Annotated in this window: 95 protein-coding genes and 1 tRNA gene; 33 read left to right on the forward strand and 63 right to left on the reverse strand. The window is 67.6% G+C overall.

What is annotated here, in order from left to right; genetic code table 11:
* Positions 1-164 precede the first annotated feature (164 nt).
* The 7 genes from AC5P5W_RS15315 to pilG form a co-directional block, all read right to left on the reverse strand.
* A complete protein-coding gene (locus AC5P5W_RS15315; RefSeq protein ID WP_014648089.1) occupies positions 165-629 on the reverse strand; it encodes a chemotaxis protein CheW in 465 nt (154 codons plus the stop codon).
* A complete protein-coding gene (locus tag AC5P5W_RS15320) occupies positions 626-1,963 on the reverse strand; it encodes a chemotaxis protein CheB (protein WP_495221255.1) in 1,338 nt (445 codons plus the stop codon). The genes AC5P5W_RS15315 and AC5P5W_RS15320 overlap by 4 nt, the downstream gene beginning before the upstream one ends.
* On the reverse strand, positions 1,950-8,681 hold the full coding sequence (locus AC5P5W_RS15325) for an Hpt domain-containing protein (RefSeq protein WP_197575311.1): 6,732 nt from the start codon (positions 8,679-8,681) through the stop codon (positions 1,950-1,952). Before AC5P5W_RS15325 ends, AC5P5W_RS15320 begins: the two co-directional genes overlap by 14 nt.
* Positions 8,682-8,781: 100 nt before the next feature.
* Positions 8,782-10,818 carry a methyl-accepting chemotaxis protein gene (locus tag AC5P5W_RS15330; RefSeq protein WP_014038185.1) on the reverse strand — a complete coding sequence of 679 codons (2,037 nt, stop codon included), beginning with the start codon at positions 10,816-10,818 and terminating at the stop codon, positions 8,782-8,784.
* A 41-nt stretch (positions 10,819-10,859) separates the two neighbouring features.
* Positions 10,860-11,390: a chemotaxis protein CheW gene (locus AC5P5W_RS15335; protein ID WP_014648092.1), complete on the reverse strand. Its 531-nt coding sequence runs from the start codon at positions 11,388-11,390 to the stop codon at positions 10,860-10,862.
* Positions 11,390-11,752, reverse strand: a complete 363-nt coding sequence (locus tag AC5P5W_RS15340; protein ID WP_005410717.1) for a response regulator — start codon at positions 11,750-11,752, stop codon at positions 11,390-11,392. The genes AC5P5W_RS15335 and AC5P5W_RS15340 overlap by 1 nt, the downstream gene beginning before the upstream one ends.
* 18 nt (positions 11,753-11,770) lie before the next feature.
* Positions 11,771-12,172, reverse strand: a complete 402-nt coding sequence (gene pilG, locus AC5P5W_RS15345; protein ID WP_005418455.1) for a twitching motility response regulator PilG — start codon at positions 12,170-12,172, stop codon at positions 11,771-11,773.
* Positions 12,173-12,412: 240 nt separating this feature from the next.
* On the opposite strand from pilG, the gene gshB reads away from it, so the two are divergent.
* A complete protein-coding gene (gshB, locus tag AC5P5W_RS15350) occupies positions 12,413-13,360 on the forward strand; it encodes a glutathione synthase (protein ID WP_032959093.1) in 948 nt (315 codons plus the stop codon).
* A complete protein-coding gene (locus tag AC5P5W_RS15355; RefSeq protein WP_014648095.1) occupies positions 13,360-14,244 on the forward strand; it encodes an energy transducer TonB family protein in 885 nt (294 codons plus the stop codon). Before gshB ends, AC5P5W_RS15355 begins: the two co-directional genes overlap by 1 nt.
* Positions 14,245-14,829: 585 nt before the next feature.
* Here the strand turns inward: AC5P5W_RS15355 and tsaB are convergent.
* The 4 genes from tsaB to mrcB form a co-directional block, all read right to left on the reverse strand.
* Complete coding sequence (tsaB, locus tag AC5P5W_RS15360) at positions 14,830-15,543, reverse strand: tRNA (adenosine(37)-N6)-threonylcarbamoyltransferase complex dimerization subunit type 1 TsaB (RefSeq protein WP_049440310.1); 714 nt, start codon at positions 15,541-15,543, stop codon at positions 14,830-14,832.
* A 9-nt stretch (positions 15,544-15,552) separates the two neighbouring features.
* Positions 15,553-17,601 (reverse strand): DNA repair helicase YoaA, encoded by a 2,049-nt coding sequence (yoaA, locus tag AC5P5W_RS15365; protein WP_495221258.1) that lies wholly within the window; start codon positions 17,599-17,601, stop codon positions 15,553-15,555.
* A 605-nt stretch (positions 17,602-18,206) separates the two neighbouring features.
* On the reverse strand, positions 18,207-18,743 hold the full coding sequence (locus tag AC5P5W_RS15370; RefSeq protein ID WP_014648099.1) for a hypothetical protein: 537 nt from the start codon (positions 18,741-18,743) through the stop codon (positions 18,207-18,209).
* Entirely contained in the window at positions 18,740-21,178 is a 2,439-nt protein-coding gene (gene mrcB, locus AC5P5W_RS15375; protein ID WP_197575300.1) for a penicillin-binding protein 1B, read from the reverse strand. The genes AC5P5W_RS15370 and mrcB overlap by 4 nt, the downstream gene beginning before the upstream one ends.
* Before the next feature lie 96 nt (positions 21,179-21,274).
* Here mrcB and AC5P5W_RS15380 point away from each other — a divergent pair, with 96 nt between their 5' ends.
* On the forward strand, positions 21,275-23,374 hold the full coding sequence (locus AC5P5W_RS15380) for a glycosyltransferase (protein WP_014648101.1): 2,100 nt from the start codon (positions 21,275-21,277) through the stop codon (positions 23,372-23,374).
* Here the strand turns inward: AC5P5W_RS15380 and AC5P5W_RS15385 are convergent.
* Both AC5P5W_RS15385 and AC5P5W_RS15390 read right to left on the reverse strand, forming a co-directional pair.
* Positions 23,371-24,936, reverse strand: coding sequence for a hypothetical protein (locus AC5P5W_RS15385; protein ID WP_197575299.1), 1,566 nt, complete (start codon positions 24,934-24,936; stop codon positions 23,371-23,373). The two genes, AC5P5W_RS15380 and AC5P5W_RS15385, sit on opposite strands and share 4 nt — an antisense overlap.
* A gap of 30 nt (positions 24,937-24,966) precedes the next feature.
* The gene (locus AC5P5W_RS15390; protein WP_032958977.1) at positions 24,967-27,123 is read right to left on the reverse strand and encodes a RelA/SpoT family protein; all 2,157 of its coding nucleotides are present in this window, start codon (positions 27,121-27,123) and stop codon (positions 24,967-24,969) included.
* 130 nt (positions 27,124-27,253) lie between these two features.
* Between AC5P5W_RS15390 and AC5P5W_RS15395 the strand changes: the two genes are divergently transcribed.
* Positions 27,254-27,778 (forward strand): hypothetical protein, encoded by a 525-nt coding sequence (locus tag AC5P5W_RS15395; RefSeq protein ID WP_014648104.1) that lies wholly within the window; start codon positions 27,254-27,256, stop codon positions 27,776-27,778.
* 75 nt (positions 27,779-27,853) lie between these two features.
* Here AC5P5W_RS15395 and hrpA read toward each other — a convergent pair whose 3' ends face one another.
* Complete coding sequence (gene hrpA / locus AC5P5W_RS15400) at positions 27,854-31,936, reverse strand: ATP-dependent RNA helicase HrpA (RefSeq protein ID WP_495221260.1); 4,083 nt, start codon at positions 31,934-31,936, stop codon at positions 27,854-27,856.
* Between the two features lie 86 nt (positions 31,937-32,022).
* On the opposite strand from hrpA, the gene AC5P5W_RS15405 reads away from it, so the two are divergent.
* The 6 genes from AC5P5W_RS15405 (at position 32,023) to AC5P5W_RS15430 (ending at position 39,022) form a co-directional block, all read left to right on the forward strand.
* Positions 32,023-32,571 (forward strand): Dps family protein, encoded by a 549-nt coding sequence (locus tag AC5P5W_RS15405; RefSeq protein WP_005410730.1) that lies wholly within the window; start codon positions 32,023-32,025, stop codon positions 32,569-32,571.
* A gap of 572 nt (positions 32,572-33,143) precedes the next feature.
* Positions 33,144-34,949 (forward strand): DNA helicase RecQ, encoded by a 1,806-nt coding sequence (recQ, locus tag AC5P5W_RS15410; protein WP_032958973.1) that lies wholly within the window; start codon positions 33,144-33,146, stop codon positions 34,947-34,949.
* Positions 34,950-35,153: 204 nt separating this feature from the next.
* Complete coding sequence (locus tag AC5P5W_RS15415; RefSeq protein ID WP_014648107.1) at positions 35,154-35,534, forward strand: CopL family metal-binding regulatory protein; 381 nt, start codon at positions 35,154-35,156, stop codon at positions 35,532-35,534.
* Between the two features lie 75 nt (positions 35,535-35,609).
* The gene (locus AC5P5W_RS15420) at positions 35,610-37,421 is read left to right on the forward strand and encodes a copper resistance system multicopper oxidase (protein ID WP_197575158.1); all 1,812 of its coding nucleotides are present in this window, start codon (positions 35,610-35,612) and stop codon (positions 37,419-37,421) included.
* The gene (locus AC5P5W_RS15425; RefSeq protein ID WP_197575160.1) at positions 37,418-38,428 is read left to right on the forward strand and encodes a copper resistance protein B; all 1,011 of its coding nucleotides are present in this window, start codon (positions 37,418-37,420) and stop codon (positions 38,426-38,428) included. Before AC5P5W_RS15420 ends, AC5P5W_RS15425 begins: the two co-directional genes overlap by 4 nt.
* 81 nt (positions 38,429-38,509) lie before the next feature.
* Positions 38,510-39,022: a GNAT family N-acetyltransferase gene (locus AC5P5W_RS15430; protein WP_197575162.1), complete on the forward strand. Its 513-nt coding sequence runs from the start codon at positions 38,510-38,512 to the stop codon at positions 39,020-39,022.
* Between the two features lie 78 nt (positions 39,023-39,100).
* Here the strand turns inward: AC5P5W_RS15430 and AC5P5W_RS15435 are convergent, their stop codons facing one another.
* Positions 39,101-39,406, reverse strand: coding sequence for a zf-TFIIB domain-containing protein (locus AC5P5W_RS15435; protein WP_197575164.1), 306 nt, complete (start codon positions 39,404-39,406; stop codon positions 39,101-39,103).
* A 149-nt stretch (positions 39,407-39,555) separates the two neighbouring features.
* Here AC5P5W_RS15435 and AC5P5W_RS15440 point away from each other — a divergent pair, with 149 nt between their 5' ends.
* Both AC5P5W_RS15440 and AC5P5W_RS15445 read left to right on the forward strand, forming a co-directional pair.
* Positions 39,556-40,323, forward strand: coding sequence for a CPBP family glutamic-type intramembrane protease (locus AC5P5W_RS15440; RefSeq protein WP_053496107.1), 768 nt, complete (start codon positions 39,556-39,558; stop codon positions 40,321-40,323).
* 92 nt (positions 40,324-40,415) lie between these two features.
* Complete coding sequence (locus tag AC5P5W_RS15445; protein ID WP_014648113.1) at positions 40,416-40,838, forward strand: response regulator; 423 nt, start codon at positions 40,416-40,418, stop codon at positions 40,836-40,838.
* Between the two features lie 8 nt (positions 40,839-40,846).
* Here the strand turns inward: AC5P5W_RS15445 and AC5P5W_RS15450 are convergent, their stop codons facing one another.
* The 7 genes from AC5P5W_RS15450 to AC5P5W_RS15480 form a co-directional block, all read right to left on the reverse strand.
* Complete coding sequence (locus AC5P5W_RS15450; RefSeq protein ID WP_049440328.1) at positions 40,847-41,785, reverse strand: alpha/beta hydrolase; 939 nt, start codon at positions 41,783-41,785, stop codon at positions 40,847-40,849.
* Positions 41,786-41,869: 84 nt separating this feature from the next.
* A complete protein-coding gene (locus AC5P5W_RS15455; protein ID WP_100450488.1) occupies positions 41,870-42,733 on the reverse strand; it encodes an alpha/beta hydrolase in 864 nt (287 codons plus the stop codon).
* A 49-nt stretch (positions 42,734-42,782) separates the two neighbouring features.
* Complete coding sequence (locus AC5P5W_RS15460) at positions 42,783-43,247, reverse strand: lysis system spanin subunit (protein ID WP_014648116.1); 465 nt, start codon at positions 43,245-43,247, stop codon at positions 42,783-42,785.
* 3 nt (positions 43,248-43,250) lie between these two features.
* A complete protein-coding gene (locus tag AC5P5W_RS15465) occupies positions 43,251-43,787 on the reverse strand; it encodes a glycoside hydrolase family protein (protein WP_014648117.1) in 537 nt (178 codons plus the stop codon).
* Positions 43,784-43,981, reverse strand: a complete 198-nt coding sequence (locus AC5P5W_RS15470) for a hypothetical protein (protein WP_014038210.1) — start codon at positions 43,979-43,981, stop codon at positions 43,784-43,786. Before AC5P5W_RS15470 ends, AC5P5W_RS15465 begins: the two co-directional genes overlap by 4 nt.
* A 125-nt stretch (positions 43,982-44,106) precedes the next feature.
* Positions 44,107-44,535 carry a hypothetical protein gene (locus tag AC5P5W_RS15475; protein WP_014038211.1) on the reverse strand — a complete coding sequence of 143 codons (429 nt, stop codon included), beginning with the start codon at positions 44,533-44,535 and terminating at the stop codon, positions 44,107-44,109.
* Positions 44,525-44,785 (reverse strand): helix-turn-helix domain-containing protein, encoded by a 261-nt coding sequence (locus AC5P5W_RS15480; RefSeq protein WP_046432091.1) that lies wholly within the window; start codon positions 44,783-44,785, stop codon positions 44,525-44,527. Before AC5P5W_RS15480 ends, AC5P5W_RS15475 begins: the two co-directional genes overlap by 11 nt.
* Before the next feature lie 85 nt (positions 44,786-44,870).
* Between AC5P5W_RS15480 and AC5P5W_RS15485 the strand changes: the two genes are divergently transcribed.
* Positions 44,871-45,377, forward strand: a complete 507-nt coding sequence (locus AC5P5W_RS15485) for a hypothetical protein (protein ID WP_041863715.1) — start codon at positions 44,871-44,873, stop codon at positions 45,375-45,377.
* Positions 45,378-45,465: 88 nt separating this feature from the next.
* Positions 45,466-45,699 carry a hypothetical protein gene (locus AC5P5W_RS15490; RefSeq protein WP_032958956.1) on the forward strand — a complete coding sequence of 78 codons (234 nt, stop codon included), beginning with the start codon at positions 45,466-45,468 and terminating at the stop codon, positions 45,697-45,699.
* 291 nt (positions 45,700-45,990) lie between these two features.
* Here AC5P5W_RS15490 and AC5P5W_RS15495 read toward each other — a convergent pair.
* A tRNA-Lys gene (locus AC5P5W_RS15495) sits at positions 45,991-46,066 on the reverse strand.
* Positions 46,067-46,243: 177 nt separating this feature from the next.
* Here AC5P5W_RS15495 and AC5P5W_RS15500 point away from each other — a divergent pair.
* Entirely contained in the window at positions 46,244-47,200 is a 957-nt protein-coding gene (locus AC5P5W_RS15500; RefSeq protein ID WP_197575169.1) for a hypothetical protein, read from the forward strand.
* Between the two features lie 141 nt (positions 47,201-47,341).
* Here AC5P5W_RS15500 and queC read toward each other — a convergent pair whose 3' ends face one another.
* The 18 genes from queC to aspS all read right to left on the reverse strand — a co-directional run bounded on the left by queC (position 47,342) and on the right by aspS (position 63,351).
* Positions 47,342-48,007 (reverse strand): 7-cyano-7-deazaguanine synthase QueC, encoded by a 666-nt coding sequence (gene queC / locus AC5P5W_RS15505; protein ID WP_032958954.1) that lies wholly within the window; start codon positions 48,005-48,007, stop codon positions 47,342-47,344.
* A gap of 78 nt (positions 48,008-48,085) precedes the next feature.
* Positions 48,086-48,787: a 7-carboxy-7-deazaguanine synthase QueE gene (queE, locus tag AC5P5W_RS15510; RefSeq protein WP_046432157.1), complete on the reverse strand. Its 702-nt coding sequence runs from the start codon at positions 48,785-48,787 to the stop codon at positions 48,086-48,088.
* Positions 48,788-48,985: 198 nt separating this feature from the next.
* Positions 48,986-49,804 carry a tol-pal system protein YbgF gene (gene ybgF, locus AC5P5W_RS15515; protein ID WP_049406165.1) on the reverse strand — a complete coding sequence of 273 codons (819 nt, stop codon included), beginning with the start codon at positions 49,802-49,804 and terminating at the stop codon, positions 48,986-48,988.
* Between the two features lie 3 nt (positions 49,805-49,807).
* Positions 49,808-50,326, reverse strand: a complete 519-nt coding sequence (gene pal, locus AC5P5W_RS15520) for a peptidoglycan-associated lipoprotein Pal (RefSeq protein WP_495221265.1) — start codon at positions 50,324-50,326, stop codon at positions 49,808-49,810.
* Positions 50,327-50,390: 64 nt separating this feature from the next.
* The gene (gene tolB, locus AC5P5W_RS15525) at positions 50,391-51,710 is read right to left on the reverse strand and encodes a Tol-Pal system beta propeller repeat protein TolB (RefSeq protein WP_014038220.1); all 1,320 of its coding nucleotides are present in this window, start codon (positions 51,708-51,710) and stop codon (positions 50,391-50,393) included.
* A gap of 285 nt (positions 51,711-51,995) precedes the next feature.
* A complete protein-coding gene (tolA, locus tag AC5P5W_RS15530; RefSeq protein ID WP_014648159.1) occupies positions 51,996-53,051 on the reverse strand; it encodes a cell envelope integrity protein TolA in 1,056 nt (351 codons plus the stop codon).
* The gene (gene tolR, locus AC5P5W_RS15535) at positions 53,041-53,469 is read right to left on the reverse strand and encodes a protein TolR (RefSeq protein ID WP_006438804.1); all 429 of its coding nucleotides are present in this window, start codon (positions 53,467-53,469) and stop codon (positions 53,041-53,043) included. The genes tolA and tolR overlap by 11 nt, the downstream gene beginning before the upstream one ends.
* Before the next feature lie 24 nt (positions 53,470-53,493).
* Positions 53,494-54,273, reverse strand: a complete 780-nt coding sequence (tolQ, locus tag AC5P5W_RS15540) for a protein TolQ (protein WP_005410752.1) — start codon at positions 54,271-54,273, stop codon at positions 53,494-53,496.
* Between the two features lie 10 nt (positions 54,274-54,283).
* Positions 54,284-54,715: a tol-pal system-associated acyl-CoA thioesterase gene (gene ybgC, locus AC5P5W_RS15545; RefSeq protein WP_014648160.1), complete on the reverse strand. Its 432-nt coding sequence runs from the start codon at positions 54,713-54,715 to the stop codon at positions 54,284-54,286.
* The gene (gene ruvB / locus AC5P5W_RS15550) at positions 54,705-55,745 is read right to left on the reverse strand and encodes a Holliday junction branch migration DNA helicase RuvB (protein WP_049440336.1); all 1,041 of its coding nucleotides are present in this window, start codon (positions 55,743-55,745) and stop codon (positions 54,705-54,707) included. The genes ybgC and ruvB overlap by 11 nt, the downstream gene beginning before the upstream one ends.
* A gap of 136 nt (positions 55,746-55,881) precedes the next feature.
* Complete coding sequence (locus AC5P5W_RS15555) at positions 55,882-57,801, reverse strand: potassium transporter Kup (protein ID WP_014648162.1); 1,920 nt, start codon at positions 57,799-57,801, stop codon at positions 55,882-55,884.
* Positions 57,802-57,850: 49 nt separating this feature from the next.
* Positions 57,851-58,444, reverse strand: a complete 594-nt coding sequence (ruvA, locus tag AC5P5W_RS15560) for a Holliday junction branch migration protein RuvA (RefSeq protein ID WP_014648163.1) — start codon at positions 58,442-58,444, stop codon at positions 57,851-57,853.
* 13 nt (positions 58,445-58,457) lie between these two features.
* A complete protein-coding gene (ruvC, locus tag AC5P5W_RS15565) occupies positions 58,458-58,979 on the reverse strand; it encodes a crossover junction endodeoxyribonuclease RuvC (protein ID WP_014648164.1) in 522 nt (173 codons plus the stop codon).
* A gap of 105 nt (positions 58,980-59,084) precedes the next feature.
* Positions 59,085-59,816 (reverse strand): YebC/PmpR family DNA-binding transcriptional regulator, encoded by a 732-nt coding sequence (locus tag AC5P5W_RS15570; protein ID WP_014648165.1) that lies wholly within the window; start codon positions 59,814-59,816, stop codon positions 59,085-59,087.
* A 176-nt stretch (positions 59,817-59,992) separates the two neighbouring features.
* On the reverse strand, positions 59,993-60,625 hold the full coding sequence (locus AC5P5W_RS15575; RefSeq protein WP_032958946.1) for an esterase/lipase family protein: 633 nt from the start codon (positions 60,623-60,625) through the stop codon (positions 59,993-59,995).
* Positions 60,626-60,700: 75 nt separating this feature from the next.
* Positions 60,701-61,222: a GNAT family N-acetyltransferase gene (locus AC5P5W_RS15580; protein WP_014648167.1), complete on the reverse strand. Its 522-nt coding sequence runs from the start codon at positions 61,220-61,222 to the stop codon at positions 60,701-60,703.
* A 31-nt stretch (positions 61,223-61,253) separates the two neighbouring features.
* A complete protein-coding gene (locus AC5P5W_RS15585) occupies positions 61,254-61,583 on the reverse strand; it encodes a hypothetical protein (RefSeq protein WP_049440340.1) in 330 nt (109 codons plus the stop codon).
* Positions 61,584-61,599: 16 nt separating this feature from the next.
* Positions 61,600-63,351 carry an aspartate--tRNA ligase gene (gene aspS / locus AC5P5W_RS15590; protein ID WP_046432163.1) on the reverse strand — a complete coding sequence of 584 codons (1,752 nt, stop codon included), beginning with the start codon at positions 63,349-63,351 and terminating at the stop codon, positions 61,600-61,602.
* A 158-nt stretch (positions 63,352-63,509) separates the two neighbouring features.
* Between aspS and AC5P5W_RS15595 the strand changes: the two genes are divergently transcribed.
* A complete protein-coding gene (locus AC5P5W_RS15595; RefSeq protein ID WP_032958942.1) occupies positions 63,510-64,244 on the forward strand; it encodes a DUF3011 domain-containing protein in 735 nt (244 codons plus the stop codon).
* Between the two features lie 99 nt (positions 64,245-64,343).
* On the opposite strand, the gene AC5P5W_RS15600 is transcribed toward AC5P5W_RS15595, so the two are convergent.
* The 3 genes from AC5P5W_RS15600 to blaL2 form a co-directional block, all read right to left on the reverse strand.
* On the reverse strand, positions 64,344-64,985 hold the full coding sequence (locus tag AC5P5W_RS15600; protein WP_014648171.1) for a hypothetical protein: 642 nt from the start codon (positions 64,983-64,985) through the stop codon (positions 64,344-64,346).
* A gap of 53 nt (positions 64,986-65,038) precedes the next feature.
* Entirely contained in the window at positions 65,039-66,253 is a 1,215-nt protein-coding gene (locus tag AC5P5W_RS15605; RefSeq protein WP_032958940.1) for a cation:proton antiporter, read from the reverse strand.
* A gap of 85 nt (positions 66,254-66,338) precedes the next feature.
* Complete coding sequence (gene blaL2, locus AC5P5W_RS15610) at positions 66,339-67,253, reverse strand: L2 family extended-spectrum class A beta-lactamase (protein ID WP_197575244.1); 915 nt, start codon at positions 67,251-67,253, stop codon at positions 66,339-66,341.
* A gap of 175 nt (positions 67,254-67,428) precedes the next feature.
* Between blaL2 and ampR the strand changes: the two genes are divergently transcribed.
* Positions 67,429-68,295, forward strand: a complete 867-nt coding sequence (ampR, locus tag AC5P5W_RS15615) for a LysR family transcriptional regulator AmpR (RefSeq protein ID WP_053461166.1) — start codon at positions 67,429-67,431, stop codon at positions 68,293-68,295.
* 76 nt (positions 68,296-68,371) lie between these two features.
* Here ampR and AC5P5W_RS15620 read toward each other — a convergent pair whose 3' ends face one another.
* Entirely contained in the window at positions 68,372-70,237 is a 1,866-nt protein-coding gene (locus AC5P5W_RS15620; protein ID WP_014648175.1) for an ABC-F family ATP-binding cassette domain-containing protein, read from the reverse strand.
* A 334-nt stretch (positions 70,238-70,571) separates the two neighbouring features.
* Between AC5P5W_RS15620 and AC5P5W_RS15625 the strand changes: the two genes are divergently transcribed.
* From AC5P5W_RS15625 to ybaL, 4 genes are all read left to right on the forward strand, one after another.
* A complete protein-coding gene (locus AC5P5W_RS15625; RefSeq protein WP_046432169.1) occupies positions 70,572-72,959 on the forward strand; it encodes a TonB-dependent receptor plug domain-containing protein in 2,388 nt (795 codons plus the stop codon).
* 279 nt (positions 72,960-73,238) lie between these two features.
* Positions 73,239-73,547: a hypothetical protein gene (locus AC5P5W_RS15630; RefSeq protein WP_005418535.1), complete on the forward strand. Its 309-nt coding sequence runs from the start codon at positions 73,239-73,241 to the stop codon at positions 73,545-73,547.
* Positions 73,548-73,556: 9 nt separating this feature from the next.
* A complete protein-coding gene (locus AC5P5W_RS15635) occupies positions 73,557-74,438 on the forward strand; it encodes an XVIPCD domain-containing protein (RefSeq protein ID WP_197575497.1) in 882 nt (293 codons plus the stop codon).
* Positions 74,439-74,632: 194 nt separating this feature from the next.
* Positions 74,633-76,330 carry a YbaL family putative K(+) efflux transporter gene (gene ybaL, locus AC5P5W_RS15640; RefSeq protein WP_041863753.1) on the forward strand — a complete coding sequence of 566 codons (1,698 nt, stop codon included), beginning with the start codon at positions 74,633-74,635 and terminating at the stop codon, positions 76,328-76,330.
* A gap of 423 nt (positions 76,331-76,753) precedes the next feature.
* Here ybaL and AC5P5W_RS15645 read toward each other — a convergent pair whose 3' ends face one another.
* Positions 76,754-78,040, reverse strand: coding sequence for an O-acetylhomoserine aminocarboxypropyltransferase/cysteine synthase family protein (locus tag AC5P5W_RS15645; RefSeq protein WP_197574450.1), 1,287 nt, complete (start codon positions 78,038-78,040; stop codon positions 76,754-76,756).
* 179 nt (positions 78,041-78,219) lie between these two features.
* Between AC5P5W_RS15645 and AC5P5W_RS15650 the strand changes: the two genes are divergently transcribed.
* From AC5P5W_RS15650 to AC5P5W_RS15660, 3 genes are all read left to right on the forward strand, one after another.
* On the forward strand, positions 78,220-78,957 hold the full coding sequence (locus AC5P5W_RS15650) for a winged helix-turn-helix domain-containing protein (protein ID WP_014648178.1): 738 nt from the start codon (positions 78,220-78,222) through the stop codon (positions 78,955-78,957).
* A complete protein-coding gene (locus tag AC5P5W_RS15655) occupies positions 78,954-80,243 on the forward strand; it encodes an ATP-binding protein (RefSeq protein ID WP_197574449.1) in 1,290 nt (429 codons plus the stop codon). The genes AC5P5W_RS15650 and AC5P5W_RS15655 overlap by 4 nt, the downstream gene beginning before the upstream one ends.
* Before the next feature lie 140 nt (positions 80,244-80,383).
* Positions 80,384-81,184, forward strand: a complete 801-nt coding sequence (locus AC5P5W_RS15660) for a MipA/OmpV family protein (protein ID WP_046432175.1) — start codon at positions 80,384-80,386, stop codon at positions 81,182-81,184.
* Positions 81,185-81,223: 39 nt separating this feature from the next.
* On the opposite strand, the gene AC5P5W_RS15665 is transcribed toward AC5P5W_RS15660, so the two are convergent.
* The 3 genes from AC5P5W_RS15665 to AC5P5W_RS15675 all read right to left on the reverse strand — a co-directional run bounded on the left by AC5P5W_RS15665 (position 81,224) and on the right by AC5P5W_RS15675 (position 85,451).
* The gene (locus tag AC5P5W_RS15665) at positions 81,224-81,673 is read right to left on the reverse strand and encodes a hypothetical protein (protein ID WP_495221273.1); all 450 of its coding nucleotides are present in this window, start codon (positions 81,671-81,673) and stop codon (positions 81,224-81,226) included.
* 189 nt (positions 81,674-81,862) lie between these two features.
* Positions 81,863-84,448 carry an ATP-dependent chaperone ClpB gene (gene clpB, locus AC5P5W_RS15670; protein ID WP_012481080.1) on the reverse strand — a complete coding sequence of 862 codons (2,586 nt, stop codon included), beginning with the start codon at positions 84,446-84,448 and terminating at the stop codon, positions 81,863-81,865.
* Positions 84,449-84,629: 181 nt separating this feature from the next.
* Complete coding sequence (locus tag AC5P5W_RS15675; protein ID WP_197574448.1) at positions 84,630-85,451, reverse strand: DUF3014 domain-containing protein; 822 nt, start codon at positions 85,449-85,451, stop codon at positions 84,630-84,632.
* Positions 85,452-85,619: 168 nt separating this feature from the next.
* On the opposite strand from AC5P5W_RS15675, the gene AC5P5W_RS15680 reads away from it, so the two are divergent.
* On the forward strand, positions 85,620-86,330 hold the full coding sequence (locus AC5P5W_RS15680) for a glutathione S-transferase family protein (RefSeq protein ID WP_197574447.1): 711 nt from the start codon (positions 85,620-85,622) through the stop codon (positions 86,328-86,330).
* 165 nt (positions 86,331-86,495) lie between these two features.
* Here AC5P5W_RS15680 and AC5P5W_RS15685 read toward each other — a convergent pair whose 3' ends face one another.
* The 4 genes from AC5P5W_RS15685 to AC5P5W_RS15700 all read right to left on the reverse strand — a co-directional run bounded on the left by AC5P5W_RS15685 (position 86,496) and on the right by AC5P5W_RS15700 (position 91,939).
* Entirely contained in the window at positions 86,496-88,106 is a 1,611-nt protein-coding gene (locus AC5P5W_RS15685) for a hypothetical protein (RefSeq protein WP_197574446.1), read from the reverse strand.
* A gap of 629 nt (positions 88,107-88,735) precedes the next feature.
* Entirely contained in the window at positions 88,736-90,454 is a 1,719-nt protein-coding gene (locus AC5P5W_RS15690; RefSeq protein WP_197574445.1) for a thiamine pyrophosphate-dependent enzyme, read from the reverse strand.
* 108 nt (positions 90,455-90,562) lie between these two features.
* On the reverse strand, positions 90,563-91,420 hold the full coding sequence (locus AC5P5W_RS15695) for an SH3 domain-containing protein (protein WP_197574444.1): 858 nt from the start codon (positions 91,418-91,420) through the stop codon (positions 90,563-90,565).
* Positions 91,421-91,456: 36 nt separating this feature from the next.
* Positions 91,457-91,939: a DUF3574 domain-containing protein gene (locus AC5P5W_RS15700; RefSeq protein WP_032957546.1), complete on the reverse strand. Its 483-nt coding sequence runs from the start codon at positions 91,937-91,939 to the stop codon at positions 91,457-91,459.
* 216 nt (positions 91,940-92,155) lie between these two features.
* Between AC5P5W_RS15700 and AC5P5W_RS15705 the strand changes: the two genes are divergently transcribed.
* The 4 genes from AC5P5W_RS15705 to otsA all read left to right on the forward strand — a co-directional run bounded on the left by AC5P5W_RS15705 (position 92,156) and on the right by otsA (position 98,685).
* Entirely contained in the window at positions 92,156-94,591 is a 2,436-nt protein-coding gene (locus AC5P5W_RS15705) for a TonB-dependent receptor domain-containing protein (protein ID WP_197574443.1), read from the forward strand.
* Positions 94,592-94,742: 151 nt separating this feature from the next.
* Positions 94,743-95,501 carry a trehalose-phosphatase gene (otsB, locus tag AC5P5W_RS15710; RefSeq protein WP_014648189.1) on the forward strand — a complete coding sequence of 253 codons (759 nt, stop codon included), beginning with the start codon at positions 94,743-94,745 and terminating at the stop codon, positions 95,499-95,501.
* A 41-nt stretch (positions 95,502-95,542) separates the two neighbouring features.
* Positions 95,543-97,324: a glycoside hydrolase family 15 protein gene (locus AC5P5W_RS15715; RefSeq protein ID WP_032960733.1), complete on the forward strand. Its 1,782-nt coding sequence runs from the start codon at positions 95,543-95,545 to the stop codon at positions 97,322-97,324.
* Positions 97,321-98,685, forward strand: coding sequence for an alpha,alpha-trehalose-phosphate synthase (UDP-forming) (otsA, locus tag AC5P5W_RS15720; protein WP_014648191.1), 1,365 nt, complete (start codon positions 97,321-97,323; stop codon positions 98,683-98,685). The genes AC5P5W_RS15715 and otsA overlap by 4 nt, the downstream gene beginning before the upstream one ends.
* Before the next feature lie 70 nt (positions 98,686-98,755).
* Here otsA and AC5P5W_RS15725 read toward each other — a convergent pair whose 3' ends face one another.
* From AC5P5W_RS15725 to rluD, 4 genes are read right to left on the reverse strand one after another with little or no spacing between them, the layout of a single operon-like run.
* The gene (locus tag AC5P5W_RS15725) at positions 98,756-99,193 is read right to left on the reverse strand and encodes a thiol-disulfide oxidoreductase DCC family protein (RefSeq protein ID WP_111206591.1); all 438 of its coding nucleotides are present in this window, start codon (positions 99,191-99,193) and stop codon (positions 98,756-98,758) included.
* A complete protein-coding gene (locus tag AC5P5W_RS15730; RefSeq protein ID WP_049440363.1) occupies positions 99,168-99,674 on the reverse strand; it encodes a DUF4166 domain-containing protein in 507 nt (168 codons plus the stop codon). The genes AC5P5W_RS15725 and AC5P5W_RS15730 overlap by 26 nt, the downstream gene beginning before the upstream one ends.
* Before the next feature lie 20 nt (positions 99,675-99,694).
* Positions 99,695-100,465, reverse strand: coding sequence for a peptidoglycan editing factor PgeF (pgeF, locus tag AC5P5W_RS15735; RefSeq protein WP_111206593.1), 771 nt, complete (start codon positions 100,463-100,465; stop codon positions 99,695-99,697).
* A complete protein-coding gene (gene rluD, locus AC5P5W_RS15740; RefSeq protein ID WP_014038257.1) occupies positions 100,465-101,454 on the reverse strand; it encodes a 23S rRNA pseudouridine(1911/1915/1917) synthase RluD in 990 nt (329 codons plus the stop codon). Before rluD ends, pgeF begins: the two co-directional genes overlap by 1 nt.
* Positions 101,455-101,567: 113 nt before the next feature.
* On the opposite strand from rluD, the gene AC5P5W_RS15745 reads away from it, so the two are divergent.
* Both AC5P5W_RS15745 and AC5P5W_RS15750 read left to right on the forward strand, forming a co-directional pair.
* Entirely contained in the window at positions 101,568-102,455 is an 888-nt protein-coding gene (locus tag AC5P5W_RS15745; protein WP_032960726.1) for an outer membrane protein assembly factor BamD, read from the forward strand.
* A 199-nt stretch (positions 102,456-102,654) separates the two neighbouring features.
* Complete coding sequence (locus AC5P5W_RS15750; RefSeq protein WP_197574442.1) at positions 102,655-103,857, forward strand: lipase family protein; 1,203 nt, start codon at positions 102,655-102,657, stop codon at positions 103,855-103,857.
* Positions 103,858-103,999: 142 nt separating this feature from the next.
* Here the strand turns inward: AC5P5W_RS15750 and AC5P5W_RS15755 are convergent, their stop codons facing one another.
* From AC5P5W_RS15755 to sucC, 3 genes are all read right to left on the reverse strand, one after another.
* On the reverse strand, positions 104,000-105,634 hold the full coding sequence (locus AC5P5W_RS15755; protein WP_126411295.1) for an NAD+ synthase: 1,635 nt from the start codon (positions 105,632-105,634) through the stop codon (positions 104,000-104,002).
* 181 nt (positions 105,635-105,815) lie between these two features.
* A complete protein-coding gene (gene sucD / locus AC5P5W_RS15760) occupies positions 105,816-106,691 on the reverse strand; it encodes a succinate--CoA ligase subunit alpha (RefSeq protein ID WP_005410793.1) in 876 nt (291 codons plus the stop codon).
* Positions 106,692-106,711: 20 nt separating this feature from the next.
* A complete protein-coding gene (sucC, locus tag AC5P5W_RS15765; RefSeq protein ID WP_004154430.1) occupies positions 106,712-107,881 on the reverse strand; it encodes an ADP-forming succinate--CoA ligase subunit beta in 1,170 nt (389 codons plus the stop codon).
* Positions 107,882-108,286: 405 nt separating this feature from the next.
* Between sucC and AC5P5W_RS15770 the strand changes: the two genes are divergently transcribed.
* Together AC5P5W_RS15770 and AC5P5W_RS15775 are read left to right on the forward strand one after the other, a co-directional pair.
* The gene (locus AC5P5W_RS15770) at positions 108,287-109,900 is read left to right on the forward strand and encodes a sensor histidine kinase (protein ID WP_014648198.1); all 1,614 of its coding nucleotides are present in this window, start codon (positions 108,287-108,289) and stop codon (positions 109,898-109,900) included.
* Between the two features lie 60 nt (positions 109,901-109,960).
* Entirely contained in the window at positions 109,961-111,334 is a 1,374-nt protein-coding gene (locus tag AC5P5W_RS15775; protein WP_014648199.1) for a sigma-54-dependent transcriptional regulator, read from the forward strand.
* Positions 111,335-111,428: 94 nt separating this feature from the next.
* Here the strand turns inward: AC5P5W_RS15775 and pilB are convergent, their stop codons facing one another.
* From pilB to AC5P5W_RS15790, 3 genes are all read right to left on the reverse strand, one after another.
* A complete protein-coding gene (pilB, locus tag AC5P5W_RS15780) occupies positions 111,429-113,159 on the reverse strand; it encodes a type IV-A pilus assembly ATPase PilB (protein WP_014648200.1) in 1,731 nt (576 codons plus the stop codon).
* 224 nt (positions 113,160-113,383) lie between these two features.
* A complete protein-coding gene (locus tag AC5P5W_RS15785; RefSeq protein WP_075076080.1) occupies positions 113,384-113,791 on the reverse strand; it encodes a pilin in 408 nt (135 codons plus the stop codon).
* A gap of 80 nt (positions 113,792-113,871) precedes the next feature.
* A complete protein-coding gene (locus AC5P5W_RS15790) occupies positions 113,872-114,285 on the reverse strand; it encodes a pilin (protein ID WP_075076079.1) in 414 nt (137 codons plus the stop codon).
* Between the last annotated feature and the right edge of the window lie 115 nt (positions 114,286-114,400).

A 114,400-nucleotide genomic window follows, 5' to 3' on the forward strand; every position in this document is an offset into this window, starting at 1 on the left:
GCACGGAAACGGCCGGGCTGGCCGCGATCGCGGCGTTGCAGGCGCGGTTGGGCGATCTGGGGTAAGGCTTCGTGGTAGTGCCGGCCGCTGGCCGGCATCCACGGGATCATGGGGTTGCCGGCCAGCGGCCGGCACTACCGGCTACCCGACCGGCGGATTGCCGATCAGGCCGCCAGCGAATCCAGCGCCGCTTCCAGTGCATCCAGGTTCGGCAGCAGCGCGCTCTGCTCACCCAGCAGCACGCGCATGTGCACGATCTGCGGCAGGGTTTCTTCGGAGGCGTCGGCCAGCAGGCCGTCGCGCGGCACCGAGATCAGCTGCGGGAAGTTCTGCGTCAGCAGCGCGTAGTACGGGCGCTGCGCGTTGCCGCTGAGGGACTTCAGTACTACCACCTTGTTGTGGCCGGCCACCGTCTCTTCGCCCAGCCCGGAAAGGCGTGCGAACGACACCAGCGGCACCTGCCAGCCGTGCCAGCCGATCTCGCCAACCAGCCAGCGCGGCGCATCGGAGACCGGCTGCACCGGTACGCGCGACATCATTTCGGCCACGGTGGCATTGGGCAGCAGTACGCGCTCGTTGCCGGCCTGGATCAGGACGCCGCGGATTTCGTCGTTGCTGGCGTAGCTCATGGTGCCTCTCCGTTGTCGTCCTGCTCACCCCAGCGCGCGGCAATTGCCTGCGCCAGCTCCTGCGGTTCACCGGCCACCATGCCGGCAGCAACCACGGCGGTGGCCGCAGCCGGGTCGTAGCAGCCCTCGCCTACCTGCCCGGCCACCCACGCACCGGCGGCCGCCAGGTCCAGCGCCGGGCCGACATGGGCCAGGTCGGCACCGCTGAGCAGCACCAGCGCGGTGTGTGCGGCCGGCAATGCAGCGAGCGAAATACCGGTGGCATCGCTCTGGAAATGCAGGCCATCGCTGGCCGCGCGCACGCCGATATCATCGGCCAGCACGTGGACCTCGCCCGGCGCGGCGCGCTGGCCGGGCTCGGCCAGCTGCACCGGCAACGGCGAAACACGCGACATCTGCTTGACCAGGTTGCCGTAGCGGCCACCGTCCAGGCGCATGTGCACCAGGACCGGCACGCTCAACGACGCGGGCAGTGCGCCGAGCAGGCGACGCAACGCATCCGGGCCACCGATGCCGGCCAGCACCAGCAGTGATGCGGCGCGCGCACCGGCCGGGGCGGCGGCATCCAGATCGACCAGGGTCAAATGATCGGTATCGAAGGAGGGCTGCGGCGCAGCGGCCGGCGCCGCCACTTCTGCCGGTGCCGGCGCTTCGATCGATTCCTCGACCAGCGACCAGGCGGTGTGATCGAAGGAGATCGGCGGTGCCGCAGGCGCCGCCGGTTCGGCCGGCGCTTGCGGCGGCGAAGGCGGATCCCGTGGTTCGGGCACGTCCGGCTGCAGTGCCGCCAGGGCCTGCTCCAGCGCGATCCGTTCGTGCAGGTGTGCCGGCGGCGAATACAGACCGTCGGCCGGAACGTCATCGGCCCAGCTCAGCGCCTGCGCCAGATGCGGCTGCAGGGCTTCTTCCTGCGGTGCCGGCGCGGGCGCCGGATGGCCGGGCTCCAGCTGCAGGCTGGGCTCTTCCTCGGCACCCGGCGGCAACACCTGCTGGTGGCCGTGCAGCTTGGCCGCCAGATGGCGCCCCCAACGCTGCGCCTCCCAGCCGTCGCGGCGCGCGGCCAGCTCGGCCTCATCGAACACCAGGGTCAGCCCCGGTGCCGAGAGCGCGGCGTCCAGCCGTTCCAGTGCGTCCTCGATGGCCGCTTCCAGCGCGATCACCACGAACTGCGGATCCGCAGCCTGCAGGACCTGTGGCTCCAGGCCGTTCGGGTCATCTTCCAGGACCAGCTGCACATCTGCATGCGACAGCGCCTCGCGCAGGCGTTCGCGCGCCGCACCGGGGCGGGCCAGCAGGGCGACGGCCGGGGCCGGATGGGTTTCACTCACGGACACGGGCGATCCCCAGCAGGTCGTACACGTTACGCATCAGGTCCAGTTCCTGGTACGGCTTGCCCAGGTAACGCTGGACACCGATCTCGAAGGCGCGCTGGCGGTGCTTGTCGCCGCTGCGCGAGGTGATCATCACGATCGGCACATCCTTGTAGCGCGGGTCGGCGCGCATCGCCGTGGCCAGCTCGTAGCCGTCCATGCGCGGCATCTCGATATCCAGCAGCATCAGGTCCGGCACGCGCTCTTCCAGCCGCTCCAGTGCTTCCACGCCGTCACGGGCAACACTGACTTCGAAGTTGTGGCGTTCCAGGATGCGTCCGGTCACTTTGCGCATGGTCAGCGAGTCATCGACCACCATCACCAGCGGCACCTGGCGTTCGTCGCGCGGTGCATTGGCCAGCACCGGTGCGGTCGGATTGGCGAGGAAACGGCGCACCAGCGGCGCGACGTCCAGGATCACCACCACGCGGCCATCGCCGGTGATGGTGGCACCGTAGATGCCCGGTACCGATGCGATCTGCAGGCCGACCGGCTTGACCACGATTTCGCGGTTGCCCAGCACCTGGTCGATCGCCACGGCAGCGCGCAGGTCACCGGCACGCACCAGCAGCAGCGGCACCTGGTCCTGGCCATCGGCGCGTGCCGGGGCCTGCCCGACCAGGCTGCCGAGGTCATACAGCGGATAGTCTTCGCCGCTGTAGCGGTAGCTGCTGTCGGCGGCCTCGAAGCGTTCGCGTGACAGGCGGCCGATACCACTGACCGAGGCCACCGGCACGGCGAAGGTGGTTTCACCGATCTGCACGAACACCGCCTGGGTGACGGCCAGCGTCTGCGGCAGGCGCAAGGTGAAGCGCACGCCCTGGCCACGCACCGACTGGATGTCGACCGAGCCGCCGAGCTGGCGCACTTCGTTGCGCACCACGTCCATGCCCACGCCACGACCCGCCAGCTGGCTGACCTGGTCGGCGGTGGAGAAACCGGAGGCGAAGATCAGGTTGTCCAGTTCCTGCTCACTGGGCTGCGCATCGGCGGCCAACAGGCCACGATCGATGGCGCGGCGGCGGATCGCTTCGCGGTCCAGGCCAGCACCGTCATCGGCCACTTCCAGCACGATTTCCGAGCCTTCACGGTGCAGGCGGATGGCGACTTCGCCCTCCTCCGGCTTGCCGGCGGCGCGACGCTGTTCCGGCGCCTCCAGGCCGTGGGCCACGGAGTTGCGCAGCATGTGTTCGAGCGGCGCGACCATGCGATCGAGGACATTGCGGTCCAGTTCGCCGTGGGTGCCCTCCAGGGTCAGGTGCACCTGCTTGCCGGTATCCATTCCGGACTGGCGGACCACGCGGCGCAGGCGCGGCACCAGGCCATCGAACGGCACCATGCGCGCGCGCATCAGGCCATCCTGCAGCTCGGAGCTGACGCGCGACTGCTGTTGCAGCAACGAATCGTACTGGCGTGACAGATCGTCGAGCACGCCCTGCAGGCCCCCGAGATCGGCCGCCGACTCGTTCAGTGCACGGCTGAGCTGCTGCAGCGTGGAGAAGCGGTCCAGTTCCAGCGGATCGAACTTCTGATCGGCCTGGTCCTGCTCACGCTGGTAGCGGGCGACGATCTGCGCCTCGGTTTCCAGGTCGAGTCGGCGCAGCTGGTCGCGCAGTCGCGCATTGGTGCGCTCCAGCTCGCCCATCGCGCCGCGGAAGGCACCAAGCTGCTGTTCCAGGCGCGAGCGGTAGATCGCCACTTCACCGGCATGGTTGACCAGGCGGTCGAGCAGATCCGCGCGCACGCGCACCTGTTCCTGCTGCGGGCGCGCCAGCGGATCTTCATCGATCACGCCTTCGGCCGGCAGCGGTGCCGACAACGGCGCATCGAGCAGTGCCGGCGCAGGGCCGGCGACCGCTGCCGACGCGGTTTCTGCAACGCTCGCCACGTCCGCTGCGCCTGCGGCAGCCGCTGCTGCTGCGGCAATATCGGTGGTGGTACGCACTTCGAACGCATCGACCAGATCCTGCGCCGGTTCCACCACGCGGTGGTTACCGGTGCGGGTCAGCAACTGGTGCAGGCGATCGAATCCGCGCTCCAGCAACTGCACATCGCGGCGTTCGATCTCGGTGCGACCGGCGGCGACCGCCTCCAGCAACGATTCGATGCTGTGGCCGAGATCACCGATGGCGTTGATGCCGGCCATGCGTGCGCCACCCTTCAGGGTGTGCAGGTCACGCTGCAGGCCGGCCAGCACCTCGCGGTCCTGCGGTGCATCACGCAGCTCGCTGATCAGGCCATCGCAGTGGTCGAGCAGGTCCTTGCCTTCCTCGACGAAGATGTCGACCAGCTCGCGATCGTAGACGCTGAAGTCGAGCGTATCGGTGCTGTCTTCCGGCACCGGCATGGCAAGGATGTCAGGTGTCACGGTTTCAGGCACGTCGGCTTCGGGCGCGCTGGCTGCCACGGCATCCGACACCGCAACCGCGTCGACGCCGGCAGCTTCGGCGTGGACCTCCGCCTGGCCCGGCGCGTCTTCCAGTTCGAAGAAGCGTACCGGTTCGGCGGTGGCCTGCGCTGCGGCCTCCGCGATCTCCTCATTCACCGTCGCCGGGGACGGCTGATCGGCGCTCTCTCCTTCACCGATCGCCGCCTCCCCGCCGACGTCCGCATCCTCGGCAAAGGCTTCCGCCTCGCCCGGCGCGAGTTCGCTGGCCTGCAGGCCGAGCACGGGCCATTGCCCGTCGTCGGCCAGGGGCTGCTCTTCGTCGATCACGTGCAGGCCGGCCTCGAGCGCGGCTTCCAGCGAGACCGGTTCTGCAAACCCCGGCGCAGCCATTTCATCCTGCAGGCTCGACAGCTCGCTGTCGAGTGGCAGTGCAGCAGGCATTTCGAACGCCGTGGCATCAGCGACGTGCGCGTGATCGGCCGAGGGCGCATTCAGGTCAGATGCGACGGCTTCGACAGTGGCCGGAGTCTCTTCGGCGTCGCGGTCGTCAACCGGCAGCGCACTGGCATCCAGGTACGGCGACAGATCATCCACGACGGTCAAACCGGCATCGTCGGACAACCGCAGCACGCCTTCGGCCTCCGCCTCGACACCGGCTACGGCAACGGCTGGAACGTCGTCGGCCACCTGGATCGATTCGACCACCGGCAGCGACGCATCCTCCTCACCCGGTACGGACGGCCATCCGGCATCGAAGTAGCGCGAAAGATCATCGCTGGCCGTCAGCTCACCGACCTCCAGCCCGGCCTCGATCGCCACGTCGGGGACCGGGGCTTCGACAGTATCGGCACGTGCTTCCGCGTCCTGCTCCGGTGCGGCAAACGAATGCGGCACCGCATCGGATTCAGGCGCGACGGCTGTCGATGCATCCGCGTCCAGTTCCACCGGCGGTTCGTCATCCAGCGCCAGATCGTCTTCTTCGTCTTCCAGGCCCACCATCGGCCAGCGCGCTTCCGGCAACGCGCCAGCCAGCGCCTGCAGGCGCTGCGCGAGTACCTGTTGCGGCGCGATGCGCGGCTGTTCGGCCTGCAACGCTTCCATGGTGGCGGTGATCGCCTGCGCAGTCGCATCCAGGGCGGCTACGCCTTCATCACCCGGGACCACCTCGGCGGCCAGTGCGCGCTTGATGTAGGACTCCGCGCCGCCGGTCACCGCCGTGATCTCGGGCACTTCGGTCATCGCGAAGGCGCCGTTCATGGTGTGCACCGCGCGCAGCAGTGCATCGCTGACCGGTTGCGGCGCCTGCTGCGCCGAACGCAGCCAGTCCTGCAGGGTGGCCTGGTGGACTTCCACCTCGGCCTCGAGAATCTCGCGCAGCACGCTGTCGATGTTGGCCGGTGTACCGGCCACTTCGGCCTCCACGTCGGTATCGGCCGGCGCCCAGGCGGCAGCCTCCACATCGAGAATGCGGCTGATCTCGTCTTCGCCGTCAGCTTCAGCAACCGGTACAACCGGCGCAGCCGCACCCGGCAGCGGTACGTAGTAGGTTTCCTCGCCTGCGCCGACACGATCGGCAATGGCCTGCATGGCCTGCAGGTCGACGCTGATGCGCTGGCCGTGGCGCAGCGCTGCGTTCAGCTGTGGCAGCGCCGCATGTGCGTTGTCGACCATCGCCAGCACCGCCGGCGAGGCGGCGCGGCTGCCATCCAGCACGCGGTTGAGCATGCCTTCGATCTTCCACGCGAACTCGCCCAGCGTACGTGCGCCAACCAGGCGGCCACTGCCCTTGAGGGTATGGAAGATGCGGCGGATCGGGCGCAGCCGGTCCATGTTGTCCGGCTGCATGCGCCACGCCGGCAGCAGCGTGCCCAGATTGGCGAGCTCGTCGTCGAACTCTTCCAGGAACACCTCGCGGATGTCCTCGTCGATGTTCTCGGCGTCGTCGTCGAAGCCGGCGTCAAAGCCCGTAGTCGCGTCGGCATTGGCGTCGGCGCCGGTCGCAACGACCGCCTCCGGTGCCGTCGCGGTGGGCATCGCCTGCGGATTGAAGCCGGCAGCGGCTGCACTCAGCTCGGCGAAGAACTGGGCATCGGCTTCGCTGAAATCGATCGGCGCGATGGTGTCGATATCGATCACCGACACGGCCGGCGCCGACGTTTCCGCTGCCGGGGCGGGCGCTTCGATCGACGGCGGCGTGATCGACGATGCCGGCAGGTCATCCGGAGCCTCGTCCACCCTGACCTCCGCCGCAGGCGATGCATCGGCCAGCGGCGGCGCCACGGCATCGACGATCTCCAGCGACGGATGCAACCCGGCGTCATCGTCCAGCGACAACGTTTCCATCGCGTGCAGCGACAGCACATCGTCAGCGTTGTCCAATGCATCGGCGTCGAAGCGGAACACCACGTCGTCGGCCTCGGCAACCGCGCCCCGTTCGGCCGCTACCGGATCGAACACCGGCGCAGCATCGAATCCGGTCACGGGCGAAACCACGCTGTCCGTCGTCTCGTCGATCGCAGGCGCTGCGCTTTCCTCGAGCACCTGCGGCGCCTCGGACAGCGACCACTGCGGTGCATCGGCGTGATCGCTGTCGGCCAGTTCGAAGCTGACGGGATCGAAACTGGCGAACGTCGGCGCGCGTTCGTCGCCGGCGGGCGCGGCCGCCTCGGCTTCGGGGTAGAACGGCGCCAGCTCCCACTGTGGGACATCAGGCGCAGGTGCGCTGGACGCGGCGAAGACCAGCGATGCCTCGGCATCATCCTGTGTTGGCAGCGGCGAGGCGCCAGCATCCAACGGGCTGGCGGCCACGACGCCCGCGGTGCCCAGCGCGCCGAACATCAGGCTGTTGTCGGGCACCCTCGGTGCCGGTGTGGCCGGCGGCGGATCGAAGGTGAAGTCCGGCAGCGATACCGGCACGTCGCCGGCCGCGGGCGCAGCAGGCTGCACCGGTACCTCGATGCGCTCGGGCTGCAGCGGCTCGACCTGCACCGGCAGCGGCTCACGTTCGATCGCAAGCGCTGCCGGCGCTTCCGGTGCGGCGGCGTTGCGTTCGGGCAGCGGCCAGTAGCGCAGTGCCTCGAGGCTGCTGCGGGTGATTTCGAGGATGTCTTCGCGGCCCGGGCGACGATCGCGCAGGGCTTCCAGGTAGTACTCCAGGCTGGCCATGGCATCGGCCAGGGTGTCCAGCTGGCGGCCGCTGGGCACGCGCTGGCGGCCGATCAGCTCGGCCTCGATGTACTGCTGCACGCCACGCAGGTAATCGGCGGCGGTACCCAGGTCGAGCATGCGCAGCGCGCCGGACACATCGCCCAGCAGGCGCGGTACATCCTGCAGCTCGGCATGGTTCCAGCTGGTTTCGATGAAGGCGACGAAATGCTCGCGGGCGGCAGCGAAGTTGGCGATGGCTTCATGGGCCAGCACTTCCACCGTGCGCCGGTTCTCCACCGCGCTCGGATCGTCCTCGCCACTGCCGCCGGCGCCCAGATGGGCAACCTGGTCGTCCAGCGAGGCATCGACGTACAGCAGCGCACCGGCGATATCCAGCAGCAGGTTCTCGTCGATCTGCTGGCGCCCCTCGACCACGCCACGCAGCGCGTCGCGCTGCTGCACGACCACGCCACGGGCCACGCCCAGGCCCATCATGCCCAGCGTGTCGGCCACGGCGCCCAGTTCGTTGGCCTGGGTCTGCAGCTGTTCCGGTGCACCGCCGGTGCGCAGGTGCAGGTCAAGCGCATCCTTGATGCGCAGCAGTTCTTCCTTCACTGCGCTGCCGACGGTATCGAGCAGCTCGCGGTTGCGCCCGCTCAGGCTGCCCCGGGCATGGTCCAGTTCGGCCTCGGTGGCGGTGATGCTGTCCGGCGCAAAGGCCAGCAGCACGCTGTCGTTGACGCCTTCTTCGCCACGCGACGCGCGGATCTCGTTGAGCAGCGGCATCAGCACGATCGGAATGTCGCGATGGCCGTTCTGCAGGCGCTCCAGATAGTCCGGCAGCAGCACGCTGCCACGCATCAGGGTCGCACAGGCTTCATCCCGGTCGGCCACCTGGCCGGCGCCGATGGCATTGGCCAGCTGCTCCAGCTCTTCGGCCACCATCGCCGGGGCATACAGTTCAACCATGCGCAGGGTGCCCTGCACCTGGTGCAGGTAGCCGGCGCAGATGCGCATGCGGCTGGCATCGCTCGGGTCTTCCGCGTAGTACTCGACCTCGTTGCGCACCTGGCGCAGGGTCTCGTCCAGCTCGGGCTTGACCCAGCCCAGCGCTGCGTGGCTCATCGCATCGCGCAGACTGCTCATGGACGCGCTCCGTTCGCCGCCGCGCGGTGGCCGCGCGGATTCTGGCGTGGGGAATGGAAATGCTTCATCGACTGGTTCCTTGCTCGCCGCCCTGCCCGCGTCACGCCGGCAGCTTGAAGTCGGCGACCGAACGGCGCAGGTCCGCCGCCAGCTGCGCGAGGTGGCCGATCGACTCTGCGGTCTGCCCGGCACCCTGCGAGGTCTGGCCGGTGATCTGCCGGATCACGCCCATGGTGCGGGTGATGTCCGAGGCCGCGGCCGACTGCTGCTGGGCGGCGATGGAGATGTTCTTGATGAGGGTATTGAGGGCGTTGGACACGCGCTCGATCTCGGTCAGCGCGGTACCGGCGTCCTCGGCCAGGCGCGCACCGGACACCACTTCGGCCGTGGTCTGCTCCATCGAGGTGACCGCTTCGTTGGTATCGGCCTGAATGGCCTGGACCAGGTTTTCGATGCGTCGGGTCGCACCCGAGGTACGTTCTGCCAGGCGCTGCACTTCGTCGGCCACGACCGCGAAACCGCGGCCCGCTTCGCCCGCCGACGCCGCCTGCACCGCCGCGTTCAGCGCCAGGATGTTGGTCTGCTCGGAAATGTCATTGATCAGTTCCACGATCGAGCCGATTTCCTGCGACGACTCGCCCAGGCGCTTGATGCGCTTGGAGGTTTCCTGGATCTGGTCGCGGATCTGGTCCATGCCCTGGATGGTCTCGCGCACCACGCCGGCGCCTTCGGCGGCGATCACCACCGAGCGCTGTGCCACGTCGGCCGACTCGGCCGAGTTGCGCGACACCTGCTCGATGCTCGCTGCGATTTCACCGATGCGGTCCGAGGCGGAGGTGATCTGGTTGGCCTGGTGGCCCGCCGCCTCTGCCAGCTGCATCGCGGTGGCCTGGGTTTCCTGGGTGGACATCGCGACCTTGGCCGAGGTGTCGTTGATGGTGGTCACCAGGTGGCGCAGCTCGTCCACCGCATAGTTGATCGCGTCGGCGATCGCGCCGGTCATGTCCTCGGTCACCGAGGCCTTCACCGTCAGGTCACCCTCACCGAGCGAGGAGATTTCGTCCAGCAGCCGCATGATCGCCTGCTGGTTGCGGCTGTTGAATTCCACCTGGGTCTGGTAACGCAGTTCCTGCTCGCGCGAGCGGCTGCGCACGTTGGTGGAGACGAAGCCGATGATCGCGATCAGCGACAGCGCGCCGGACACCACGCCGATCCAGAAGTTGGGGAACAGGCGGGTGTCGGACACCGAGCCGAACGAGGAGAACGCATCGAACAGCTTGCGGCTGTCGTCCAGCATGTGGGCCGAGCCCTGGCCCAGCGCGGTCGCCGCCGACTGCGCCGCGAACAGCTGGCGCGAGCTGGCCAGGATCGCGTCGGCGTCCTGCTTCATCGCTTCCCACTTCTGCTGCGACTGCTCCAGTGCGGCCACGGCGGCAGCACCGCGCACGGCGGTGATGCCCAGTTCCTCGTTGCCGTTGCGCAGGCCGTCGAGCACCTGCGAGAACACGGTGATGTCACGCGCCAGCGCATCCCCGGAGGTCGCTGCGGCGCTGCCACCGGCACGCATTTCGGTCACCCGACGGGCCATCGAACCGGCCACCACGACCTGCTGCAGTGCGCTGTACACCTGCGACGAGGGGGCGCCGGAGGCGGACATCGCGCGCACCAGCTCGTTCAGCTGGGCCTGCAGGCCCGGTACCGCGCCGGTGAAGTTGTTGGCATTGCCGGCCAGCGCCAGCACCGCCGGCTCGCTGGCCACCAGCTGCCCGGCCTGCTTGCCCAGCGGCGCCCAGGTTTCGCCCAGGGTGGCGATGGCGCCGGACACGCCCGGCTCCTTGCCATAGCGGCCCTGCAGCGTCGACACGTTCTGTTCGATCGCGTTGCGGGTGGCCTTGAAGGCGGTGAAGGCCTGGGCGTTGCCGCCGACCGCGTCACGTCCCTGGTTGGCCAGCTGCTGCGACAGCACCTGCAGGTCGGCGGCCTTGGAGCCGGCGTCGGCAAGGCGGCTGCCCTGCCAGGTGGCGACGCCGGTGTTGACGCCGAACAGGATCATCGATGCCAGCAGCAGGAACAGCCAGAGGTTGCTGCCGCCCAGCCGCAGCTTGCCGGTCTTGGTGGCGTCCGAAGCAGTACTCATCGTTCAACCTCGATCTTCAATGCAGGGGGCGATGCCCGGCCTCAGGCCGCGGCTTGCCGGAATTCAGGGGTGCGCGACAGCAGCGAGAGCGAGAACACGCCCCAGTCATGGCCGTCGGCATGGAAGGCACGGTCAACGAAATGGCCGTAGCGGCCTTCGGCCAACGTGCCCGCGTCGATCTGCTGGTCCAGCTCGAAGCTGCGCTGGCCGAACAGTTCATCGATGGTCAGTGCGACGTCGCCGCCAGCCTGGCGCATGATCAGCACGCGCTGGCCTTCCTGCTGCACGGTGCGCGTGCCTTCCAGGAAGTACTTCAGGTCGACCACCGGAAACAGGTTGCCACGCAGGTTGCCCACGCCCAGCAGCCAGGGCTGCGCGCAGGGCACCGGGGTCACCGGCGGCATCGGCACGATTTCCACCACTTCGCGGAAATCGGACACCAGCCGGCGCTGGCCGACGCGGTAACCGACGCCACGCCACAGGTCCTGGGCGAACTGCCGCCCGGGCAGCTGCACTGCATGGGCCAGGCTGCGTCGTTCGTAGGCTTCAAGGATGTCGAAGGGCGAGCGCATCAGGCCACCAGTTCGTTGATCCGCGCGATCAGTTCATCCTCGCGCGGCGGCTTGACGATGTAATCGGCTGCGCCCTGGCGCAGGCCCCAGGCCTTGTCGGTTTCCATCGCCTTGGTGCTGACGATGATCACCGGGATGTGCTTGATCGCCGCATCGCGGGCCATCGCCCGGGTGGCCTGGAACCCGCTCATGCCGGGCAGGACCACGTCCATCAGCACCAGCTGCGGCACCTGGTCGCGGACCAGCTGCAGGCCATCCTCGGCGTTGTCCGCTTCCAGCACCTCGTGGCCGGCACGGCGCAGCCACTGGGTGAACACCGCGCGGTCGGTCGGTGAATCCTCGATCAGGACGATACGAGCCATTGTGCCTTTCCCCCCTGGTCAGGCGTTGACGTATGTGCGGATGGCACCCAGCAGTTCTTCGCGCGTGAAAGGCTTGGTCAGGTATTGCTCCGAGCCGACGATGCGCCCCCGCGCCTTGTCGAACAGACCATCCTTGGACGACAGCATGATCACCGGGGTCGCCTTGAACAGCTGGTTGCCCTTGATCAGCGCACAGGTCTGGTAGCCATCCAGGCGCGGCATCATGATGTCGACGAAGATGATCTGCGGCTGCTGGTCTGCGATCTTGGCAAGCGCTTCGAAGCCGTCGGTGGCGGTGACCACCTCGCAGCCTTCGCGCTTGAGCAGCGTTTCCGCAGTCCTGCGGATGGTCTTCGAATCATCGATGACCATCACCCGGAGTCCTGCGAGTTCCCCGCCCGCAGTCGTGTTTTCAGTCATTGCCTATCCCCAAGCGCACGGCCCAATCTCTGGCGGGAGCCGCTGCGAAAGCGTATCTATATCGCACTTCCCGCGCCCGCTTCAAGGCCGGCCTGCCGCGCAGGGGGTAGCACCGGGCTGAACGTGACCGGGTTCGCAATGACTGCGCTGCCGGCAGGCGGACGCTGCGTTGCGCTACGGCGGGGAGGCACACGGCCGGCGTTGCCGCTACCATCAACGCCTTGCCTGACAGGTGCGCCCATGCCGTTGAACGTCATCGTGGTGATGGACCCCATCGCCCACATCAAGATCGCCAAGGACACCACCTTCGCCATGTTGCTGGAAGCCCAGCGCCGTGGCCATGCCCTGCACTACGTGCGGCCCGGCGGGCTGGCCCTGGAAGGTGGCGTGGCGGTGGCCCAGACCGCACCGCTGCAGGTGCGCGACGACCCGGCCGGCTGGTATGAGCTGGGCGCGTTCAGCCGTACCGCGTTCGGTCCCGGCCAGATCGTGCTGATGCGCAAGGACCCGCCCGTCGACGCCGAGTACATCTACGACACGCAGGTGCTGGACGTGGCTGCCGCTGCCGGCGCCTGCGTGGTCAACAACCCGCAGGGCCTGCGCGACTACAACGAGAAGCTGGCCGCCCTGCTGTTCCCGCAGTGCTGCCCGCCGACCCTGGTCAGCCGCGATGCCAAGGCATTGAAGGCCTTCGCGCTGGAGCACGGCCAGGCCGTGCTGAAGCCGCTGGATGGGATGGGCGGCCGCTCGATCTTCCGCAGCGGCCAGGGCGATCCGAACCTGAACGTGATCCTGGAAACCCTGACCGACGGCGGCCGCAAGCTGGCGCTGGCCCAGAAGTTCATTCCCGACATCACGGCCGGCGACAAGCGCATCCTGCTGGTCGACGGCGAACCGGTCGACTACTGCCTGGCGCGCATTCCCCAGGGTGACGAGTTCCGCGGCAACCTGGCGGCTGGCGGCCGTGGCGAAGGGCGCCCGCTGAGCGAGCGTGACCGCTGGATCGCCGGCCAGGTTGGCCCGGAGATGAAGCGCCGTGGCATGCGCTTCGTCGGCCTGGACGTGATCGGCGATTACCTGACCGAGGTCAACGTGACCAGCCCGACCTGCGTGCGCGAGCTCGACGCGCAGTACGGCCTGAACATCGCCGGCACCCTGTTCGACGCGCTCGAGGCCGGCCTGCGCTGATGGCGGCCGCACCTGCCGTCCTGCCCCCGCCGGCGCGCGAAGCGCAACGGCTGGGCGCGACCATCGCGCTGTCGATCGTGGTCCACGCCCTGCTGATCCTGGGCGTGGGTTTTGCGGTGAAAGGCGACGCACCACTGGTGCCGACGCTGGAGGTGATCTTCAGCCAGACCCGCACCGCACTGACCCCGAAGCAGGCCGATTTCCTTGCCGCCGCCAGCCAGGAAGGTGGCGGCGAGCACGACCGTGCGCAGCGCCCGCGCGACAACCAGGCCGGCATCGTTCCGCAGGCCCAGGCGGGGCTGAGCCCGGTGCCGCAACAGCAGCAGTCGGCCGCGCCGGCGCCCCCGCCGCAGGCGCGGGTGGTCAGCAGCCGCAACGGCGAAGAGGCAGTGGCCCAGGCGCAGGCACGCCCGACACCGGAGCAGCCCGAACCGGATGCACCGCTGACCGCGCGCGAACAGCGCGACGCCGAGATGGCACGGCTGGCGGCCGAGGTGCATCTGCGCTCGGCGCAGTACGCCAAGCGCCCGAACCGCAAGTTCGTGTCGGCCAGCACGCGCGAATATGCCTACGCCAATTACCTGCGCGCCTGGGTCGACCGCGCCGAGCGCGTCGGCAACCTGAATTACCCGGACGAGGCCCGGCAGCGCCGGCTCGGCGGCCAGGTGGTGATCAGCGTGGGCGTGCGCCGCGATGGCAGCGTGGAAAGCAGCCGGATCCTGCGTTCAAGCGGGACGCCGTTGCTGGATGAGGCGGCGCTGCGGGTGGTGCAGCTTGCGCAGCCATTCCCGCCGCTGCCGAAGACCGAGGACGAGATCGACATCCTGCAGGTCACCCGCACCTGGGTGTTCCTGCCGGGTGGCACCCTGCACGACGACCGGTAGGGGTTTGTTGCACGGGCCTGCGGCCCGGGACCCGCTGGAAGCCCAGGCAACTGCAACAGCAGGAACAAGAGCTGCGGTTGGGCTTTGGGTTTGGCGGGGCGGTATGGGCTTGCAGGACACGCCGTAAACCCGTCCCTGGGGGCTCGATGGCGCCATCCATGGCGCCAACGGTCCTGCAAGCCCATACCGCCCCGCCTCTGACAGATCCCGACGCATCATTGCTGTTGGTAGGTGTCGACCTTGGTCGACACACATCCACGCTACGCGTGGATGCGAGCGAAGCGATCCGCTTTTGACTTTGACTTTTCTTTTTTTGATCTTCCGTGGCGGACGCACACGGAAACTGTCAGAGGTCGGGCGGGGTGGGTTCGCGGGGGTGTCCGCGGCATGGATGCCGCGGCCAAGCCCCCATGGGTGAGGGCGCTTTGCTTGCGAAGCACTGCTTCGCAAGCGCCCGAAAACGCACAGCCGCCAGCGGCTGGGCCGGACCGCGGAGCGGGGTTTACGGCGTCCCCCGCGAACCCACCCCGCCCGGCCAAGCGCGGCTTTGGGTTTATGCGATCAACCAACCCCGCCACGAGGGACTCAGCCGTTGGCCTTCGCCTTCGCCTCGCGCGCGGCCTGCTGCTCGACCAGGGTCAGTGCCACGTTGTCGCGCAGGTAGGCCGGCTCGACCTTCTCCGGTGCAATGGCTTCGCCGCGCGCGAACGCCGGCACCGCCAGTGCGAGCACGTCCGACGCACGCGGCAATGCCGTGGCGTCGAATCCGCGCAAACCTGTACCGAGCTGCGCGACCAGCGCACCCTCGGCTGCGGCGAACCCGGTACCGACACCGTAGGCCGACAGCCCTTCCGGCAGCGCCACCGCTGCCGGCGCGCAGACGCGCTCGGCATCGCGCGCGACCGGCAGGCCGTCCACGCGCTCGAAGCGGGCGACGTAGAGTTCGCCCATCCGCGCATCGATGGCCGACAGGATCTGCGTTTCTTCCGCCGGTGCGCGCAGCGCCAATACCTGCAGCGTCGAGACCGGCAGCAGCGGGCGGTCCAGTGCCAGTGCGATGCCCTGGGCAATGGCAATCGCCAGGCGCACGCCCGTGAACGCACCCGGACCGCGACTGAGGGCGATGCCATCAAGCTGGCGACGGCTGATGCCGGCGTCGGCCAGCAGCGCCTCGGCCCACGGCAGGCTCAACTCGGCGTGCCGGCGCGGGGCGATCTCGAAGCGTTCCAGGACCTGCCCATCGACATGCAGGGCAACGGAACAGGCTTCGGTGGCGGTTTCAAAGGCAAGCAGTTTCATTGGATCAGGTCAGAACAAGGGGAACGTGGCACCGGGAGCAGGCTCCGGGCCCGCCGCAACGGCGGCCGGGGCAGCCGCATCATCGGCCACGGGCAGCCATTGTGGCCTAAAGAAGGCCTGCACATCGGCCAGGCTGCGGGTGCGCCGGAACGGCGGCAGCGACTCAAGAAAGACCCGGCCATAGCCACGGTTGAGCAGGCGCGGATCGCACAGGACCAGCACGCCCCGGTCGCTTTCGCTGCGGATCAGGCGGCCAACGCCCTGCTTCAGGGCGATCACCGCCTGCGGCAGCTGCTCGTCGCGGAACGGGTTGCCCCCCTGGCTGCGGATCGCCTCCAGCCGCGCCTCGTATACCGGGTCATCCGGTGCCGCGAACGGCAGCTTGTCGATCATCACCACGCTCAGCGCTTCGCCGACCACGTCCACGCCCTCGCGGAAACTGGCCGAGCCCAGCAGCACGCCATTGCCCGATTCGCGGAAACGCTGCAGCAGCGCCGCGCGTGGCGCCTCGCCCTGCACGAACAACGGCCACGGCCCGTCGCGCAGTGCCTCGGCGGCCTCGCGCAATGCACGGTGCGAGGCGAACAACAGGAACGCCCTGCCCTGCGAGGCCTGCAACACCGGCCGCAAGGTCTGGATCAGCGCGGTGCCAAACCCGCGCGCCGCCGGATCGGGCAGGCCTTCGGGCAGGTAGCACAACGCCTGCTCGGGCCAGTTGAACGGGCTCGGCTGGACCAGCGTGTGCGGATCGTCCAGGCCCAGGCGCGTGGCGATGTGGTCGAAGCCACCGCCCACGGTCAGCGTGGCCGAGGTGAAGATCCATGCCGCGCGGCTGCGCTCGCGATGCTCGCGCAGCGGGCCGGACACATCCATCGGCGTGCGCTGGCAGCGGAAACCACGCGGGGTGAGCTCATACCAGAGCACATCGGCGGCACGGGGGGTCTCCGCCGGATCGGTATCGAAATCGAGGGTGGGCTCATCATCGCCCAGCCAGCGCTGCAGCCGCGACACCGCCTCGCGTGCCCGCGCATGACAGGCATCCAGACCCGCCGCCGCCTCGCGCAGCGGTTGCAGTGCCTGCTCCAGCGTCACCAGGCCGGCCATCACCGTATCGAATCCATCGCGCACCTGTGGCATCGCCAGCGCACGCCACTGCGTACTCCGTGGCGGCAGCCCCTCCATCGCCGAGCGCAGCGCCAGCAACGCCTGCTGCAACTGGTCAACCGGTTCCTGCAGGGCCGACTGCGCGCCGCCTACGCCGCGCGCCTCGGCCAGGCAGTCGCGGCCGAGTTCCTGCCACGGGCGCATGCCGAAGCCTTCGCCGAAAAACTGCGCGGCCAACTCGGGCAGCTGATGCGCCTCGTCGATGACAAAGGCCTGCGCCCCCGGCAGCAACTCACCGAAGCCGTCCTGTTTCAGTGCCAGGTCGGCCAGCAGCAGGTGGTGGTTGACCACCACCACGTCGGCAGCCTGCGCACGTTGGCGCGCGCGCACCACGAAGCAGTCGTCCCAGAACGGGCAATCGGTACCCAGGCAGTTGTCGACCGTGGAAGTGACCATCGGCAGAAGCGGCGAGTCATCGGCCAGGCCTTCCAGTTCGGCGATGTCACCGAACTCCGAACGGCCGGACCAGGCCAGGATGCGCTGGAACTGCGCAGCCTGCTCCGGGCTGGAAAAACGCGGTTCGCCCCGCGCCTGCTGCAGGCGGTAGCGGCACAGGTAATTCGCGCGCCCCTTCAGCAGCGCGCTGCGCAGGCCAACACCCAGTGCCTGGCGCACGCGCGGCAGATCGCGGTGGTAGAGCTGGTCCTGCAACGCGCGGGTACCGGTGGAGATGATGGTGCGCAGCCCGGACAGCAGCACCGGCACCAGATAGGCGAAGGTCTTGCCGGTGCCTGTACCGGCCTCGGCCAGCAGCAGGTCGCGCTGCTGCAGCGCTTCGGCGATGGCGTCGGTCAGGTGCAGCTGTGCCGGACGCGGGACAAAGGCATCCAGATGCGAGGCGAGCGCGCCGCCTTCGCTGAGGGCTTCGCGGCTGGCATGGACAAGGTCGGACATCAGAGGGAGAGGATACCCGGCCGGGCGCTGCCCGGCACCCGTTTCAAGCCAGAGCGCAGGCAAAGGCAACAGCAACAGCGTGGTTCATGGCTCTGGGTTGCTGCGTGTTTGGCGGGGCGGGAGGGGCAGGCAGGACACGCCGTAAACCCGTCCATGGGGGCTCGATGGCGCCATCCATGGCGCCAACGGTCCTGCCTGCCCCTCCCGCCCCGCCTTCGACAGTTTCCCGGTGACGGATGGACGTGCTTCGTGGCGTCGAGCTTGCTCGACTGCCCTTTCAGAAGCGGTGGGTGGAACGGAAACAAGAAGGGGTCGGATCCGTTTTCCTGCGGAAAACGGATACGACCCCACAACGAGTGCGCGCAGCGCGCGACCCGCTTTTGATTTTCTTTTTCTTTTCCGTGGCTGGACGCACACGGAAACTGTCAGAGGTTGGGCGGGGTGGGTTCGCGGGGGTGTCCGCGGCATGGATGCCGCGGCCAAGCCCCCAGGGACGGGTTCACGGCGTCCCCCGCGAACCCACCCCGCCCGGCCAAGCGCGGCTTTTGCTTCTGGCTTCAGCGACCAACCCACAGCCACGAGGGGCTGTGCCGTTGGCTGGAAATTCAGTACCGCTTGATCCCCGGCACCGTGCAGCCCTCAATCTGCGCATGCGCCGACACCGCATTCTCCTTCTCGCCCCGCGCCAGGCGCGACTGCTCGATCGTCGCCCAATGCCGGCGGCACAGCGGCCCGGTCTTCGAGCCCAGATCCACCGCCTTGCGCGCGAACGTCTCCGCCTGCGCCCACTGGCCCTGCAGCAGCGCCAGTTCGGCACGTTCCTGCAGCACTGCCGGGTCACCCGCCACGATCTCCAGCGCGTGGTCCAGGCTGCTGGCCGCGCCGGCCAGGTCGTTCGCCTGGCGTTGTGCCAGTGCAGTCACCCGCAGATCTTCCACCTGCGAATCACGCAGCGGCTGTACCGACAATTCCTTGTCGTCCGGACCCGCTGCAGCATCCACCGCAGCCAGGCGCTGCGCCGGCGTGGTGGTATCGACCGGCTTGACCACCGGTGGTGCGCTGCTCACGCAGGCGGCCAGGGCCAGGCTGAGGCCGGTCAGGGCCAGGGGCTGCAGCAGGGATCGCATGTTCATCGGCATCATCGGCTCGGGGGAGGAGTGGCGGCGGCAGGTGCCGCGGCAGGTTCGGCAGGCGCTTCCGGCTTGCGGTCCAGGCCGAACCAGCTGCGCCAGCCACCGCCCTCGCCTCCGGCCTCGCCCTGCCCCTCCGGCGACGCGGCCGGCGCGCACGGCGCATAGGCAGGCGCATAGCCCACCACGAACGGGAAACGACGCGCGCCGGGGCAGCCTTCATCGGTGCTGTTGAGGCCGGTGGGAGCCACCGACTGCCAGTCCAGGCCCTTGTTGCTGACCCGCAGCGGCGCGCTCGGCAGGCGCTGGAAGATGCCCGACCAGACCCGCATCGCGCCGGTGGCGCCATACAGGCCGGCCTGCGCGTTCTGGTCGTTGCCGATCCAGATCACTGCCAGGTGATCACCGGTGTAGCCGGCATACCAGCTGTCACGGCCATCGTTGGTGGTGCCGGTCTTGCCGGCGGGCTGCAGGCGGCCGAGGCCATCGGCATTGAGCCGCTGCGCGGTACCGCTGGCGACCACCTGCTGCAGGCCGACACTGATCAGGTTGGCGGCAATCGAGTCGCCTTCCTGCGCCGGTGCCGGGGTCTTGTCGTACCGCTTGAGCAGCTTGCCCTGCGGATCGAGCACGCCACGCACCGCGTGCAGCGGCTGGATCTCGCCGCCGGACGCCAGGAACTGGTACAGCTGCGCCATCGCGTACGGGCTCTGGTCGGTCGAGCCGAGGATCACCGCCGGGTTGGCGTCAGCCTTGATGCCGGCCAGGACATGGATCAGCTGGGTCACGCGCTCCGGGCCGACCTGCATGCCCACGCGCACCGTGGCCTGGTTGTAGGAATGCGCCAGTGCGTCGATCAGGCGCACCGTGCCGTGGCTGCGGTTGTCCGCGTTGCCGGGACTCCAGTTGCGGCCGCGGCCGAGCTGCACCGTCACAGGCGAATCATCCACCCAGCTGGCCAGCGAGTAACGGTCCGGCTGCGCCAGGGCCAGCAGGTAGACGAACGGCTTGAGCAGCGAACCGACCGGACGCTGCGCCTCGATCGCGCGGTTGAAGCCGACCTCGGACACCTCGCGGCTGCCGATCACCGCCAGCACGTCGCCGTTGTGCACGTCGGTCAGCACCATGCCGGCCTGCAGCTCGGGGCGGCGCTTGCTTTCCAGCGACTTGATGGTGCGGGTCACCGCGCCTTCGGCATAGGCCTGCGCGGACGGCGACATGCCGGTCATCACGCTCAGGCCCGCGCCCTGCAGCGCCGATTCCGGATAGTCATGGCCGAGCTGGCGGCGGACCAGGTCAACGTAGGCCGGGAAGCGGTTGGCTGCCACCAGGCCCGGCGTCTTGGGCACGCCCAGCGGTGCCTTCAGCGCGCGCTGGTACTCGGCATCGTCGATCAGCGTGGCCTCGTGCAGCTTGCCCAGCACGAAGTTGCGGCGATCCAGCGCGCGCTCCGGGTTGCGCCGCGGGTCGTAGAAGGACGGCCCCTTGACCAGGCCGATCAGCAGTGCGATCTGCTCGGTCTCCAGCGACTGCAGGTCACGGCCGAACCAGAACTCGGCGCCGGAGGACATGCCATGGATCGCCTGGCTGCCGCGCTGGCCCAGGTACACCTGGTTGAGATAGGCCTCGAAGATGGTGCGCTTGTCATAACGCGCTTCCATGATCAGTGCGTACAGCACCTCATTGAACTTGCGGGTGACCGTCTGCTCCTTGCCGATGCCGAGCAGGCCGCTGCGGGCCAGCTGCTGGGTCAGCGTCGAAGCGCCCTGGCGGCTCTGGCCACCGGAACGGATCGTCACCCACACCGCGCGCGCGATGCCGGACAGGTCGATGCCGTGGTGGCGGTTGAAGTCCTTGTCCTCCACCGCCTGCAGGCCAGTCACCAGCAGGTCCGGCGCCTCGTCCATGCGGATCAGGCGGCGCTCTTCCTGCTTCTGGCCGTACAGGGTGGCGATGCGCGCCGGATCCAGCCGCGCGGCCTTCAGCGCCTTGCGGTTGTCGGCGTCGCGCAGCGAGGCCACGCCGCCATCGGCCAGCGACAGCTCCACCCGGCGCGGGGCCACCCGGCCGTCAACGTCGTTGAAGCCGCGGCTGGAGATGACGAAGCGCCCGCCGTTCACCGCATAGGTGGCCGGCTCCTTGCCCTGCCCGTCATCGCGGTAGGCAGAGGCGGCCAGCTCGGTCTTCAGCGTAGACGCATCCATCGCCTTGCCGGGGGTGAGCACCAGCGGGCGCGCGTACACGCGCGTCGGGATCTGCCAGCGCAGTTCACCGAAACGCTGGGTCACCTGTTGGTTCAGGTACAGCGTATAGGGAATGAGGAAACCCAATCCCAACGCGACCGCAGCCATGCTCCAGGTGATCAGCCGGCGCCGCCACAGCGGACCGTTGTCCTGCTGGTCGTCGTCGGAATCGTCGATGTCGTCGGAATCGTAGCGTCGGGGCACGGGAATGCGAGAATGTAGGGTCTGGCGAGTCTACCCCAGCCGCTGCGGCTGGCGAATTCTCCCGGGTTCCCCTGCTTAAGCTGGAGTTGCAACCGGATGGCGATGTCCCTGGCCGAGATCCGATACCTGATCAACCGCCTGTCGGGCCTGGCCCGCCGGAGCCTGGCAAGCCTGCGCACCCGTGGCTGGCGGGCCACCTGGCAACGCATCCGCGTGCATGCCCAGCGCGCCGTTCCCGCCCCGCGCACGCCACTGTTCCTGCCGCCAGCGCAGGATTTCGCCCCCTTCACGGTGCCGTTCAGCGAGTCGCCGGAGGTGAGCATCGTCATCCCGGTCTACAACCACGTCGCCCACACCGTGGCCTGCCTGCGCGCCCTGGCGGCGCACCCGCCGGCCGCCGCGTGCGAGATCCTGGTAGTGGATGACGGCAGCAGCGATGCCACCGTGCAGTGGATGCCGCAGGTAGCCGGGCTGCGCTATGAAGTGCGCGCGCACAACGGCGGCTTCATTGAAGCCTGCAATGACGGTGTATCGCGCGCACGCGGCCGCTACGTGGTACTGCTGAACAACGATACGGTGCCGCAGCCGGGCTGGCTCGACGCCCTGCTGGACACCTTCGGCAGCGTGCCCGACGCCGGCCTGGTCGGCAGCCAGCTGCTGTACCCGGATGGCCGCCTGCAGGAGTCGGGCGGGGTGATCTTCGCCGATGGCAGTGGCTGGAGCTACGGCCGCTTCGAGGCCGCCGATGATCCGCGCTTTGCCAGCCTGCGCGACGTCGACTACTGCTCGGGCGCGGCGCTGATGCTGCCACGCGCCCTCTGGCAGCAGCTGGACGGCTTCGACACCCGCTACAAGCCGGCCTACTACGAGGACACCGACCTGGCCTTCCGCGTGCGTGCACACGGCCTGCGCGTGCTGGTGCAGCCGGCCAGCCGGGTGATCCACGACGAAGGCACCAGCAACGGTACCGACACCGGCAGCGGGGTGAAGGCCTACCAGGTACGCAACCAGGCCATCTTCGCCGCCCGCTGGGCCACCGAACTGGGCCGTCATCCGGCGGTCGGCGAAGTGCCGTCTCCGGCGCTGCTGCTGCGCGGCCGGCGCCAGGTGCTGATCCTGGACGAGGAAGTACCGCAGCCGGATCGCGATTCCGGGTCACTGCGCCAGGTCAATCTGATCCGCCTGCTGCTGCAGGGCGGCGCCCACGTTGTGTTCGTACCGACCCGGCGCGAGCACGCCGGTGCGGCCACCGAAGCGCTGCAACGGATGGGCGTGGAAGTCTGGTACGCGCCCTTCCTGGACGGCGTAGCCGGCTGGCTGCGCAGCCACGGATCGCGTTTCGACGTGGCAATGCTGGTGCGTCACCACGTCGCCCACGAATGCCTGCCGCTGCTCAAGCGCTATGCACCGCAGGCACGGACCGTGTTCGACACCGTTGACCTGCACTACCTGCGCGAACGCCGCGGTGCCGAAGTCGCCGGCGACGCAACCCTGCTGCGTGCAGCGGAACGTACCCGCAGCAGCGAACTGGCCGTGATGGAGCAGTGCGACATCACCGTGCTGGTCAGTGCGGCCGAACGGGAGCAGCTGCAGTCCGATGCGCCGCAGGTGCGGGTGGAGCTGATCTCCAACCTGCATGAGGTCGCCGGTGCCGGCGCCGTATTCGAGCAGCGGCGCGACCTGGTGTTTGTCGGTGGCTTCCGTCATCCGCCGAACCTGGACGGCATGGAATGGTTCATCGGCGAGGTCTTTGCCCGCATCCGCGCCCGGTTGCCGGAAGTGCGCCTGCACTGCATCGGCGCCGCGGCGCCGGAGTCGCTGCTGGCACTGGCCGCACGCCAGCCCGGTGTGCAGATGCACGGGTTCGTCGAAGACATCACGCCCTACATGGACGGCGCGCGCATCGCCATTGCGCCGCTGCGGTTCGGCGCCGGCGTGAAGGGCAAGATCAACCTGAGCATGGCCCACGGCCAGCCGGTGGTCGGTACCACCTGCGCCGTGGAAGGCATGCACCTGCATCCCGGCCAGGACGTGCTGGTGGCCGATGACGCTGTCGGTTTCGCCGATGCGGTGATCCGCCTGTACCAGGATCCACAGCTGTGGCAGCAGTTGTCCGATGCCGGCCTGGCCAACGTCGCCCAGCATTTCTCACTTGATGCCGCCCGCGCGACCGTGCAGCGGGTGTTCTTCGCCTAGTCCGCCCGTCCACCGGCGCGACGCAGGCGGTCTTCGAACGCCGGCAGTTCGGCCAGGTCCGGTTGCAGCAACCGCGCCTGTTCGGCAGCGTGCGCGGCAAAGGCCAGGTCGCCATTGCCGAGCCGTTCGCTGCCGATCGCCAGCCAGCGCTGGGCCAACCGCAGCCGCGCCGAGGGCAGGCCCGCTGCGGTCGGTGACAGCGTCTGCCAGGCCTGCAGGCAGGCACCCGCCGCCTGTACCCGGTTCTGCCGCAGATTGTCGTCGAAGCAGCGGCGACTGGCGGGCAGCAGGCGTGCTGCGGCAGCCTTGACCCGCGTGTCGCGGGGGGCCAGTGACTGGGCTTCGCGCAGTGCGTCGAACGCGCTGTGCCCCGGTGGGCTGATCCACTGCCCTGCACGTTCGGCACGCTCGATCTTGCGCAGGTGGTCGCGCAGCTGGCGTTCGCGCTGCGCCGTACTGATCGCGGGCTGCTGCAGGGCCTGTTGCGCCTGGCGCGCACGCTGCAGGCGCTGTGCCAGTTGCTGCCGGATTGCCTGCGAAGCGCCCAGCTCCGCCGCCAGGGCTGCATCGCGTTGCGCCGCATCGAACTGGAAGTCGTCGGCGGATGTGTGGCTGCGCACGACCACCGCCTGCAGCGCCTGCTCACGCCCCCGCTGGGCATTGGGATCATCGGCCGCCACCGCAAGCACTGCCAGGAAACCCTGGGCCGCGGCGTCCAGCTGCTGTCGTTGCAGTGCCCGCTGCGCCTGCCGCAGGCGCTGGTCCACCGCGCGCGCCAGGGCTTCCTCGCTGGCCGGCAGATCGGCATGACCGGCATCGAACTGGCGGGCACGACGCAGGATCGCGGCCGCCTCGGCCAGCTCTCCGCGCCCTGCCAGCGTGCGCGCCTGCAGCAGCAGGTCGCTCAGCGCATCTTCGCGACCTTCCAGCGCCGGCAGGTTGTCCGGCTGCAGGGCAAGGATGCGCTGGAACAAGGGCAACGCACTGCTGTCGCCATCATCCAGGCGTCCGGCCGCGAACGCGTTGCGTGCCTGGGCCAACAACGCACCAATACCGGCTCCGGCACTGCGTCGCGCCTGCAGCTGGCGGGCGACCGCATCGGCTTCGCCCTGCGGCACCTGCAGCTCACGGGCCAGTGCCAGTGCCTGCGCGCTGCCGTCCAGGTCACCGGCGTGCAGGCGATCGCGCGCCTGTTGCAGCGCTGCCGCGCCGGTATTGGCCAGGCCCTGGCGCGCCTGCGGGCGATCACCGTCCAGCGCCAGCACCGCCTGGTAGCGCTCGCGCGCACCACTGCCATCGGCATCGCTCAAACGACCGGCGGCCAGCGCACGATCCCCCTCGGCCAGCAGCTGTTCGATCTGCGGCTCATCCCAGAACCAGTCGGCCAGCGGCTTGCGCAGCAGGACCAGCAGCACGAACACGGCCAGCGCCGCAAGCAGCGCCCAGCGCCAGACCCGGCGCGCATGGCGTGCCTGCAGCCACCACCAGCGACCCTCGCGACGGACGCGGTCCAGCGCAGGATGTTCAGCGCCATGCGGGCGATGCGGGGGCTCGCGTTCCATGCGTGCAGGGTAGCCGGGGCAGCGTGAAGCTCAGCCGAGGCGACGTGCCTCGCTCACGCCCGGCAGCGCATCAAGCTTGCCCAGCAGCGTCGACAACTGCCCGTAGTCGCTGACCTTCAGCCGCAGCCGCAGATGGGCACGGCCACTGTTGCGCACGTTGTCACTGTGGATGTCGAGCACGTAGGCGTCTTCCTGGGCGATCAGGTTGGTGATGTCCTTCAGCAGCCAGCGGCGGTCGACCGCGTCGACCACCACGTCCACTTCGTAGCCGCCACCGGCCTGGCCCCACTCCACCGGCAGGATGCGCTGCGGGCTGGCGGCGGCCAGCCGGGCCAGCGCGGCACAGTCTGCACGATGCACAGTGACACCACGGCTACGGGTCAGGTAGCCGACGATCGGCTCGCCGGCCACCGGCTGGCAGCAGCGTGCCAGCTGCACCAGCAGGTTGCCCACGCCCTGCACGGTGAACTTGGACTTGCCCAGGTTCTCGCGGCGCGCGGTCGGCCGCGGCAGGGTCGGCGCGGGCGCGGGCTGGCTGGCGGCACGTTCCGCCTCCAGCAACGTCCGGCTGACCTGGTTCGGGCCGGTATCGCCCAGCGCCACCTGGATGTACAGGTCATCGACGCTGTCGGCATGGAACTTCTTGGCCGCGACGGCCAGGTCCGAGTGCTGCAGGCCCAGCCGCTTCAGCTCGCGCTCGAGCAGCTCGCGACCGGCCTGCACGTTGCGCGCGCGGTCCAGCTTGTGGAACCAGCTGCGCACCTTCTCGCGCGAGCGGTTGCTGGCCAGGAAGCCATTGGCCGGCATCAGCCAGTCGCGGCGCGGGTCGGCCTCCTTGCCGGTCAGGATCTCGACGCGGTCGCCACTGCGCAGGCGATAGGTCAGCGGCACGATACGGCCGTTGACCTTGGCGCCGCGGCAGCGGTGCCCGACCATGGTGTGCACCTGGTAGGCGAAATCGAGCGGCGTAGCGCCCTGCGGCAGGTCCAGCACCTCGTCCTTCGGGCTCAGCGCATAGACCCGGTCCTCGGTCAGCTCGGCATCGAGCGCCCCGGCCAGTTCATTGCCCTGCCCGTCCTGCGCCTGCTCCAGCAGCTGGCGCATCCAGGTGATCTTGCGATCGAAGGACTTCTCCGCGCCCTTGCCGCCTTCCTTGTACTTCCAGTGCGCGGCCACGCCCAGCTCGGCCTGCGAGTGCATTTCATGGGTACGGATCTGCACTTCGATGGTGCGCCCTTCCGGGCCGACCACGGCGGTATGCAGCGAGCGATAGTCGTTGGCCTTCGGGCGTGCGATGTAATCATCGAACTCGCTTGGTACCGGCGCCCACAGCGCGTGCACCACGCCCAGCGCGGCGTAGCAGGCGGCGACGTCGTCGACCATCACGCGCACCGCACGGATGTCATACAGCTGGTCGAAGGCCAGCCGCTTCTTCTGCATCTTCCGCCAGATGCTGTAGATGTGCTTCGGGCGGCCGCTGACTTCGGCCTTGATGCCCTGGGCGACCAGCTCGCGCGACAGCACCTTCTTGACGTTCTCGACGTAACGCTCGCGGGCGATGCGGGTTTCGTCCACCTCGCGGGCGATGCGGCGGTAGGTTTCCGGTTCCAGGTGGCGGAACGCCAGGTCCTCCAGCTCCCACTTCAGCTGCCAGATGCCCAGGCGGTTGGCCAGGGGCGCGTGGATGTCGCGGGTCAGCTGGGCCAGCGCGCGGCGTTGCTCGTCGTCCAGCTTGTCGGCCGCGCGCATCCTCGCGAGCTGGCGCGCCAGCAGGATCGGCACCACGCGCAGGTCGCGGATGATCGCCAGCAGCAGCCGGCGCAGGCCCTCGCTGTTGCGTCCGGCCTCACGGCCGGCGTGCAGCGCCCACACCGGGTCGGCCGCATCCTGGCCATCGAGCAGGCCGATCACCGCCGCCTGGTGGCTGCCCAGCGGCAGCTGGTCCAGGCTGGCGCGCAGGCCCGGCAGGTCGAACAGCAATGCTGCCACCACCGCGCCTTCGTCGGCCGAGAGCATCGCCAGCGCATCGAGGGTATCGCCCAGCACCGACCAGGTGGCACGCATCTGGTGGTCGCAATCCGGCGCTTCCCAATGCTCGCGCAGGGCCTGGCGCAGCGGAGCAGGCAGCACCGCTGCCGAGGGACGGTTCAACAAGGCATCCAGGCCAGGGACGGAAGCGCGGTTCACAGCATCGAGCAGGCAAGACAGAGGCCCCTACACTAGCGCCGGCGCCGTTCAGGGACAATCACTGCGGCCACCATCACCCGGCATGAAGACATGCCGCTACACTCGCCAACACATCCAGGAGAGACCCGCCATGCCTTCGATTGCCCTGCGCGTCCGTCCACGGCTGCTGGCCTGTGCCGCCGTGTTGCTGTCCCTGTCCGCGCCTGCGCTGGCCCAGCGCGTGGTGGAGGGCGACCTGCAGCAGCAGATGTCGCCCACCGAGTTCAAGGCCGCTGGCCTGGACAAGCTCAGCGCCGCTGAACTGGCCACGCTCAACCGCTGGCTGCAGGGCAAGGTCGAGGCGGCCACCACCCAGGCCGTCGCCGCAGCGCGCGAAGAAGGCCGCCAGGAAGTGATCAAGAAGAACCGCGGCTTCCTGGACTTCGGCAGCAGCGAACCGATCGAAAGCACCCTGCAGGGCGAATTCCGTGGCTTCGGCCAGGGCCGCCGCTACGTGCTGCAGAACGGCCAGGAGTGGGAGCAGATAGACGCCACGCACTATTCCGGTGGCCGCAAGGAAGCGCCGAACGTCAGCATGCGCCCAGGCGTGATGGGCGCCTGGTACATGAAGGTGGACGGGGTGAACGTGCAACCGAAGGTTCGTCGCACCAAGTAACGCCCGGGCATTCCGGCCGTGCCGGATCCATGCCCGGCGGCCATGGTCGCCCGATGGGGCGACCATGGCGCGCGTTCACGCCTGGCGAAGTGCAGCCACCCGCTGCGCCAGCTTCTTCGCCGAAATGCCGGTGCGTGCCCCCAGCTCCTGCGCGAACAACGACACCCGCAGCTCTTCCAGATCCCAACGCAGCGCCTGCCATTGCGGGCGATCACGCAGGCCCTGCTGCTCGCCCGCTTCCAGCGCCTCCAGGAACGGGTGCAATTCCAGCATGCGCGCCTGGTCACGCGGCGGATCACGCTTGGCACGCTCGGTGCGCAGGATCATCGCCTTCAGGTAGCGCGGGTACTGCGCCAGCGCGTCGGCCGGCGTGTCGCGCAGGAAGCCGGGGTGGATCAGCCCGGCCAGCTGCGCTTCCATGTCGTCCAGGTTGCCACGCGCCCAGCCCATCAACGGCGCCTCCAGCAACGGCTTCAGTTCCGCCACCAGCGCCAGGATGGACTCGGCCAGTTTCAGCCGCGACATCGCCTCGCCGAACAGGGCCTTGGCCGCATGCTCGCGGCGTTGCTCGAAGGCTGCCGCATCGCGGATGTCTTCCAGGCCTTCGGCCAGCACCGCGTTCATCGCCGCATCCACCAGGTCTCCACGCAGGCGTTCCTGCGATTCGATCGCGGCATACAGCAGGCCGGTCTTGGCACCCACCGGCAGCTGCTTGCGCGCCTGCTTGACCTTCTCGGCCAGGGCAATCTCCAGCAGCCGGCGCACACCCAGCGGGTGGGCCTCCTGCGCCTGCTGGCGATCGGCGAAGATGCGCAGCGCCACGCTGTCGCCCTCGTCCAGCAGCGCCGGATAGGCCGGAACGCCGGCTTCACCGGGCACCTGCAGCGGAATCGGCGCGGCCGGGAACGTGCGCAGGCCATCGGCCGCCATCTCGCGCCCCGCGCGTGCAGCGAAGGCATCGCCGGCACGGCCGCCGAATTTCGCGCGCAACGCATCGAGATCACGCGAGGTCGCCAGCACCTTGCCGTGCTCGTCGCGCAGGCGCAGGTTCATGTGCAGGTGCGGTTCGATCGAAGCGGGTTCGAAATCGAGCGCCGTCACCGTCGCGCCGGTGGCACGTGACAAAAAGCGCGCCAGTTCGCCAGTGATGGCATCGGCGCTGGGCTGCGGGAATGCCTCGAAGAACGCACGACCGAAGTCCGGCGCCGGCACGTAGTTGCGGCGCATCGCCTTGGGCAGGCTGCGGATGAGTGCCGAGGCCTTGTCGGCGACGAAGCCAGGCGCCAGCCAGCCCAGCTGCACCGGGTCCAGCGCGTTGAGCAGGTGCAGCGGCACGTCCAGGGTCACGCCGTCATCATCGGCACCCGGCTCGAAGCGGTAGTGCAGTGGCAGGCGCGCCTGGCCCAGTGGCAGGTACTTCGGGTAGCGCTCCTGTTCGCTGCCCTCACCCGGCAACAGGTCGACCAGTGACCAGTGCAGGGTCTTGCGCTGTTCCGGCGCCAGCCCCTTCCACCAGGTATCCAGCCCTGCGGCCGAATGGATCTGCGGCGGCACCCGGTCCAGGTACCAGCGCGCCTGCCAGTCCTCGTCGGCCACGATGCCGGCGCGGCGCAGCTTCGCTTCCTCCTCGCGGGCGACCTCCAGCACTTTCTGGTTGTCGGCCACGAAGCTGGCGCGGGTGTTGATCTCGCCGGTCACCAGCGCCTGGCGCACGAAGATGTCGTGCGCCTCGCCCGGTGCGATGCGGCCGTAGTGCACCGGCCTCTTCGGTGCCAGCACCAGGCCGAACAGGCTGATCTGCTCGGAGGCCAGCACCTGGCCCTGCGCGCGCGACCAGTGCGGGTCGAAGTGCTTGCGCAGCAGCAGGTGCGGCAGTTCGGCGATGACCCAGTCCGGCTCGATCGCGGCCAGGGTCATGCCCCAGACCTTCTGCGTGTCCAGCAGGTTGGCCACCAGCAACCACGGCGGCGGGCGCTTGGACAGCGCCGAACCGGGGAACGGCAGGAAACGGCGCTGCCGTGGCGCCTGGAAATCGCCCTTCTCGGTGCGGTGCCCGATCTGCGTCGGCAGGCCCGCCACCAACGCCCGGTGCAGGGTCTGGTAGGCAGCCGCGCGCACGCGTTCGCTGAAGCCGCCGCCCGCCGGTGCCTGCTCCTTCTGTGCACGTACGGCCACCGGCGTCGGCGCCGCTTCGGCCTTGCCTTCGCGGGCCAGGCGTGCAGCGCGGTGCAGCTGGCCACGGGTGGCCTTCACTGCGGCGGCATCATCACGCGCTGCCGCCGGCGCACTGCTGCCGGCCAGCAACGGCGCCATCGACGCCTCGCTGGCCTCTTCCTTCCAGCCCAGTTCCTCGCACAGCAGCCGCAGCTGGCGGTGCAGCTCGCGCCACTCGCGCATGCGCAGGAAGCCGAGGAAATGACGGCCGCACCAGTCGCGCAGCTTGGACTGGGTCAGGTCTTCATGGGCCTGCCGGTAGGCATCCCACAGGCGCAGCACGCCAACGAACTCGGAACGACCATCGGCGAACTGCGCATGCGCGCTGTCGGCGGCACCGCGTGCTTCGGGCGGACGTTCGCGCGGGTCCTGGATGCCCAGGAACGAGGCGATCACCAGCATCGGCCGCAGGCAGCCGGCGGCCTGCGCGGCGACCAGCATGCGCGCCAGCTTCACGTCCACCGGCAGGCGTGCCATCTGCTTGCCGATGGTGGTCATGCGCCGCTCGGCGTCGATCGCACCCAGTTCGGTCAGCTGCTGCCAGCCATCGGCCACCGCACGCTCGTCCGGCGCTTCCAGGAACGGAAACTCCTCGATGCGGCCCAGGCCCAGCTGCAGCATGCGCAGGATCACCCCGGCCAGGCTGGAGCGGCGGATTTCCGGATCGGTGAACTCCGGCCGCGCCTGGAAATCGGCTTCGGCGTACAGGCGGTAACAGATGCCCTCGGCGATACGGCCGCAGCGGCCCTTGCGCTGGTTGGCGCTGGCCTGCGAGATCGGCTCGATGTGCAGGCGGTCCAGCTTGTTGCGCGGACTGTAGCGCTTGACGCGGGCAAAGCCCGGATCGACCACGTAGCGGATGCGCGGCACCGTCAGCGAGGTCTCCGCGACGTTGGTGGCCAGCACGATGCGCCGGTTCGGCCCGGGATTGAACACCCGGTCCTGGTCCTGGTTGGACAGCCGCGCATAGAGCGGCAGCACCTCGGTGTTGCGGTACTTGCGGCGCTCCAGCGACTGGTGCGCATCGCGGATCTCGCGTTCGCCCGGCAGGAAGATCAGCACATCGCCGCGCGCATCCAGGCGGGTGATCTCGTCGATGGCCGACACGATGGCGTCGTTGACGGTGCGTTCGCCCTGGTCTTCGCCCTCGCCTTCCAGCGCGCGATAGCGCACTTCCACCGGGTAGGTGCGGCCTTCGACGCTGATCACCGGCGCATTGTCGAAATGCTGGGCGAAGCGTTCGGTATCGATGGTGGCCGAGGTGACGATCAGTTTCAGGTCCGGGCGCCTGCGCAGCAGCTGCTTCAGGTAGCCCAGCAGGAAATCGATGTTGAGGCTGCGTTCGTGCGCCTCGTCGACGATGATCGTGTCGTAGTTCGACAACCAGCGGTCACTGGCGATCTCCGCCAGCAGGATGCCGTCGGTCATGAACTTGATGCGGCTGTCGTCGCTGACCTTGTCGTTGAAGCGCACCTGGTAGCCGACCAGCTGGCCCAGTTCGCTCTGCAGTTCCTGCGCCACGCGGCTTGCCACCGCACGTGCGGCAATCCGTCGCGGCTGGGTGCAACCGATCATGCCGGCCTGGCCACGGCCTGCGGCCAGGCACAGTTTCGGCAGCTGGGTGGTCTTGCCCGAGCCGGTTTCACCAGCGATCACCACCACCTGATGGTCGCGGATCAGCCCGATGATGGCGTCGGCTTCACGCGCAATCGGCAGCTGCGGGTCCAGAGTAATGGACGGCTGCTGCTGCGCCCGGACCTGCCGGCGCTGCACCGACGCCTGCAAGGCCTGCTCGAAGGTAGCGGCCAACGCCGCATCCTGTGGCTTGGCCTGGCAACGCGAGAGCATCCCCAGCAAACGGCCCCGGTCGCGGCTCATGGCGCCGTCGATGGCGGCGCGCTGTTGGCGCAGGCGGGACGATGGATTTTTATCGATAGAGTTCATCAATCGGTTCGTTCAAAACTTTGATAGCGACCAGTCATCACGACCGGTTTATTGTGAAGGCCAACGATTCCACAAGGAGGAACCCCATGGCGAAGACCAAGAGCACGACCAAGGCCAAGACCGGCAAGCAGAAGCTTGCAGCGGCGGCACCGTCGGCGCCGAACATCGATATCGGGATCACCCAGGGCGACCGCAAGAAGATCGCCGACGGTCTGTCGCGCTTCCAGGCCGATGCGTTCACGCTCTACCTGAAGACGCACAACTTCCACTGGAACGTGACCGGGTCGATGTTCAACTCGCTGCACACCATGTTCGAGACGCAGTACACCGAGCAGTGGGCGGCACTGGACGACGTGGCCGAGCGCATCCGCGCGCTGGGCTTCAATGCCCCGGGCTCCTACCGGGAATTCGCTGCGCTGACCTCGATCGCCGAGGAACCGGGCCTGACCGACAGCGCGGACTGGCGTGAAATGGTACGCCAGTTGGTGGTCGCCAACGAAGCAGTCTGCCGTACGGCACGTGAAGTGCTGGAGGTGGCGGCCAAGGGAGACGACGCCCCGACCGAGGATCTGATGACCCAGCGGCTGCAGACCCACGAGAAGTACGCCTGGATGCTGCGCTCGCTGCTGCAGTAAGAGTTGGGGGGCCCGGCAGGGCTGCGCCCTGCACCCGCAGAGGCCTTAAAGCCAAGGCCAGAGCCAGAGCAAAAGCTGGCCTCCTGTGGGTAGGCGGGATGGGTCCGGTGGCAGGGGACGCCGTAAACCCGTCCTTGGGGGCTTGGCCGCGGCATCCATGCCGCGGACACCCCTGCCACCGGACCCACCCCGCCTTCGGCAGTTTTCCGCGATCTGCCGGCAAAGCCATTGGGGTCAGATCCGTTTTCCGCAGGAAAACGGATCTGACCCCATTTTGTTTGTCGAGTTCTGACAGTTTTCATCCACGCATGGCGTGGATTGATCTGGCCCCCCGTCACCGGGAAACTGTCGGGGGTGGGGCGGTGTGGGCTTGCAGGAGCGTTGGCGCCATGGATGGCGCCATCGAGCCCCCAAGGACGGGTTTACGGCGTGTCCTGCAAGCCCACACCGCCCCGCCCAATAAGCAGACAGCCCAGAGCCGGCTGTTGCCTTTGACGTTGCACTGGCTTGCAGCAGGTGCAGGGCGCAGCCCTGCCGAACCCCTACCCCTCCCTCCGGGGTAAACTAACCGGATGGCTTCCCGTCCCGCGCACGACCTGCTCCAACGCGTCTTTGGTTACGACGATTTCCGTGGTCCGCAGCAGGACATCGTGGAGCATGTGGCTGCCGGTCACGATGCCCTGGTGCTGATGCCCACCGGCGGCGGCAAATCGCTGTGCTACCAGGTCCCGGCCCTGCTGCGTGACGGTTGCGGCATCGTCATCTCGCCGCTGATCGCGCTGATGCAGGACCAGGTCGAAGCCCTGCGCCAGCTCGGCGTGCGCGCCGAGTACCTGAATTCCACCCTGGATGCCGAGACTGCCGGCCGCGTCGAGCGCGAACTGCTCGCCGGTGAGCTGGACATGCTCTATGTCGCTCCCGAGCGGCTGCTGACCGGTCGCTTCCTGTCGCTGCTGTCGCGCAGCCAGATCGCCCTGTTCGCCATCGACGAAGCACACTGCGTGTCGCAGTGGGGCCACGACTTCCGCCCGGAATACCGCCAGCTGACCGTGCTGCACGAGCGCTGGCCGCAGATCCCGAGGATCGCGCTGACCGCCACCGCCGATCCGCCAACCCAGCGCGAGATCGCCGAGCGCCTGGATCTGCAGGAAGCACGCCACTTCGTCAGCTCCTTCGACCGCCCCAACATCCGCTACACCGTGGTGCAGAAGGACAACGCCCGCAAGCAGCTGACCGACTTCCTGCGCAGCCACCGTGGCGAGGCCGGCATCGTCTACTGCATGTCGCGGCGCAAGGTCGAGGAGACCGCTGAATTCCTCTGCGGCCAGGGCTTCAACGCCCTGCCCTACCACGCCGGCCTGCCGCCGGACGTGCGCGCGAACAACCAGCGCCGCTTCCTGCGCGAGGACGGCATCGTGATGTGCGCCACCATCGCCTTCGGCATGGGCATCGACAAGCCGGACGTGCGCTTTGTCGCGCATACCGACCTGCCCAAGTCGATGGAAGGCTACTACCAGGAAACCGGCCGCGCCGGTCGCGATGGCGAGGCCGCCGAGGCCTGGCTGTGCTACGGCCTGGGCGACGTGGTGCTGCTCAAGCAGATGATCGAGCAGTCCGAGGCCGGCGAAGAGCGCAAGCAGCTGGAGCGGGCCAAGCTCGACCATCTGCTGGGCTACTGCGAATCCATGCAGTGCCGCCGCCAGGTGCTGCTGGCCGGTTTCGGCGAGACCTACCCCCAGCCCTGCGGCAACTGCGACAACTGCCTGACACCGCCGGCCTCGTGGGACGCGACCATTCCGGCACAGAAGGCGCTGAGCTGCGTCTACCGCAGCGGCCAGCGCTTCGGCGTCGGCCACCTGATCGACATCCTGCGTGGCAGCGAGAACGAGAAGGTGAAGCAGCAGGGCCACGACAAGCTCAGCACCTATGCGATCGGTCGCGATCTGGATGCGCGCACCTGGCGCAGCGTGTTCCGCCAACTGGTCGCCGCCAGCCTGCTGGAAGTGGACAGCGAGGGCCACGGCGGCCTGCGCCTGACCGACGCCAGCCGCGACGTACTGACCGGCCGCCGACAGATCAGCATGCGCCGCGACCCGGCCAGCAGCACCAGCGGGCGCGAGCGCAGTGCGCAGCGTACCGGGCTGTCGGTACTGCCGCAGGATCTGGCGCTGTTCAACGCCCTGCGCGGCCTGCGTGCCGAACTGGCCCGCGAACAGAACGTGCCGGCGTTCGTGATCTTCCACGACAGCACCCTGCGCAACATCGCCGAACAGCGCCCGACCAGCCTGGATGCACTGGCACGGGTCGGCGGCATCGGCGGCACCAAGCTGAGCCGTTACGGCCCGCGCCTGGTCGAGATCGTGCGCGAAGAGGGCTGACGGTATCGCGTTGCCACGCTGCGCGGCCGCCGGGCATGGTCCCAACGGCGCGCGGGCGCCCCTGTAGAGCCGAGCCCACGCTCGGCTGCCCCTGCGCGAACAGCAGCCGAGCGCGGGCCCGGCTCCACCTTGGTGCAGCTCCAACCTTGAACCGGCCATTCAGCCGGAAGTGCATCCGCGCCCGCTTGCGGCTAGATTAGCGCCATGTCCCTGGCTTCGACCCTGCTTCGTGTCGTGCTCATGCTCAGCCTGTTGCTCAACGGGCTGAACGCGGCCATGGCCAGCGGTCATGAAGAAATGGGGCGGATGGCACACGCCGTCGCGGCCGCCGCAGCTGGCGGTGACGCCGACTGCCACCACGCCGGCATGCAGGCCGACCCGGCCCCGCAGGCCAAGGCCCCCGCCCACGACGCCCACTGCCAGATCAAGGACTGCGTGCGCAGCTGTGCCCAGCACCCGTTGCTGGTGGTGCAGCCGTTGCCGTTCATGGCCGGCCCGGCGTTGTCGCTGGCACCACAGCCGATGCCGGCCACCGGCCGTCCGGCGCCGCCGCTGCCGCCGATCTCACGCCCTCCCATCGGCTGATTCCACATGCACCGTGCGCCCTGCGCACCGTAGCCGGCCACCTGCCGGCGTCTTTACGTGTCTGGAGTCACCACCATGAATACCCGCATTCCCCCCGGTCCGGGCGCCGTGCCCATGCCGTCGCGCCGCCTGTTCGTGCAGGGCCTGGCCGCCGGCGGCGTGGTTGCCGGCATCGCCGCCGTCGGCGTACCACAGCGCGCGCTCGCCGCCGCCACGGCCACCCCGCGCCTGGCCGGCGCCCCAGCCGTGCTCAGCGACACCCGCATCGAACTGGCCATCGGCGAATCACTGGCCAACTTCACCGGCCGCACCCGCCCGGCGATCACCGTCAATGGATCGCTGCCGGCGCCGATCCTGCGCTGGCGCGAAGGCCAGACCGTGGACCTGTTCGTGCGCAACACGCTGGAACGCCACCCGACCTCGATCCACTGGCACGGCATCCTGCTGCCGGCCAACATGGACGGCGTGCCCGGCCTGAGCTTCAACGGCATCGGCCCCGGCGAGACCTACCACTACCACTTCCAGCTGAAGCAGTCGGGTACCTACTGGTACCACAGCCACTCGATGTTCCAGGAGCAGGCCGGCCTGTACGGCGCGCTGATCATCGATCCGGCCGAACCGGCGCCGTACAGGCACGACCGCGAGCACGTGATCATGCTGTCCGACTGGACCGACATGGATCCGGGTGCGCTGTTCCGGCGCATGAAGAAGCTCGCCGAGCATGACAACTACTACAAGCGCACCCTGCCCGACTTCCTGCGTGACGTGAAGCGCGAGGGCTGGTCAGCCGCGCTGTCCGACCGTGGCATGTGGGGGCGGATGCGGATGACGCCGACCGACATCTCCGACATCAACGCCCACACCTACACCTACCTGATGAACGGCACCGCCCCGGCCGGCAACTGGACCGGGCTGTTCCGCAGCGGCGAGAAGGTGCTGCTGCGTTTCATCAATGGCGCCTCGATGACCTACTTCGATGTGCGCATTCCCGGCCTGAAGATGACCGTGGTCGCCGCCGATGGCCAGTACATCCATCCGGTCAGCATCGATGAGTTCCGCATCGCTCCCGCCGAAACCTACGATGTGCTGGTCGAGCCCACCGGCCAGGACGCGTTTACCATCTTCTGCCAGGACATGGGCCGCACCGGCTTCGCCGCCGGCACGCTGGCGGTGCGCCATGGCCTGCAGGCGCCGATTCCCGAGCGCGACCCACGCCCGTTGCTGACGATGAGCGACATGGGCCACGACATGGGCAGTGGTGGCCACGGCGGCCACGACATGGCCGCGATGAAGGGCATGGAGGGCGGCTGCGGCGCCAGCATGGGCCACGGCGCGCCTGCCGGTGGCGATACCGCCAGCAAGGCGCCGAAGCACCCGTCCAGCGAGCGCAACAACCCGCTGGTGGACATGCAGAGCTCGGCCACCGAACCGAAGCTGGACGACCCCGGCATCGGCCTGCGCGACAACGGCCGCCAGGTGCTGACCTATGGCGCGATGCGCAGCCTGTTCGAGGACCCCGATGGCCGCGAGCCCAGCCGTGAGATCGAACTGCACCTGACCGGGCACATGGAGAAATTCTCCTGGTCGTTCGATGGCATTCCGTTCGCCAGCGCCGAACCGCTGCGGCTGAACTACGGCGAGCGCATGCGCATCGTGCTGGTCAACGACACCATGATGCAGCACCCGATCCACCTGCATGGCGTGTGGAGCGATCTGGAGAACGCGCAGGAGGAATTCCAGGTGCGCAAGCACACCATCGACATGCCGCCCGGCACCCGCCGCAGCTACCGCGTGCGCGCCGATGCGCTCGGCCGCTGGGCCTACCACTGCCATCTGCTGTACCACATGGAAGCGGGCATGATGCGCGAAGTGAGGATCGAAGAATGAGCCGCTCACTGCTTTCCCCCAGCCTGCTGGCCCTGGGCCTGGCCGCCGCATTGCCGGTGTTCGCGCAGTCGCACGCCGGGCATGACATGGCCGCGATGGATCCGCCCGCAAAGACCGCCAACGCGCCGGTCGAACAGGCCGATCATTCGAAGATGGATCATTCGAAGATGGATTCGGGCGCCACAGATCATGCCGGCATGGATCACTCGAAGATGGACCATGGCGCGATGCAACCGGCGGCGATGGACCATTCGCAGATGGACCACGGGGCAATGGGCCATGCCACGCCCGCGCCCACCGAACCGCGCGACCCCATCCCGGTGCCGTCCGATGCCGATCGTGCCGCTGCATTCCCACCGATCGCGCACGGCGCGATGGAGCATGCGCCGGAGATCAACAGCCTGCTGCTGATCGACCGCCTCGAACATTGGGACGGCAAGAGCAGCAACGGCCAGGCCTGGGAGGCCACCGGCTGGATCGGTGGCAACATCAACCGCCTGTGGCTGCGCACCGATGGCGAACGCAGCCGCGGCCGCACCGAGTCATCGTCGCTGGAAGCACTGTATGGCCGCAGCGTGTCGCCGTGGTGGGACGTGCTGGTCGGCGTGCGCCAGGACTTCAGCCCGGCCGACTCGCGCACGTGGGCGGCCATCGGTATCCAGGGGCTGGCACCGTACAAGTTCGAGAGCTCGGCCACGCTGTATATGGGTTCCGGCGGCCAAGTGCTGGCCAAGGCCGAGGTCGAGTACGACGTGCTGCTGACCAACCGCCTGATCCTGCAGCCGCTGCTGGAAGCCACCGTCGCTGCCAGGGATGAACCGGAGTACGGCATTGGTCGCGGACTGAACAAGGTCGAAGCCGGGCTGCGCCTGCGCTATGAGTTCAGCCGCCGTTTTGCGCCATACATCGGCATCAGCCACGAGCGCACGTTTGGCGACACCGCCGACTACGCCGGTGACCACGCGCGCGACACACGCTGGGTGGCCGGCGTGCGCATGTGGTTCTGAGCAGCGGCTCGTGCGCAATGGCCAGCCCCGGCAGCCGCCGGGGCCGGCTACACTGCGCCACGTTCCAGTGCAGGCACCGCCATGTCGTTGCAGATCCGCCGCGCCACCCTTGCCGATGTCGATGCCCTGTCGGCGATCGCCATCACCACCTACACCGAAACCTGGGGCGACTCGTACCCCGCGCAGGAGCTGCATGATTTCCTGCAGGCGCACTACAGCAGCGAATCGCAGCGCACTGAACTGTCCGACCCACGCAGTGCCATCTGGCTGCTGATGGACGGCGACGCCGTGGTCGGCTACCTGGCCGCCGGTGCCAACACCCTGCCGCATGCCGATGCACGCGAGGGCGACATCGAACTGAAGCGGTTCTACATCCTGGCCGCACACCAGAACGGCGGCCATGGTGCACGCCTGATGGACGCGTTCATGGCCTGGCTGGACCAGCCGCGGCGCCGCACCCTGTGGGTGGGCGTATGGGAAGAAAACTTCGGCGCGCAGCGCTTCTACGCGCGCTATGGCTGCAGCAAGGTCGGCGAGTACGACTTCATCGTCGGTGATACCCACGACCGCGAGTTCATCCTGCGGCGGCCATGATCATGCAGCCCATGTAGCGTCGAGCCATGCTTGGCCAGGGTCTGCAATATCCAGTCGAGCATGGCTCGACGCTACAAACTAGAAATCGAACAGTTCCGACAGGAAGCTGTCCTTCTTCTTTTTCTTGTAGCCCTGGCCCCGGTTGTCCTCGTAGCGCTGGCCGAGGTGGCGGGTATCACGGTGCATCACCGGTGGCGGCGAGGCCGGCTGAGCCTGCACGGGCGCTGCCGGCGGTACGGCCGCACCGGCGCCTGCGCGCTCGATGATCTTGTCCAGCTCGCCACGATCCAGCCACACGCCGCGGCAACTTGGGCAGTAATCGATCTCAATGCCGTGGCGTTCGGCCATCTGCAGCGTCTGGGTCTTGCACACGGGGCACAGCATCGGTATTGCTCCTGTCGGTCTGGTTTCGACTGTACCTGCACCGCGATGACTGTGCGGCAACGCGTGACCGATGGCACAGGGACTTCCGGCGCGTGCCCACATGCGTACCGCGCGGCACACTGCGCCCTTGTTCCGCAGGGAATGCGTACATGACCGTGTTGTCCCGCCTGCCCACCACCGCGCGCCTGTTGCTGGTGCTGCTGGGTGTCGGCCTTGGCCTGAACCTGCGGGATATCGCCGCGGCCATCGGCACACCGGTTCCCGCACTGCCCATCCCCTATGGCGGCAGCCTGTTGGACAACGCGCTGGCGGTACTGGTGGCACTGCTGCTGGCCGCGCTGCTGCGGCCCCGTGACATGGGCCTGATGGCCAGCTTGGGACTGCGCGGAAACGGCTGGGGCGGCCCGTTGTGGGTGCTGCTGGCCAGCCTGCCCTGCTGGCTGGGACTGGCGCTGCTCGGAACTCCGAACACGGCACTGACTGCGCTGGATGCCACGATGCTGGCCGCGCTGTTCCCGCTGGCCGAGGAAGTGCTGTTCCGTGGCCTCGGCTTCGTGCTGCTGGTGAAGATCGTGCGCGGTCCGTGGCCGTTGCTCGCGCTGCCGCAGGCACTGCTGTTCGGCATGGTGCACTGGCTCGGCTTCGGCGGGTTCGACGGCGGCGGCATCGCACTGTTCATTGGCGCGGTGATCGCGCTGGGCGGCTTCATCTTCGCCTGGCTCGACCACCTCGACGGCGACACCCTGTGGTGCGGCCTGATCCTGCATGTTTCGATGAACCTTGCCTGGAATGTGTTCAGCCTCGATGACGCCATCGCATTGGGTTGGCAGGCCACCGGCCTGCGCATCGGCACCGCCCTGCTCGCAGTGGCGGTGCTGGCCTGGCACGTGCGGCTCAGGCGCCAGAGAGGCCTGTAACGCCCGCTTAGCTTGCCGTGCACGTCGGGATCACTACCGGCTTGCGCATACTTGCGCGCCTTTTCACCGTTGCTGTCCGGAGTTGTCGCGTCATGTTGCTGTCCAAGCGCCACGTTGAACCCCGCGTCCTGCTCATCGAGGACGCCGAGGAAACCCGCGAGCTGAGCCGACTGGCGCTGGAAAGCCAGGCCTGCCACGTAGTGGGCGTGAGCTCTGCCGAAGCGGCGCTGGGCCTGCTGGCGGCCGGTGAGCGTTTCGACCTGCTGTTCACCGACGTCAATCTGGGTGCGATCAGTGGCATTGAAGCCGCCAACCGGGTCCGCAGCCTGTATCCCCAGCTGCCGATCCTGGTGACGTCGGGCATGGACCAGCACCAGGTGCTGCCGCAGCTCCGCGACGGCATCCATTTCCTGCCCAAACCCTACAACATGAGCGAGCTGCTCGACGCGATCCGGCTGTGCTTCCGGCACGCCGATGTGGGCGTATTGACCGGGCCGGACGCACAGGCGGCCTGAGGCACTCATCAACCGCTGCTGTACGGCCCGGTACCCGGGAACACCTTCAGCAGCGCGCGGGTGATCATGTCCGGGTAGACGGTGAAATGGTCCTCGCCGTCGATCACCATGTTCTCCACCTTCAATGATCGCCCGCTGCTGCGCAGCTGCTCGGCGAACTCGGCGTTGTGGCGCAGCATGTCGTTGCGGGTGAAATAGCGCGGCTCCGGCTTGACCGTTTCGAAGCTGCCGATCGACAGCACCACCGTGGTCGGCTGCGCAGGCGCCTTGGCTTCGGCCAACATGCGCGGCACCCGATGGTTGTCGAACCACAGCGACGGGCTGGACAGGATGTAGCTGCGGAACATGTCCGGGCGCGTGGTCAGCACGTAGGCGCCGAACAGGCCGCCATAGGAATGACCGGCATAGGCTCGCCGCGCCGGATCGGTGCGGTAGCGCGCATCGATCAGCGGCAGTACGCGCTCGGCGAGGAAGTCGCGGTAATGCGCGGCGCCGCCGTAGCTGACGTCGTCGCTGTAGTCACGCGGATCGGTGCGCGCCGGATCGCTCGGCGTGTAATCCCGCGAGCGGCTCTGCCTGGAGGTCAGGCCTTCCTGCGGCGGCAGCCCGACCAGGATGAAATCCTCGATGTTGACGCCCTTCTGCCCGACCAGGTTGCGCACGCTGCGCACCAGCGGGAAGCTGTACAGCGCATCGGTCACGTACAGCACCGGATAGTGCTTTTCCGGATGTGCGGCGTAGTCGGCCGGCAACGCCACCCAGATCGGGTAATCGCGTCCCACCGGGTCGTGCACGCGCAGCGCCTCGGTATCCGGCAGCACCACGCCCTGCGCGGCGGTGGCCGCGCTTTCCTTCGCTTCATCCAGAGTTGCCGGTGGCGCCACCGACATCGCACAGCCCCCCATGGCCAGGCAGGCCGCCACACTCCATCCACGCACACGCTGCATCCACACTCTCCCGTTGCGGGCGACGTACCCGGGTGGCGTCGCTACCGCATCCTCACACGTCGCGCGGCGCCGCGCCACGCGCGGTCAGGGCGAGGCCGGCGGCGGCGCCGGGAACAGTGTGCGCAGCGCCTGCAATGCGGCCGGGTGGTAGACGGTCGCGTGGGTTTCCTCCGGCAGCGGCAGGTACTTCACCAGCGGCGACGGCGAGGCCTGCTGCAGCAGCGCGGCCAGTCGTGCCGTGGAGGCGGCCAGTTCCGGTTGCCCGCTGCTGGCCAGGAACACGTGCGGCTGTGCACGCGTCACCGCCGGCAGCTGCCGGGATGCTCCGGCCAGCATCGCACCACGGTTCCACCACAGGCTGGGGTCCAGCGCGATATAGCTGTTGAACAGCGTCGGCTCCTGCAGCAGCGTCTCGACCACGAACAGGCCAGCAAGCGACTCACCGATCAGCGCACGCTCGTCTGTGGTCGGGTAGCGCTGGCGTACCTGCGGCATCAGTTCATCGCGCAGGAAGCTGCGGTAGGCCGCCGAGCCACCGATGCGTGGCGCGATCTTCTGGTCCTGCGGGTCGCTGCTGGGGCCGGTCATGTCGCGGCGGCGCTCGGTATTCTCGATGCCGACCAGCAGGAACGGACGCATACTGCCATTGCCGGTCAGCACCTGCACCAGCCCTGCCACATGCAGGAAATCCTCGCCGATGCCGCCATCGGCCATGTACAGCACCGGCAGCGGCGCCTTCGGATCCAGGCCCCAGGGCTGCGGACGATAGACATTGATGCGGCGGGTCTCGCCCAGTGCCTTCGACTGCACGGTGAAGGTCTCGCCGATCACCAGTGGTGCGGCCGCAGCGGTCGATGCCGGCGGTGCTGCCGGCACGGTGGGAACAGCTGCGAGGCCCGGCCCTGCGGCGGCCAGCAGGATCAGGGCGGAGAGAGCGACGACGCGCATGCGAACTTCCATTTTCGAGAGGACGGCCAGCATAACTGCGCCGGCGCCCTCAACGGCGATCCAGTTCGATCACGGCCTGGCAGGCACGGAGCTGGTCGTCGGCATCGCGTCCGATTCGAACAAGCGCTGCCGCAACCTCTGCTCGTAACTGGGCGCCCGCATCACGTTCGCCGGTGCGGGCGGCGGCTTCGGACAGACGGCCGGTATGGCACGCGGCGAGGTCGTCGCGCAGGCGGAGAGTGCCAGCGCGCAGGGCAGCCACCACATCGGCATCCACCTCGGCCGCGCGCTCACGATCCTGTTCATGTTGTTCCCCCAGTGAGGCCATCGCCTCGCTCCGTTCTTCCTGATCCCGGCGCAACCGCCGTTCGGACTGCACCGCGCCGGCCTGTTGCTCCACATCGGCACGCGCCATCGCGAGGTCGCTGCGATCACCGCGCCAACGCCAGCCAGTCATGAACATCAGCAACGACCACAGCAGCAGCGACGCCATCACCACCAGCATGCGCGGCATGGGTCACTGCTCCGCCAGGCAACGCGCGTGGCGCTGCTGCTGGCGCTCCCACACTCCCCAGCACACGGTGTTGGGGCGGCCGTCGATGCGGGTTGAACAGTCGTAGCCCCCTGCCCGCCTCCACAGCAGCAAGGCATCGCAGGCCTGGTGATACTCACCCTGCAGCAGATGCCGGCGCATCGACGACGCGCGCCAGTTGCCGATGCCGTACTGGTAGAGGAAATCGACATAGACGTCGTACTCGCCCTGGCTGAGCGCCACACCGGGCAGCGACGCGCGGAACTGCCCTTCCTCCCTGGCCAGATGAGCCTGCACGGCATGCAGCGCGCGTACTGGCGTGGTGCGGTCGCCCAGCCTCACCGGCGTGCCATCCTCGCGAACGGTCGAGCCGAAGCCATAGGTGGGCCGGTCATTGCGCGTGGGCACCACTGCGGCGTCGGTGTATCCCTCGCGGTCAACGATGGCGATCAGGCCCGCAGCACTCAGCGCAAGCGCGGCGACCAGGCTGCGTACCGGCAATGTACTGCCGGGCCGGCTCATTCGCGCTCCCTGCGGCGCCATTCGCGCAGCCAGCGCCAGCCCAGATAGGCAATCTGCGCCGCCAGGTAGATGATGGTGAGGACCACGACCAGGCGGTCCAGGGTGATGCCGGCTGCAAGCGCACCGGCGACGGTAACCGGTGGCGCCGACTTGATGGCCGCCGCGCCGGCCGTGCTGATGATTTCTTCTTTCATGATGGGTCCTGGAGGGAATGCAGGCCGCGTCGCATCGACGTGGCCCGAAGGGGTGCCCGCCCCGCTGCCGGCTCGGCACGAGGGTTGTTCCGGTCGGGAGGCGGGCGGAAGATCGGTTCCGCCGCTCATGCGGCCTGGGCGATGCCCTCCATCCAGCCACGTACGCGCTGGAAGCCAAGTTCGACCAGGTTGAGGTAATGCCGGTTGGATACCGGCCGCTGCCCGCTGTTGGCCAGCAGCAGATTCGCCGTTTCGAATCGTTCGACCTTGCGTCGGCCACGCCCGCAGTAGTAGCCGCGCAGCGCACAGGCCATCGCCACGTTGTCACGCGCGACCGCCGTGATGATGTCTTCGATCTGCTGCGCCAGCTGATCGGTTTCCAGAGGCTTGTAGCCCTGGGCCCGCCCCGGCATGTCACCACGATGCTCGATCAGCACCGCCAGCAGGTTGCGCGACTGGAAGCCGAGGTATTCGCAGTCGCGATGCAGCGCATATTCGCCGCCCCAGTGCTCCAGGCGGCTGCGGACATACTCACCGAACGTATCAAGCTGCATGGGTGGCTTCTCCTTTGACGGGCGACGGGGTCGGACCGAACACATCCGGGCGCAGGGATTCGCGGCGCACGGCGCCCGCAGTGGCCAGCTCGATGCGCCGGCACAGGCGCGCGCCGGGCAGCTTGTGGCCGCGGGCGATCATGTAGAGGGTCCGCAGCGCGCAACCGGTCTGGTGGGCCAGGCGGCGCATGACGGGACAGCTGGGGGTGCCGTAGCCCCCTTGGGAGATGGCGTAGTCGATGAGGTTCATGGGCCACACATTACTGTCACGGTAATGGATAGTCAATACCGTTTTGGTCATTTGCTGGATTGGTAATGCAGCGCACCATCTACAGATGGACGCCAGTACCGCTCGCACCCTCAACATGCGCCTCCGCGTGGCCGCCGCCGGCGGCCCGGCCGAGTGGGCCCGCCTGTACGGTGGCACCCGCTGGGCCCAGCCCCAGGTCAGCCAGTGGATTTCCGAGAGCAACCCGAAGAGCATCGGCCATCGGCTTGCGCGCGATCTTGAATCAGTGATGCAGCTTCCACATGGAACGCTGGATCGCGTCGATCAGGACGGAGACGTGTCGCTTCAGTCTCAATCTACGGGACTGGATTTCGAGAAAATGAGCGCTGCGGTCAAGGTGCTTTCGCACTACCTGGAGCTGGTCGGCGATCCACCGGAATGGATCTACGATCCCGTGCTGCTGGAGACCGCATTCATGGTCGTGGACGAGTTCGGTCAGCCCTCTGCACCGGACAATGTGCTCGACCTGACGAAGCTTCTGGCAAGACGGATCAGGGAGGCAAAGGATGACTCACACGCGACTCGAGGAGCTCGCACAGCGGTTGGCCGCTAGGACCCAGGAACTGCGCGGCGAGCGCACCCCGGCGCCGGCATTGCGGGTGGTGGCGGGAGACGCACATGTGGTCCGCGGGGAGAGGCGCATGGACGCGATCATGCGCGAGTGGCATTGCCGCATGATCCGCAACGTACGCCGACGCTGGGGCGAACCCATGCAGCATGTGATCGATCAGGCATGTTGCGGTGTGGTCAACATCGAGCAGCTCGCCGACGACGCACTGATCCAGTTGCACAAGGACATGGAGCGCGCGGAGGAGTGCATCCGCGAGGGCATTTCCTTCCACGACGCCGGGCTGTTGCGCGCGCATTACGGCTGACAGCGTCCCTGGCCGGCCGGAAACGGCCGGTTCTGATGAGATCAATTACCTGAAATTACCTTTGTTGTTACCTTAAAGGTAATTTTTTTAAGGTGAGCGACGTGGGGGCAGCAGCGACGGAAGCGGGTGCGCGGAGCGCCGCCTCCCCGCACCCGCTGCCAGCGGGCGCCGGGGAGTCGATAGCACCTGCAACACCGCATCGTTGCAGCGGCGCTTCCCCCATTGCGGAAGTGCTTTGAAGGAAGCAACAAAAAAGGCGCCCCTTGGGCGCCTTCTTGATCGTCAATGCAATGGTGGGCCGTGAAGGATTCGAACCTTCGACCAAAAGATTAAAAGTCTTCTGCTCTACCGACTGAGCTAACGGCCCGATGCATCGCCCGGCCTTTCGGCGGGGTCCGCATTCTACCCTACTTTGCCGGGTCGCGCGAAGTACAGGGGTGTTGCGTGTCCCGGTCAGCGGCCGGCACTACCCAGTCGGGTCAGCCCGCTTAAACCTTCCGGGCCTTCCACGCATCCCATCCATGTTCACCACCCGGAGCCACGGATGCGCCTCACCTGCTGTCTGATCGCCATCCTGCTGTTGCCCTGCACAGCAGTGGCCTCGACGTCCCAGGTCGTCACTGACGACATCGCCCGCTTCTGGGCCACCTATGACGCGGTGCGCGCCGAGCCTGATGCCGAACGCCGCGTGGTGCTGGTCCAGCAACGCTACATCGATCCCGGCAGCCCCGGACTGCATGCACTGATGCAGGTCCGCAACTACACGGCCCGCGAATACGCCGAGGCCATGCAGTCATGGCCACGCTTCTGGACTTCGGTACGGCCGTTGACTGCGAACGCGCAGCAGGCCAGCGCCACGCTGGACCGGGACCTGGACGCGTTCCGCGCGCTCTACCCTGCACTGCGTCCGGCCACCATCACCTACGCGATGGGCGTGCTGCGTACCGGCGGCACCACGTTGGGCGACAAGGTGTTGATCGGGGCGGAGATGGCGCTGGGCGATGAGCGCGTGGACGTAAGCGAGCTGCCCGAGCCGATGCGCGGCCGCCTGCGGATCTTCTACGACAGCCGCCCCGGTGCGAACAACGCGCAGAACAACCTGCACGAGTACGTGCATACCCAGCAGCGCGAGACCACTGGCAGCCTGGCCCAGTACGCAGTACGCGAAGGCGTGCCCGAATACGTGGCAGAGCGCATCAGCGGTCGCCGTCCGGCACTGCCGCTGTACGCCTATGGGCCCGCGCACGAGGCACAAATCCGCACGCGCTTCCTTGCCGAGATGCACGGTGACAGCCTGGACAACTGGCTGTACAACAGCGCGCGCAATCCGTTCGGGGTGAGTGATCTGGGCTACTACGCCGGATACCGCATCGCGCAGGAGTACATGCGCCAACAGACCGACGAGGGGCCCGCCATCGCGCGGATGATCGAACTGGACTACGCCGATCCGGACGCGGTGCGCGGCTTCATCGAGGCATCGGGATGGTTGCAGGCCCGGTAGGTCAAGGAGTGCGAACCAACGGTTCGCACCCACCGAGAGGGGGGGGGGCGCACCCACCGAGAGGGGCGGCTTGCACACACCAAGAAGGGGCGGTTCGCACCTGCAGTGAAGCCGGCCAGCGGCCGGCTCTACCAGACGCGGTCAGGCGTACAGCGTGGGGTCGGGCACGCCGGCCTCGGCAAAGCCCTGCGCGCGTAGGCGGCAGGCATCGCAATGACCGCAGGCGGCGCCGTGAGCGTCGGCGTTGTAGCAGGACACGGTCAGGCCGAAGTCCACGCCCAGGCGCACGCCTTCGCTGACGATCTGGCCCTTGCTGAGGAACTGCAGCGGCGCGTGCACCTTGATGCCCGCACCTTCCACGCCCGACTTGGTGGCCAGGTTGGCCAGCGCCTGGAACGCCGCCACGAACTCGGGGCGGCAGTCCGGGTAGCCGGAGTAATCCACGGCGTTGACGCCGCAGAAGATGTCGTTGGCGCCAAGCACTTCGGCCCAGCCCAGGGCCAGCGACAGCATGATGGTGTTGCGCGCCGGCACATAGGTGACCGGAATGCCGGCACCGCCGGCCTCCGGCACGTCGATGTCGTCGGTCAGTGCCGAGCCGCCGATGCTGCGCAGGTCCACGTCCACGGTCTTGTGCGCGACCACGCCCTGGGCCTTGGCCACGCGGGCGGCAGCGTCCAGTTCGGAGGTATGGCGCTGGCCATAGCGCACGCTCAGGGCATGCACGGCGAAGCCCTGTTCCTGGGCCATGGCGATGACGGCGGCTGAATCCATGCCGCCGGAGAGAAGCACGACTGCCTTCTTCATGGGAAAAACATCCGGTTGGGAGGGGAAAGCCAGCACGCTGTCCCGCGCCGGAGTTACATCAGGGAACGCTGCGCCGGCTCATCGGCCCGGCTCGTCGTTCCACAGGATTTTATGCAACTGCATCTGGAAGCGCACCGGCAGCCGGTCTTCGACAATCCAGTCGGCCAGCTGCCGCGCGGTGATCTCGCCCTTGCTGGGCGAGAAGAACACGGTGCAGCGCTGCACCAGGCCGTGCTCGGCGACCATCGCCTTGGCCCAGTCGTAGTCCTCGCGGTTGCAGATGACGAACTTGATCTGGTCGCGGGCGGTCAGCAGCGGCAGGTTTTCCAGGCGGTTGCGGGCGGCTTCGGCCGAACCCGGCGTCTTGATGTCGACGACGCGCGACACCCGCGGGTCCACCGCGCTGACGTCCAGCGCACCGGAAGTTTCCAGCGAGACGTCCATGCCGGCATCGCACAGCTTTTCCAACAGCACCAGGCAGCGCTTCTGCGCCAACGGCTCGCCACCGGTCACGCACACGTGGCGCACGCCCTGGGCCAGCACCTCGGCCACGATGTCGTCGATATCCCACCAGGTGCCGCCGTGGAAGGCATAGGCGGTGTCGCAGTACTGGCAACGCAGCGGGCAGCCGGTCAGGCGCACGAACACGGTTGGCCAGCCGGCGGTATCGGCTTCGCCCTGCAGCGAGGTGAAGATCTCGGTGATCTTCAGGCGTGGCAGGGGCGACTGCACGATCTCACTGGGCGTGGCGGCGGCGCTGGACGGAGTAACGGCGGTCATGGCGGGTACTTCTTGGTGGGACACGTGGCGGGTGGGCTACCGTGGCCGGTAACGAACGCAGCCGAGCATGGCTCGGCTCTACGAAAACAACCGGGCAGACAGGGCCCGGCGCTGCCGGATCCGGGCGGGGTTGCCGAACCGGAAACGAAAGCAGCCGAGCGTGGGCTCGGCTCTACAGGACACCTATTGTACGCCGGGTCAGCGGATCTGCTTGCCGAGGCGGATGGACTGCAGACGGTCCTGCGCGGTGCGCGCGGCGTCCGAGCCGGGGTACTGCGCCACGACGGCCTCCAGCGTCTGCTGGGCCTGGTCGACCTTGCCCTCGCCATACTGCGAGAGGCCGACCTTGAGCAGGCCGCCGGCGGCCTTGTCGTGGGTCGGATAGCGCGAGAGCAGTTCGCGGAACTGGGTCTCGGCCATCGGGAAGTTGCGGGTGGCGTAGTAGCTCTCGCCCAGCCAGTACAGCGCGTTCGGCGCATAGACGCCGTTCGGGTACAGCTGCAGGAAGCTCAGGAACAACTGCGCCGAATCATCGTACTTGCCGGCCTTCAGCGAATCGAAGGCGACGTTGTAGGAGGTGCGCTCGTCGCCGGTGGCGGCAAGACTGCCGGCATCACCGTGGACGGAAGGCGGCCGCTCGGAAGTGGCCGCCGCTGCGGGTTTTGCCGGGGCCGGTGCGGCCTTCGGCGCGCTCGCCGGAACGGGCGGCAGGGCCGGGGCGGCATTGCCCCCTTCCAACCGGTTCAGGCGGCTGTCCAGATCCAGGTACTGGTCCTGGGCGGACTGCTTGAGCTGGGCGTTGTCGTGCTGCAACTGCTCGATCGAGGCCTGCAGGCTGGTGACCTGCTGCCGCAGCTGATTGATCTGGTTCAACAGGTCCTGGTTGGCGCTGTTGTTGTACATCTGCTGCTCGAGCGCGCCGACACGGTCGGCCAGGCTCTGTCGCTGTGCATGCGCCGGTGCGGCAGCCACGAGGGCTGCCGCAACGACCAGCATCAGTTTGATGCCAATGCGCATGGATTACTGCGCGGTGTAGACGATTTCGACGCGACGGTTCTGCGACCAGCAGGACTCGTTCGACTCGGTGCAGACCGGACGCTCTTCACCGTAGGACACGACGGTCAGCTGCGAAGCCGAGCCACCGTTGGCCTGCAGGGCCGAGTTGACGCCGTTGCCACGACGCTCACCCAGGGCCTGGTTGTACGCGCGCGAACCGCGTTCGTCGGTGTGGCCCTGCAGGGTGATGCGCGAGGACGGACGGTCACGCAGGTACTTGGCGTGGCAAGCCATGATGGCCTGGAATTCCGGCTTCACGTCTTCCTTGTCCAGGTCGAAGTAGACAACGCGCTGGCGCAGGCAAGCGTCGGTGTCCAGGTCGCCCGGGCCGTACAGGCCGGAGGTCGACGGACCGGTCGGGGTGGTGGTGGAGGTGCCGGTGTCGACCGGGGTTGCCGGCTGTTCCTTCACCTTCTTCGAGCAACCGGCCAGGACGGCCACAGACAGCAGGGAAACAAGCAGAACGCGGGTGGACTTGTTCATGGCGATACCTTTGTGGCTCCTAGGCCGATGAGGGGTTCAAGACAGCGAAAATATTAACACTCTTTTAGCGCTGAGTACGGTATGGGGACCATGCCGGTTCGCGCACATCTCCGTCAGCCAGAACCAACCGCTGGCGCACGCGCGCATCGGCGGAAACGGCGTACAGCACACCACGGCCACCCTCGCGGGCGGCGTACAACACCATGCTTGCGTTGGGCGCAAAGCTCGGAGATTCATCCAGCGAACCCGGGGACAGCGTGCTCCAGCGGGGCGAACCCAGCGAGCTGTCCATCATCGCGATCTTGTAGCTGTTGCCCGAGCCCTGCGCAACGGCGATCTTCTTGCCGTCGTAGGACACCGAGGGCTTGGCATTGTAGTTGCCCTGGAAGGTCACGCGCTCGGCACTGCCGCCACCGGCGCCGACCTTGTAGACCTGCGGGCGGCCGCCGCGGTCGGAGGTGAAGTACACCGCGCTGCCATCCGGCGCCCAGGTCGGCTCGGTGTCGATGGCGAAGTGGTTGGTCAGCTGGGTCAGCTGCTTGCTGCCCAGGTCCATCACGTAGATTTCCGGGTTGCCCGAACGCGACAGGGTCAGGGCCAGCTTGCGGCCATCCGGCGAGAACGCCGGGGCGCTGTTGATGCCGCGGAAGCTGGTGACCAGTTCGCGCGCACCGGTGCCGATGTTCTGGATGTAGATCGCCGAATTGCCACGCTCGAAGCTGACGTAGGCCAGCTTGCTGCCATCCGGGCTCCACGACGGCGACAGCAGCGGCTCGGCCGAACGCACGATGGTCTGCGGGTTGTAGCCGTCGGAGTCGGCCACCATCAGCGCATAGCGCATGGCATCGCCCTTGCCGCTGGCGGTCACGTAGGCGATGCGGGTCCAGAAGGCGCCGCGCACGCCGGTGATCTTCTCGTAGATGGCGTCGGCCATCTGGTGGGCGACGTCGCGCATGGCGTTGCCACGGGCGGTCATCGCCAGGCCCAGCAGGCGCTCGCCCTTGGGCACGTCGAACAGTTCGTACTCGACGCGGTAGGCACCGGCACCGGCATCGAGCACGCGGCCGACCACGATGTAGTTCTGCTTCAGCGCGCGCCAGGTGGCGAACTGGATGTCACCGCCACGCACGGGCTTCTCGACGATCTGCGCTTCCGGCAGCGTGCGGAACTGGCCCGAACGCTCCAGGTCGGCGCGGACCACGCCGGCGACGTCGGTCTGCGGAGCGGCCGACGAACCCTGGTAGGGCATCGGCACGATGGTGATCGGCAGGGCGGAGGCATTGCCGCCGATGATGTCGATATCCAGCCCCTTCTGCTGCGCGACGGCAGCAAAGGGCAGCAACAGGGCCGCAAACACGGCAAGCCAGCGAGGCATCTTTTTCATGGAGCGCTCAATAGGGGGAAACCGGAACGAGGGATAACAAAGCGGGAGTGAACCGCTTCGCAATCATGAACCAAGGGTACGTGAATTCCGGGTCAGTTCCAGCCCGTCCTCTCACGCACCGTTAACGTCGTGGCTAACATCGCACCTGCCTGCCCCGGTCACGCCGCCCCTCGGGGCGGTGTTCGACAGCAGCCTGCAGCCTGCCCGGCCGAAACCGAGCACGCCAGAGGCAAGCGCGACATCCGTGGGCAGGGGTGGCCCGAGGCCACCCCTGCCCTGCCCGCCTCAGCGATCCTGGGCGGTAAAGGTGAAGTTGAGCGTACGCGCGAACACCGACTCGAAGCCGCGGTACGGCAGTGGCTGCGCATTGAGCACCGCGGCCTCGATCGAACGCTTGCCGGCCTCGTCATAGGGGCAGTTCGGGCTGACCTTGGCCTGCATCACCGTGCCGCCCGGAATCTGGGTGATGGTGATCTGGCAACGCTGGCCCAGCGGCACCGTATCCGGGCGCACCCACTGCGACAGCACCTTGGCCTGGATCGCTGCGGCGTACTTGGCTGAAAGATCGTCGCTGTTGCCACCACCACCGGCCGCCGGCTGGGAAGCGCCGCTGGAGCCGGCAGCGGCACTGCCGGCGGCATTGCGCGCGGCGGCGACCTCGCGCAGCTTCCGCTCGGCCAGCTTGGCTTCCTTCTCGGCCTGCTCGCGGCGGGCACGGATCTCGGCGATCTTCTTCTGCTTCTCGGCCTCGGCCTTGTCAGCCGCGACGCGCTCCTGCTCGGCCTGCTTCTTCTTCTCGTCCGCTTCCTGCTGCTTGGCCAGGCGCAGCTTCTGCTCCGCTTCTTCCTGGCGCTTGCGTTCGGTCAGGTCGATCTGCTCCTGGCGGCGCTTGGCTTCCTGTTCCTGCTTGGCCTTCTCCTGCGAGATGGCCAGTGCGCTCACCGCTTCCTGGTCCTTGGTGTCCGGCTGCGCAACACGCTCCTGCGCCTGTTGCTGCTGGGGCGTGGGCGCGTCCTGCGGGCGCGGCTCGGGAATCGGCTGCGGCGGCGGAATGGTGTCTTCCGGCACCGGGATCGGCTCGGCGACCGGCGGCGGCAGGTCCTCCAGCTTCTCTGACTGGCGCAGCGCCTGGCGTGCGGCGGACGCCTCGGAGGCGGACAGCGCCAGGCTGGCCTCGACCGAGGGGTCGCCAGCGGCGGCATCGGTGTTGCGCTGGGGCGACCACAGCCAGGCCACGATGAAGACCAGCGCGACCAGCAGGTGCACCAGCAACGCCAGCGCCAGGGGCAGACCCCAGCCGGGTTCGCGCTGATGCGGGGGTGGCAGGGCGTCAGCGTGCATCGGTGGCCAGGCCTACCTTGTCTACCTTGGCGCGCTTGATCACGTCCATCGCGGCAATGACCTTCTCATAGGCCACGGCGCGGTCGGCGGCGACGATCACGCGCACGCCCTTGTCCTGGGCGGCGATGCCGGCCAGGCGGCCTTCCAGTTCCTCGGCCGACACGGCGGCCGGCTCCTTGGCGTCGGGCAGCTTCAGGCTGAGCTGGCCGTCCTGGCGCACCGAGACGATCACCGGGTCCTGCTTGCTCTCCAGCGCCTTGGCGTTGGACTGCGGCAGGTCGACGTCGAAGCTCAGGGTGAGCAGCGGTGCGGTGACCATGAAGATGATCAGCAGCACCAGCATGACGTCGATGTAGGGAACGACGTTGATTTCCGATTTCAGCTTGCGGCGCTTGCGGCGACCGATGGCAGCGGACATGGCTTGGACTCCCGGGTCAGGCGCTTACTCGTCGCCAGCGCTCTGGCGCTGCAGGATGGAGCTGAACTCTTCGGCGAAGGTCTCGAACCGCACCGACATGCGCTCCACGCGGGTGGTGAAGCGGTTGTAGGCCCACACCGCCGGGATCGCCACGAACAGGCCGATGGCGGTGGCGAACAGTGCCTCGGAGATGCCCGGCGCGACGGCGGCGATACCGGCCTGGGCACCGCTGCTGATCATGTCGTGCATGGTCACCATGATGCCGAACACGGTACCGACTAGGCCCACGTACGGGGCAGTCGAGCCGATGTTGGCCAGCAGCTCCAGGTTGCGCTCGAGCTGGTCCACTTCGCGGGTATAGGTGGTGCGCATCGCGCGCTGCGCGCCTTCAAGCTGCGCACGGCCATCCAGCCGGCGCTTGTCGCGCAGGCGGGTGTACTCGCGGAAACCGGCTTCGAAGATGGCTTCCAGGCCGGTCACGCTGCGGCTGCGGTCGGTGGCTGCGCTGTACAGCTTGCCCAGGTCGGCGCCGGACCAGAAGCGGTTCTCGAACTCGTCGGCTTCGCGGGTGGCCTGCTTGAACACGCGGGCCTTGCGGAAAATGATCACCCAGCTGACGAACGAGCCGACCAGCAGCAGCAGCACGATGATCTTCACCGGCAGGCTGGCCTTGGCCATCAGTTCGAGGTAGTTGATGCCGCCGCCGGTGGTGGCCTGGGCAAGGGTCTGTGTCGCGGCGTTGCTGACGTCGGCCGGCAGTGCCTCGGTGACCGTGGCCTGCAGGGCCAGGAGCGTTGCGATCATCCGTTGTTCCTCAATGTTCGGATTCGGGGTGGAGGTGGGGTTGCAGCACGGCAAGGACGGCATCGTCCATGCCACGCGGGCGGAAACTGGCCGCTTCCAGTGCGGCGATGCGGACCTGCGCGGACAGCAGCAGCTCGCCGTCGCGCAGGATCTGCTGGTCGAAGACCATGCTGGCCTTCTTCAGCTGGACCAGGCGGGCAGTCACCTGCAGGGTGTCATCCAGCCGTGCCGGCCTGATGAAATCCATCTGCATCGAGCGCACCGCGAAGACCATCCCGTGCTCGGCGCGCATGCGCTCCTGGCCGTAGCCGAGCGCGCGCATCCATTCGGTCCGGGCCCGTTCCATGAAGGCCACGTAGCGGGCGTGGTAGACCACGCCACCTGCGTCGGTATCTTCCCAGTAAATGCGTGTCGGCCAACTGAATCGGGGCTCAACCGACATCGGGAACCTCCGCGAACAGGTCCTGCGGCGGGTTCTTCGGCTTCAGGCCCATGTGCCGGTAAGCCTTGTGGGTGGCCATGCGGCCGCGCGCGGTACGCACCAGGAAGCCCTGCTGGATCAGGTACGGCTCGACCACGTCTTCCAGCGTGCCGCGCTCTTCGGACAGCGCCGCGGCCAGCGATTCGATGCCGACCGGGCCGCCGTCGAAGTAGTCGACCAGGGTCTTGAGCAGGCGCCGATCGAGCTCGTCGAAGCCTTCCGGGTCGACCTTGAGCATCTTCATCGCCGCCTGCGCCACGGCCTCATCGATGTGGCCACCGGCCTTGACCTGGGCGTAGTCGCGCACGCGGCGCAGCAGCCGGTTGGCGATGCGCGGGGTGCCACGCGCGCGCCGCGCGATCTCGCCGGCGCCGTCGGCGGTGCAGTCGATGCCGAGGATGCTGGCCGAGCGGCGCACGATCCGGGTCAGCTCCTCGACGCTGTAGAACTCCAGGCGCTGGACGATGCCGAAGCGGTCGCGCAGCGGCGCGGTCAGCAGGCCGGCGCGGGTGGTGGCACCAATCAGGGTGAACGGCGGCAGGTCGATCTTGATCGAGCGGGCCGCCGGGCCCTCGCCGATCATGATGTCGATCTGGAAGTCTTCCATCGCCGGGTACAGCACTTCCTCGACCACCGGCGACAGGCGGTGGATCTCATCCACGAACAGCACGTCATGCGGCTGCAGGTTGGTCAGCAGCGCAGCGAGGTCGCCGGCCTTCTCGATCACCGGGCCGGAGGTCACGCGCAGGGCCACGCCCAGTTCGTTGGCGATGACGTGGCTGAGGGTGGTCTTGCCCAGGCCGGGCGGGCCGAAGATCAGCACGTGGTCCAGCGCATCGCCACGCGCCTTGGCCGCTTCGATGTAGATCTCCAGCTGCTCGCGCACCGGGGCCTGGCCGAGGTAGTCGGCCAAGCGCCTGGGGCGGATGCTGGCGTCGGCGGCGTCATCCTCGCGGGTGGCGCCGGCGCCGATGATGCGGTCGTCGGTCATGTGCTGATTATGCGGCAAAAGCGTATGGGGTCGGATCCGTTTTCCAGAGGAAAACGGCTCTGACCCCGAACCGGAACACCGGGAACATGGGGTCAGAGCCCTTTTCCTACGGAAAAGGGATCCGACCCCGCGCGCGTCAGATCTCGACCTGGGCCCCGAGTTCGACCAGGCGGTTGCCCGGAATCCGGAAGAAGCCGGTGGCCGGGGCGGCGTTGCGATGCATCAGCGCGAACAGCTTGTCACGCCAGATCGGCATGCCGCGGTTGGCGGTGGCGACGATGGTCTCGCGGCTGGCGAAGAAGGTGGTGTCCATCGGATCAAAATAGATGCCACCGTGGTCGCACGAGCGCATCAGCGCCAGCGGCACGTCCGGGGTCTCCATGAAGCCGAAGCGCACGTAGACGCGGTAGAACTCGTCACCCACCGATTCGATCTTCAGCCGCTGCCCTTCCATCGCATACGGGATCGGCAGGGTTTCCACGTGCAGGAACACGTTGCGCTCGTGCAGCACCTTGTTGTGCTTGAGGTTGTGCATCAGCGCATGCGGCGCCACGGTCGGGTCGGCGGTGAGGAACACCGCGGTGCCCGGCACGCGCACCGGCGGGGCCAGCATCAGGCCCGGCAGGAAGGTATCCAGGCGGATGCCGTCCTTGCGGATCTCGTCGCGCAGCAGCTCGCGGCCACGGCGCCAGGTGCGCATCATGGTGAACAGGAAGATGCCCAGCACCACCGGGAACCAGGCGCCCTGCAGCAGCTTGGCGCCGTTGGCGATGACGAAGCCGAGGTCGATGATGAAGAACACCACGCACAGCGGCAGCAGCCAGCCACGCGACTTCGGCCACAACGTCCGCGCCACCACGGCCAGCAGCAGGGTGTCGATCAGCATCGTGGCCGACACCGAAATGCCGTACGCCACGGCCAGGTTGGACGAACTGCGGAACGCCAGCACCAGCCCGAACACCATCACCGCAATGCCCCAGTTGATGCCCGGGATGTAGATCTGGCCGATGGTGTCGTGCGAGGTGTGCTTGATGCGCATGCGCGGGATGTAGCCCAGCTGCATGGCCTGGCGCGAGACCGAGAATGCGCCGGTGATGACCGACTGCGAGGCGATCACCGCCGCCATGGTGGCCAGGATGATCATCGGGTACAGCGCCCACGACGGCACTGCCTCGAAGAACGGGTTCTTCAGGGCCTCGGGGTGGTTGAGCACCAGTGCGCCCTGCCCCAGGTAGTTCAGCACCAGGCACGGCAGCACGAAGAAGTACCAGGCGTGGCGGATCGGGCGCAGCCCGAAGTGGCCCATGTCCGCATACAGCGCTTCGCCGCCGGTCACCGCCAGCACCACTGCACCGAGAATGAAGATGCCGTGCCAGCCGTGCTCCATGAAGAAGCGGATGCCCCACCAGGGGTTGAAGGCCTTCAGCACCTCGGGCGCATCGACGATGTTGTAGATGCCGATTGCCGCCAGCGACACGAACCAGATTGCCATGATCGGGCCGAACGCCTTGCCGATCTTCTCGGTACCGAAGCGTTGCGCGGCGAACACCGCCAGCAGCACCACCAGGGTGACCGGCACGATGAAGACATGAAGTCCGGGCGCGGCCACCTCCAGGCCTTCGACCGCACTGAGCACGGACATGGCCGGGGTGATCACGCCGTCGCCGAAGAACAGCGAGGCGCCGAAGATGCCGAGGATGCCCACCACATAAGCCGAGCGCGAGCCGTTGCGCAGCGTGCGTTGGGTCAGCGCCATCAGCGCCATGATGCCGCCTTCGCCATCGTTGTCGGCGCGCATGATGATGGTGACGTACTTCAGGGTCACCACCAGGTTCAGCGCCCAGAACGCCAGCGACAGCACGCCCAGCACGGTGTCGTGGTCGCTGTTGAGCCCGTAGTGTGGCGAGAACGCCTCCTTCAGGGTGTACAGCGGGCTGGTACCGATATCGCCGAACACCACGCCGATCGCACCGATGACCAGCGCCAGTCCTCCAGCGGAGGGAGCGTGGCCATGGCCGCCGGGGGCGGCTGCGTGCGGGGTTTGACTGCTGGACATGGGACTCCTGGCGAAGCTCAGGCGGTAGGTTGGGGGAAAGGGACGCGGTTCAGCGCAGCGCGGACTGCAGCGCCTTGCGGATCACGGTGGCCACTTCGTCGCCTTCATTGAAGGCATCGCGGGCCATGCGGGCCGCTTCGGCCGGCTTGTAGCCCAGCTGCTGCAGGGCCACGGTGGCATCGGACAGCGGATCGGCCGGGGCCGGACCACTGCCGGTGGGCAGCGCGCCGCCGGCACCGAACTGGGCCGCGCGGTCACGCAGTTCCAGCACCATGCGTTCGGCGGTCTTCTTGCCGATACCCGGGATGCGGGTCAGCGCGGTGATGTCGCCGGCCTGGACCATGCGCGCGAATTCTTCGACGCTGACACCGGACAGCACGGCCAGCGCGATCTTCGCGCCGATGCCGCTGACCTTCTGCACGTCGCGGAACAGGCGCCGCTCGCCCTCGCGCAGGAAGCCGTACAGCGAGACGCTGTCTTCCTTCTGCGAGTAATGGGTGTACAGGGTGACCTCGCGGCCGAGCTCGGGCAGGTCGTAGAAGGTGCTCATCGGCGCCTCCAGTTCGTAGCCCACTCCGTTCACGTCCACCACCAGCCACGGCGGCGCCTTGTAGGCGACGATGCCGCGCAGTCGACCGATCATTGCGTGCAGCTCCTCATTTGCGGCCCCACGCCTGGCGGGCACTGAGCCCCAGGCGGTTGGCCGTCGCCCTTACGTGGGCATGGGTGATCGCCACCGCCAACGCGTCGGCCGCGTCGGCCTGCAGCTTGGTTTTCAGGTTGAGCATGAGCCCGACCATGTGTTGAACCTGTTGCTTTTCGGCGCCACCGCGCCCGACCACCGCGAGCTTGATCTCGCTGGCGGCGTATTCGTGCACCGGCAGGTCGCGCAGCACCACGGCCGAGATCGCCGCGCCGCGGGCCTGGCCCAGCTTCAGCGCCGAATCGGGATTGCGCGCCATGAACACCTTTTCGATGGCCACTTCATTGGGCTGGTACTCGCGGCACAGATCGGCCAGGCCCAGCACCAGCAGTTTCATGCGCTGCGGGAAGTCGTCGGCGCCCAGCAGCACCAGCGGCTGGTGGTGCACGTAACTGACGCGGCCGGCGGCGTCGACATCGATGATGCCGACCCCGGTCCGCTGCGAACCGGGGTCGATGCCGAGGATGCGGGTCATGCCGCGCTCCTGGCGGGGCGGAACGGGGGGCGCTGGCAGGCGTATGGGCTCATGACTGTCCGCGGTGACCGTTCAACGGCCCGCGCCCAGGCCGTCGAGGACGGCTCAGGCGTAGGCGTCGGCGCCGAGTTCGGCGTTGGAATACACGTCCTGCACGTCGTCCAGGTCTTCGAGCATGTCCAGCAGCTTCTTGACCTGCAGGGCGACCTCGCCTTCGACCTTGATGTCGTTGTCGGCGCGGAAGGTGATCTCGGCGTGGTCGGCGACATGCCCGGCGGCGACCATTGCGTCCTTGACTGCGTTGAACGCGTCAGGGCTGGTGACCACGTCGATCGAGCCGTCATCGGGGTAGACCACGATGTCGTCGGCGCCGGCCTCGATGGCTGCTTCGGTGATGGCTTCCTCGTCGGCACCCGGGGCGAAGCTGAGCACGCCCAGGCGCTTGAACATGAAGGCCACCGATCCTTCGGTGCCCATGTTGCCGCCGCACTTGCTGAACGCATGGCGGACGTCGGCCACGGTGCGCACGCGGTTGTCGGTCAGGCAGTCGACGATCACGGCCACGCCACCCGGGGCATAGCCCTCGTAGCGGATTTCCTCGTAATCGACGCCTTCCAGTTCACCGGTGGCCTTCTTGATGGCGCGCTCGATCACGTCCTTGGACATGTTCACGGCCAGGCCCTTGTCCACCGCCACGCGCAGGCGCGGGTTGTTGTTGGGGTCGCCTCCACCGCCGCGCGCGGCAACGCCGATCTCGCGGATGATCTTGGTGAAAATCTTGCCGCGCTTCGCGTCGGACGCGTTCTTGCGGGCTTCGATGGAGGGGCCTCTACCCATGGGTGCTACCGTCTGGCTGCTTCAGGATCAAGGCGCGGATTCTACCTGATCGGGCGCTGCAACCGTGTCTAGGCCCGTATTGTTGTAGCGCCGGGCCAATGCTCGGCTCAATGGGCCCGACGGAATGCAGCCGAGCATGGGCTCGGCGCTACAAGGCGGCCCCGCCTCCCCTGCCCCTATGCCGCCGCCGCGTCGCGGCTGTGGTCGAAGTGGCCGTGGCGCAGGAAATGCGCGGTCTGCCGCGCGGCGTCGGGCGACACCACCAGGCCGCTGTGGCTGGTACGCACCACGCAATGGTCGGCCAGGCCCGGCAGGCGGGTCTCGGCCAGTGCCACGGTGCCGTCGGACGCATCGTCGATCGCGCCCAGCAGGCTGCCCAGCCCGTGCGGCACCGAACCGGCGATCAGGCCAACCTCGGCCTTGCCCTGCCAGTCCGGCAGGCCGTCCAGCAGCAGCTCGCTGCTGCGCCCCAGCGCCAGGCCCCAGCCATGATCGGACAACGAGCGCGCGGTACCACTGCCGCGCAGCGGCGAGCCCAGGCAGACCACGCGCTGCACTGGCAGCTGCGGATCGCGGCGCAGCGCCTCCAGTGCCAGCAGTCCGCCCAGGCTGTGACCGACCAGCGACAACGGCCCGGCGTCGGCCAGACGTTCCAGCAACTGCGGCACTGCCACATCGGGGCCACCGAACACCGAGGGATAGCCGAACGCGTGTACCTGGAAACCACGCGCGCGCAGGCGCCAGGCCAGTGGCCCGACCCAGGCACGGGCATTCCAGATGCCATGCAGCAGCAATACGGGGGGAGTCATGCAAACAGCCTGGCGGTCAGCGGGGCAGGAACGTGAGGTGATTGAACACGCGCGCGCGGCAAGCGGCGGTGAACGTCAGGCCGCGCGCGGCGCGCGGCGCAGGATGAATTCGAGGTCCTGGGTGTCGCCGACAGGGAACAGGTACTCGCCGGCCTTCTCGAAGCCGTAGCGGGCGTAGAAGCGCTGCGCGCCGAAGTTCTCCGACCACACGCCCAGCCACAACGTGCGCGGGCCTTCGTGTTCCAGCCAGGCCAGCGCGGTTTCCAGCAGGCGGCTGCCCCAGCCGCAGCTCTGCTGCGTCTTGACCAGGTACAGGCGCTTGAGTTCGCCGTCACCGGGTTTCACATCCGGATGCGGCAGGCCACAGGGGCCGGCGGCGGCATGGCCGACCGCCTCCCCATCCAGTTCCAGCAGCCACACCGCGTAATCGGGGTGGGACAGGATCACGCGCTGGCGCTCGACCGTGTAGGCCTCCTCGAGGAAGGCCTGCAGGTCCTGCGGCGGGTACAGATGGCCGAAGGTTTCAGTGAACGTGCGTGCGGCCAGCGCCGACAGGGTCGGCGCGTCGTCCACAGTGGCGCGGCGGATCGAATACATGCAGGAAGTTGACGTCAGGGCGAAGCGCGGGTCAAGCCTTTCCAGGCGATTCCGCTTCTTCTTCCTCGTCCTCTTCCTCGTATTCCTCTTCGTCCTCGTCCTCGTCCTCTTCTTCCTCGCCTTCCTCGTCCTCGTCGTACTCTTCTTCCTCTTCGTCGTCCTCGTAGTCCTCGACGCCGAAGTCTTCACCGTCCCAACGACCTTCGCCGTCGGCGACGAAGGTCAGGGCCATCGCGGCCGGATTGGTACCGACGCGGACCAGCCAACCCCCGAACACGCGTGCACGCTCGGTGACCAGGGTGGCCTCGGAGCCTTCATTGCCCAGCTTTTCCCACTCCAGCGAAAACGCAAACTCGGTCATTGCCTGGATCTCCTGATCAGTTGGTCTTGGGGCGAACCTGGATGTGCACTTCGGCCAGCTGCGCGTCGACGATCGGCGACGGCGCGTCGGTCATCAGATCCTGTGCACCGGTGGTCTTCGGGAACGGGATGACGTCGCGGATCGACTCGGTTCCGGCCATCAGCGCGGCGATGCGGTCGATGCCGAAGGCGATGCCACCGTGCGGCGGCGCGCCGTAGTTCAGCGCGTCGAGCAGGAAGCCGAACTTGGCGCGGGCCTCTTCGGCGCCGATGCCCAGCAGCTCGAACACCGCGCTCTGCATGTCCGGACGGTGGATACGGATCGAACCGCCGCCGATTTCATTGCCGTTGAGCACCATGTCGTAACCGCGCGAGACGGCGGTACGGGCATTGGCGCGCAGGTCGGCGATGTCGTCCACGGCCGGTGCGGTGAAGGGGTGATGCAGGGCGACGTAGCGCTGTTCTTCCTCGTCCCACTCGAACATCGGGAAGTCGGTGACCCACAGCGGTGCCCAGCCGTCGGCGACCAGGCCAAAGTCCTTGCCGGCCTTCAGGCGCAGCGCGCCCATGAAGTCGGAGACCTTGTTGTAGCCACCGGCACCGAAGAACACGATATCGCCGTTGCCGGCACCGACATGGGCCACCAGCGCCGCGAAGCGCTCTTCGCTGAAGAACTTCTGGATCGGCGAGCTGACTTCGCCGTTGTCGGCGATCTTGATGTAGGCCAGGCCCTTGGCGCCGTACTTGGCGGCATGCGCGGCGTACTCGTCGATCTGCTTGCGGCTCAGCGACGCGCCGCCCGGGATGCGCAGCGCGGCGACGCGGCCTTCGGCATCGTTGGCCGGGCCGGTGAACACGGGGAACTCGCTGTCCTTGACCAGTTCAGCCACGTCGACCAGTTCCAGCGCGATGCGCAGATCCGGCTTGTCCGAACCATAGCGACGCATCGCCTCGGCCCAGGTCATGCGCGGGAAGCTGGCATCCAGCTCGACATCGACCACTTCCTTGAAGATTGCGCGGATCATGTCCTCGACGAAGTCCTGCACATCGCGTTCGCGGACGAAGGCGAACTCCATGTCCAGCTGGGTGAATTCCAGCTGGCGGTCGGCACGCAGGGCCTCGTCGCGGAAGCAGCGCGCGATCTGGTAGTAGCGGTCGAACCCGGCCACCATCAGGATCTGCTTGAACAGCTGCGGGCTCTGCGGCAGGGCGTAGAACTCGCCCGGATGCATGCGCGCCGGCACCAGGAAGTCGCGCGCGCCTTCCGGAGTGGCCTTGGTCAGGATCGGGGTCTCGATGTCCTGGAAGCCCTTTTCGTCCAGGTGGCGGCGCAGCGCCTGCACCAGCTTGATGCGGGTGCGCTGCATGCGCTGCATTTCGGGGCGGCGCAGGTCCAGGTAGCGGTACTTCAGGCGGGTTTCCTCGCCCGGGTTCTCGTGGGCGTGGAACGGCAGCGGGGCGGCCTTGTTCAGCACGGTGATGGCGGTGGCGATCACTTCCACCTTGCCGGTGCGCATCTTGTCGTTCACCGCGTGCCGGGCGCGCACGACGCCCTCCACCTGCAGCACGTCCTCATAGCCCAGCGACGCGGCCACGGCGAACACGTCGGCGTTGTCGACCTCCACGGTCACCTGCACGATGCCTTCATGATCGCGGAGATCGATGAAGCAGACGCCGCCCTGGTTACGGGCCACGTCGGTCCAGCCGGCGAGGGTGACAGTCTGGCCAATCAGGGTCTCGTCGACCAGGCCGCAGAAGTGGGTACGCATGGGGGGAAGCTCCGCTGGAGAACGCCGGCACCGGATGGGGGCCGGAAAGCCTCGTATTCTGCGGCCGAGGCCCCGGCCGGGGCAAATCCGGGCAGTCACGCCGGCTTGATCGCCCCGGTCCCTATAGTCGGGCACCTGCCACCGTATGGGATGCCGCCATGAAATCGTTGTCCCTGGCCAGCCTGGCCGTGACCCTGAGCACTCTGGCCGTGCTCGCCCTGCCCTCTGCTCCGGCCGCTGCGCAGGACGGGGTGATCCGCTGCGAAAGCCAGAACAACCGTGAACGTGTCTGCAGCACCGGCTGGCGCAATGCGCAGCTGGTCCGCCAGCTGTCCGGCAGCGCCTGCGACGAGGGCCGCACCTGGGGCAGCCGCAATGGCAGCATCTGGGTCAGCAATGGCTGCCGCGCCGAGTTCGTTGAAGCCCGTGGCGGCTGGGGCGGTGGCAATGGCGGTGGCTGGGGCGGCAACAACGGCCGTCCCGGCGAAACCATCCGCTGCGAGAGCCAGAGCAACCGTGAGCGCAGCTGCCCGGTCGGCTGGCGCAACGCCCGCCTGGTCCGCCAGCTGTCCGGCAGCCCCTGCGACGAAGGACGCACCTGGGGCGTGCGCAACGGCGCGGTCTGGGTCAGCAACGGCTGCCGCGCCGAGTTCGCCGAGGCCCGCGGCTGGGGCGGCGGCGGTGGCTGGGGCGGCGGCAACAGCAATTATTCGATCACCTGCAGCAGCAACAACAACCGCACGCAGAACTGCGACTGGGATGAGCGCCAGGGCCGGCCGGTGCTGCAGCAGCAGCTGTCCGGCAGTGCCTGCCAGGAAGGCCGCAGCTGGGGCTATGCACGCGGCCAGGTGTGGGTGAGCAACGGCTGCCGTGCACGCTTCAGCGCGCGCTGAGCCCCGGGGTCGGATCCCTGGCCGACGGCCAGGGCTCTGACCCGTGGGTTCATGCAGTGACCGGGTCGGACCTTCCGCAGGAGGGATCCGACCCGAAGATCAGGGTGCCGGCGCCTTCTCGTCGCCCCACGGTGCGGGCGGCAGTTCGACCGGCTTGCTCAGGTCGAACTTCACGCGGAAACGGCGGCCTTCCGGGCGCGTCAGTTCGTAGACGAAAGTCTGGTCGGGGTCGATCTCCATCGCCCAGGTGTTGTGCGTGGAGGCCAGCATGTCGGCACGACGGAACATCGCCACCGAATCGGAGTCGGCTGGGAACCGCTGGCGCTCGGCGGTGCCCGGTGGCGTGCTGTCGCCGCCATAGAGGGTGATCGCGTCGGGGCTACCGTCTTCGTGGCGATGATCGTGTTTCAGGCGCAGGCCGTTTTCGGTGCGGGTCAGCACCCAGGTGCGCGAATGGTCATCCCCCACATGGAAGGGAATCCGAAGTTCATGGGCGGGGTCGGCACAGCCGCGCACATGCATGACCAGGCGCTGGCCGGCGAACGGGTCCTTGCCGGTCGGTGCCGGCGTGTCCTCCACCACCCGGCCCTCATAGGCCTGGCCGCAATGCGCGGCGATGGCAGCCATGAAGGCATCGGCCGGTGCGGTCGCCAGATCATGCGCGACCGTATCGGAACGCTGCGAGCAGGCAGCGAGGCTGAGCAGGAGGGCGGAAGCGGTGACAACGGCAGGCAGTTTCATGCCCCAACCCTAACGGCCATGGCCGACGGGCGCAAACCGCGCGCGGCAACCGGTCAGCGTTCGGCGATGTGAGGTTCCGGCCGCGTCTCGGTGGCCGCTACCGGCGCGGACTCGCCCTCGCCCGCCGGCTCCTGCTCCACCGGATCGACGTCGAAGGGTGTGCGGAACACCAGCGACGGCAACAGTGTGGTCAGTGCGGCGTACAGCAGCAGCGCGCCGAACAGCACCGCCGGAATCTGGAAACGCTCGCGCATGATCGCCGCCAGCACCAGGGTGAAGATCAGGGTCGGGGCCAGCGCCAGCGAGACGCGCAGGCTGCTGCGGAAGCTCTCGCCGAACATCACCCGGCGCTGCAGCCAGACCACGCCGATGCGCAGCGGCAGCACCACCAGGGTGATCACGATGCCCAGCCCCAGCGCCTCGAAACTGAGGGCTTCGCTGGGCACCTTGGTGCCGGCATTGAAGAAATAGAATGGCACGAAGAACGAGGCGAACAGGCGCAGCGCGTGCAGGTTCTCGTGCGAGGCCAGCAGCGGCATGCGCTGGTGCAGCAGGCGCGCGACCAGGCCGGCGATGAACGCGCCCACGAGGTAATACACGCCCAGCAGATAGGTGATGTACGCCGCCACCATGCCGACCATCACCAGCAGCGAGAACTCCGAGCCCGGCGCGTGCGGCGCCACCCAGCGGCCCAGCGCGATGAACAGCAGCGGCAGGCCGATCATCATCGCCAGCAGGGCCAGGCTGGACAGCGCCATGTGGCCCGGGTCGCCGGCCTGCAGCACGATGAACAACGCCGCCAGCGCCAGCAGTTCGCCGGCGATGGCCTTGCTGGTGACCCAGAACCGCTCGTCCTCGCTCAGGCCCAGCCGCGACAGCGAATCCATGATGAAGCCGGTGGAGGGCGTCAGCAGCGCCAGCGCCAGCAGCCCAGCGGCCTGCCATGGCAGCCCCGCATAGCGCCAGGCCAGCCAGCCCACGCCGAACAGCGTGCCGGTACGGATCACCAGGTGCGCCAGCAGCGGCCACATGCCACGCCGCAGCGCCTGCAGATCCACTTCCAGGCCCGCGAACAGGAACAGCGAGGAAATGCCCAGCGTGGCCAGCAGGCCGATCACCGCGTCGTGTGCCTGGTCGCCCAGCCAGAGCATGCCGATGATGCCGAACAGCAGGCAGGTCAACGGCGCCGGCAGGCTGAAGCGCTGCAGTGCGCGCGGGATCACCAGCAGCGCGAAGATCAGCAGCAGGTAGATCAACTCATGGCTCATCGGGGTCTTCCGTGGGGTTCGAACGCGCGCAGGATGCGCGTGCCCGACCGATCCGGCAAGCCATTTCCCAATGACCCCGGTTACCTCATCCGATCATCGCATCGGCCAGCGCCCCCACCCGTGCAAGCACTGCTGCGCGCTGGTCGTCATCGACCGATGCGCCCTGCAGATAGGCGGTGACCACCCACGCGGTGCCGCCCGCATGCGGCCACAGCACGGCGATGTCGTTGCGCGTGTCATCACCGTTGCTGCCGGTCTTGTCCCCCACCCGCCAGCGCTTGCCCAGCCCGGCGCGCAGGCAGGCATCGCCGGTCTGGTTGTCGATGAGCCAATCGGCGAACTGCTGGCGCGATGCAGGCTGCAGGCCATTGCCCACCGCGAAGCGGGCCAGGCTGGTGGCCATCGCGGCCGGGCTGGTAGTGTCGCGCGGGTCTCCCTTCGCGAACAGATTCACGTCCGGCTCGTTGCGGTCATTGCGGGTAATGCTGTCGCCCTGCCCGCGCAGGAATGCCGTCAGCGCCGACGGCCCGCCCACCACCTCCAGCAGCAGGTTGGCCGCCGTGTTGTCGCTGGTGGTCAGCGTGCCCCGGCACAGGTCGCGCACGGTCAGATCCTTGCCCACGTGGCGGCGCACCACCGGAGCGTAGGACAGCAGATCCTTCCCGGCGATGGGCACACGGGTGTCGAGCGAAACGCGGCCTGCATCGGCAAGGCTCAGCACATGGGCGACCAGCATCGACTTGAACGTGCTGCACATCGGGAAGCGCTCATCCTGCCGATGCCCGCCGATGCGACGGCCGTTGCCGGTGTTCAGCACGGTGACACCCAGGCGGCCACCGCTGGCTTTCTCCAGCGCGGCGAAATCGGCGGCGCCGGCAATGGCGGCGTTCGCGGCGGGTATGCCAGACGAGGCGGAAACCGGTTGCGCCAGCGCCGGGGCAAGCAGCGAGGACGCAACGGCAGCACCACTGAACTGCAGGAATCGGCGACGGGCGAGCATAGGGGTTCTCCTGGTGACCGCTCGATTATTGGCGCCTCCCCTGCAGCCGACCAGCGCGAAAAATCAAGGCAAGCCATAAGTTGAACTCATGCCTGACGCGATCAAATGTTTGAGATTTACGAAATTCCTCATTGAACGGGTAGGATCAGCCATCACCCTGGCTCACGGCTCTCCGATGCTGCACCCCACCCTGCCACTGAACGCGCTGCGTGCGTTCGAGGCGGCCGCCCGCCACCAGAACTTCACCCGAGCCGCGCTGGAGCTGTGCGTCAGCCAGGCCGCACTGAGCCACCAGATCCGGGGCCTGGAAGACCGGCTCGGCATCCGCCTGTTCCATCGCCTGCCGCGCGGCGTGGCGCTGACCGACGAGGGCGCGGCGCTGTATCCGGTGCTCAACGAATCGTTTGAACGCATCTCCGCCAGCATTGCGCGCTACACCGGCGGGCCGGCCCGGGAAGTACTGACGCTGGGCGTGGTCGGTACCTTCGCCACCGGCTGGCTGCTGCCACGGCTGGCGGCGTTCGAAGCCGCGCACCCGGACATCGAGCTGCGCCTGCAGACCCACAACAACCGCATCGACCTGGCCGGCGAAGGGCTGGACCTGGCGATCCGCTTCGGCGATGGCGACTGGCAGGGCCAGGCCTGCACGGCAATCCTCGATGCGCCCTTCGCACCGCTGTGCGCCCCCGCATTGGCGCGGCGGCTGAAGCAACCGCGCGACCTCGCCACACTGCCGTTGTTGCGTTCCTACCGCAGCGACGAATGGCCGCGCTGGTTGCAGGCGGCCGGGGTGAGCGGCGTGGAAGCCCGCGGGCCGGTGTTCGATTCCTCACTGACGGTGGCGATGGCCGCCGCCGGGGGCGCCGGCGTGGCCTTGCTGCCCTTGCGCATGTTCGAGCAGGAACTGGCCGAAGGCCGCCTGCTGCAGCCCTTCGGCACCACCTTGGAGCTGGGCCGCTACTGGCTGACGCGGCTGCGCTCGCGCGCCGAGCGCGAACCAGCCAAGCGCTTCCGCGAATGGCTGCAGGCGCAGGGCACGTAACAAAAAAGGGGACGGAGGGGATTAAGTCGTTTGTGGCACAAACGACTTAATCCCCTCCGTCCCCTTTTTTACGTGATCAGGACTCCAGCAGCTCCATCCACGCCGCTTCGGCCTTCTCCAGCTGCGCGGCGGTGGTTTCGCGGTCGCGGCCGATCACCGCCATGCGGGTGGCATCGGCATAGTTGGCCGGGTCGGCCAGCTGGCGGTCGAGCTCGGCCAGCGCGCCCTCCAGTTCGGCCACCTTGGCCTCGGCGGCGGCCAGCTTGTGTGGGTTCACCGGCTTCTTCTGCACCACCTGCGCCACCGGCGCGGTCTTGACCACCACCGGTTCTTCCACCTGCTCCATGCGTGCCTTGGTGCCCTGCGCCTGCGGGCGGGTGCGCAGCCACGCGGCGTAGGCATCCAGGTCGCCATCGAACGGCTCGACCACGCCATCGGCCACGCGCCAGTAGGTATCGCAGACCAGGCCGATCAGGTGGCGGTCATGCGAGACCATCACGATCGCGCCTTCGAAGGTGGCCAGCGCTTCGGCCAGCGCTTCACGCATTTCCAGGTCAAGGTGGTTGGTCGGTTCGTCCAGCAGCAGCACGTTCGGCTGCTGCCAGGCGATCAGCGCCAGCGCCAGGCGGGCGCGCTCGCCACCGGAGAACCCATCGACCGGCTCGAATGCACGGTCGCCCGGGAAGTTCCACTTGCCGAGGAAATCGCGGAACGACTGGTTCGGTGCGTCCGGGGCGATCTCGCGGAAGTGCTCCATCGGCGACTGGCCTTCGTGCAGCGACTCCACCGTGTGCTGGGCGAAGTAGCCAATCTTCAGGTCCGGATGCGCCATGCGCTCGCCAACGATCGGCGCCAGCTCGCCCACCAGGGTCTTCACCAAGGTGGTCTTGCCCGCACCGTTCGGGCCTAGCAGGCCGATGCGCTGTCCCGCTTCCAGGCCGAAGCCGACGTTGTGCAGGATCACCGCGTCCTTGCCGTAGCCGGCCTCGACGTGGTTCAGGCGGATCAGCGAGAACGGCAGCTTCGCCGGCGGCGCGAACTCGATGCGGAACTCACGCTCGGCGCGCACCGCTTCGGTGCCGGCCAGCTTGGCCAGGCGCTTCATGCGGCTCTGCGCCTGCGCGGCCTTGCTGGCCTGCGCCTTGAAGCGGTCGATGAAGCTCTGCAGGTGGGCGCGCTCGGCCTGTTCCTTTTCATGCGCGATCTGCTGCTGGCGCAGCTGTTCGGCGCGCTGGCGCTCGAAATCGGTGTAGCCGCCCGGGTAGAGCTTGGCGCCGCCGCCATGCAGGTGCAGGGTGTGGGTGGCCACGTTGTCGAGGAACTCGCGGTCATGCGAGATCAGCAGCAGGGTGCCGGGGTACTTCAGCAGCCACTGTTCCAGCCAGTACACCGCGTCCAGATCCAGGTGGTTGGTCGGTTCGTCGAGCAGCAGCAGGTCGCTGGGCATCATCAGCGCGCGGGCCAGATTCAGGCGCACGCGCCAGCCGCCGGAGAACGAGGACACCGCACGGTGGTGCGTCTCGGCAGGGAAGCCGAGGCCGTGCAGCAGCTTGCCGGCACGCGCTTCGGCGTCGTAGGCCCCCATCTCGGCCATCTTGGTGTGCGCGTTGGCCACCGCCTCCCAGTCTTCGCGCGCGGTCGCCTCGGCCTCTTCGGCCAGCACCGCGGCCACCTCGGTATCGCCGCCCAGCACGAAGCTCAGCGCCGGATCCGGCAGCGACGGGGTTTCCTGGGCCACGCTGGCGATGCGCACCTTGCCGGGCAGGTCGACGTCACCCTTGTCGGCCTCCAGCTCGCCCTTCACCGCCGCGAACAGGCTGGACTTGCCAGCACCGTTGCGGCCGACCACACCTACCCGGTAACCGGCGTGCAGGGTCAGGTCGACATTGGACAACAGCAGCCGCTCGCCGCGGCGCAAGGCGAAATTACGAAGGGAGATCATCGGGGGAGGGGTCCATATAACCGGATGGAATGTGCTGGTGAGCACTGTTCCTGCGACGCAATTCTAGCGTTAACGAATACTTGACGCGTCCCGGGATGCGCAGTGGCCGACGTTCCTCTCTCCCACGTCCCCGCCGCGCGCGTCCCGGGGTCCCTTCCTGCCAGCGCTGATCCGGGCTAAATGGTTGCTGCTGCAACGTTTTTTCTGACGCCTGGCATTTGACAGGCACTGAATATCCCGTTAATTGCTGTATTGCGCACCGCAACAACCGCCGTCCGCCTCACGCTCGTGATGTCGATTCCGGTGCCGCCCCCGCCAACCGGAGCCCATCCCGATGACCCGCAAGACCCGCCTGATCGCCGCCGCCGTCGCTGTCGCACTCGGTGGCTCTCCGTTCGTCGCCGCTGCACAGCAGGCCGGCACCGCCGCCAACACCCTGGACACGGTGATCGTCACCGGCACCCGCGTGGCCGACCGCACGGTCGCCGAATCGCAGTCGCCGATCGACATCATCACCCCCGAAGTGCTGCAGTCCACCGGTACCAGTGAACTGGCCACCGCACTGTCGCGCGCCCTGCCCTCGCTGAACTTCCCGCGCCCGGCGCTGACCGACGGCACCAGCGGCGTGCGCCCGGCGCAGCTGCGCGGCCTGTCGCCGGACCAGGTGCTGGTGCTGGTCAACGGCAAGCGCCGCCACACCTCGGCGCTGATCAACGTCAACGGCAGCATCGGCCGTGGCTCGTCGGCGGTGGACATCAACGCGATCCCGATCGCCGCGATCGAGCGCGTGGAAGTGCTGCGCGACGGTGCCTCGGCGCAGTACGGCTCGGACGCCATCGCCGGCGTCATCAACATCGTGCTCAAGGGCAGCGGCAGTGGCGGCAGCCTGGCAGTGGACTACGGCCAGTACTCGGCCGGCGACGGCAACAAGTACCAGCTGTCCGGCGACACCGGCGTCGAGTTCGGCAACGGCCGCGGCCGCGTGCACGTGGCCGGCCAGATCAGCCAGCAGGACGAGAGCAACCGCGCCGGCCCGTACCGCGGCACCACGCCGAACACCGGCAACTTCCCCAGCATCGGCCAGAAGACCTTCATCGTCGGCGACCCGCGCGTGGATGCCACCGCGGCCTCGGCCAACGCCAGCTTCGACTTCAGCGACCACGTGACCGGCTACGCCAGCGCGCTGCTCAGCAACCGCGACATCACCTCGTTCGCGTTCTACCGTTCGCGCAACCACAGCGGGCAGAGCGCGCTGCTGGCGCAGACCTACCCGGACGGCTACGTGCCGGAGATCAACCAGTATTCCAAGGACCGCTCGCTGGTGGCCGGGGTCAAGGGCAACACCGACAACGGCTGGACCTGGGACCTGAGCCTGAATCACGGCGAGAACACCCTGGACTTCCACACCCGCAACAGCATCAACTACAGCCTGGGTGCGACCAGCCCGCGCTCGTTCTACGACGGCACGCTGAAGTACCAGCAGGACATCTTCAATGCCGATCTGACCAAGTCGCTGGACTGGGGCCTGGCCTACCCGGTCACGCTGTCCTTCGGCGGTGAGTACCGCAAGGAGAAGTGGGACCAGAACCCGGGCGAACTGAACTCGTACACGGGCAGTGGCGCGCAGGGCTTCGGCGGCTTCACCCCGACCAATGAAGTGCATGCCGACCGCCACAACTACGCGGTCTATGCCGGCCTGGAAGCGGACCTGACCGACAAGTTCTCGGCCGGCATCACCGGCCGCTACGAAGACTATTCGGACTTCGGCGACCGCTTCTCGGGCAAGCTGTCGGCGCGCTACGCGTTCACCGACAAGGTGGCGCTGCGGGCCACCGCCTCCAGTGGTTTCCGCGCGCCCTCGCTGGCGCAGCAGGGCTACCAGGCGGTGACCAGCCAGTTCCTCAATGGCGTATTCGTCGAGCGCGGCACCTTCCCGACCACCAGCCAGGCCGCGCAGGCGCTGGGCGCCTCGCCGCTGAAGGCCGAGACCTCCACCTCCTACAGCCTGGGCCTGGTGCTGCAACCGGTCGACCGCCTGTACATCACCGTCGATGCCTACCAGATCGACATCGATGACCGCATCGCGCTGTCGTCGAGCATCACCACCAATGCCGCGACCAGCGCGCTGCTGGGCACCCTGGGCCTGCCGCAGGTGACCGCGTTCTCCTACTTCACCAACGGCCTGGATACGCGCACCCGCGGTGTCGACTTCGTCTCCAGCTACACGGTACCGTTCAGCGCCAGCAGCCTGGAGCTGACCGCGGCATACAGCTACAACGACACCGAAGTGCGCCGCGTTGGCGGCACCCCGCCGGTGTTCGGCACGCTGGGCCTGACCCAGTCGCTGATCGGCCGTGATGAGATCGGTCGCATCGAGGACAGCTACCCGCGCGACAAGGCGATCCTGAGCGGCACCTGGCGTTCGGACCACTGGGAGCTGGGCCTGGCCGCCACCCGCTACGGCAAATTCACCGTGCGCAACTCGGCCACCGCGCTGCGTGACCAGACCTACGGCGACGCCTGGGTGGTGGATGCCTCGGCCAGCTACAAGCCCAGCAGCAACTGGACCCTGACCGTGGGTGCCGACAACCTGCTGGACAAGTACCCGGACCGCACCGAAGACCTGCAGAACTCCACCTTCGGCATGCTGCCGTACAGCAACTACTCGCCGTTCGGCTTCAACGGCGCGTATGTGTACGGGCGGATCAAGTACACCTGGTAAGGGGTAATGGGTGCGCCGGGCCCTGCCCGGCGCTGCTCCACACACCCGCCCGCGGCCTCGGGGCAGGCGCGGCCCTGACCGTATACCGTTGCCAGCTCCTGCACCCGGTTTCCAGGCTGTGCTCTGTTGCACGCGCCTCATAGGTCGTCCCGTGCATAATCAGCGGACCAACGAAGGAGCCGCTCCGTGACGAGAGCCTGCATCACTCGCCGCCATGTGTACGCTGCGCTCGCGTGGGTTGCGCTGGCGGCCCCCCTGTCAGGGTGTTCAGGAGATCACGTGAAACCCAGCTATTCCAAATCGAGCCTTGAGCCGGTCGTCGTCACCCAGCTCTCCGCGTCGAAGCTCCAGGTCCAGTTCAATGAACCGATGGAAAGCATGTATTACGCGGCAGGGATGAGCTATGTCGTGGAAGGGGACACCATGAAAGTCGTTGTTGATCGCTGCCCCATATCCGGCCAATGCACAACCATGCTGCGGCGCGACGTGAAGCCCGGACCTGCTGGCCCGGCCCGTCAGGAAATTCCCTTGATGGCGCCGCGCGTGGTGATGCTGTACGCCGATGGCGAAACACAGATTTTTCCGTAAGGGCATCCCATGAGCGACAAGGTCGTCCTCGGCATCCATAGTCACGTAGACCCCAATACACAGGGGTCGTTCAATCAGTTCGTGGACGGCCACGCCTGGATCTCGGTGACGCGAAACGGCCATACGACGTTCCATGGCCTGTGGCCAGACAACCATCCACTCGTTGAGGACAATGGCCCAGGTTCGGACATCCGCGAAGGCATGGAAGCCCGGGCCACACCTTCGGCCTCACGCTATTACGAATTGACTCCCGAGCAGGTCAAGCGACTTGACCAGGCCTTGGGCGAAAATGTCACCTGGTCATATGGCAATACCTGCGCATCGTGGGCGACCAGTACCGTGAACAAGGTTACCGGGCAGTCCCTGGATGCGGGCGAACTGCTGTTCACCGATACACCGCGGGAGCTGATCGAGTCCATTCGCAAGGCAGAGCGCGTGCGGCCCACCAGTCCTTCGCAGCCGCAACCGGCAACCGAACGGCCGGAAATCAGCATCCCATCGCTGAGCGATGCCTCGGCATCGCTTCACCAGCAGGCACTCGCCGGCGTCCACGCGCTGGACGCATCGCTGGGTCGCGCATCTGATGAATCCAGCCAACGCATGGCGGCCAGCCTCACCCAACTTGCCCGGGCACAAGGTCTGGAACGGATCGACCATGTGGTATTGGGCTTGCCGGCTGGTCAGCCCCCAAGGCCGGAGAACATCTTCGTCATTCAAGGAGCCTTGGATGACCCGGGCCATCTGCGTGCCCACATCAACATTGAAACGGCCCTTCAGCCACCCGTTGCGGAGTCGCTGCGGCAGATTCATCAGTTGGACAAGCAGCTGGCCGCCTCGCCGCAGCAGGCCGAGCCTGCCCTGGAAGAGACCCAGCGCCGGCAGATGGTGTGATCATCGACGGCTACGCCTGGAGCCCCCCATAGGTAGGCACCATTCGGCCCGTCAGGGCCTGCCATCTCTCAACAAGGCTTGATATCTCGCCCGTACAAGCCGCCCACGCAACGATCCGATACGCTGGCCAGGTTTGCCGTATGTGACCGCATCGGTGAAAATCGGGACATCCCCCCGATTTCCTGCGAGTGCCGATGCACCATGACACCGACCTGATCAACATCGTTGCCGTTGGCCTGGGGCTCGCCTTCATCTTCGGCGCGCTGGCCAACAAGCTCCGCTTGTCTCCCCTGGTCGGTTACCTGGTTGCTGGCATCTGCGTAGGCCCGTTCACTCCCGGCTTCGTCGCCGACCAAGCGCTGGCCAACCAGCTGGCCGAACTGGGCGTGATGCTGCTGATGTTCGGTGTCGGCCTGCACTTCTCGCTGAAGGACCTGATGGCGGTCAAGGCGATCGCCATCCCCGGCGCCATCGGCCAGATCGCGGTGGCCACCCTGCTCGGCTGGGGCGTGGCCTCGCTGATGGGCTGGCCGGCCATCCATGGCGTCATCTTCGGTTTCTCGCTGGCCACCGCCAGTACCGTGGTGCTGCTGCGGGCGATGGAGGAACGGCGCCTGCTGGAAACGATGCGCGGCAAGATCGCGGTCGGCTGGCTGATCGTGGAAGACCTGGCCTGTGTGCTGGCGCTGGTGATGATGCCGGTGATGGCCGGTGTGTTCGGTCCTGACGCGGCCAAGGAATCGCACTCGCTCGGCAGCGTGCTGGCCGACATCGGCTGGACCTTCGTGCAGCTGGGCCTGTTCGTGGCGGTGATGCTGGTGGTCGGTCGGCGGGTCATCCCGTGGATCCTCGAGCGCATCGCCGGTACCGGTTCGCGTGAGCTGTTCACCCTGTCGGTGCTGGCGATCGCGCTGGGCGTGGCGTTCGGCTCGGCGATGCTGTTCGGCGTCTCGTTCGCGCTGGGCGCGTTCTTCGCCGGCATGCTGCTCAACGAATCGGAGCTGAGCCACAAGGCCGCGCATGATTCGTTGCCGCTGCGCGATGCGTTCGCGGTGCTGTTCTTTGTGTCGGTCGGCATGCTGTTCGACCCCAACATCCTCGTCCAGCATCCGTGGCAGGTGCTGGCCACCGTCGCCATCATCATGTTCGGCAAGTCGGCGGCGGCGTTCTTCATCGTGCGTGCGTTCGGCCACCCGACCAGCACCGCGCTGACCATCTCGGCCAGCCTGGCGCAGATCGGCGAGTTCGCCTTCATCATCGCCGGCCTCGGCGTGGCGCTGCAGATCCTGCCGAAGGAAGGCCAGTCGCTGGTGCTGGCCGGCGCGCTGGTGTCGATCATGCTCAACCCGCTGGTGTTCGGCCTGCTGGACCGTTGGCAGGCCAAGCAGGAGCAGTCTCCGCAGGTACCCGAGCCGCCCGAAGCGATCGGCCCGTCGCGCGACCTGCATGACCACGCCATCGTGATCGGTTACGGCCGCGTCGGCAGCGAACTGGCGCAGGTGCTGCGCGACCGTGGCGTGCCGGTGCTGGTGATCGATGACAACAAGGAACACGTCGAGCAGGCACATGCCAAGGGCCTGGCGGCGATCCGCGGCAGTGCCGCCGCCGACCGGGTGCTGGCCGAGGCCCATCCGGAGCGCGCCAAGATCGCGGTGCTGGCGATTCCGCAGCCGCTGGAAGCCGGTGAGGCGCTGGCCAAGCTGCGGGCGATCAATCCGGACCTGACCCTGCTGGCGCGCGCGCACAGCGATGCCGAGGTGAAGCATCTGCTGGAGCACGGCGCCGATGGCACGGTGATGGCCGAGCGCGAGCTGGCGTATTCGCTGGCGGAGATGATCATGTCCACGCCGCCGTACCGGAATCTGGGGCAGCACAGCATTCCGGTGGTGTGAGGGGTGTGCGTGCGGCAGGGCTTGCAGCCCTGCACCTGCCGAAACAACGGCAACGGCAAAAGCGGGCATAGCGTGGGATGGCGGGGTGGGTCCGATTGCGGGAGACGCCGTAAACCCTTCCATGGGGGCTTGGCCGCGGCATCCATGCCGCGGACACTCCCGCAACCGGACCCACCCCGCCTTCGACAGTTCCCTGCTGCTGTTGGTGGATGTCGACCTTGGTCGACACGGCGGCGCGCGGGGTCAGATCCGTTTTCCACAGGAAAACGGATCTGACCCCGGAAACAAAAAATCCCCGGTCGACCCGCATCGACCGGGGATCTGGATCGCCACGTTGCCATGCCTTGGAGAGGCAGTTCCACCGTAAGCCATCGCGGTGCCGGCGGTGATCGCCTGTGGCGATGACGACCAAGCGCGCAGCTATCAGGCGCCGGCCAGGGCCTGTTCCAGGTCCGCGCGCAGGTCGCCGATGTGCTCGATGCCGATCGACAGCCGCACGGTGTCCTCGCTGACACCGGCCTTGGCCAGCTCCGCTGCATCCAGCTGGCGATGCGTGGTCGAAGCCGGATGGGTGGCCAGTGACTTCGCATCCCCCAGGTTGACCAGGCGGGTGAACAGCTTCAGCGCATCGAGGAAGCGGGCGCCGGCCTCGCGCCCACCGGGCAGACCGAAGGTCAGTACGCCCGAGCCGTGTCCACCCAGATAGCGCTGCGCGGCGGCATGCTCGGGGTCGTCGGCCAGTCCGGCGTAGCGCACCCAGGCGACCTTGGCATGCGTCTTCAGGAACTGCGCAACGGCCAGCGCATTGGCATTGATGCGTTCCATGCGCAGGGCCAGGGTCTCGATGCCCTGCAGGATCAGGAACGCGTTGAACGGCGACAACGCAGCGCCCGTATTGCGCAGCGGCACCACACGCGCGCGGCCGATGTAGGCCGCTGGCCCCAGGGCTTCGGTATAGACCACGCCGTGGTAACTGGGGTCGGGCTGGTTGAGCCGCGCGAAGCGTTGGGGCTGTGCGGTCCAGTCGAAGCGGCCGGAATCGATGATCGCGCCGCCCAGGCTGTTGCCGTGTCCCCCGAGGTATTTGGTCAGCGAATGCACCACGATGTCGGCGCCGTGCTCGAACGGGCGCAGCAGGAACGGCGTGGCCACGGTGTTGTCGACGATCAGCGGCACCCCGGCGGCATGCGCGACCTCGGCGATGGCGGCGATGTCGGTGACATTGCCGCGCGGGTTGCCGATGGATTCGACGAACACCGCCTTGGTGCGGTCGTCGATCAGCGCGGCGAACGCGGCCGGGTCGGCCGGATCGGCAAAGCGCGCCTGGATGCCGTACTGCGGCAGCGTGTGCGCCAGCAGGTTGAGGCTGCCACCGTAGAGCGCACTGGAGGCGACGATGTTGTCGCCGGCCTCGGCGATGGTCTGGATGGCATAGGTGATCGCGGCCTGCCCCGAGGCCAGCGCCAGCGCGCCGATGCCGCCTTCCAGCGCGGCCAGGCGCTGCTCCAGCACGTCGGTGGTGGGGTTCATGATGCGCGTGTAGATGTTGCCCGGAACCTTCAGGTCGAACAGGTCGGCGCCGTGCTGGGTGTCATCGAAGGCATACGCCACGGTCTGGTAGATCGGCACCGCCACCGCGCGGGTGGTCGGGTCGGGACGGTAACCGCCGTGCACGGCCAGGGTTTCCAGTTGCCACTGCGGGTCGCTCATTGCACCAGGCTCCATCCGGGAAACCGCCACCATAGGCCAGCCGGGGCCGCCTGCTGAAAGCCGCTGGCGATGACGTCCGTACCCGCGGTTATCAGGTTGGCCGCGATTCAGGCAGTCGTCATGGGGCGTTGCTAGGCTGCGCCGCCGGGCGCTCCTGCCTGGGAACGGAGGCCCCACGCATGCAGCCATCCCCCTGGACTCCCCCTGCCAGCAGTTCGCCCACGTCGGTCCTGCTGGTGGAGGACGACCGTCGCCTGGCCGAACTGGTCAGCGACTATCTCCACGAACATGGCTTCGCCGTGCAGCACGTGGCACGCGGCGACCTCGCCAGCGCCGCCTGCCGCCAGCATGCACCGGAACTGGTGGTGCTGGACCTGATGCTGCCCGGCCTGGGGGGCATCGATGTGTGCCGGCAGATCCGCAGCTTCTCCGATGTGCCGATCCTGATGTTGACCGCCTGTGAGGACGACATCGAGCAGGTGCTGGGCCTGGAATCGGGTGCCGATGACTATGTGCACAAGCCGATCGAGCCACGCCTGCTGCTGGCCCGCCTGCGCGCCCTGCTGCGCCGCCGCCACGGCAGCAGCAATACCGGCACGCCCAGCCGGCTGATGCATGGTGAGCTGCTGATCGATCGCATGCAGCGCGAGGTGCACCTGCACGGCCAGCCGGTCGAGCTGGGCACCACGGAATTCGAGATCCTGTGGCTGCTGGCCAGCCAGCCGGGGCAGATCCTGTCGCGCGACCAGATCCTGCAGGCGGTGCGCGGCATCGGCTTCGACGGTCTGGACCGCAGCGTCGACGTCTGCATCGGCAAGCTGCGCCGCAAGCTCGGCGACGATGCGCGCGAACCGCGGCGGATCAAGACCGTGTGGGGGCGCGGCTACCAGTTCAATCCTGCGGCCTGGTCGGAATGAAGCGGCTGTTCCTGTGGCTGTGGTTCATCACCGGCGCCTGCTTCCTGGTGTCGGTGTTCTTTCTCAACCACATCCTGGATGGCATCTACACGCCCGTGCAGGATCGCGTGTTCGTGCAGCAGGTGCGCGGGCAGGTGTACGCCCTGCGCAGTGGCCTGGCCGGCCTGGACGCCGTCCAGCAGCGTGAGCGCCTGCAACAGTGGCAGCCACACTACGGCATCGCCCTGACCCTGCTCGACAAACCTCCCGCGCTCGACGCGCAGGAACAGGAGGCCGTGAAGGCCGATGGCTTCGTCGTGCGCGATCAGTACCAGCAGGTGCTGCTGCCCATCGACGGCATCGGCGGCCGCTGGCTGCACCTGCGCCTGCCCGGCGCGGTGCAGATGACGACGTACATGACCATCGCCGCCTACCTCAGCATCCTGCTGCTGGTGGGCGCCAGCCTGTATGCCTGGGTGCGCCTGCTCTGGCGCGACCTGGAAGCACTGCGCCGGCACGCCGACCGCGTCGGTTCCGGCGACCTGCAGGCACGTGCGCAGGTTTCGCCCCGCTCGCAGATCCGGGTCATCGTCGAACACTCCAACCACATGGCGGCACGCGTGGCCGAACTGGTGCAGCGCCAGCGCGACCTGACCCATGCCATTTCGCACGAACTGCGCACGCCCATCGCGCGGGTGGCCTTCGGCCTGGACCTGATGCAGGACAGCGATGACCGCGAACGCCGCGAACGGCTGGCGCAGGGCCTGCACGGCGACCTGGCCGAGCTCAACCGGCTGGTCAGCGAACTGCTGGCCTACGAACGGCTGGAGCATCCCAGCGAGGGCGAGCCGATGCAGCGCATCGAAGCCAACGACTGGCTGCAGGCCTGCCTGGCCGATGCCCGCCGCGATGCCGAACGTGCCGGCATTGTCCTGCGCGTGCAGCCCAGCGCGTTGCCGCGAGTGGATGCCGAGCCACGCCTGTTGCAGCTGGCGCTGAGCAACCTGGTCGGCAATGCGCTGCGCCACGCGCGTTCGCAGGTGGAGGTCTCGCTGGTCGGTATCAGCGGCCGCGCCTGCCTGCGCGTGGACGATGACGGCCCGGGCATCGCCGAAGCCGATCGGGAGAAGGTGATGCGCCCGTTCACCCGCCTGGACGACAGCCGCAGCCGCGATACCGGCGGCTTCGGCCTGGGCCTGGCCATTGTCGGCCGCATTGCAGCCCGCCACGGCGGCGAGCTGCGCATCAGTCGCGCCACGCTGGGCGGCGCGCGCCTGGAAATGCACTGGCCGCTGGCTGCCAGCTGAACGCCCAAGGGCGCGATTACAGTTGATTACAACTCCCGCACAACTGCGGACGGATCGGTCGCCGGCATATCGCCACGCTGGCAACCCTGCAGCACTCGCCGGATGCGCGCGCTGCTTTCCTCCCATTGCCGAGAGTTTCCATGTCCCAGCTTCGCCGTTCCCCCGCCCTGCTCTGCCTGGCCGTGTTGCCGCTGTTCGCCGCCCCGATCGCCCACGCCAAGGATGACCACTGGACCTTCGAGCTCGCCGCCGGTGGCGGCGTGGCACCGCGTTACAGCGGCAGCGAGGAGTATCGTGCGACGCCGTCGCTGTCCTTTGATGTCACCTCGCCGGGGGGATGGTTTCTGGGCACCAGTGGCATCGGCTGGGGCACCTCCCTCGGCGAGCACACGCGCGTGCGTGCCTATGTCGGCGCCAGCGGCATCCGCAAGGACAAGGACTCGCTGCTGGGCGGTTCGGACTTCCTGCGCGGCATGGGTGATATCGATACCCGTCCCCTGGTCGGCGTCTCGGCTGGTTATACGCTGGGCGAAGCCGTGCTGAGCGGCTCCTGGCAGTTCACCCGCAAGGACGAGGACAAGGCCGAGAACGGCCTGGCCACCCAGCAGATCCATCTGAACCTGAGCATGCCGCTGTTCGACCTGGCCGGTGGCGTGGTCAGCGGCAGTGTTTCCACCGACTACGGCAACCGCGGCTACATGCAGACCTGGTACGGCGTCAGCCCGGAACAGGCCAAACGCACGGGCTTCGCCGAGCACAGGCCGAAGGCCGGCCTGGTCAGTGCCGGTGTCGGCCTGAAGTGGAGCCACCGCGTGGGCCGCAACGGCAACTGGTACATCTCGGCCGAAGGCACGCGCCTGCTCGGCGATGCGGCCAACAGCCCGATCGTGCAGAAGGCAAACCAGTTCGGGCTGATGAGCGGTTACACCCACCGCTTCTGATGCATGAAGGGCGCCGCTGGGCGCCCTTTCCCTCTGCGGTCAGCGGCAGGCCGGTGCGTCGCCGTTGCCGCACAACCCGACCTCGCGCAGCCAGCCGATCCACTGCACGACGTCCTCCTTCTCCGGCTCGGAGCGGAACGACTTCTGCACGGTGTGGAAGCCCTGCCTGCCCTGCACGCCCTTGATCCAGGTGAACTCCGGCTTGCCTGTCCCCGGATTCCGCGGGCAGCTGAGCATCAGCAGGGCGAAGGGCCGTCCCCCTTCTTCACCTTCGCGGATCCAGTGGCTCTGCGCCGCCGGACAGGCGATGCGCCACCCCGCCTCGATGATGCCGAGGAACTCACGCGGACTCACATGGCCACTATTCGGCGCATCGTTGACGGTGACCATGTCGGTCCAGTCGTGCACGGTCTGGCCCTGTGGCACGTACTCGGTGATGCGGTTGCCTTGCGCGTCGGTGCTCTGGTGGGCCTGCTGGTAGCCCCTCATCGGCGGCAGCCGGACCTGTTCGGCGGCCGCGGCGTGTCCACAAACAGCAGCCAACGCCAGCGTCATGCAGAGTGAAGCCCTGCGGGCAACGTCCATGCGGTTCTCCTCATCCTTGCGAAAGTGAAACAGGACCATCGTGCGCTGCCAAGGCTCGGATGGCGCCCCAGCCATGGCCGGGGCGCCACCGGTTCAAGCCTTGGCGAACACCAGGCGACCACCGTCGTTGCCGACTTCGATGGTATCGCCGTTGACGAAGGCGCCGGACAGGATCTGCTGCGCCAGCGGGTTTTCCAGCTGCGACTGGATCGCACGCTTCAACGGGCGCGCGCCGTACACCGGATCGAAGCCGACGTTGCCGAGCAGGTCGAACGCCGCATCGGAGACCGCCAGCTTCAACCCGCGCTCGGCCAGCCGCTTCTCAAGCCCGCGCATCTGGATGCGCGCGATCTGCTTGATCTGCTGCTTGTCCAGCGGGTGGAACACCACGATGTCGTCCAGGCGGTTGATGAACTCCGGACGGAAGTGCGCCTGCACCACGCCCATCACCGCTGCCTTCATCTGCGTGTAGGCCTCCGGGCTGTCGTCGGCGCTCATGTCCTGGATCTGGTGCGAGCCCAGGTTCGAGGTCATCACGATGACGGTATTGCGGAAGTCCACGGTGCGGCCCTGGCCATCGGTCAGGCGGCCATCGTCCAGCACCTGCAGCAGGATGTTGAACACATCCGGATGCGCCTTCTCCACTTCGTCCAGCAGGATCAGCGAGTACGGGCGACGGCGCACCGCCTCGGTCAGGTAGCCGCCTTCCTCGTAGCCCACGTAACCCGGGGGGGCGCCGATCAGGCGGGCGACGCTGTGCTTCTCCATGAATTCGCTCATGTCGATGCGGATCATCGCGTCGGCGCTGTCGAACAGGAATTCGGCCAGCGACTTGCACAGCTCGGTCTTGCCGACGCCGGTCGGGCCGAGGAACAGGAACGAGCCGGCCGGACGGTTCGGATCGGACAGGCCTGCACGCGAACGGCGCACGGCATCGGAGACGACCTTGATCGCTTCCTCCTGGCCGACCACACGGTTGTGCAGCACTTCTTCCATGCGCAGCAGCTTGTCGCGCTCGCCTTCGAGCATCTTGTTGACCGGAATGCCGGTCCAGCGCGACACGACCTCGGCGATCTCCTCGTCGGTGACCCGGTCCTGCACCAGCTTGAAGTCCTTGTGCTCGGCTTCCTGGGCCGCGGCCAGCTGCTTTTCCAGCTGCGGCAACAGGCCGTACTGGATCTCGCTCATCTTGGCGAAATCCTGGCGGCGCTGCGCGGCTTCCAGTTCCAGCTTGGCCTGCTCGACCTGCTCCTTGATCTTGGTGGCGCCCTGCAGCGCAGCCTTCTCCGACTTCCAGATTTCATTGAGGTCGGAGAACTCGCGCTCCAGCCCGTCGATGTCGTTCTCCAGGTCGGCCAGCCGCTGCCGCGAGGCTTCGTCCTTTTCCTTCTTCAGCATCTCGCGCTGGATCTTCAGCTGGATCACCCGGCGTTCCAGGCGATCCAGCTCCTCCGGCTTGGAGTCGATCTCCATGCGCAGGCGCGAGGCAGCCTCGTCCATCAGGTCGATGGCCTTGTCCGGCAGCTGGCGATCGGTGATGTAGCGGTTGGACAGCGTGGCGGCGGCCACGATGGCCGGGTCGGTGATCTCCACCCCGTGGTGCACGGCGTACTTTTCCTTCAGCCCGCGCAGGATCGCGATGGTGTCCTCCACCGACGGCTCACCGACGAAGACTTTCTGGAAGCGGCGCTCCAGCGCAGCGTCCTTCTCGATGTACTTGCGGTATTCGTCCAGCGTGGTCGCACCGATGCAATGCAGCTCGCCGCGTGCCAGCGCCGGCTTCAGCATGTTGCCGGCATCCATCGCGCCGTCGGCCTTGCCCGCGCCGACCATGGTGTGCAGTTCATCGATGAACAGGATGATCTGGCCTTCGTTCTTGGCCAAGTCGTTGAGTACACCCTTCAGTCGCTCCTCGAATTCGCCGCGGAACTTGGCCCCGGCGATCAGCGCGCCCATGTCCAGCGACAGCACGCGCTTGCCGCGCAGGCCCTCGGGTACTTCGTCGTTGATGATGCGCTGGGCCAGCCCTTCCACGATCGCGGTCTTGCCCACGCCGGGTTCGCCGATCAGCACCGGGTTGTTCTTGGTCCGGCGCTGCAGCACCTGGATGGTGCGGCGGATTTCCTCGTCACGGCCGATCACCGGGTCGAGCTTGCCGCTCTCGGCCCGCGCGGTCAGGTCGATGGTGTACTTCTCCAGCGCCTGCCGCTGCTCCTCGGCATTCTCCGACTGCACGTTCTCGCCGCCACGCAGCTTGTCGATCGCCGCCTGCAGGCGCGTCTTGTCGGCACCGGCGGCGCGCAGCGCCATGCCCAGCGTGCCACCATCGTCCAGCGCCGCCAGCACGAACCATTCGCTGGCAATGAAGGCGTCCCCGTGCTGCTGCGCCAGCTTGTCGGTCTGGTTCAGCAGGCGCCCCAGATCGTTGCCCATCGAAACGTTGCCGGCCTGGCCGGATACCTTGGGCAGTGCGTCCAGCGCCTCGGTCAGGCGCTCGCGCAGCACCGGCACGTTCACCCCGGCCTGGGCCAGCAGCGGACGCGTGCTGCCACCCTGCTGGTCCAGCAGCGCGCTGAACAGGTGAACCGGTTCAATGATGCTGTTGTCGCGGCCCACGGCCAACGACTGTGCGTCTGCCAGCGCCTGCTGGAAACGCGAGGTGAGCTTGTCCATCCGCATTGCGAATCCTCATCGGTCTTCAGGGCCGGCCTGGGCCGGCAATGCTGGAAAGATGCGGTTGCCCCGCCCGGTTTCAAGGGTGGCTGCGACTGCACCCCGGGGCCAGTCAGCCTGCGGCCAGCATGCCGGAGCGCGTGTGGTCGGCGCGTTGATCCCGATCAGTTCCGCACGGTGGACGGGCTCAGCGGGTGATCGCGCTGCGGATCGCCCGCAGCTGCTGCTTGATCGCCCGCGCCTGTGCAGGATCCATGCGTAGCAGGGCCTTCTGCCCGATCGAGCGTGACTGCAGGGTGGGATCGACGAAGCGATAGCGGCCGCGCTCATCGCGCTGCACCAGCGGCGACTGGGCCAGTTCCGGGGTGTCCAGCAGGTGGTCGATCACCATGACCAGGCGGTCGTTGAAATAGCCCTCGGGCCGGCCAAGGTCGGCATAGGCCTGCTGGATCAGCGGATAGAAGCGCTTGTAAGCGGTAGCCGTTGCCGCCGGGTCCAGCGCAGTGAACGCCTGTACGTAAGGCGCATAGCGTGCCGCATTGCTGGCGGCGATGCGTTCGCCGCCTTCGCCCGTATCGACCTGCAGGTTGCCCGGCAGCGGCCGCGCGGCCAGCGCGGTCGGCGGCACGCTGGGCTTGTCCAGGTTGTCGACCTGGGTGACCAGGCGCTGGATCAGGTGATCACGCAGCAGCAGGGTCAGCGGTCCCTCGCCCTGGAACAGCTGGCTCAGTGCGCCCCAGGCCGCGGCATCGCTGTCAGCCAGTTTCGGCAGCGCCGGGTCGGCGGCGGCCCCGGTATCCAGCGGATGCCTGATCGATGGTGGTGCTGGCGCGGGCTCTGCGGCCGCCTGCGGTTGTGCCGGTGCGCTGGTACTGGCGGGGGTTGATTGCACCGGCACCGGGACACCGTCGGCCAGGCTCTTCAGCTGATCGCGGAACAACCAGCCGCCCGCGCCACCGATCACCACCACGCCCAACACCCAGGGCCAGACCGCCTTTCCACTCTGCATGATGCAGCACCTCGTTTCACACGCATGGGGAAGGTGTGACCCCATCGAGTGCAGCCGGTTCCCTGCCTGTTCCGCTGCCGTTCGGGTTCAGGCACGCGTCGTCCACGCTCACGTCTGCTTTGCGCCACCCGCGCGAGGCTAGGAGTCCTGTCCCGTGGAGACTCTGCCATGCAGTACGCGCTGTACTACTGGACCGGCATCCAGGGCCGTGGCGAGTTCGTGCGCCTGGCGCTGGAAGATGCCGGCGCCGACTACATCGACATGGCGCGGGTGCACGGCGATGCGGTGATGCAGCCGTTTCTGGAGGGTCGCAACGAAGGGGCACAGCCCTTTGCGCCGCCGTTCCTGAAGGCCGGCCGCCAGGTCATCGCGCAGGTCGCGGCGATCCTGGATTTCCTCGGCCCGACGCTGGACCTGGTGCCACAGGCCGCATCCCGGCGGATGCAGGCGCTGCAACTGCAGCTGACCATCGCCGACCTGGTGGCCGAGGTGCACGACACCCACCATCCGATCGCCGCATCGAAGTACTACGAACAGCAGAAGACCGAGGCCAGGGCACGAGCCGCGTCACTGCGCAGCGAGCGCCTGCCCAAGTTCCTCGGCTATTTCGAGCAGGTGATGGCCGCCAACGGTGGCCGCCATGCACTGCGCGAGCACTCCTATGTGGATCTGTCACTGTTCCAGCTGCTGAGCGGGCTGGACTACATGTTTCCGCGGCGCGTGCAGGCGCTCGGCCCCACCCTGCCCCGGCTGCGCGCGCTGCAGGAACGAGTGGCGAAACGAACCAACATCGCCGCCTATCTGGCGTCTGAGCGGCGGTTGCCGTTCAACACCAACGGCATCTTCCGCCATTACCCGGAACTGGACGCCGAACGGTAGTGCCGGCCGCTGGCCGGCAGAGCGCGCTGTGATCATTCGCCGCCTGCAACACGCCCCTGTAGAGCCGAGCCATGCTCGGCTCAGAGCAGCCGAGCGCAGGCTCGGCTCTACAGAGCACCAGAAGTGGAAGGAGCGGTAACGCCGGGCCATGCCCGGCGTCACCGGTCAATGATCGGTGCGATCACCCAGCGGTTGCACCGGCTGCTTCTGCAGCGAAAGCAGGCCCAGCAGCACCGCCAGGGCCACGTAGGCGCCGGCAAACTGCAAGCTGATGATGCGTGCCAGCCCGTCCAGGTCCCACGGCAAGTAGATGCCACCGCGCGGGTCCACCGAATGGATCAGGCCGAACAGGGTCAGCACCGCCGCCACCAGCAGGAAGCCGCAGGCACGGCGCAGGCGGCCATCGACCATCGCGGCTACCGCCGAGATCCACAGCATCGAGGTGATGATGAAGCCATTGCCCAGGGTGAAGATCACCGCCAGCTCGGGCAGGCCATGGCCGTCGAGCTTGGTCAGCAGCTGCGGCAGCTGGTCCGGTGCGATCCAGCCGGGCGCCTTGATCGCCAGCAGGTAGGCCACCGACGGCAGGAAACCGAACACCATCGCGCCGGTATGGTGGCGCGGCGTGGCCTGGAACGCCTGGGTGGTGATGTCGATGGCCACGTACACGATGATCGGTGCCAGCACCGCCAGCGGCAGCCACTGCACCAGCCCGGAGATGATGCCGAGCATGCCGCCGATGCCGACGAACAGGCCGGTCAGCAGCGTGTAGCCGCTGCGCGCGCCCATGTGCTTGTAGGCCGGCTGGCCGATGTACGGCGTGGTCTGCGCGACGCCGCCACAGACGCCTGCCACCAGCGTAGCCACCGCCTCCACCAGCAGGATGTCGCGGGTACGGTAGTCATCGCCAGCCGCGCGTGCGCTCTCAGACACATTGATGCCGCCCACCACCATCAGCAGGCCGAACGGCAGCAGCAGCGGCAGGTAGGTCATCGCGGTGGGCAGGCCATCGAGGAAGCCCAGCGTCGGCAGCGGCAGCACCACCTGCGGCGGCACCCATTCCGGCACATGGAAGCCGGGCGCGCCCAGCCCGGCCAGGCCAAGTCCGTAATACAGCACGGTGCCGAACACGAAGGCCAGCAGCACGCCCGGGCCACGCACCGGCAGCTTGCCCTTGGCGATCAGCACATACAGCAGCAGGCCCAGCGTGGTGAAGCCGACCAGCGGCGAGCGCAGCGTTTCCAGCAGCGGCAGCAGGCCCATCAGCACCAGCGCGATGCCCGCGATGGAACCCAGCAGCGCAGCTCGCGGCAGTGCGCGGGTGACCGCTTCACCGAAGAACGACAGCACGAACTTGAGCACGCCCATGATGACCAGCGCGGCCATGCCCAGCTGCCAGGTGGCGATGCCCGCAGCGTGCGGGTCCATGCCCTGCTGCTTGAAGGCGAGGAAGGCCGGGCCGAGCACCAGCAGGGCCATGCCGATGCTGGTGGGGGCATCCAGGCCGAGCGGCATGGCGGTGACATCGTCGCGGCCGGTACGTGCCGCCAGCCGGCGCGCCATCAGGGTGTACAGCAGGTTGCCGACCAGCACGCCAAAGGCGGTGCCGGGGAACATTCGGCCGAACACCACGTCGGCGGGGAACTGGAAGATCCCGACCAGGGCCATGGCGATGAAGCCGAGGATGGAGAGGTTGTCGACGACCAGGCCGAAGAAGCCGTTGAAGTCGCCGGCGACGAACCAGCGACGCGGTACGGCGGAAGCGGGAGCGGACATGGAAGGGGCGGTGGGGGTGGGGAGCGCCGATGGTAGGCCCAGCGGGGCCGGCGCGCCAATTCCGTCGTGGAATGATGGGTTCCAGCCAACGGCGGGGCCCCTCGTGGCTGGTCGCGGGTAGAGTCGACTGTTAGTCGACCGGCATTGCGAGTTCGGCCGGTCGGGGGGGCTGCGCAGGACACGCCGTAAATCCCCAGACCGGCCCAGCCGCTGGCGGCTGTGCGTTCGGGCCTTGCGAAGCAGTGCTTCGCAAGCAAAGCGCCCTCACCCATGGGGGCTCGATGGCGCCATCCATGGCGCCAACGGTCCTGCGCAGCCCACCCGACCTACCCCTGACAGTTTCCTGCGCGCGGCAGCCACGGAAGAAGATCAAAAGATCCAAAGCCAAGGCAGGCTCTCGCTGCAGTGCCGAGCCCATGCTCGCCCGCTGTACGCGAAGGCTCTGAGCCGAGCATGGCTCGGCTCTACAGAAGATTATTTCGATCATTCGTTCGTTCATCCACGCATGGCGTGGATCTACCGTGTCGACCAAGGTCGACACCTACCACACGGATGGCCGCCGTTGCTTCTGAGTGGCCGGCCAGCGGCCGGCACTACCGCGGGTGCAGGGCGCAGCCCTGCATCGCGCCCTACTTCTTCAGGAAGTTGTCCACCAGCAGATGCTTCACGTCGTCGAAGCGGCCATTCAACACCGCCTTGGCGGCATACAACGCCGTACCGGCCACCTGCTTGGCCTCGATCTGCGGCGGCATCACCAGCTCCGCGCGGCTGGTATGCACGTCCAGCAGCGCCGGGCCGCGCTGGGACAGCAAATCCAGCACCGCCTCTTCCAGATCCTCGCTGCGGGTCACCGTGCGGCCGTGGAAGCCGATGACCTCGGCCAGGCGGCCGAAGTCCGGGTTCTTCAGGTCGGTGTAGTTGTCCAGCAGGCCCTCCACCTTCTGCTCCAGCTCGACGAAGTTCAGCGAACCATTGTTGAACACCACCACCTTGATCGGCAGGTTCTCCTGCACTGCCGTGAGCAGGTCACCCAGCAGCATCGCCAGGCCACCATCACCGGACAGCGAGATCACCTGCCGGCCGGGGAAGGCCTTCTGCAGGCCCAGCGCCTGCGGCATCGCGTTGGCCATCGTGCCGTGCAGCAGGCTGGTCAGCGTGCGGCGGCGGCCGTTGACGCGGATATGGCGCAGCACCCACACCATCGGCGAACCGCCGTCGGCGGTGAACAGCGCATCGTCGCTGGCATGCCTCGACAGCAATGCCGTCAGATGCTGCGGGTGGATCAATTCACCCTCGCCCGGCTGTTCTTCCTGTTCGCGCTTCTTCAGCGCCTTGTCGCGATGCCCGATGCACTCGTCCAGGAAACTGCTGTCCTCGCGCGGCGGCAGCATCGGCAGCAGCGCGTCCAGCGTCGGTGCGATGTCACCGACCACGCCAAGGCTCACCGGGTGGCGGCGGCCGAGGTGACTGCCATCGCGGTCGACCTGGATGATCGTGGCCTTGTCCGGGTAGAACTGGCCCCAGGCGAAATCGGCGCCGAGCAGCAGCAGCGTGTCGCACTCCATCAGCGTGTGGAAGCCGGATTCGATGCCGAAGATGCCGGTCATGCCCATGTTGTACGGGTTGTCCGGCTCGACGAAATCCTTGGCGCGCGAGGTATGCGCGATGGGCGCCTGCAGGCGCCGGGCCAGCTCCAGCAGCTGCGCGTGTGCGCCCTGGCAACCGGCACCGGCATAGATGCCGATGCGCTTGCCCTGTCCCAGCAGTTCGGTGATGCGCTGCAGCTCGGCATCGGACGGGCGCAGCACCGGCTGGGTGTAGTGCACCGAGAACGGCACATCGTGCTTCACCTCGGCCTGGCTGATGTCGGCCGGCAGGATCACCACCGCCACGCCACGGCGGCTGATCGCGGCCTGGCAGGCCAGGGCCACGACGCGCCGCGCCTGCTCCGGGCTGTGCACCTGCTCGCAGAACACCGAACAACTGGCATACACCGCCTTGAAGTCCACTTCCTGCGGAAATTCCATGCCCAGCTCACTGGTCACCACCTGGCTGGCGATCAGTACCATCGGTGCACGGTTGCGATTGCTCTCGAAGACGCCGTTGATGAAGTGCAGGCCACCGGGACCACAAGAACCCGCACAGGCGGTCAACTCGCCGCTCACCAGCGAATCGGCGCCGGCAGCGAAGCCGGCCACTTCTTCGTGGCGTACATGTACCCAGTCGATTTCACTGCGGTGCAGGGCATCGGTGACGTGATTCAAGGTATCGCCAACGATGCCGTAACAGCGGCGGACGCCCGCCTGCTGCAGGGTATCGACAACGATCTCGGCAACGCGCTTGCTCATCGGATACATCCTCGAGGGGAGAGCATCCGAGGCTAGACCGGAAGAAGTGATGCCTCCGTGGGCAAGGCGCACATCACCTCGATAGGCAAACTACCGGCGGAGATCGAGTCAATCGTTGACGTTGATCCAGCCCTCCACCGCGCCCTGCTTCGGGTTGCGGTAGCGCAGCTTCACCCAGCCATCCTGTTCATCCAGCATCTCCACGCGGTCTCCCTGCACCAGGTAACGCCTGGTGCTGGATGCGCCGGGTCGATCGAACAGGAACAGCCGCGCGGGTACCACGGTGGCCTGCTGGCCACGCAACGGTCCATCCGGCGGTGCACCCAGGCCATCGGCGATGGCACTTTCCAGCACCCGGCCGGCGGCATCATAGGTGCGCCAGACCGCCAGCGGGCCCTGCTCGCCGGTCTGTTCCCACTGCAGCGCGGCGTTCAACGTATCGCCCAGCATCAGCACGCTCTCGGCGCGGTACAGATAGAGCTTCGCGCCTGCAAACCGGTACTGGTCGGTGTACCACATCGGGCCGCTGCGGCAGCTGCTGGTCAGCGTGCGGCTCGGACGGTCGACCGCCAGCCCCATCAGGTCACCGCAACTGTCCTTGCCCTGGGTGTCGGCCTGCAGCGCGCGGAACCCGGCACTGGCCGGATCGAAGCGGTACACCGTCACCGCTTCGTTGACCATGCCCACCGAGGCGCGCGAGACCAGTTCCGGGTAGCCATCGAAATCGACATCTTCGAGCGACCATCGCGAATTGCCGTCGGCATCGGCCGCGCCCTCAAGCGTCTGGCGCTTGCCTGACTGTGACAGCTGCACCGCGATGCTGCCGTCCTGCTGCGGATCGGCATGCGCCTGCACATGCGCGGCCACCTGGAAGCGCAGCGTTTCTCCGTCGTCCCCACCCGCCTGCGCCGTCGGTGCCAGTACGCCTGCCAATGCCAGGCCCAGCAGGCATTCCCTGTAGTTCATCATTGCTCCCTGCAGCACCGCGGCGGCACCTTCAACTCAGAACGATACCTCGACCGGCTGCCGCGACCACAGCACCGACTGATGCCTGGTCTGCTGCTTCCACGCCAGGCGGATCGCCTCGATGTCGGCGCGGCGCTGCGGGGTGTCCTCGTGCAGCACCACCAGCACCTTGGTGCGCAGGCGGTTGGGCGCGGCATCGCCGCGGAACAGCCACTGGCCGTAGGCATCAAACACGGTCAGGCCGTCCGGGAAGCGCGGCGTTACTTCCTTGTCAAGGAAGGCGCGCCACTGCGCGTCGCTGATGGTGTCGGCCTGCGGGCGGTTCCCGGCCCCCTGCTCCTCGCCTACGCCGAAGTACAGCTCGCTGCGCACCCAGCCATGGCCGGCGGAAGGGCGGGCGGCATCGCCCTTCAGTTCGGCGGTGGTGGCCGTGGCATAGGCGCTGGGCGCCTGCGAAGACAGGCTGGCGCAGCCACTGGTGGCCAGCAGCACGGCGAAGACGAGGCCAAGGTGTTTCATCGGTACAGCTCCGGGGAAGGGGGACAGGGCAAGCCGGCAGCGTACAGCGCCACCGGCCCGGCGTGCTGATGCCAACCGGGCATCAGCTCATGCCGGACCGGCAGGGACTTGCATCGGCACCGGCCATCACGCGAAGATAATATATCGCTTCATCCGGATGGATGTAAGTGAAACTATCTCCCCCCTTCCCCGTCGTCGTTGTTGCAGGAGCCCTCCATGTCCGCCCGCCTGCCCGCGTCGCCGCTCGGCCTCGCCATCGCCCTCGCGCTTTCCTCCGCTGCCGTCCCGGCCCTGGCCCAGGACGCCACCAACCTGGACACCGTGATCGTCACCGGCACCCGTGCCGCAGACCGCACCGTGCTCGAATCCACCTCGCCGGTGGATGTGCTCACCGCCGAGGACATCCGCAAGGCCGGCGTGGTCAACGGTGAACTGGGCAGCGCGCTGCAGGCGCTGCTGCCGTCGTTCAACTTCCCGCGCCAATCCAACTCCGGTGGCGCCGACCACGTGCGCGCCGCACAGTTGCGTGGCCTGTCCCCCGACCAGGTGCTGGTGCTGGTCAACGGCAAGCGCCGCCACCACACCGCGCTGGTCAACACCGACAGCAAGATCGGCAAGGGCACCACCCCGGTCGATTTCAATGCGATCCCGGTCAGCGCGATCAAGCGCATCGAAGTGCTGCGCGATGGTGCCGGTGCGCTTTACGGATCGGACGCCGTGGCCGGCGTGATCAACGTGATCCTCGACAACGGCGGCGACGGTGGCGAGATCGAGGCCAGCTACGGTGCCAACCACACCGACCTCAAGCCGATCGGCCGCACCCTCACCGACGGCCAGACCGGCAACGTCAGCGCCAAGGTCGGTACTTCGCTGGGCGAGGACGGCGGCTTCCTGCGCGTCGGCCTGGAATACAAGCACCGCAACGGCACCAACCGCGCCGGCTTCGACCAGATTCCACCGTGGGACCAGACGCCGGACGACCTGGCGCTGCAGGGCAAGCGCAACTATGTGCTGGGCGATGGCAAGAGCAAGGACATCAACCTGTGGCTGAACACCGAGATTCCGGTGGGCCAGACCTCGACGTTCTACGCGTTCGGCACCTTCAACCAGCGCGACACCGAAGGCGCCAACTACTTCCGCTATCCCGATGGCGATGCCAACTGGAAGCAGGTCTATCCGAACGGCTACCGACCGATCTCCGAAGGCGAGAACCGCGACGTACAGGCCGTGGCCGGCGTGCGCGGCCAGTGGGGCGAGTGGAGCTACGACAGCAGCCTGGATTACGGCCAGAACGACTTCACCTACCGCCTGCGTGATTCGCTCAACGCATCGCTGGGCCCGACCAGCCCGACCCGCTTCAAGACCGCCGACTACGAGTACGCGCAGACCGTGGGCAACCTCGATCTGAGCCGCGTGTTCACCCAGAGCGACAGCATCAGCCACACGCTGGGCCTGGGCGTGGAAGCGCGCCATGAGCGCTACCAGACCCGCCCCGGCGACCCGGCCAGCTATGCGGCGGGCCCGTACACCGACCGCCCGACCGGCTCGCAGGCCGGTGGCGGCCTGACCCCACAGGACGCCGCCACCCTGTCGCGCGACGTGGCCAGCGCCTATGCCAGCCTGTCCAGCCAGTTCGGCGAGAAGTTCTCCACCGACCTGGCCGCGCGCTACGAGCACAACGACGACTTTGGCGGCGAACTGACCGGCAAGCTCGGCCTGCGCTACGAATTCACCCCGGCGTTCGCACTGCGCGGTGCCATCTCCAACAATTTCCGCGCTCCGTCGCTGGCGCAGATCGGCTACGAATCCACCTCCACCGGCTACAACGCCGGCGGCCAGCTGGTGCAGGGCCGGCTGCTGTCGGTCAACAATCCGATCGCGCGTGGCCTGGGTGCGCAGAACCTGAAGCCGGAGAAGTCGATCAACACCTCGCTGGGCTTCACCAGCCGCATCGGCGAGCATTTCGACCTGTCGCTGGACTTCTTCCAGATCGACATCGACGACCGCATCGCGCTGTCGGAGAGCATCACCGGCGATGCGCTGACCGATTACGTGGCCGCCAGCTACGGCGTCAGTGGCCTGCAGAGCGCCAGCTTCTTCGTCAATGCCGCCGATACCCGCACCCGTGGCGCCGAGCTGGTAAGCAACTGGCGGCAGTCGCTGGGCGATGGCCAGCTGCTGCTGACCGGCACCTACGCCTACACCAAGACCACGCTGAAGAATGTGCTGGCCACGCCGGCGCAGCTGCGCGCGCTGAACCCGGACTACGTACTGTTCGGCATCGAGGAGACCAACACCCTGACCGATGCCACCCCGCGCACGCGTGGCAGCTTCTCGGCCGCCTGGAGCAACGACCACTGGTCGCTGAGCACCCGCGTGAACCGTTACGGCAGCGCCACCCGGGTGTTCAACTTCGGTGATGGCTACATCCCGCGCCAGACCTACCAGGCCGAATGGCAGCTGGATGCCGAAGTCGAGTACCGCATTACCCCGCAATGGAGCGTGGCCATCGGCGGCCAGAACCTGACCGACAACTACCCGGATCGATCCAACAGCGATATCCACTACTTCGGCAACCTGCCGTACGACGTGCTGTCGCCGATCGGCAGCAACGGCGCGTACTACTACGGCCGCGTCCGCTATACGTTCTGATCGCATTGGGTGGGTGCGGACCGTTGGTCCGCGCTGTTTGGGCTGGATGCAGGCTGACCTGCCGTGCCGACCAACGGTCGGCACCCACCGAAGCTGATCCGCAGCCTGCCCTCGACCCCACGTACACGCCCAGGCTGGCAGGCTGGTCGTCATGGCTGAACCGCTCCCCCTGCGTCCGCCACCGCCATTGCTGGACGACGCCTGTGCGTTGTTCCTCGATGTCGATGGCACCCTCATCGAATTCGCTGCACGACCGGATGCCGTGCAGCTCCTGCCGGATGTGCGCGAAGCCATCGGCCGCATCAGTGACCGCCTGGAAGGCGCCGTGGCACTGGTCAGTGGCCGACCGCTTGAACAGCTGGACCAGCTGTTCGCTCCCCTCCAGCTGCCTGCCGCCGGCCTGCATGGGCACGAACTGCGCGGCGAGGACGGTCGTGTGCTGCGCGACGAACACGACGACGACACCGCCGAGTGGCTGCACGCGCTGCACCAGCAGGCGATGCGCTTTGCCCACGGCCATCCCGGCGTGCTGGTGGAAGACAAGGGCGTCGGCCTGGCCCTGCATTGGCGCGGTGCGCCGCACGCGGCAAGTGATGTGCGCGCCTTCGCCGATCGCCACGTGCGGGGCCGCGCCAGTTACCGCCTGCAACCCGGCGACCATGTGGTCGAGTTCGTGCCCGTCGGCACCGACAAGGGCCGTGCCGTGCGCCGGATGATGCAGTACCTGCCCTTCCGCGGCCGCCTGCCGGTGTTTCTCGGTGACGACCTCACCGATGAATTCGGCTTCGATGCCGCCAACAGCCAGCATGGCTGGAGCGTGCTGGTGGGTGAACGTGAACCCAGCGCGGCGGTGTTCGCGCTGCCCGACATACGCAGCGTGCACGCCTGGCTGCGTGAGAATGCCTATTGACCCGGCCAACCCCCACGGCCGCAACCGAGATGTACCGCGTGATGACCCAACCCGATCTTGATCTGGGCGTGGTCGGCAACGGCAGCTTCGGCGCCCTGGTCGACAAACGTGCCCGCGTTGTCTGGAGCTGCCTGCCCACCTTCGACGGCGACCCTACCTTCTGTGCGCTGCTCGGCCCCAACCAGCAGACCGGTGGCGACTTCGCCATCGAGCTGGAAGACTTCGCCAGCAGCGAGCAGGAATACCTGACCAACACGGCGATCCTGCGCACGGTGCTCCGCGACGCGCACGGCGGCGAACTGGAAATCCTGGATTTCGCCCCCCGCTGGCGGCAGAACGACCGCTTCTACCGGCCGGTCAGCCTGATCCGCCAGGTGCGTCCGCTGGCCGGCAGCCCGCGCATCACCGTGCGTGCGCGCCCGCTGGCCGACTGGGGCGCACGCGTGCCAGAGTCGACCTGGGGCAGCAACCATGTGCGCTGGATCCTGCCGGAGCACGTGCTGCGGCTGACCACCGATGTGCCGGTGCGCTTCGTGCGCGATGGCCTGCCGTTCGTGCTCAACCATCCCATCCACCTGATCCTGGGCGTGGATGAGTCACTCAACCGGTCGATCAGCGGCTACGTGCAGGAAGCCTTCCAGCGCACCCGCGACTACTGGCGCGAATGGGTGCGCTACCTGTCCATTCCACTGGAGTGGCAGGACGCGGTCATCCGCAGTGCGATCACGTTGAAGCTGTGCCAGTACGAGGACAGCGGCGCGATCATCGCGGCGATGACCACTTCCATTCCAGAAGCACCCGGCAGCGTGCGCAACTGGGACTACCGCTACTGCTGGCTGCGTGACGCAGCTTTCGTGGTGCGGGCGCTGAACCGTCTCGGCGCAACGCGCACGATGGAACAGTTCCTCGGCTACATCTTCAACCTGGCCACCACCGACGGCACGCTGCAGCCGCTGTATGGCATCGGCTTTGAAGCCAAGCTGGACGAAGACGAAGTGCCCAGCCTGTCCGGTTATCGCGGCATGGGCCCGGTACGCCGCGGCAACCTGGCCTGGGTGCAGCGCCAGCACGATGTCTACGGCAGCGTGGTGCTGGCCTCCACGCAGCTGTTCTTCGACCGCCGCCTGCAGGATCCCGGCGACGCGCACACATTCGCCCGCCTCGAACCGCTGGGCGAACAGGCCTTCGCCCTGCATGACGTGCCCGATGCGGGCCTGTGGGAGTTCCGTGGCCGCACCGAGGTACACACCTACACCAGCGCGATGTGCTGGGCCGCCTGCGACCGCCTGTGCAAGATCGCCGTGCGCCTGAAGCGCGATGACCGTGCACACTACTGGCGCGAGCGCGCCGACACCATCCATGCGCGCATCATGGCCGAGTCCTGGAATGAGGAACTGGGCCACTTCACCGATACCTTCGGCGGCCATCGCCTGGACGCCTCGCTCCTGCTGCTGGCCGACATCGGCTTCATCGATGCGATGGACGCCCGCTTCATCGCCACCGTCGATGCGATCGGCCGCGACCTCAAGCATGGCAATTCGCTGTACCGCTATGTCGCGCCGGATGACTTCGGTGAGCCGGAAACCAGCTTCACCATCTGCACGTTCTGGTACATCGATGCGCTGGCGGCGATCGGGCGCATGGACGAGGCGCGCGAGATGTTCGAGCTGCTGCTGAAGCAGCGCAACCACCTGGGCCTGCTGTCGGAGGATCTGGCCTTCGACAGCGGCGAGGCCTGGGGCAATTTCCCGCAGACCTATTCGCACGTCGGCCTGATCACTGCCGCGATGCGCCTGTCGCGGTCCTGGCAGGAGGCATCGTGAGTCGTCTGGTGGTGGTTTCAAATCGTGTGGCCGTACCCGGCGAGAACCGCGCCGGCGGCCTGGCTGTCGGCCTGCTGGCCGCCCTGAAGGAACGCGGCGGCCTGTGGTTCGGCTGGAGCGGCAAGACGGTAAAGGACGGCAGCGGCACGCTGCACCGGCAGAAAGACGGTGACATCGACTACGTCACCATGGACCTGAGCAAGCGCGAGGTGGACGGCTACTACAACGGCTTTGCCAACCGCACGCTGTGGCCGCTGCTGCACTTCCGCCTGGATCTGGTCGACTACGACCGTGCCACCCGCGAGACCTACCACAAGGTCAACGCACTGTTCGCCGACAAGCTCGCGCCCTTGCTGCGCGAGGATGACATCGTCTGGATCCACGACTATCACCTGATCCCGCTTGGCGCACTGCTGCGCGAGCGTGGCATCGGCTGCCGCATCGGCTTCTTCCTGCACATCCCGATGCCCTCGGCCGACCTGCTGCAGGCGATGCCCGACCACCTGCGGTTGTTCTCCGCGCTCTACGCGTATGACCTGGTGGGCTTCCAGACCCAGCGCGATGCCGATCGCTTCCAGACCTACCTGCGCCTGTTCGGCGGCGGTCGGGTACTCGCCAACGGCGAGCTGGAGGCACCGGGCGGGCGTCGTTTCCGCGCGGCGGCGTTCCCGATCGGCATCGACACCGAGCTGATCGCGCGCCAGGCCGGTACCGCCGCCACCAAGGCCGCCGTAAAGAACCTGCGCGCGAGCCTGCGTGATCGCCAACTGGCGATCGGCGTTGATCGCCTGGATTATTCCAAGGGCCTGCCCGAGCGCTTCCTCGGCTTCGAACGGTATCTTGAGCGCCATCCCGACCAGCGCGGGTCGCTGACCTACCTGCAGATCGCCCCCGTCTCGCGCGGTGATGTCACCGAGTACCGGCAGCTGCGCAGCCAGCTGGAGCAGATCGCCGGCCACATCAACGGTGGCCACGCCGAGCCGGACTGGACACCCCTGCGCTACGTCAACCAGAACTTCACCCATGCCACCCTCACCGGTTTCTACCGTGCAGCGGCGGTGGGGCTGGTCACGCCGCTGCGTGATGGCATGAACCTGGTGGCCAAGGAATACGTGGCCTCGCAGGACCCGGAGGACCCGGGCGTGCTGGTGCTGTCGCTGCTGGCCGGCGCCGCCGACGAACTCAAGCAGGCACTGCTGGTGAACCCGCACGACCTGGATGGCGTTGCCGACGCCATCGCCACCGCGGCGACGATGTCGCTGCGCAAGCGCAAGGAGCGCTGGCACGCCATGATGGAGCACCTGCGCACCTACGACATCAACCACTGGCGGCGCAGCTACCTGGACGCACTGGAAGGCTGAGAAAAAAGGGGACGGAGGGGATTAAGTCGTTTGTGCACAAACGACTTAATCCCCTCCGTCCCCTTTTTCTTCAATCCAGGAATCGCGCTGCCTGCTCCGGTGCGGGCAGATGACAGGCATCATGCCGCCCGAACCAGCGGTAGCGGTTGCGGGCCAGCGCGCGGTACGCCGCGTCGCGCAGTCCGCGCGGCAGCACCTTCAGTACGCCGCTCAGGCGCCATCCACCGCCCAGCCCGGCCAGTACACGCAGGATGGCATCGGTATCGGTCCAGGTGCCCTGCGCATCCAGCAGCAGGAACGACATCGGGTCCTGCGGGTCCAGCCCGTGCGCGCGCAACATCGCGCTGCCCTGCTGCCCCTGCATCGCCGCAAAACGGTAGCGCCCCTTGCGGTCGAAACGCAGCAGGAAGCGCACCCAGCGGTTGCACAGGGCGCACACGCCGTCGAACACGATCACCGCGCTGCCAGTCCCGGCGGCGCCGTCACTGTGGTTCGAGCCAGCCTTCATAGCGGATCAGGGCTCCGGCCCAGGGCAGCGTCACATCGACCAGGAAAGTGTAACGCTCGCCGCGCCAGGCTTCACGGCAGCGCACACCGCCGAACCAACGCGTCGGCAGCGGCAGCAGCCCGAACGCCCAGACCCGCCGCACCGACCAGTCGATGCCACCCTCGCGGGCCTGCAGCGCGAACTCGAAGCGAACCGCGCCCAGTTGCTCGCGCAGAAGCCCTTCGTGCGCCCACAGCCGCGACACCATCGGCCAGCGGCCAAACCGCCGCGCCCACTGCTCGCCCTGCCCGCGTGCACTGAACGCCACTTCGGTGGGCAGCGCGTCGCCGTCCTTCGGCAACCGCGCCAACGTGGCCAGCAGCGGCACCAGCCAGTGCCGCCCCCTCACGATGCGCGCCTGCCCCACGTAACGGCAGGGCAACGGCGCGGCATGCAGCGCCTGCACCGGCGCTGCCAGGGTGGCGAAGGCCGGCCCCAGCACCCGCGCAAACAGCGACGGGGTCAGGGCGCGATCCAGGCCAGGGTCGCCATGCGCCCGGTACGACGGTCGCGCCGGTGCGAATACAGGTCAGGATCGGCCATGGTCGACACCGTGCCGCCATACACCTGCGCCGGGTCCATCCCCGCCGCCTGCAACCGCTGCCGCGCCAGCGCGAACAGGTCCACCTTCCAGTGGCCCGGCCGGGTCGCCACGAACGCCGCTTCGGCGGCCGGATCATGGCCGACGAAGGCGTGATAGACCTCCTCGCCGATCTCGTAGTCGGACGGCCCGGCGGCCGGGCCCAGCCAGGCCCGCAGCTGCGCCGGCGGCGTCTGCAGGGCGGCCACCGTGGCCTCCAGCATGCCGTCAGCCAGCCCACGCCAGCCGGCATGGGCCGCACCCACCTCGCTGCCATCGGCCGCGGCAAACACCACCGGCAGGCAGTCGGCGGTCAGGATCGCCAGCACCACGCCCGGCACCGAAGTCACCGCGGCGTCGGCCACCGGTTCGCTGGTGCCGGGCACCGGTGGCGCGGTGAAGCGCAGCACGGTGCTGCTGTGCACCTGGCGCAGCCAGTGCGGTGCCGAGGGCAGTGCCAGCCCCTCCTGCAGCAGCTTGCGGTTGTGCTCCACGTTGGCCGGGGTATCACCATCGGCCGCGTGCCGGTTGCCGAGGTTGAACTGCGCGAACGGCGCCGGCGAAATGCCCGCGCCATGCCGGCGCGTGGTCAGCGCATGGACGCCTGCCGGCGCCGGCCAGTCCGCCTGCAGCAACGGCAGCGCGGCGGCCATCACCAGCGATCCCGCTCGCGGGCGGCGAAGGCTTCGCTGTCTTCGCGCAGCACCTTCATCAGGTGCAGCATGTCCTCCGGCACCGGCGCGGTATTGCGCACCGGCTCACCGGTGATCGGATGCATGAACTCCAGGGTCTCGGCGTGCAAGGCCTGGCGCTTGAAGCCGCGCAGCGCGGCCACCAGCTCGTCGCTGGCACCCTTGGGCAGCTTCAGCGCACCGCCGTACAGCGGGTCGCCGATGATCGGATGGCGCACGTGTGCCATGTGCACGCGGATCTGGTGGGTACGGCCGGTTTCCAGGCGGCACTCCAGCGCGGTGTGCGCACGGAAGCGCTCGCGCAGGCGGTAGTGGGTCACCGCTTCCTTGCCGTCTTCGCGCACCGCCATCTTCAGCCGGTCGCGCGGGTGGCGGTCGATCGGGGCATCGGCGGTACCGCCTGCCACCAGCGCGCCCATCACGATGGCCAGGTACTGGCGGTGCACGTCACGGGCCGCCAGTTGCTCGACCAATGCAGTCTGCGCTTCCAGGGTCTTGGCCACCACCATCACGCCGCTGGTGTCCTTGTCCAGGCGGTGCACGATGCCCGCGCGCGGCAGCACCGCCACCGAGGGGTCGCGGAACAGCAGCGCGTTGACCAGGGTGCCGCTGTGGTTGCCGGCGCCGGGGTGGACCACCAGGCCGACCGGCTTGTTGATCACCAGCACATGCTCGTCCTCGAACAGCACGTCCAGCGGGATGTCCTCCGGCTGGGCGTCGGTCTGGGTTTCCAGCACCACGTGGAGGGTCACCACCTCGCCGCCGCGCAGCGGATCGCGCGGGCGCACCTGGGCGCCGTCCAGCAGGACGTCACCGGACTTGATCCACTCGGTCAGGCGCGAACGCGAATATTCGGGGAACAGTTCGGCCACGACGGCATCGAAACGACGGCCGGCGGCGGTGTCAGGGACGATGGCCTGGCGGGCCGATTCAGAGGGTTGTTCAGACATGGCAGGGGGCATTCTTTGAAATTTTGGGGTCCCGGCGGCCGGTTTCAGTCGCTGGACAGGACACTAGGCTATCATCGACCCTTCGTATTCCAGCCGCGTCCCGCCTCGACCCCATGATCCGACGCTCCGCCATGCTCTCCGCGCCCGTCCGCCTCACCGCCCTGCTGCTGGTGCTGGTCATCGCCGCAACCGGCTGCCACCGCGGCGCCAAGAAGGGTGATCGCCCCGACGAAGGCGTGCCGGTCGAACAGCTGTACGAGAAAAGCCACAAGCTGATGCAGGGCGGCAACTGGAGCGGCGCCGAAGCCAGCTTCCGCCGCCTGGTGGCCCAGTATCCGTATGGCCCGTACACCGAGCAGGCGATGATCGAAACCGCCTACGCCCAGTACAAGGCCGGCAAGCACGATGACGCGGTGTCCAGCATCGACCGCTTCATCCGCACCTACCCGACGCACCGCAACATCGCCTACCTGTACTACCTGCGCGGCCTGGCCAATTCCAACCGCAGTACGGTTTTCCTGCGCCGCGTATGGTCGCTGGATGCCAGCCGCCGCGACCTGTCCACGCCGCACCAGGCGTACTCGGACTTCAACATCGTGGTTGATCGTTACCCGAACAGCCGCTACGCCGCCGATGCGCGCCAGCGCATGCTGGAGCTGCGTGACGTGTTCGCCCAGCACGAGCTGGACAACGCCCTGTACTACATGCGCCGCGGCGCCTGGGTCTCGGCCGTGGGCCGCGCCAACTACCTGCTGGAAACCTACCCGCAGAGCGCCTTCCAGTACGACGCCGTGGCCGTGCTGGCCGATTCCTACACCCACCTGGGCAACAAGACCCTGGCCGACGACGCCCGTCGCGTCCTGCAGCTGAACCAGCCGGATCACCCGTGGCTGGAAGGCAAGTGGCCGAAGTACCCGTGGATGATCCGCAAGCTGAACCCGTTCGCCGGCGAGAAGTCCGCCAGCACGGGCCAGCGCAACGCGCGACTGGAGAAGAAGTAAGAGAGGGCCCCGAAAGGGGCCCTTCTTCTTTGTGGAGTCGAGCCACGCTCGACTGCTTTCCTCATCCGCCTCCCCGCGCCGGGGCCGGCACCTAGGAATGCTACGAATCCAGCGCGGATGCGACGCCGGTCGCAGCCCGCCTGGGCGAGGCGCTCCACACTGCGGCGCAACGGCCACACCGGCCATCACGGAGCGTCCCATGGCCCCACTGCGCTGCAGTTTCCGTCCCCTGTCCTGCCTCATCGCCACCGCCCTGCTGGCGCTGTCCCCGCGCCCCCTGGCTGCTGCACCGGCCGCGCCGGGCGATCTGCTGTCTGCTGCCCCCTATCGCGCGTCATGGGTGCCGTCGAAGGCCGCGCAGGCCTACAAGCTGCACTACCGCACCCCGGACCACCGCGGCCAGCTGGCCGAAGGCACCGGCCTGCTGTACCTGCCCGCCGGCGCGGCGCCTGCGGGCGGGTGGCCGGTGGTGTCCTGGGCACATGGCACCCAGGGCATTGCGGATCGCTGTGCGCCCTCGGTCTCCGGCCCCACCCATGCCGAACGCGACGGACGCTTCCTGGACGTGTTCCTGGCCCAGGGCTATGCCGTCGCCGCCGCCGACTACCAGGGCCTGGGCAGCCCAGGCAATCATGCCTACCTGCACGTGCGTACCGCGGCGCGCAACGCCATCGACATGGTCAAGGCCAGCCGCCAGTACCTGGGTACGGCAACATTGTCGCCGCGCTGGGTCTCGGTCGGATATTCGCAGGGGGGCGCGGCCGCATTGACAGCAGGCCATCTGGCCGCCTCCCATGGCGGCCCATCCCTGCAGTACCGCGGCAGTTTCACCGCCGGAACGCCCACCGCAGTCGAACTGACCGCGCTGGTGATGAATCCCGGCAACCGCACCGCCAATCCTGGCGCACCCAACGCATATCACGCGTATCTGCTCGACGGCCTGCTGCAGGCCGCGCCTCAGATCGACCGCGTCCTCAGCGACGCAGGCCGTGCCCGTGTGGCAGTGGCCCGCGAGCAGTGCCTGAGCGAACTGACCGCCACGCTGGACGGCGCCGATACCGGCAGCATGTTTACTGCACCACTGACCAGCGTGCCGGGCATCTGGGCGGTGCTGTACGACTATCTGGGTGTACCGCGCCGCGGCTTCAGCCAGCCGTTGATGCTGGCCCATGGCAGCGAGGACCGCGACGTGCCCTATCTGACCACCCTGCTGTACGCCGCAGGCCTCGCCGGGCGAGGCGAGCCGGTCGCGTTCCGGCGCTACCCGGTCGATCATCGCGGCACGCTGGATGCGGCGGCGGCGGATGCCCTGGCGTTCGTGCGTGCACGACTGGAGGGCGACCACTTCAACGACGCTGCGGAGATCGCAGGCCTCGAACAACGGCTCGACGAAGCCCGGTAGATCCACGCCATGCCGGATACGCGATCCAGGAAGTTGCCGGCCAGCGGCCGGCACTACCGAATGCAGTAGATCCACGCCATGCGTGGATACGCGCTATAGGGCGTTGCCGGCCAGCGGCCGGCATCACCTGCCAACCGCTGCCTCAGCCCTTGTAGCCGTTGCTGATCGGGTAACGACGCTCGCGGCCGAACGCCCGGCGCGAGACCTTCGGCCCCGGCGCGGCCTGGTGCCGCTTCCACTCGCTGATGCGCACCAGCCGCAGCACGCGGTCAACCACGGCCGCATCGTAACCGGCGGCCACGATCTCCGTTCGCGACTGTTCCTGGTCGATGTAGCGGTACAGGATGCCGTCCAGCACGTCATAGGCCGGCAACGAATCCTGGTCCAGCTGGTTCTCGCGCAGCTCGGCCGACGGCGGGCGGCTGATCACCGCCGGCGGGATCACCGGTGCGCCGCCCACGGTATTGCGCCACTTGGACAGGCCGAACACTTCGGTCTTGTACAGGTCCTTCAGCGGCGCATAGCCACCGCACATGTCGCCGTAGATGGTGGCGTAGCCGACCGCGTACTCGCTCTTGTTGCCGGTGGTCAGCAGCAAGCCGCCGAACTTGTTGGCCAGCGCCATCAGGATCACCCCGCGGCTGCGCGACTGCAGGTTCTCTTCGGTCACGTCCGGCGCGGTGCCCTCGAACATCGGCGCCAACGCTTCCATCAGGCCCTTGAACGCCGGCTCGATCGACACCGCCTCCAGCTTCACGCCCAGCGCCTGGCACTGCTCGGCCGCCAGGTCGTTGGACAGGCCCGCGGTGTAGCGCGACGGCAGGCGCACGGCGGTTACGTTCTCCGCGCCCATCGCGTCGACCGCCATGGCCAGCACGATCGCCGAGTCGATGCCGCCGGACAGGCCCAGCCACACTTTCTTGAAGCCGTTCTTGCGGCAGTAGTCCTGGATGCCACGGGTCACCGCGCGCCAGGCCAGCGCGTCCATGCTCTCGTCGCCGTCGTCCATCCACACGTGCGGCATGAAGCGGCGGCTGGCGCCGTCGTACTCCACCACCAGCCACTGGTCGACGAAGGCAGCAGCGGCCGGGTGCACCGTGCCATCACCGTCGGCCACCACCGAGGCGCCATCGAACACCAGCGCGTCCTGGCCGCCAACCACGTTGAGGTAAGCGATCGCCGCCCCGCTCTCCCGGGTACGTGCGGCCAGCACAGCATCACGCTGGGCGTGCTTGCCACGCTCGTACGGCGAAGCATTCGGCACCACCACCAGCTGCGCACCGGCGCGCATGGTGTCGGCCAGCGGCTCGGCAAACCACAGGTCCTCGCAGATCAGCAGGCCAACCGGAATACCGTTGACCTCGAACACACAGCTGCCGCCATCCGGATCGACATCGAAGTAGCGGCGCTCGTCGAACACGGCGTAGTTGGGCAGCTCACGCTTGCGGTAGGTCTGCTCGACCAGGCCGTCACGCAGCACGCTGGCGGCGTTGTAGACCACCGCGCCAGCCGCCTGCGGCCAGCCGACCACGGCGGTGATGCCGCGGCAGGCGGCAGCGATGCTGGCCATCGCCTGCTCGCACTCGTACAGGAAGCCCGGGCGCAGCAGCAGGTCTTCCGGCGGGTAGCCGCTCACCGCCAGCTCGGGGAACATCACCAGCTCGGCGCCGTACTCGTCGCGCGCCTGGCCGATCATCTCGATGATGCGCTCGGTGTTGCCGGCGACATCGCCGACCGGGAAGTCGAACTGCGCCATCGCGATGCGGATCGAAGCCATGGGATTCCAGCCTGTGGTTGCAATGCCGCCATTGTAACGCCGGGGTCAGATCCGTTTTGCGCAGCAAAAGGGATCTGGCCCCACACCAGACGCAGAAAGGCCGCCCGGAGGCGGCCTTTCTGTGTTCAAGCAGCCGGCCAGCGGCCGGCTCTACAGCATCGTCTGCCGGAGGCAGTCGATCTTATTTCACCAGCTTGGCGATGGCAGCGCCCAGGTCGCCCGGCGAGCGGACGGTGACAACACCGGCAGCTTCCATGGCGGCGAACTTGCCTTCCGCGGTGCCCTTGCCGCCCGAGGCGATCGCGCCCGCGTGGCCCATGCGCTTGCCGGCCGGAGCCGACGCACCGGCGATGAAACCGACGACCGGCTTCTTCACGTGGTTCTTGATGTACTCGGCGCCGGCTTCTTCCGCGTCACCGCCGATCTCGCCAACCATGATGATGCCTTCGGTCTGCGGGTCTTCGTTGAACAGCTTCAGGCAGTCGACGAAGTTCAGGCCGTTGATCGGGTCACCACCGATGCCGATGCAGGTGGACTGGCCCAGGCCGACTTCGGTGGTCTGCTTGACCGCTTCATAGGTCAGGGTGCCCGAACGCGACACGATGCCGATCTTGCCCGGCTGGTGGATGTGACCCGGCATGATGCCGATCTTGCACTCACCCGGGGTGATGACGCCCGGGCAGTTCGGCCCGATCAGCACGGTGTCCGGATGCGAACGGGTCAGCACGTTCTTGACGCGCAGCATGTCCAGCACCGGGATGCCTTCGGTGATGCAGACGATGACCTTGATGCCGGCAGCAGCGGCTTCCAGGATCGCGTCGGCCGCGTACGGCGGCGGCACGTAGATGACCGAAGCGTTGGCGCCGGTGCTCTGCACGGCGTCGGCAACGGTGTTGAAGACCGGCAGGTCGATGTGGGTGGTGCCACCCTTGCCCGGGGTCACGCCGCCAACAACCTGGGTGCCGTACTCGATCATCTGAGTGGCGTGGAAGGTGCCCTGCTGGCCGGTGAAGCCCTGCACGATCACCTTGGTGTTCTTGTTAATCAAAACAGACATGGGAATTCCTTGGTGTCGAATCAGGCAGCGTTCTTGACAGCTTCAACGATCTTCTTGGCGCCATCGTTGATGTTGTCAGCCGGGATGATGGCCATGCCGCTGTCGCGCAGCAGCTGCTTGCCTTCTTCCACGTTGGTGCCTTCCAGGCGCACCACGACCGGAACCTTGACGCCCACTTCCTTCACGGCGGCGATGATGCCTTCGGCAATCATGTCGCAGCGGACGATGCCGCCGAAAATGTTGACGAAGATGCCTTCGACCTTGTCCGAGGACAGGATCAGCTTGAACGCTTCGATGACGCGCTGCTTGTTGGCACCGCCGCCCACGTCCAGGAAGTTCGCCGGCTCGCCGCCGTTGAGCTTGATGACGTCCATGGTGGCCATGGCCAGGCCGGCGCCGTTCACCATGCAGCCGATGTTGCCGTCCATGGTGACGTAGTTGATGTCCAGCTCCGAAGCGATCACTTCGGTCGGATCTTCCTGGGTCTTGTCGCGCATGGCGACCAGGGCCTTCTGGCGGAACGCGGCGTTGTCGTCGCTGTCGAACTTGCCGTCCAGCGCGTACAGGTTGCCGTCGTCCAGGATGGCCAGCGGGTTGATTTCAACCAGGGCCAGGTCCTTTTCGTTGAACAGGCGGTACAGGTTCACCATGATGCTGGCGAACTGGCCGGCCTGCTTGGCGGTCAGGCCCAGCTTGAAGCCGAAATCACGGCCGTGGTAACCCTGCACGCCTTCGACGAAGTCGACGTTCAGCGAGTGGATCAGCTCCGGGGTTTCAGCAGCGACCTGCTCGATTTCCACGCCGCCTTCCGAAGAGGCGATGTAGGTGATGGTCTTGGTGCCACGGTCGACCAGCACCGACAGGTACAGTTCCTTGACGATCTCGCCGGCGGTGGTCACCAGCACCAGGTTGACCGGCAGTTCAACGCCTGCGGTCTGGTAGGTGGCCATCTTGGTGCCGAGCATCTTGGCCGCAGCGGCCTTCACGTCGTCGGTGGTCTTGCAGAACTTGACGCCGCCAGCCTTGCCGCGGCCGCCAGCGTGGATCTGCGCCTTGACCATCCAGGGGCCCTGGCCCAGGGAGTTGGCAGCGGCAACCGCTTCGTCCGGGGTCGCAGCGACCTTGCCGGCCGGGACCGGGATGCCGTACTCGGCAAGCAGTTGTTTTGACTGGTATTCGTGGAAATTCATGCGTCACCGTGGGAATAGGAACGACCGCACGCAATTCCTCAGGGCCCCGGCGGGGCGCCGGCATGGACCGCGGCGGGCCCACTATTGTGGCCGAGCCGGCGCCGGGGCGCAAAGAAGTCTGTACAAAACGCCAGACCCCGCCAGATTTCCGCCGTCATTCAGGCAGTTGCGCCCGGCGGCCCACTGGCCACCGGTATCCATCCCGGGCCAAATGCGCGATCCGGGCGGCTCCGGCGGCGCCCTGCCGGGGGCCCTATACTGGTCAGCCAGGGTGTGTCGCGTCGGGGTTGCTCGACCGCTTCCACCGCAGGCCACATCGAAGCGACGTGCCCGCCCGGCCTCAGGGGACGCCGGGCAGGCCTGCCGCAGATTCCAGACCCAGGCAGCCAGAAGGGGAGTTCCGGCGTGTCACCCAGTGCTTCATTGATCGACCGCATCGAATCGATTCCGCGGCGTGAGCTGTACTTCTTCGCGCTGTACCGGGTGCTGATCGCCTCGGTCATCGCCGCCCTGCTCTACAGCCCGCTGTCGGCCATGGTCGGCGAAGCGCACCACCCGCGGCTGGCCGACACCGTCGCCGCCATCTACCTGGTGCTGTCCCTGCTGGCCCTGGTGATCGGCCGCAACGAACGCTGGCTGCGCCCGATCGTGGTCAGCGGCGTGCTGGTGGACATCGTCGCCGCCACCCTGCTGTCACATGCCCTGCCCGGTGCCAGCGCCGGCATCTCGATGTCGCTGCTGTTCAACATCGCCGCCGCCGCCACCCTGCTGCCGCTCAGCCTGGGGCTGGGCCTGGCGCTGGCCGCCAGCCTCGCCACCGGCGTGGAGTACACCTGGAAGCTGCTGGAAGGCGGCGACCCCACCCGTACCCTGGCCGAACTGGCGATGTTCGCCACCAGCTACCTGGCACTGGCCTTCATCAGTTACCAGGTCGGCAGCCGCGCGCGCCGCAACCAGCAGCTGGCCAACCAGCGCGGCGATGAAGTGGCCAACCTGTTCCAGATCAACGAGCTGATCATCCGCCGCATGCGTACCGGCGTGCTGGTGGTCGACGCCGACAACCGCGTCACCCTGGCCAACGAGGCGGCCTCGATGCTGCTCGGTGACAGTGATGGCAGCGGCGAAAGCGGCCGCCTGGACCTGGCCAGCGCCGCCCCGGAACTCGCCCGTCGCCTGCAGCGCTGGCGCAACGGCTGGGCGCAGGACGAACTGCCGCTGCAGCTCAACCCCGACCAGCCCGAAGTGCAGCCGCGCTTTGCCCGCCTGCTGGCCGGCAGCGACCTGGCCCTGGTGTTCCTGGACGACTCCAGCGTGGTCTCGCGCCGCGCCGAATCGCTCACCCTGTCGGCGATGGGCCGCTTCTCGGCCAGCCTCGCCCACGAGATCCGCAACCCACTGGCCGCGATCAACTACGCGGTGCAGCTGCTGGAAGAAGGCACCGGCTTCAACGAAAGCGATCGCCGCCTGCTGCAGATCATCCGCCAGCAGTGCCAGCGCACCAACGGCATCGTCGAAAGCGTGCTGGGCCTGGCCCGGCGCGAGCGCGCCACGCCGGAGAACGTCGACCTGGCCGCCTTCGTGCGCCGCTTCGTGCTGGAGTACAAGCAGGGCCAGACGCTGGAGACCGACAGCATCGAGCCGATCATCAACGACACCTCGGTGCTGGCCCAGGTCGACACCAAGCACCTCTACCAGGTGCTGACCGTGCTGGTGCACAACGCGCTCAAGTACGGGCGCATCGGCCAGCAGCCGGCGCGGGTGCGCCTGCGCGTGGCGCAGCACGAGCGCAGTGCGGTCATCGATGTGATGGATCGCGGCCCCGGTATTCCCGAGAGTGTGGCCGCACAGTTGTTCCGACCGTTCTTCACCACGTCCGAGCATGGCACCGGGCTGGGCCTGTATATCGCCCGCGAGCTGTGCCGGGCCAACCAGGCGCGGCTGGACTACATCCCGGTTCCCGCTGGAGGCTCCTGCTTCCGCTTGGTGCTGCCCGGCCCGCATACGCTGTTGCCCACCTGATCTCGATTCTGTGCGTCAAACATTTGTCGCTTCCAGCCCCCTCGTTTATCTTTCACGCCCATGAACGAAACCCGCAGCGCCCTCGTCGTCGACGACGAACGCGACATCCGCGAACTGCTGGTACTGACGCTCGGCCGCATGGGGCTGCGCATCAGTACGGCAGCCAACCTTGCAGAAGCGCGCGAACTGCTGGCCAGCAATCCGTACGACCTGTGCATCACCGACATGCGCCTGCCGGACGGCAATGGCATCGAGCTGGTCAGCGAGATCGCGCAGCACTACCCGCGCACGCCAGTGGCGATGATCACCGCCTTCGGCAGCATGGACCTGGCCGTGGAAGCGCTGAAGGCCGGCGCCTTCGACTTCGTCAGCAAGCCGGTGGATATCGCCGTGCTGCGCGGCCTGGTCAAGCACGCGCTGGAACTGAACAACACCGAGCGCCCCGCGCCCGGGCCCGCCGCCGAACAGGGCGCACGCCTGCTCGGCGATTCGCCGGCCATGGACGTGCTGCGCACCACCATCGGCAAGGTCGCGCGCAGCCAGGCGCCGGTCTACATCCTCGGTGAATCCGGCGTGGGCAAGGAGCTGGTCGCACGCACCATCCACGCCCAGGGCGCCCGCGCGGCCGGCCCGTTCGTGCCGGTCAACTGCGGCGCGATTCCCGGCGAGCTGATGGAGAGTGAATTCTTCGGCCACCGCAAGGGCAGCTTCAGCGGCGCCCACGCCGACAAGCCCGGGCTGTTCCAGGCCGCGCATGGCGGCACCCTGTTCCTCGACGAAGTGGCCGAGCTGCCGCTGCAGATGCAGGTGAAGCTGCTGCGCGCGATCCAGGAGAAGTCGGTGCGCGCGGTGGGCGCGGCTACCGAGGAGCCGGTGGACGTGCGCATCCTCTCGGCCACCCACAAGGACCTGGCCGAGCTGGTCGAGGACGGGCGCTTCCGCCACGACCTCTACTACCGCATCAACGTGATCGAACTGAGGGTGCCGCCACTGCGTGAGCGTCGCCAGGACCTGCCGGAACTGGCCGCATCGGTGCTGGCGCGGCTGGCCCGCAGCCATGGCCGCCCGACGCCGTTGCTGGCGCCGTCGGCGCTGGACGCACTGGCCCAGTACGCCTTCCCTGGCAACGTGCGCGAATTGGAGAACATCCTGGAACGTGCGCTGGCCCTGGCCGAAGAAGACCGCATCGGCGCCGACGACCTGCGCCTGCCGCAGCATGCCCCGCGCACGCCCGGCAGCGCAGCGCACGCCGAAGCCGTGGTGGACCTGCAGCCCGGCAGCGCCGCCCTGCCCTCGTACATCGAACAGCTCGAGCGCAGCGCCATCCAGCGCGCGCTGGAAGAGAACCGCTGGAACAAGACCCGCACCGCCGCGCAGCTGGGCATCACCTTCCGCGCGCTGCGCTACAAGCTGAAGAAGCTGGGGATGGAGTAAGGACAGGGCCCCGACGCGGGCCACCAACGGGTAGTGCCGGCCGCTGGCCGGCAACCTCATGCATCGCGGCATCCACGCATGGTGTGGATCAACCTCAATCCTTGGTAACGCGGTTGATCTCGGCCAGGCTGGTGACACCCGCAGCCGCCTTCTTCAACGCCGACTGGCGCAGATCGTTCACCCCGATCTGCTGTGCGGCCTCGGCAATCTGCAACGCATTGCCACCGGCCAGCACGATCGTGGCGATCTCGTCGGTCATCGGCATCACCTGGTAGATACCGGTGCGGCCCTTGTACCCCTCGGTGCACTCGTCACAGCCGACCGCCTCGTACAGCTCGATACCCGCATCCAGCTGCGCCTGGGTAAAGCCCTCGGCCAGCAACGCATGTTCGGGCAGGTTGGCCGGGCGCTTGCAGTTGTTGCACAACCGGCGCGCCAGGCGCTGGGCGATCACCAGCGTCACCGAGCTGGTGATGTTGTACGGCGCGATGCCCATGTTCATCAGGCGCGCGATGGTCTGCGGTGCATCGTTGGTGTGCAGCGTGGACAGCACCATGTGGCCGGTCTGCGCCGCCTTGATCGCGATCTCGGCCGTCTCCAGGTCGCGGATTTCGCCGACCATGATGATGTCCGGATCCTGTCGCAGGAACGAGCGCAGTGCCGCGGCGAAGGTCATGCCGCGCTTGTTGTTCTGCTGCACCTGGTTGACGCCGGGCAGGCGGATTTCCACCGGGTCTTCGGCGGTGGAGATGTTGCGCGTCTCGTCGTTGAGGATGCCCAGCGCGGTATACAGCGACACCGTCTTGCCCGAACCGGTCGGGCCGGTCACCAGCACCATGCCGTAGGGCTTGTGGATGGCGTCCAGGAACAGCTTCTGCTGGTCCGGCTCGTAACCCAGCTTGTCGATGCCCAGCTTGGCCGCGCTGCCGTCCAGGATACGCAGCACCACCTTCTCGCCGAACAGGGTCGGCAGCGTGCTCACGCGGAAGTCGATCTGCTTGGTCTTGGACAGGTTGAGCTTGATGCGTCCGTCCTGCGGCACGCGCTTCTCGGCGATGTCCAGCTGCGCCATCACCTTCAGGCGCGCGGCGATGCGCTGGTTCAGCTTCACCGGCGCGCGCGCCACCATCTTCAGCAGGCCATCGATGCGCAGGCGCACGCGATAGTCGTCTTCATAGGGCTCGAAGTGGATGTCCGAGGCGCCCTTGCGGATCGCGTCCACCAGCACCTTGTTGACGAACTTCACCACCGGGGTGTCATCACCCTTGGCATCGATGCCGGAGTCGCCACCGGCGCCGAGATCCTCGTCTCCGGCCGCAACATCCAGGTTGCCCATGCCATCGTCGTCACCGCCCAGCGCGTCGCCCAGCGTGTCATGGCTGGCATGCCACTGCTCGAGCGTGCGGCGGATCTGGTCTTCATCCACCAGGATCGGCTCCACCACCAGATTGGTGTGGAACTTGATCTCGTCCAGCGAATGGGTCGGATTGCTGGTACCCACGAACAGCTTGCCGCCGCGCTTGAACAGCGGCAGCACGTTGTGCTTGCGCAGCAGCTCCTCGCTGACCAGGCTCATCGCGTTCTGGCTGGCGTCGAACGTGGACACGTCGAACAGCGGCATGCCGAACTCGACCGCGTTGGCCGCCGCCAACTGGGCCGCCCCGACCACCTTGTTCTGCGCGAACCAGGTCGGCAGCGGCTGCCGGGCCGCAGCGGCCTTGGCCATGGCGTCGCGGGCGGAAGCCTCGTCCAGCGCACCATCCTGGACCAGGCGACGGGCCAGGCCGGTGATGCCGACGAGATTGGCGGTGGTTACGGCGTTCATATGGATCCTTGGCTCATCATGGGTCAGGCAGTGCGGCGCGCCTTCCAGAGGCACCGCACAGGGCAGCAGAACCTGCCGCGACCCGATGGCCGACGACGACGCCAATCCTTCAGCATGACTGCCTCGCCCGGCACTCCCAGCCCGGCAGGCACGATCCTGACTCCCCCGGGGATGATAGCCCCGTCAACGGCCCGCCAACATCCCATTGGCAGGCCGAAGTGTGATCAACAGCCGGTTGGGCGATAGCGCGCTTCGAAGGCGCTGCCGTCGCAGGTCCAGGTGCCGTCGGCTGCGCGACGGAGGACCAAGTTCTTGCCCGATACTGGCGCCCCTCCAACGAGAGTGCACGTGATACTGCCCACGCCCGTCGCCGCCAGTTCCGCTGAAACCGCAGAACACCTCGTACTCGGCTTGAGCCCAATGTATTCCGCGTTAACCAGAGATGCGTTCTGGTTGTCCTGGGCAACGGACTCCATCGTGGTCTTACCCGGCCGGATATCCGACAAAGCTGCAGCCAAATCAGCCTTGGCCACGTAATCCTGATACATCGGCAATGCAATAGCTGCCAGGATGGCAATGATGGCAACTACTATCATCAGCTCGATCAGTGTAAAACCCCTAGTTCGCTTCATGGCTCCCCCAGCTCATGAGTGAGTTATCGCCCTTCCAAACGAAAGAAGCCCCGCTTTCGCGGGGCTTCTTCCGGAGCGCTTTAGGCGCCGGTGCAGCCCGTCGGGGCGTACTTCTTCAGTACGGTCGTGGCACAGGTCCAAGTACCGTCAGCAGTGGCGCGGGTCAGGGTGATGGTCTTGTCCTTCACCTGAGAGTTACCAGCCAGGGTGCAGGCGATCGACGCTGCACCGGAAGACGCGGTGCCCTTCACGGTGACGGTCGGGCAACGGGTCGAAACCTTCAGACCGATGTCAGCCGGATCAGCGAAATCCTTGCCTTCGTTGAGTGCGACCTCAGCAGCGGTCTTGCCGCTGGTGACTTCGGCCAGGCCCGCCGCAGTCTGCGACTTGGCCACGTAGTCCTGGTACATCGGCAGGGCGATGGCGGCCAGGATGGCGATGATCGCAACGACGATCATCAGTTCGATAAGGGTGAAGCCCTTCTGGTTCTTCATTTGGTACATCCCCAAGATAAGTGGTGGTTGATTTCAGAAGTCAGGATCGGTCTGACCAGCGGCCAGCTGAGCGGGTCCTGCCCCCTGCGGGTGGATCAACGCAGGTTGCGTGCCA

It is taken from the genome of Stenotrophomonas sp. YJH_SMC_123, assembly GCF_059368215.1.

What these genes read in the sequence shown, in the direction of transcription:
- yoaA (WP_495221258.1), bottom strand. Translation starts at nt 17,601, where the DNA reads ATGTCCGACCTTGTCCATGCCAGCCGCGAAGCCCTCAGCGAAGGCGGC.
- AC5P5W_RS15435 (WP_197575164.1), bottom strand. Translation starts at nt 39,406, where the DNA reads ATGCTGTGCCCCGTGTGCAAGACCCAGACGCTGCAGATGGCCGAACGC.
- ybgC (WP_014648160.1), bottom strand. Translation starts at nt 54,715, where the DNA reads ATGTCGGTTGAGCCCCGATTCAGTTGGCCGACACGCATTTACTGGGAA.
- AC5P5W_RS15595 (WP_032958942.1), top strand. Translation starts at nt 63,510, where the DNA reads ATGAAATCGTTGTCCCTGGCCAGCCTGGCCGTGACCCTGAGCACTCTG.
- AC5P5W_RS15575 (WP_032958946.1), bottom strand. Translation starts at nt 60,625, where the DNA reads ATGACTCCCCCCGTATTGCTGCTGCATGGCATCTGGAATGCCCGTGCC.
- AC5P5W_RS15430 (WP_197575162.1), top strand. Translation starts at nt 38,510, where the DNA reads ATGTCGTTGCAGATCCGCCGCGCCACCCTTGCCGATGTCGATGCCCTG.
- AC5P5W_RS15330 (WP_014038185.1), bottom strand. Translation starts at nt 10,818, where the DNA reads ATGAGTACTGCTTCGGACGCCACCAAGACCGGCAAGCTGCGGCTGGGC.
- AC5P5W_RS15705 (WP_197574443.1), top strand. Translation starts at nt 92,156, where the DNA reads ATGTCCGCCCGCCTGCCCGCGTCGCCGCTCGGCCTCGCCATCGCCCTC.
- AC5P5W_RS15790 (WP_075076079.1), bottom strand. Translation starts at nt 114,285, where the DNA reads ATGAAGAACCAGAAGGGCTTCACCCTTATCGAACTGATGATCGTCGTT.
- AC5P5W_RS15725 (WP_111206591.1), bottom strand. Translation starts at nt 99,193, where the DNA reads ATGAAGGCTGGCTCGAACCACAGTGACGGCGCCGCCGGGACTGGCAGC.
- AC5P5W_RS15500 (WP_197575169.1), top strand. Translation starts at nt 46,244, where the DNA reads ATGCGCCTCACCTGCTGTCTGATCGCCATCCTGCTGTTGCCCTGCACA.
- AC5P5W_RS15470 (WP_014038210.1), bottom strand. Translation starts at nt 43,981, where the DNA reads ATGAAAGAAGAAATCATCAGCACGGCCGGCGCGGCGGCCATCAAGTCG.
- queC (WP_032958954.1), bottom strand. Translation starts at nt 48,007, where the DNA reads ATGAAGAAGGCAGTCGTGCTTCTCTCCGGCGGCATGGATTCAGCCGCC.
- AC5P5W_RS15425 (WP_197575160.1), top strand. Translation starts at nt 37,418, where the DNA reads ATGAGCCGCTCACTGCTTTCCCCCAGCCTGCTGGCCCTGGGCCTGGCC.
- AC5P5W_RS15335 (WP_014648092.1), bottom strand. Translation starts at nt 11,390, where the DNA reads ATGCGCTCGCCCTTCGACATCCTTGAAGCCTACGAACGACGCAGCCTG.
- AC5P5W_RS15660 (WP_046432175.1), top strand. Translation starts at nt 80,384, where the DNA reads ATGTCCCAGCTTCGCCGTTCCCCCGCCCTGCTCTGCCTGGCCGTGTTG.
- AC5P5W_RS15395 (WP_014648104.1), top strand. Translation starts at nt 27,254, where the DNA reads ATGCCTTCGATTGCCCTGCGCGTCCGTCCACGGCTGCTGGCCTGTGCC.
- AC5P5W_RS15370 (WP_014648099.1), bottom strand. Translation starts at nt 18,743, where the DNA reads ATGATGCCGATGAACATGCGATCCCTGCTGCAGCCCCTGGCCCTGACC.
- AC5P5W_RS15645 (WP_197574450.1), bottom strand. Translation starts at nt 78,040, where the DNA reads ATGAGCGACCCGCAGTGGCAACTGGAAACCCTGGCCGTGCACGGCGGT.
- AC5P5W_RS15655 (WP_197574449.1), top strand. Translation starts at nt 78,954, where the DNA reads ATGAAGCGGCTGTTCCTGTGGCTGTGGTTCATCACCGGCGCCTGCTTC.
- AC5P5W_RS15475 (WP_014038211.1), bottom strand. Translation starts at nt 44,535, where the DNA reads ATGCAGCTTGATACGTTCGGTGAGTATGTCCGCAGCCGCCTGGAGCAC.
- AC5P5W_RS15750 (WP_197574442.1), top strand. Translation starts at nt 102,655, where the DNA reads ATGGCCCCACTGCGCTGCAGTTTCCGTCCCCTGTCCTGCCTCATCGCC.
- recQ (WP_032958973.1), top strand. Translation starts at nt 33,144, where the DNA reads ATGGCTTCCCGTCCCGCGCACGACCTGCTCCAACGCGTCTTTGGTTAC.
- AC5P5W_RS15315 (WP_014648089.1), bottom strand. Translation starts at nt 629, where the DNA reads ATGAGCTACGCCAGCAACGACGAAATCCGCGGCGTCCTGATCCAGGCC.
- AC5P5W_RS15785 (WP_075076080.1), bottom strand. Translation starts at nt 113,791, where the DNA reads ATGAAGCGAACTAGGGGTTTTACACTGATCGAGCTGATGATAGTAGTT.
- AC5P5W_RS15570 (WP_014648165.1), bottom strand. Translation starts at nt 59,816, where the DNA reads ATGGGTAGAGGCCCCTCCATCGAAGCCCGCAAGAACGCGTCCGACGCG.
- sucC (WP_004154430.1), bottom strand. Translation starts at nt 107,881, where the DNA reads ATGAATTTCCACGAATACCAGTCAAAACAACTGCTTGCCGAGTACGGC.
- AC5P5W_RS15625 (WP_046432169.1), top strand. Translation starts at nt 70,572, where the DNA reads ATGACCCGCAAGACCCGCCTGATCGCCGCCGCCGTCGCTGTCGCACTC.
- gshB (WP_032959093.1), top strand. Translation starts at nt 12,413, where the DNA reads ATGCCGTTGAACGTCATCGTGGTGATGGACCCCATCGCCCACATCAAG.
- AC5P5W_RS15440 (WP_053496107.1), top strand. Translation starts at nt 39,556, where the DNA reads ATGACCGTGTTGTCCCGCCTGCCCACCACCGCGCGCCTGTTGCTGGTG.
- ruvB (WP_049440336.1), bottom strand. Translation starts at nt 55,745, where the DNA reads ATGACCGACGACCGCATCATCGGCGCCGGCGCCACCCGCGAGGATGAC.
- AC5P5W_RS15755 (WP_126411295.1), bottom strand. Translation starts at nt 105,634, where the DNA reads ATGGCTTCGATCCGCATCGCGATGGCGCAGTTCGACTTCCCGGTCGGC.
- AC5P5W_RS15605 (WP_032958940.1), bottom strand. Translation starts at nt 66,253, where the DNA reads ATGAGCCATGAGTTGATCTACCTGCTGCTGATCTTCGCGCTGCTGGTG.
- tolA (WP_014648159.1), bottom strand. Translation starts at nt 53,051, where the DNA reads ATGCACGCTGACGCCCTGCCACCCCCGCATCAGCGCGAACCCGGCTGG.
- pilG (WP_005418455.1), bottom strand. Translation starts at nt 12,172, where the DNA reads ATGACTGAAAACACGACTGCGGGCGGGGAACTCGCAGGACTCCGGGTG.
- AC5P5W_RS15420 (WP_197575158.1), top strand. Translation starts at nt 35,610, where the DNA reads ATGAATACCCGCATTCCCCCCGGTCCGGGCGCCGTGCCCATGCCGTCG.
- AC5P5W_RS15480 (WP_046432091.1), bottom strand. Translation starts at nt 44,785, where the DNA reads ATGAACCTCATCGACTACGCCATCTCCCAAGGGGGCTACGGCACCCCC.
- AC5P5W_RS15580 (WP_014648167.1), bottom strand. Translation starts at nt 61,222, where the DNA reads ATGTATTCGATCCGCCGCGCCACTGTGGACGACGCGCCGACCCTGTCG.
- AC5P5W_RS15620 (WP_014648175.1), bottom strand. Translation starts at nt 70,237, where the DNA reads ATGATCTCCCTTCGTAATTTCGCCTTGCGCCGCGGCGAGCGGCTGCTG.
- ruvA (WP_014648163.1), bottom strand. Translation starts at nt 58,444, where the DNA reads ATGATCGGTCGACTGCGCGGCATCGTCGCCTACAAGGCGCCGCCGTGG.
- AC5P5W_RS15465 (WP_014648117.1), bottom strand. Translation starts at nt 43,787, where the DNA reads ATGAGCCGGCCCGGCAGTACATTGCCGGTACGCAGCCTGGTCGCCGCG.
- AC5P5W_RS15700 (WP_032957546.1), bottom strand. Translation starts at nt 91,939, where the DNA reads ATGAAACACCTTGGCCTCGTCTTCGCCGTGCTGCTGGCCACCAGTGGC.
- ruvC (WP_014648164.1), bottom strand. Translation starts at nt 58,979, where the DNA reads ATGACCCGCATCCTCGGCATCGACCCCGGTTCGCAGCGGACCGGGGTC.
- ampR (WP_053461166.1), top strand. Translation starts at nt 67,429, where the DNA reads ATGCTGCACCCCACCCTGCCACTGAACGCGCTGCGTGCGTTCGAGGCG.
- AC5P5W_RS15715 (WP_032960733.1), top strand. Translation starts at nt 95,543, where the DNA reads ATGACCCAACCCGATCTTGATCTGGGCGTGGTCGGCAACGGCAGCTTC.
- hrpA (WP_495221260.1), bottom strand. Translation starts at nt 31,936, where the DNA reads ATGAACTCTATCGATAAAAATCCATCGTCCCGCCTGCGCCAACAGCGC.
- aspS (WP_046432163.1), bottom strand. Translation starts at nt 63,351, where the DNA reads ATGCGTACCCACTTCTGCGGCCTGGTCGACGAGACCCTGATTGGCCAG.
- AC5P5W_RS15675 (WP_197574448.1), bottom strand. Translation starts at nt 85,451, where the DNA reads ATGCAGAGTGGAAAGGCGGTCTGGCCCTGGGTGTTGGGCGTGGTGGTG.
- AC5P5W_RS15340 (WP_005410717.1), bottom strand. Translation starts at nt 11,752, where the DNA reads ATGGCTCGTATCGTCCTGATCGAGGATTCACCGACCGACCGCGCGGTG.
- AC5P5W_RS15455 (WP_100450488.1), bottom strand. Translation starts at nt 42,733, where the DNA reads ATGCGCGTCGTCGCTCTCTCCGCCCTGATCCTGCTGGCCGCCGCAGGG.
- AC5P5W_RS15450 (WP_049440328.1), bottom strand. Translation starts at nt 41,785, where the DNA reads ATGCAGCGTGTGCGTGGATGGAGTGTGGCGGCCTGCCTGGCCATGGGG.
- AC5P5W_RS15490 (WP_032958956.1), top strand. Translation starts at nt 45,466, where the DNA reads ATGGACGCGATCATGCGCGAGTGGCATTGCCGCATGATCCGCAACGTA.
- AC5P5W_RS15380 (WP_014648101.1), top strand. Translation starts at nt 21,275, where the DNA reads ATGGCGATGTCCCTGGCCGAGATCCGATACCTGATCAACCGCCTGTCG.
- AC5P5W_RS15600 (WP_014648171.1), bottom strand. Translation starts at nt 64,985, where the DNA reads ATGAAACTGCCTGCCGTTGTCACCGCTTCCGCCCTCCTGCTCAGCCTC.
- pal (WP_495221265.1), bottom strand. Translation starts at nt 50,326, where the DNA reads ATGAACAAGTCCACCCGCGTTCTGCTTGTTTCCCTGCTGTCTGTGGCC.
- tolQ (WP_005410752.1), bottom strand. Translation starts at nt 54,273, where the DNA reads ATGATCGCAACGCTCCTGGCCCTGCAGGCCACGGTCACCGAGGCACTG.
- queE (WP_046432157.1), bottom strand. Translation starts at nt 48,787, where the DNA reads ATGACCGCCGTTACTCCGTCCAGCGCCGCCGCCACGCCCAGTGAGATC.
- rluD (WP_014038257.1), bottom strand. Translation starts at nt 101,454, where the DNA reads ATGTCTGAACAACCCTCTGAATCGGCCCGCCAGGCCATCGTCCCTGAC.
- AC5P5W_RS15460 (WP_014648116.1), bottom strand. Translation starts at nt 43,247, where the DNA reads ATGCCGCGCATGCTGGTGGTGATGGCGTCGCTGCTGCTGTGGTCGTTG.
- AC5P5W_RS15665 (WP_495221273.1), bottom strand. Translation starts at nt 81,673, where the DNA reads ATGAGGGGCTACCAGCAGGCCCACCAGAGCACCGACGCGCAAGGCAAC.
- otsB (WP_014648189.1), top strand. Translation starts at nt 94,743, where the DNA reads ATGGCTGAACCGCTCCCCCTGCGTCCGCCACCGCCATTGCTGGACGAC.
- AC5P5W_RS15485 (WP_041863715.1), top strand. Translation starts at nt 44,871, where the DNA reads ATGGACGCCAGTACCGCTCGCACCCTCAACATGCGCCTCCGCGTGGCC.
- tolR (WP_006438804.1), bottom strand. Translation starts at nt 53,469, where the DNA reads ATGTCCGCTGCCATCGGTCGCCGCAAGCGCCGCAAGCTGAAATCGGAA.
- tolB (WP_014038220.1), bottom strand. Translation starts at nt 51,710, where the DNA reads ATGAAAAAGATGCCTCGCTGGCTTGCCGTGTTTGCGGCCCTGTTGCTG.
- AC5P5W_RS15405 (WP_005410730.1), top strand. Translation starts at nt 32,023, where the DNA reads ATGGCGAAGACCAAGAGCACGACCAAGGCCAAGACCGGCAAGCAGAAG.
- tsaB (WP_049440310.1), bottom strand. Translation starts at nt 15,543, where the DNA reads ATGAAACTGCTTGCCTTTGAAACCGCCACCGAAGCCTGTTCCGTTGCC.
- AC5P5W_RS15585 (WP_049440340.1), bottom strand. Translation starts at nt 61,583, where the DNA reads ATGACCGAGTTTGCGTTTTCGCTGGAGTGGGAAAAGCTGGGCAATGAA.
- AC5P5W_RS15385 (WP_197575299.1), bottom strand. Translation starts at nt 24,936, where the DNA reads ATGGAACGCGAGCCCCCGCATCGCCCGCATGGCGCTGAACATCCTGCG.
- AC5P5W_RS15650 (WP_014648178.1), top strand. Translation starts at nt 78,220, where the DNA reads ATGCAGCCATCCCCCTGGACTCCCCCTGCCAGCAGTTCGCCCACGTCG.
- AC5P5W_RS15355 (WP_014648095.1), top strand. Translation starts at nt 13,360, where the DNA reads ATGGCGGCCGCACCTGCCGTCCTGCCCCCGCCGGCGCGCGAAGCGCAA.
- AC5P5W_RS15635 (WP_197575497.1), top strand. Translation starts at nt 73,557, where the DNA reads ATGAGCGACAAGGTCGTCCTCGGCATCCATAGTCACGTAGACCCCAAT.
- AC5P5W_RS15690 (WP_197574445.1), bottom strand. Translation starts at nt 90,454, where the DNA reads ATGAGCAAGCGCGTTGCCGAGATCGTTGTCGATACCCTGCAGCAGGCG.
- AC5P5W_RS15745 (WP_032960726.1), top strand. Translation starts at nt 101,568, where the DNA reads ATGATCCGACGCTCCGCCATGCTCTCCGCGCCCGTCCGCCTCACCGCC.
- AC5P5W_RS15325 (WP_197575311.1), bottom strand. Translation starts at nt 8,681, where the DNA reads ATGAGCAGTCTGCGCGATGCGATGAGCCACGCAGCGCTGGGCTGGGTC.
- AC5P5W_RS15680 (WP_197574447.1), top strand. Translation starts at nt 85,620, where the DNA reads ATGCAGTACGCGCTGTACTACTGGACCGGCATCCAGGGCCGTGGCGAG.
- AC5P5W_RS15415 (WP_014648107.1), top strand. Translation starts at nt 35,154, where the DNA reads ATGTCCCTGGCTTCGACCCTGCTTCGTGTCGTGCTCATGCTCAGCCTG.
- AC5P5W_RS15445 (WP_014648113.1), top strand. Translation starts at nt 40,416, where the DNA reads ATGTTGCTGTCCAAGCGCCACGTTGAACCCCGCGTCCTGCTCATCGAG.
- pgeF (WP_111206593.1), bottom strand. Translation starts at nt 100,465, where the DNA reads ATGGCCGCCGCGCTGCCGTTGCTGCAGGCGGACTGGCCGGCGCCGGCA.
- blaL2 (WP_197575244.1), bottom strand. Translation starts at nt 67,253, where the DNA reads ATGCTCGCCCGTCGCCGATTCCTGCAGTTCAGTGGTGCTGCCGTTGCG.
- sucD (WP_005410793.1), bottom strand. Translation starts at nt 106,691, where the DNA reads ATGTCTGTTTTGATTAACAAGAACACCAAGGTGATCGTGCAGGGCTTC.
- pilB (WP_014648200.1), bottom strand. Translation starts at nt 113,159, where the DNA reads ATGAACGCCGTAACCACCGCCAATCTCGTCGGCATCACCGGCCTGGCC.
- ybaL (WP_041863753.1), top strand. Translation starts at nt 74,633, where the DNA reads ATGCACCATGACACCGACCTGATCAACATCGTTGCCGTTGGCCTGGGG.
- ybgF (WP_049406165.1), bottom strand. Translation starts at nt 49,804, where the DNA reads ATGCGCATTGGCATCAAACTGATGCTGGTCGTTGCGGCAGCCCTCGTG.
- AC5P5W_RS15775 (WP_014648199.1), top strand. Translation starts at nt 109,961, where the DNA reads ATGAACGAAACCCGCAGCGCCCTCGTCGTCGACGACGAACGCGACATC.
- clpB (WP_012481080.1), bottom strand. Translation starts at nt 84,448, where the DNA reads ATGCGGATGGACAAGCTCACCTCGCGTTTCCAGCAGGCGCTGGCAGAC.
- AC5P5W_RS15555 (WP_014648162.1), bottom strand. Translation starts at nt 57,801, where the DNA reads ATGTCCAGCAGTCAAACCCCGCACGCAGCCGCCCCCGGCGGCCATGGC.
- AC5P5W_RS15685 (WP_197574446.1), bottom strand. Translation starts at nt 88,106, where the DNA reads ATGTCCGCTCCCGCTTCCGCCGTACCGCGTCGCTGGTTCGTCGCCGGC.
- AC5P5W_RS15695 (WP_197574444.1), bottom strand. Translation starts at nt 91,420, where the DNA reads ATGAACTACAGGGAATGCCTGCTGGGCCTGGCATTGGCAGGCGTACTG.